General features: G+C 71.7%; 113 protein-coding genes and 1 pseudogene (1 of these 114 only partly in view). 62 read left to right on the forward strand and 52 right to left on the reverse strand.

The features are described 5' to 3' along the window. From VFZ92_RS28460 to sdhC, 3 genes are all read right to left on the reverse strand, one after another. A partial coding sequence (locus VFZ92_RS28460; protein WP_330879135.1) for an FAD-binding protein occupies positions 1-579 on the reverse strand: 579 nt, incomplete at its 3' end. 21 nt (positions 580-600) lie between these two features. Next, positions 601-1,014 carry a succinate dehydrogenase hydrophobic membrane anchor subunit gene (locus VFZ92_RS28465; RefSeq protein ID WP_330879136.1) on the reverse strand — a complete coding sequence of 138 codons (414 nt, stop codon included), beginning with the start codon at positions 1,012-1,014 and terminating at the stop codon, positions 601-603. Then, positions 1,014-1,436 (reverse strand): succinate dehydrogenase, cytochrome b556 subunit, encoded by a 423-nt coding sequence (gene sdhC / locus VFZ92_RS28470; RefSeq protein ID WP_330879137.1) that lies wholly within the window; start codon positions 1,434-1,436, stop codon positions 1,014-1,016. Before sdhC ends, VFZ92_RS28465 begins: the two co-directional genes overlap by 1 nt. Positions 1,437-1,997: 561 nt before the next feature. Between sdhC and VFZ92_RS28475 the strand changes: the two genes are divergently transcribed. The 7 genes from VFZ92_RS28475 (at position 1,998) to VFZ92_RS28505 (ending at position 10,600) form a co-directional block, all read left to right on the forward strand. Then, positions 1,998-3,143: a BMP family ABC transporter substrate-binding protein gene (locus VFZ92_RS28475; protein ID WP_330879249.1), complete on the forward strand. Its 1,146-nt coding sequence runs from the start codon at positions 1,998-2,000 to the stop codon at positions 3,141-3,143. A 77-nt stretch (positions 3,144-3,220) separates the two neighbouring features. Then, the gene (locus VFZ92_RS28480) at positions 3,221-4,846 is read left to right on the forward strand and encodes an ABC transporter ATP-binding protein (RefSeq protein ID WP_330879138.1); all 1,626 of its coding nucleotides are present in this window, start codon (positions 3,221-3,223) and stop codon (positions 4,844-4,846) included. Next, positions 4,846-5,928, forward strand: coding sequence for an ABC transporter permease (locus VFZ92_RS28485; RefSeq protein WP_330879139.1), 1,083 nt, complete (start codon positions 4,846-4,848; stop codon positions 5,926-5,928). Before VFZ92_RS28480 ends, VFZ92_RS28485 begins: the two co-directional genes overlap by 1 nt. Continuing rightward, the gene (locus VFZ92_RS28490) at positions 5,925-7,178 is read left to right on the forward strand and encodes an ABC transporter permease (protein WP_330879140.1); all 1,254 of its coding nucleotides are present in this window, start codon (positions 5,925-5,927) and stop codon (positions 7,176-7,178) included. Before VFZ92_RS28485 ends, VFZ92_RS28490 begins: the two co-directional genes overlap by 4 nt. Beyond that, complete coding sequence (locus tag VFZ92_RS28495; RefSeq protein WP_330879141.1) at positions 7,171-7,560, forward strand: cytidine deaminase; 390 nt, start codon at positions 7,171-7,173, stop codon at positions 7,558-7,560. Before VFZ92_RS28490 ends, VFZ92_RS28495 begins: the two co-directional genes overlap by 8 nt. Next, on the forward strand, positions 7,557-8,831 hold the full coding sequence (locus tag VFZ92_RS28500) for a thymidine phosphorylase (protein WP_330879142.1): 1,275 nt from the start codon (positions 7,557-7,559) through the stop codon (positions 8,829-8,831). Before VFZ92_RS28495 ends, VFZ92_RS28500 begins: the two co-directional genes overlap by 4 nt. 2 nt (positions 8,832-8,833) lie before the next feature. After that, positions 8,834-10,600 carry a hypothetical protein gene (locus VFZ92_RS28505; protein WP_330879143.1) on the forward strand — a complete coding sequence of 589 codons (1,767 nt, stop codon included), beginning with the start codon at positions 8,834-8,836 and terminating at the stop codon, positions 10,598-10,600. Between the two features lie 535 nt (positions 10,601-11,135). Here the strand turns inward: VFZ92_RS28505 and VFZ92_RS28510 are convergent. Then, positions 11,136-12,329, reverse strand: a complete 1,194-nt coding sequence (locus VFZ92_RS28510) for a hypothetical protein (RefSeq protein WP_414720043.1) — start codon at positions 12,327-12,329, stop codon at positions 11,136-11,138. Between the two features lie 414 nt (positions 12,330-12,743). Between VFZ92_RS28510 and VFZ92_RS28515 the strand changes: the two genes are divergently transcribed. Beyond that, positions 12,744-13,829 (forward strand): adenosine deaminase, encoded by a 1,086-nt coding sequence (locus VFZ92_RS28515; RefSeq protein WP_330879145.1) that lies wholly within the window; start codon positions 12,744-12,746, stop codon positions 13,827-13,829. A gap of 47 nt (positions 13,830-13,876) precedes the next feature. Here the strand turns inward: VFZ92_RS28515 and VFZ92_RS28520 are convergent, their stop codons facing one another. Genes VFZ92_RS28520 through VFZ92_RS28530 form a run of 3 tightly spaced genes read right to left on the reverse strand, consistent with a single transcriptional unit; the run spans position 13,877 to position 16,160 of the window. Next, positions 13,877-15,088: a primosomal protein gene (locus VFZ92_RS28520; RefSeq protein WP_330879146.1), complete on the reverse strand. Its 1,212-nt coding sequence runs from the start codon at positions 15,086-15,088 to the stop codon at positions 13,877-13,879. A gap of 56 nt (positions 15,089-15,144) precedes the next feature. Continuing rightward, positions 15,145-15,777, reverse strand: a complete 633-nt coding sequence (locus VFZ92_RS28525; RefSeq protein WP_330879147.1) for a hypothetical protein — start codon at positions 15,775-15,777, stop codon at positions 15,145-15,147. Then, complete coding sequence (locus tag VFZ92_RS28530; protein WP_330879148.1) at positions 15,774-16,160, reverse strand: hypothetical protein; 387 nt, start codon at positions 16,158-16,160, stop codon at positions 15,774-15,776. Before VFZ92_RS28530 ends, VFZ92_RS28525 begins: the two co-directional genes overlap by 4 nt. Positions 16,161-16,215: 55 nt before the next feature. On the opposite strand from VFZ92_RS28530, the gene VFZ92_RS28535 reads away from it, so the two are divergent. Beyond that, complete coding sequence (locus VFZ92_RS28535; RefSeq protein ID WP_330879149.1) at positions 16,216-16,545, forward strand: YnfA family protein; 330 nt, start codon at positions 16,216-16,218, stop codon at positions 16,543-16,545. Here VFZ92_RS28535 and VFZ92_RS28540 read toward each other — a convergent pair whose 3' ends face one another. Both VFZ92_RS28540 and VFZ92_RS28545 read right to left on the reverse strand, forming a co-directional pair. Beyond that, positions 16,546-17,739, reverse strand: coding sequence for a C40 family peptidase (locus tag VFZ92_RS28540; protein WP_330879150.1), 1,194 nt, complete (start codon positions 17,737-17,739; stop codon positions 16,546-16,548). A 17-nt stretch (positions 17,740-17,756) separates the two neighbouring features. Next, a complete protein-coding gene (locus tag VFZ92_RS28545) occupies positions 17,757-18,083 on the reverse strand; it encodes a hypothetical protein (RefSeq protein WP_330879151.1) in 327 nt (108 codons plus the stop codon). 279 nt (positions 18,084-18,362) lie between these two features. Between VFZ92_RS28545 and VFZ92_RS28550 the strand changes: the two genes are divergently transcribed. From VFZ92_RS28550 to VFZ92_RS28565, 4 genes and pseudogenes are all read left to right on the forward strand, one after another. Continuing rightward, entirely contained in the window at positions 18,363-18,830 is a 468-nt protein-coding gene (locus VFZ92_RS28550; RefSeq protein ID WP_330879250.1) for an SMI1/KNR4 family protein, read from the forward strand. A 65-nt stretch (positions 18,831-18,895) separates the two neighbouring features. After that, on the forward strand, positions 18,896-19,486 hold the full coding sequence (locus VFZ92_RS28555) for a type II toxin-antitoxin system antitoxin SocA domain-containing protein (RefSeq protein WP_330879152.1): 591 nt from the start codon (positions 18,896-18,898) through the stop codon (positions 19,484-19,486). After that, positions 19,483-20,070, forward strand: a complete 588-nt coding sequence (locus tag VFZ92_RS28560; protein ID WP_330879153.1) for a Fic/DOC family protein — start codon at positions 19,483-19,485, stop codon at positions 20,068-20,070. The genes VFZ92_RS28555 and VFZ92_RS28560 overlap by 4 nt, the downstream gene beginning before the upstream one ends. Before the next feature lie 107 nt (positions 20,071-20,177). After that, positions 20,178-20,654, forward strand: a pseudogene (locus tag VFZ92_RS28565) (VanZ family protein); the annotation flags it as partial. Positions 20,655-20,684: 30 nt separating this feature from the next. On the opposite strand, the gene VFZ92_RS28570 reads toward VFZ92_RS28565, so the two are convergent. The 5 genes from VFZ92_RS28570 to VFZ92_RS28590 form a co-directional block, all read right to left on the reverse strand. Next, positions 20,685-21,551 (reverse strand): aldehyde dehydrogenase family protein, encoded by an 867-nt coding sequence (locus VFZ92_RS28570; RefSeq protein WP_330879154.1) that lies wholly within the window; start codon positions 21,549-21,551, stop codon positions 20,685-20,687. After that, a complete protein-coding gene (locus VFZ92_RS28575) occupies positions 21,544-22,980 on the reverse strand; it encodes an aldehyde dehydrogenase family protein (protein ID WP_330879155.1) in 1,437 nt (478 codons plus the stop codon). Before VFZ92_RS28575 ends, VFZ92_RS28570 begins: the two co-directional genes overlap by 8 nt. Before the next feature lie 5 nt (positions 22,981-22,985). After that, on the reverse strand, positions 22,986-23,960 hold the full coding sequence (gene deoC / locus VFZ92_RS28580; protein ID WP_330879157.1) for a deoxyribose-phosphate aldolase: 975 nt from the start codon (positions 23,958-23,960) through the stop codon (positions 22,986-22,988). Positions 23,961-24,162: 202 nt separating this feature from the next. Beyond that, positions 24,163-24,807, reverse strand: a complete 645-nt coding sequence (locus VFZ92_RS28585) for a DUF1707 SHOCT-like domain-containing protein (RefSeq protein ID WP_330879158.1) — start codon at positions 24,805-24,807, stop codon at positions 24,163-24,165. Between the two features lie 40 nt (positions 24,808-24,847). Further along, complete coding sequence (locus VFZ92_RS28590; protein WP_330879159.1) at positions 24,848-25,840, reverse strand: Gfo/Idh/MocA family oxidoreductase; 993 nt, start codon at positions 25,838-25,840, stop codon at positions 24,848-24,850. 74 nt (positions 25,841-25,914) lie between these two features. On the opposite strand from VFZ92_RS28590, the gene upp reads away from it, so the two are divergent. Then, positions 25,915-26,538: a uracil phosphoribosyltransferase gene (gene upp / locus VFZ92_RS28595; protein WP_259629749.1), complete on the forward strand. Its 624-nt coding sequence runs from the start codon at positions 25,915-25,917 to the stop codon at positions 26,536-26,538. A 117-nt stretch (positions 26,539-26,655) separates the two neighbouring features. Beyond that, positions 26,656-27,954: a glycoside hydrolase family 18 protein gene (locus VFZ92_RS28600; protein WP_330879160.1), complete on the forward strand. Its 1,299-nt coding sequence runs from the start codon at positions 26,656-26,658 to the stop codon at positions 27,952-27,954. Between the two features lie 67 nt (positions 27,955-28,021). On the opposite strand, the gene VFZ92_RS28605 is transcribed toward VFZ92_RS28600, so the two are convergent. Then, positions 28,022-28,618 (reverse strand): TetR-like C-terminal domain-containing protein, encoded by a 597-nt coding sequence (locus VFZ92_RS28605; RefSeq protein ID WP_330879161.1) that lies wholly within the window; start codon positions 28,616-28,618, stop codon positions 28,022-28,024. Positions 28,619-28,692: 74 nt separating this feature from the next. On the opposite strand from VFZ92_RS28605, the gene VFZ92_RS28610 reads away from it, so the two are divergent. The 7 genes from VFZ92_RS28610 to VFZ92_RS28640 all read left to right on the forward strand — a co-directional run bounded on the left by VFZ92_RS28610 (position 28,693) and on the right by VFZ92_RS28640 (position 34,200). Continuing rightward, complete coding sequence (locus VFZ92_RS28610; RefSeq protein WP_259629752.1) at positions 28,693-28,899, forward strand: CopG family transcriptional regulator; 207 nt, start codon at positions 28,693-28,695, stop codon at positions 28,897-28,899. A gap of 40 nt (positions 28,900-28,939) precedes the next feature. Further along, entirely contained in the window at positions 28,940-29,323 is a 384-nt protein-coding gene (locus tag VFZ92_RS28615; protein WP_330879162.1) for a type II toxin-antitoxin system death-on-curing family toxin, read from the forward strand. 47 nt (positions 29,324-29,370) lie between these two features. After that, entirely contained in the window at positions 29,371-29,760 is a 390-nt protein-coding gene (locus tag VFZ92_RS28620; RefSeq protein ID WP_330879163.1) for a MerR family transcriptional regulator, read from the forward strand. A 25-nt stretch (positions 29,761-29,785) separates the two neighbouring features. Further along, entirely contained in the window at positions 29,786-30,748 is a 963-nt protein-coding gene (locus tag VFZ92_RS28625; protein ID WP_330879164.1) for an aldo/keto reductase, read from the forward strand. Positions 30,749-30,762: 14 nt separating this feature from the next. Continuing rightward, a complete protein-coding gene (locus VFZ92_RS28630) occupies positions 30,763-31,749 on the forward strand; it encodes an aldo/keto reductase (protein WP_330879165.1) in 987 nt (328 codons plus the stop codon). After that, the gene (locus VFZ92_RS28635; RefSeq protein ID WP_330879166.1) at positions 31,746-32,924 is read left to right on the forward strand and encodes an SGNH/GDSL hydrolase family protein; all 1,179 of its coding nucleotides are present in this window, start codon (positions 31,746-31,748) and stop codon (positions 32,922-32,924) included. The genes VFZ92_RS28630 and VFZ92_RS28635 overlap by 4 nt, the downstream gene beginning before the upstream one ends. A gap of 616 nt (positions 32,925-33,540) precedes the next feature. Continuing rightward, positions 33,541-34,200 (forward strand): pentapeptide repeat-containing protein, encoded by a 660-nt coding sequence (locus tag VFZ92_RS28640; RefSeq protein ID WP_330879167.1) that lies wholly within the window; start codon positions 33,541-33,543, stop codon positions 34,198-34,200. Positions 34,201-35,268: 1,068 nt separating this feature from the next. Here VFZ92_RS28640 and VFZ92_RS28645 read toward each other — a convergent pair. Next, positions 35,269-35,670 carry a flavodoxin family protein gene (locus VFZ92_RS28645; RefSeq protein WP_330879251.1) on the reverse strand — a complete coding sequence of 134 codons (402 nt, stop codon included), beginning with the start codon at positions 35,668-35,670 and terminating at the stop codon, positions 35,269-35,271. A gap of 59 nt (positions 35,671-35,729) precedes the next feature. Next, positions 35,730-36,104, reverse strand: a complete 375-nt coding sequence (locus VFZ92_RS28650) for a hypothetical protein (protein WP_330879168.1) — start codon at positions 36,102-36,104, stop codon at positions 35,730-35,732. 158 nt (positions 36,105-36,262) lie between these two features. On the opposite strand from VFZ92_RS28650, the gene VFZ92_RS28655 reads away from it, so the two are divergent. After that, a complete protein-coding gene (locus tag VFZ92_RS28655; RefSeq protein ID WP_330879169.1) occupies positions 36,263-36,595 on the forward strand; it encodes a hypothetical protein in 333 nt (110 codons plus the stop codon). Here VFZ92_RS28655 and VFZ92_RS28660 read toward each other — a convergent pair. The 3 genes from VFZ92_RS28660 to VFZ92_RS28670 are packed head-to-tail and all read right to left on the reverse strand — an operon-like array spanning position 36,585 to position 40,748. Further along, a complete protein-coding gene (locus VFZ92_RS28660) occupies positions 36,585-38,210 on the reverse strand; it encodes a phospho-sugar mutase (RefSeq protein ID WP_330879170.1) in 1,626 nt (541 codons plus the stop codon). The genes VFZ92_RS28655 and VFZ92_RS28660 overlap by 11 nt on opposite strands. After that, positions 38,207-38,986 carry a purine-nucleoside phosphorylase gene (locus VFZ92_RS28665; RefSeq protein ID WP_330879252.1) on the reverse strand — a complete coding sequence of 260 codons (780 nt, stop codon included), beginning with the start codon at positions 38,984-38,986 and terminating at the stop codon, positions 38,207-38,209. Before VFZ92_RS28665 ends, VFZ92_RS28660 begins: the two co-directional genes overlap by 4 nt. A gap of 55 nt (positions 38,987-39,041) precedes the next feature. Then, on the reverse strand, positions 39,042-40,748 hold the full coding sequence (locus VFZ92_RS28670; protein WP_330879171.1) for a serine/threonine-protein kinase: 1,707 nt from the start codon (positions 40,746-40,748) through the stop codon (positions 39,042-39,044). Positions 40,749-40,893: 145 nt separating this feature from the next. Here VFZ92_RS28670 and VFZ92_RS28675 point away from each other — a divergent pair, with 145 nt between their 5' ends. The 6 genes from VFZ92_RS28675 (at position 40,894) to VFZ92_RS28700 (ending at position 49,192) form a co-directional block, all read left to right on the forward strand. Next, complete coding sequence (locus VFZ92_RS28675; protein WP_330879253.1) at positions 40,894-42,711, forward strand: methylmalonyl-CoA mutase family protein; 1,818 nt, start codon at positions 40,894-40,896, stop codon at positions 42,709-42,711. Beyond that, positions 42,708-44,882: a methylmalonyl-CoA mutase gene (gene scpA / locus VFZ92_RS28680; protein ID WP_330879172.1), complete on the forward strand. Its 2,175-nt coding sequence runs from the start codon at positions 42,708-42,710 to the stop codon at positions 44,880-44,882. The genes VFZ92_RS28675 and scpA overlap by 4 nt, the downstream gene beginning before the upstream one ends. Continuing rightward, the gene (gene meaB / locus VFZ92_RS28685; RefSeq protein ID WP_330879173.1) at positions 44,875-45,861 is read left to right on the forward strand and encodes a methylmalonyl Co-A mutase-associated GTPase MeaB; all 987 of its coding nucleotides are present in this window, start codon (positions 44,875-44,877) and stop codon (positions 45,859-45,861) included. Before scpA ends, meaB begins: the two co-directional genes overlap by 8 nt. Before the next feature lie 401 nt (positions 45,862-46,262). Beyond that, positions 46,263-46,547 carry a hypothetical protein gene (locus tag VFZ92_RS28690; protein ID WP_330879174.1) on the forward strand — a complete coding sequence of 95 codons (285 nt, stop codon included), beginning with the start codon at positions 46,263-46,265 and terminating at the stop codon, positions 46,545-46,547. Positions 46,548-46,730: 183 nt separating this feature from the next. After that, on the forward strand, positions 46,731-47,927 hold the full coding sequence (locus VFZ92_RS28695) for a M20 family metallopeptidase (RefSeq protein WP_330879175.1): 1,197 nt from the start codon (positions 46,731-46,733) through the stop codon (positions 47,925-47,927). After that, entirely contained in the window at positions 47,924-49,192 is a 1,269-nt protein-coding gene (locus tag VFZ92_RS28700; RefSeq protein WP_330879176.1) for an amidohydrolase, read from the forward strand. The genes VFZ92_RS28695 and VFZ92_RS28700 overlap by 4 nt, the downstream gene beginning before the upstream one ends. A 476-nt stretch (positions 49,193-49,668) precedes the next feature. Here VFZ92_RS28700 and VFZ92_RS28705 read toward each other — a convergent pair whose 3' ends face one another. Together VFZ92_RS28705 and VFZ92_RS28710 are read right to left on the reverse strand one after the other, a co-directional pair. After that, positions 49,669-50,529 carry an alkaline phosphatase D family protein gene (locus tag VFZ92_RS28705; protein ID WP_330879177.1) on the reverse strand — a complete coding sequence of 287 codons (861 nt, stop codon included), beginning with the start codon at positions 50,527-50,529 and terminating at the stop codon, positions 49,669-49,671. A gap of 7 nt (positions 50,530-50,536) precedes the next feature. Next, positions 50,537-52,234: a glycerol-3-phosphate dehydrogenase/oxidase gene (locus tag VFZ92_RS28710; protein ID WP_330879254.1), complete on the reverse strand. Its 1,698-nt coding sequence runs from the start codon at positions 52,232-52,234 to the stop codon at positions 50,537-50,539. A 360-nt stretch (positions 52,235-52,594) separates the two neighbouring features. Here VFZ92_RS28710 and VFZ92_RS28715 point away from each other — a divergent pair, with 360 nt between their 5' ends. Continuing rightward, positions 52,595-53,338 carry an MIP/aquaporin family protein gene (locus tag VFZ92_RS28715; RefSeq protein ID WP_330879178.1) on the forward strand — a complete coding sequence of 248 codons (744 nt, stop codon included), beginning with the start codon at positions 52,595-52,597 and terminating at the stop codon, positions 53,336-53,338. A gap of 19 nt (positions 53,339-53,357) precedes the next feature. Then, entirely contained in the window at positions 53,358-54,872 is a 1,515-nt protein-coding gene (gene glpK / locus VFZ92_RS28720; RefSeq protein WP_330879179.1) for a glycerol kinase GlpK, read from the forward strand. A gap of 51 nt (positions 54,873-54,923) precedes the next feature. Here the strand turns inward: glpK and VFZ92_RS28725 are convergent, their stop codons facing one another. Continuing rightward, entirely contained in the window at positions 54,924-56,324 is a 1,401-nt protein-coding gene (locus tag VFZ92_RS28725; RefSeq protein WP_330879180.1) for an NAD(P)H-quinone dehydrogenase, read from the reverse strand. Positions 56,325-56,443: 119 nt separating this feature from the next. Between VFZ92_RS28725 and VFZ92_RS28730 the strand changes: the two genes are divergently transcribed. Continuing rightward, a complete protein-coding gene (locus tag VFZ92_RS28730) occupies positions 56,444-56,893 on the forward strand; it encodes a gamma-glutamylcyclotransferase family protein (protein ID WP_259629769.1) in 450 nt (149 codons plus the stop codon). Between the two features lie 531 nt (positions 56,894-57,424). Here the strand turns inward: VFZ92_RS28730 and VFZ92_RS28735 are convergent. The 8 genes from VFZ92_RS28735 to VFZ92_RS28770 form a co-directional block, all read right to left on the reverse strand. Next, positions 57,425-58,243, reverse strand: coding sequence for an ESX secretion-associated protein EspG (locus VFZ92_RS28735; protein ID WP_330879181.1), 819 nt, complete (start codon positions 58,241-58,243; stop codon positions 57,425-57,427). Next, positions 58,243-59,493 (reverse strand): PPE domain-containing protein, encoded by a 1,251-nt coding sequence (locus VFZ92_RS28740; RefSeq protein ID WP_330879182.1) that lies wholly within the window; start codon positions 59,491-59,493, stop codon positions 58,243-58,245. The genes VFZ92_RS28735 and VFZ92_RS28740 overlap by 1 nt, the downstream gene beginning before the upstream one ends. A 43-nt stretch (positions 59,494-59,536) precedes the next feature. Next, the gene (locus VFZ92_RS28745; RefSeq protein WP_330879183.1) at positions 59,537-59,902 is read right to left on the reverse strand and encodes a transcriptional regulator; all 366 of its coding nucleotides are present in this window, start codon (positions 59,900-59,902) and stop codon (positions 59,537-59,539) included. A 93-nt stretch (positions 59,903-59,995) separates the two neighbouring features. Continuing rightward, on the reverse strand, positions 59,996-60,595 hold the full coding sequence (locus tag VFZ92_RS28750) for a DUF3558 domain-containing protein (protein WP_330879184.1): 600 nt from the start codon (positions 60,593-60,595) through the stop codon (positions 59,996-59,998). A 50-nt stretch (positions 60,596-60,645) separates the two neighbouring features. Next, a complete protein-coding gene (locus VFZ92_RS28755) occupies positions 60,646-61,191 on the reverse strand; it encodes a GNAT family N-acetyltransferase (RefSeq protein WP_330879185.1) in 546 nt (181 codons plus the stop codon). Positions 61,192-61,200: 9 nt separating this feature from the next. Further along, a complete protein-coding gene (locus VFZ92_RS28760) occupies positions 61,201-62,031 on the reverse strand; it encodes an HAD-IA family hydrolase (RefSeq protein WP_330879186.1) in 831 nt (276 codons plus the stop codon). A gap of 35 nt (positions 62,032-62,066) precedes the next feature. After that, positions 62,067-62,492, reverse strand: a complete 426-nt coding sequence (locus VFZ92_RS28765; protein WP_330879187.1) for a DUF1707 domain-containing protein — start codon at positions 62,490-62,492, stop codon at positions 62,067-62,069. A 10-nt stretch (positions 62,493-62,502) separates the two neighbouring features. Continuing rightward, positions 62,503-64,272: an acetyl/propionyl/methylcrotonyl-CoA carboxylase subunit alpha gene (locus VFZ92_RS28770; RefSeq protein WP_330879188.1), complete on the reverse strand. Its 1,770-nt coding sequence runs from the start codon at positions 64,270-64,272 to the stop codon at positions 62,503-62,505. Positions 64,273-64,407: 135 nt separating this feature from the next. On the opposite strand from VFZ92_RS28770, the gene VFZ92_RS28775 reads away from it, so the two are divergent. Further along, positions 64,408-65,085, forward strand: coding sequence for a hypothetical protein (locus VFZ92_RS28775; RefSeq protein WP_330879189.1), 678 nt, complete (start codon positions 64,408-64,410; stop codon positions 65,083-65,085). 7 nt (positions 65,086-65,092) lie between these two features. Here VFZ92_RS28775 and VFZ92_RS28780 read toward each other — a convergent pair whose 3' ends face one another. From VFZ92_RS28780 to VFZ92_RS28795, 4 genes are all read right to left on the reverse strand, one after another. Then, positions 65,093-66,424: a dicarboxylate/amino acid:cation symporter gene (locus tag VFZ92_RS28780; protein ID WP_330879190.1), complete on the reverse strand. Its 1,332-nt coding sequence runs from the start codon at positions 66,422-66,424 to the stop codon at positions 65,093-65,095. Positions 66,425-66,603: 179 nt separating this feature from the next. Continuing rightward, positions 66,604-67,221, reverse strand: coding sequence for a Maf family protein (locus VFZ92_RS28785; protein WP_330879191.1), 618 nt, complete (start codon positions 67,219-67,221; stop codon positions 66,604-66,606). Between the two features lie 28 nt (positions 67,222-67,249). Then, positions 67,250-68,695 carry a DHA2 family efflux MFS transporter permease subunit gene (locus tag VFZ92_RS28790; RefSeq protein ID WP_330879192.1) on the reverse strand — a complete coding sequence of 482 codons (1,446 nt, stop codon included), beginning with the start codon at positions 68,693-68,695 and terminating at the stop codon, positions 67,250-67,252. Beyond that, positions 68,692-69,294: a helix-turn-helix transcriptional regulator gene (locus tag VFZ92_RS28795; protein ID WP_330879193.1), complete on the reverse strand. Its 603-nt coding sequence runs from the start codon at positions 69,292-69,294 to the stop codon at positions 68,692-68,694. Before VFZ92_RS28795 ends, VFZ92_RS28790 begins: the two co-directional genes overlap by 4 nt. Before the next feature lie 76 nt (positions 69,295-69,370). Here VFZ92_RS28795 and VFZ92_RS28800 point away from each other — a divergent pair, with 76 nt between their 5' ends. After that, a complete protein-coding gene (locus tag VFZ92_RS28800) occupies positions 69,371-69,817 on the forward strand; it encodes a hypothetical protein (RefSeq protein ID WP_330879194.1) in 447 nt (148 codons plus the stop codon). Between the two features lie 209 nt (positions 69,818-70,026). Here the strand turns inward: VFZ92_RS28800 and VFZ92_RS28805 are convergent, their stop codons facing one another. Both VFZ92_RS28805 and VFZ92_RS28810 read right to left on the reverse strand, forming a co-directional pair. After that, positions 70,027-70,242, reverse strand: coding sequence for an acyl-CoA carboxylase subunit epsilon (locus tag VFZ92_RS28805; RefSeq protein ID WP_330879195.1), 216 nt, complete (start codon positions 70,240-70,242; stop codon positions 70,027-70,029). Then, complete coding sequence (locus VFZ92_RS28810) at positions 70,239-71,870, reverse strand: acyl-CoA carboxylase subunit beta (protein ID WP_330879196.1); 1,632 nt, start codon at positions 71,868-71,870, stop codon at positions 70,239-70,241. The genes VFZ92_RS28805 and VFZ92_RS28810 overlap by 4 nt, the downstream gene beginning before the upstream one ends. A 160-nt stretch (positions 71,871-72,030) precedes the next feature. Between VFZ92_RS28810 and VFZ92_RS28815 the strand changes: the two genes are divergently transcribed. The 3 genes from VFZ92_RS28815 (at position 72,031) to VFZ92_RS28825 (ending at position 74,375) form a co-directional block, all read left to right on the forward strand. Beyond that, the gene (locus tag VFZ92_RS28815) at positions 72,031-72,843 is read left to right on the forward strand and encodes a biotin--[acetyl-CoA-carboxylase] ligase (protein ID WP_330879197.1); all 813 of its coding nucleotides are present in this window, start codon (positions 72,031-72,033) and stop codon (positions 72,841-72,843) included. A gap of 85 nt (positions 72,844-72,928) precedes the next feature. Next, positions 72,929-73,459, forward strand: coding sequence for a PH domain-containing protein (locus tag VFZ92_RS28820; RefSeq protein WP_330879198.1), 531 nt, complete (start codon positions 72,929-72,931; stop codon positions 73,457-73,459). Next, complete coding sequence (locus VFZ92_RS28825) at positions 73,446-74,375, forward strand: hydroxymethylglutaryl-CoA lyase (RefSeq protein WP_330879199.1); 930 nt, start codon at positions 73,446-73,448, stop codon at positions 74,373-74,375. The genes VFZ92_RS28820 and VFZ92_RS28825 overlap by 14 nt, the downstream gene beginning before the upstream one ends. Here the strand turns inward: VFZ92_RS28825 and VFZ92_RS28830 are convergent. Then, positions 74,364-74,816: a MaoC family dehydratase gene (locus VFZ92_RS28830; RefSeq protein ID WP_330879200.1), complete on the reverse strand. Its 453-nt coding sequence runs from the start codon at positions 74,814-74,816 to the stop codon at positions 74,364-74,366. The genes VFZ92_RS28825 and VFZ92_RS28830 overlap by 12 nt on opposite strands. A 69-nt stretch (positions 74,817-74,885) precedes the next feature. Here VFZ92_RS28830 and VFZ92_RS28835 point away from each other — a divergent pair, with 69 nt between their 5' ends. The 4 genes from VFZ92_RS28835 to VFZ92_RS28850 are packed head-to-tail and all read left to right on the forward strand — an operon-like array spanning position 74,886 to position 78,077. After that, a complete protein-coding gene (locus VFZ92_RS28835; protein ID WP_330879201.1) occupies positions 74,886-75,341 on the forward strand; it encodes a YbaB/EbfC family nucleoid-associated protein in 456 nt (151 codons plus the stop codon). Beyond that, positions 75,338-75,652: a hypothetical protein gene (locus tag VFZ92_RS28840; protein ID WP_330879202.1), complete on the forward strand. Its 315-nt coding sequence runs from the start codon at positions 75,338-75,340 to the stop codon at positions 75,650-75,652. Before VFZ92_RS28835 ends, VFZ92_RS28840 begins: the two co-directional genes overlap by 4 nt. 11 nt (positions 75,653-75,663) lie before the next feature. Next, entirely contained in the window at positions 75,664-77,817 is a 2,154-nt protein-coding gene (locus VFZ92_RS28845; RefSeq protein ID WP_330879203.1) for a TNT domain-containing protein, read from the forward strand. Continuing rightward, on the forward strand, positions 77,814-78,077 hold the full coding sequence (locus tag VFZ92_RS28850) for a hypothetical protein (protein ID WP_330879204.1): 264 nt from the start codon (positions 77,814-77,816) through the stop codon (positions 78,075-78,077). The genes VFZ92_RS28845 and VFZ92_RS28850 overlap by 4 nt, the downstream gene beginning before the upstream one ends. Here the strand turns inward: VFZ92_RS28850 and hisN are convergent. Further along, a complete protein-coding gene (gene hisN / locus VFZ92_RS28855) occupies positions 78,058-78,837 on the reverse strand; it encodes a histidinol-phosphatase (protein ID WP_414720041.1) in 780 nt (259 codons plus the stop codon). The two genes, VFZ92_RS28850 and hisN, sit on opposite strands and share 20 nt — an antisense overlap. 33 nt (positions 78,838-78,870) lie before the next feature. Here hisN and VFZ92_RS28860 point away from each other — a divergent pair, with 33 nt between their 5' ends. Further along, the gene (locus VFZ92_RS28860; protein ID WP_330879206.1) at positions 78,871-79,545 is read left to right on the forward strand and encodes a response regulator transcription factor; all 675 of its coding nucleotides are present in this window, start codon (positions 78,871-78,873) and stop codon (positions 79,543-79,545) included. Next, positions 79,545-80,819 (forward strand): ATP-binding protein, encoded by a 1,275-nt coding sequence (locus tag VFZ92_RS28865; protein ID WP_330879208.1) that lies wholly within the window; start codon positions 79,545-79,547, stop codon positions 80,817-80,819. Before VFZ92_RS28860 ends, VFZ92_RS28865 begins: the two co-directional genes overlap by 1 nt. Positions 80,820-80,896: 77 nt before the next feature. Here the strand turns inward: VFZ92_RS28865 and VFZ92_RS28870 are convergent, their stop codons facing one another. The 3 genes from VFZ92_RS28870 to VFZ92_RS28880 are packed head-to-tail and all read right to left on the reverse strand — an operon-like array spanning position 80,897 to position 84,349. Then, a complete protein-coding gene (locus tag VFZ92_RS28870) occupies positions 80,897-81,451 on the reverse strand; it encodes a GtrA family protein (RefSeq protein ID WP_330879209.1) in 555 nt (184 codons plus the stop codon). Positions 81,452-81,486: 35 nt separating this feature from the next. Continuing rightward, positions 81,487-82,044, reverse strand: coding sequence for a GtrA family protein (locus tag VFZ92_RS28875; RefSeq protein WP_330879255.1), 558 nt, complete (start codon positions 82,042-82,044; stop codon positions 81,487-81,489). Positions 82,045-82,078: 34 nt separating this feature from the next. Further along, positions 82,079-84,349: a sigma-70 family RNA polymerase sigma factor gene (locus VFZ92_RS28880; protein WP_330879210.1), complete on the reverse strand. Its 2,271-nt coding sequence runs from the start codon at positions 84,347-84,349 to the stop codon at positions 82,079-82,081. A 148-nt stretch (positions 84,350-84,497) separates the two neighbouring features. Here VFZ92_RS28880 and VFZ92_RS28885 point away from each other — a divergent pair, with 148 nt between their 5' ends. From VFZ92_RS28885 to VFZ92_RS28930, 10 genes are all read left to right on the forward strand, one after another. Further along, positions 84,498-85,265: a GGDEF domain-containing protein gene (locus VFZ92_RS28885; RefSeq protein WP_330879211.1), complete on the forward strand. Its 768-nt coding sequence runs from the start codon at positions 84,498-84,500 to the stop codon at positions 85,263-85,265. A gap of 184 nt (positions 85,266-85,449) precedes the next feature. Then, a complete protein-coding gene (locus tag VFZ92_RS28890) occupies positions 85,450-85,842 on the forward strand; it encodes a GntR family transcriptional regulator (RefSeq protein ID WP_330879212.1) in 393 nt (130 codons plus the stop codon). Next, positions 85,839-86,696 carry an ABC transporter ATP-binding protein gene (locus VFZ92_RS28895; protein WP_330879213.1) on the forward strand — a complete coding sequence of 286 codons (858 nt, stop codon included), beginning with the start codon at positions 85,839-85,841 and terminating at the stop codon, positions 86,694-86,696. Before VFZ92_RS28890 ends, VFZ92_RS28895 begins: the two co-directional genes overlap by 4 nt. Beyond that, complete coding sequence (locus VFZ92_RS28900; RefSeq protein WP_330879214.1) at positions 86,693-87,643, forward strand: hypothetical protein; 951 nt, start codon at positions 86,693-86,695, stop codon at positions 87,641-87,643. The genes VFZ92_RS28895 and VFZ92_RS28900 overlap by 4 nt, the downstream gene beginning before the upstream one ends. A gap of 44 nt (positions 87,644-87,687) precedes the next feature. Next, positions 87,688-88,887: a 5-(carboxyamino)imidazole ribonucleotide synthase gene (locus VFZ92_RS28905; RefSeq protein WP_330879215.1), complete on the forward strand. Its 1,200-nt coding sequence runs from the start codon at positions 87,688-87,690 to the stop codon at positions 88,885-88,887. Next, positions 88,884-89,372: a 5-(carboxyamino)imidazole ribonucleotide mutase gene (gene purE / locus VFZ92_RS28910; protein WP_330879216.1), complete on the forward strand. Its 489-nt coding sequence runs from the start codon at positions 88,884-88,886 to the stop codon at positions 89,370-89,372. The genes VFZ92_RS28905 and purE overlap by 4 nt, the downstream gene beginning before the upstream one ends. A 100-nt stretch (positions 89,373-89,472) precedes the next feature. Next, complete coding sequence (locus VFZ92_RS28915; RefSeq protein ID WP_330879217.1) at positions 89,473-90,636, forward strand: acyl-CoA dehydrogenase; 1,164 nt, start codon at positions 89,473-89,475, stop codon at positions 90,634-90,636. A 109-nt stretch (positions 90,637-90,745) separates the two neighbouring features. Then, entirely contained in the window at positions 90,746-91,264 is a 519-nt protein-coding gene (locus VFZ92_RS28920; protein ID WP_330879218.1) for a glucosaminidase domain-containing protein, read from the forward strand. Positions 91,265-91,466: 202 nt separating this feature from the next. Continuing rightward, the gene (locus VFZ92_RS28925; RefSeq protein ID WP_330879219.1) at positions 91,467-91,886 is read left to right on the forward strand and encodes a DoxX family protein; all 420 of its coding nucleotides are present in this window, start codon (positions 91,467-91,469) and stop codon (positions 91,884-91,886) included. Between the two features lie 49 nt (positions 91,887-91,935). Continuing rightward, positions 91,936-92,520: a VC0807 family protein gene (locus VFZ92_RS28930; RefSeq protein WP_330879220.1), complete on the forward strand. Its 585-nt coding sequence runs from the start codon at positions 91,936-91,938 to the stop codon at positions 92,518-92,520. Positions 92,521-92,586: 66 nt separating this feature from the next. Here VFZ92_RS28930 and VFZ92_RS28935 read toward each other — a convergent pair whose 3' ends face one another. The 4 genes from VFZ92_RS28935 to VFZ92_RS28950 form a co-directional block, all read right to left on the reverse strand. Then, complete coding sequence (locus VFZ92_RS28935; RefSeq protein ID WP_330879221.1) at positions 92,587-93,327, reverse strand: 3-oxoacyl-ACP reductase family protein; 741 nt, start codon at positions 93,325-93,327, stop codon at positions 92,587-92,589. A gap of 55 nt (positions 93,328-93,382) precedes the next feature. Then, the gene (locus VFZ92_RS28940) at positions 93,383-94,099 is read right to left on the reverse strand and encodes a TIGR03089 family protein (protein ID WP_330879222.1); all 717 of its coding nucleotides are present in this window, start codon (positions 94,097-94,099) and stop codon (positions 93,383-93,385) included. Positions 94,100-94,112: 13 nt separating this feature from the next. Next, positions 94,113-95,291, reverse strand: a complete 1,179-nt coding sequence (locus VFZ92_RS28945; protein WP_330879223.1) for an LCP family protein — start codon at positions 95,289-95,291, stop codon at positions 94,113-94,115. A gap of 111 nt (positions 95,292-95,402) precedes the next feature. Continuing rightward, on the reverse strand, positions 95,403-96,833 hold the full coding sequence (locus tag VFZ92_RS28950; RefSeq protein ID WP_330879224.1) for an LCP family protein: 1,431 nt from the start codon (positions 96,831-96,833) through the stop codon (positions 95,403-95,405). Between the two features lie 307 nt (positions 96,834-97,140). On the opposite strand from VFZ92_RS28950, the gene rfbB reads away from it, so the two are divergent. The 3 genes from rfbB (at position 97,141) to VFZ92_RS28965 (ending at position 100,278) form a co-directional block, all read left to right on the forward strand. Beyond that, positions 97,141-98,124, forward strand: a complete 984-nt coding sequence (gene rfbB / locus VFZ92_RS28955; RefSeq protein ID WP_330879225.1) for a dTDP-glucose 4,6-dehydratase — start codon at positions 97,141-97,143, stop codon at positions 98,122-98,124. Further along, positions 98,124-99,032 (forward strand): dTDP-4-dehydrorhamnose reductase, encoded by a 909-nt coding sequence (gene rfbD / locus VFZ92_RS28960; RefSeq protein ID WP_330879226.1) that lies wholly within the window; start codon positions 98,124-98,126, stop codon positions 99,030-99,032. The genes rfbB and rfbD overlap by 1 nt, the downstream gene beginning before the upstream one ends. Before the next feature lie 97 nt (positions 99,033-99,129). Beyond that, on the forward strand, positions 99,130-100,278 hold the full coding sequence (locus VFZ92_RS28965; protein ID WP_330879227.1) for a histidinol-phosphate transaminase: 1,149 nt from the start codon (positions 99,130-99,132) through the stop codon (positions 100,276-100,278). On the opposite strand, the gene VFZ92_RS28970 is transcribed toward VFZ92_RS28965, so the two are convergent. Next, positions 100,275-100,709 carry an Imm1 family immunity protein gene (locus VFZ92_RS28970; protein WP_330879228.1) on the reverse strand — a complete coding sequence of 145 codons (435 nt, stop codon included), beginning with the start codon at positions 100,707-100,709 and terminating at the stop codon, positions 100,275-100,277. The genes VFZ92_RS28965 and VFZ92_RS28970 overlap by 4 nt on opposite strands. A 148-nt stretch (positions 100,710-100,857) precedes the next feature. Here VFZ92_RS28970 and VFZ92_RS28975 point away from each other — a divergent pair, with 148 nt between their 5' ends. Then, on the forward strand, positions 100,858-101,022 hold the full coding sequence (locus VFZ92_RS28975; protein ID WP_330879229.1) for a hypothetical protein: 165 nt from the start codon (positions 100,858-100,860) through the stop codon (positions 101,020-101,022). 54 nt (positions 101,023-101,076) lie between these two features. On the opposite strand, the gene VFZ92_RS28980 is transcribed toward VFZ92_RS28975, so the two are convergent. The 3 genes from VFZ92_RS28980 to VFZ92_RS28990 form a co-directional block, all read right to left on the reverse strand. Then, the gene (locus tag VFZ92_RS28980) at positions 101,077-102,162 is read right to left on the reverse strand and encodes a glycosyltransferase family 1 protein (RefSeq protein WP_330879230.1); all 1,086 of its coding nucleotides are present in this window, start codon (positions 102,160-102,162) and stop codon (positions 101,077-101,079) included. Further along, entirely contained in the window at positions 102,155-104,641 is a 2,487-nt protein-coding gene (locus tag VFZ92_RS28985) for a glycosyltransferase (protein ID WP_330879231.1), read from the reverse strand. Before VFZ92_RS28985 ends, VFZ92_RS28980 begins: the two co-directional genes overlap by 8 nt. A gap of 76 nt (positions 104,642-104,717) precedes the next feature. Next, positions 104,718-105,638 (reverse strand): glycosyltransferase family 2 protein, encoded by a 921-nt coding sequence (locus tag VFZ92_RS28990; RefSeq protein WP_330879232.1) that lies wholly within the window; start codon positions 105,636-105,638, stop codon positions 104,718-104,720. Between the two features lie 20 nt (positions 105,639-105,658). Here VFZ92_RS28990 and VFZ92_RS28995 point away from each other — a divergent pair, with 20 nt between their 5' ends. The 3 genes from VFZ92_RS28995 to VFZ92_RS29005 all read left to right on the forward strand — a co-directional run bounded on the left by VFZ92_RS28995 (position 105,659) and on the right by VFZ92_RS29005 (position 109,114). Next, positions 105,659-106,705: a glycosyltransferase family 1 protein gene (locus tag VFZ92_RS28995; protein WP_330879233.1), complete on the forward strand. Its 1,047-nt coding sequence runs from the start codon at positions 105,659-105,661 to the stop codon at positions 106,703-106,705. Positions 106,706-106,771: 66 nt separating this feature from the next. Beyond that, positions 106,772-107,902, forward strand: a complete 1,131-nt coding sequence (locus VFZ92_RS29000) for a glycosyltransferase family 1 protein (RefSeq protein WP_330879256.1) — start codon at positions 106,772-106,774, stop codon at positions 107,900-107,902. A gap of 336 nt (positions 107,903-108,238) precedes the next feature. Continuing rightward, positions 108,239-109,114, forward strand: a complete 876-nt coding sequence (locus VFZ92_RS29005; protein WP_330879234.1) for a glycosyltransferase family 2 protein — start codon at positions 108,239-108,241, stop codon at positions 109,112-109,114. Here VFZ92_RS29005 and VFZ92_RS29010 read toward each other — a convergent pair. Continuing rightward, positions 109,098-109,577, reverse strand: a complete 480-nt coding sequence (locus VFZ92_RS29010) for a hypothetical protein (protein ID WP_330879235.1) — start codon at positions 109,575-109,577, stop codon at positions 109,098-109,100. The two genes, VFZ92_RS29005 and VFZ92_RS29010, sit on opposite strands and share 17 nt — an antisense overlap. 155 nt (positions 109,578-109,732) lie before the next feature. Between VFZ92_RS29010 and VFZ92_RS29015 the strand changes: the two genes are divergently transcribed. Together VFZ92_RS29015 and VFZ92_RS29020 are read left to right on the forward strand one after the other, a co-directional pair. After that, positions 109,733-110,812, forward strand: coding sequence for an NDP-sugar synthase (locus tag VFZ92_RS29015; RefSeq protein WP_330879236.1), 1,080 nt, complete (start codon positions 109,733-109,735; stop codon positions 110,810-110,812). Then, positions 110,805-111,704, forward strand: a complete 900-nt coding sequence (locus VFZ92_RS29020; protein ID WP_330879237.1) for a DNA-3-methyladenine glycosylase 2 family protein — start codon at positions 110,805-110,807, stop codon at positions 111,702-111,704. Before VFZ92_RS29015 ends, VFZ92_RS29020 begins: the two co-directional genes overlap by 8 nt. A 288-nt stretch (positions 111,705-111,992) precedes the next feature. Here VFZ92_RS29020 and VFZ92_RS29025 read toward each other — a convergent pair whose 3' ends face one another. Next, on the reverse strand, positions 111,993-112,473 hold the 3' portion of the coding sequence (locus VFZ92_RS29025) for an NUDIX hydrolase (protein WP_330879238.1). The gene runs 59 nt beyond the window's last position; 481 of the gene's 540 nt are visible here — the last part of the coding sequence; its start codon lies off the right edge, out of view; it ends in the stop codon at positions 111,993-111,995.

The raw sequence follows: 112,473 nt of genomic DNA on the forward strand, positions 1-112,473 counted from the left end.
GAAGACCTTGCCCGTGCCACCGGTCGCGGTGACGGGCTCGCCGTCGGCGATCTCGCCCGTCGACAGGTCGTGGTCCGTGATGAGGTCGAGGACGTAGAACTCGTTGAAGAACTCGACGTCCTGCTTGACGCACTGCTGGTAGAGCGTCTGGAGGATCATGTGGCCGGTGCGGTCGGCCGCGTAGCAGGCCCGGCGGACGGCCGCCTCACCGTGGTTGCGGGTGTGGCCGCCGAACCGCCGCTGGTCGATCTTGCCCTCGGGCGTGCGGTTGAACGGCAGGCCCATCTTCTCCAGGTCGAGGACCGCGTCGATGGCCTCCGTCGCCATGATCTCGGCGGCGTCCTGGTCGACCAGGTAGTCACCGCCCTTGATCGTGTCGAAGGTGTGCCACTCCCAGTTGTCCTCCTCGACGTTCGCGAGGGCGGCGCACATGCCGCCCTGCGCCGCGCCGGTGTGCGACCTGGTCGGGTACAGCTTCGTCAGCACCGCGGTGCGGGCGCGCTGGCCGGACTCGATGGCGGCGCGCATACCCGCGCCGCCCGCACCGATGATCACTACGTCGTACTTGTGGAACTGCATTTCACGTTCTCCCGCAGCGCGTCAGTCGGTGATGTTCGGGTCGAAGGTGAAGATCACGAACGTGCCGAGGGAGATGATCAACACCATCGAGACGTAGAGCAGGATCTTCAGCCAGAACCGGGTGGCGTCCTTGCGGGCGTAGTCGTTGATCACCGTGCGGAGGCCGTTGCCGCCGTGGATCTGCGCGAGCCAGAGCATCGACAGGTCCCAGAACTGCCAGAACGGGGACGCCCAGCGGCCCGCGACGAAGCCGAAGTTGATGCGGTGCACGCCGCCGTCGAGGACGTTCATGATGAACAGGTGCCCGAGGACCAGCACCACGAGCGCCATGCCCGAGATGCGCATGAACAGCCAGCTGTAGAGCTCGAAGTTGCTGCGGCGGGCGGCGGGCCTGCGCGGCGCGCGCGGCTTGGCCAGGTCGAGTGCGTTCGACATCAGTTGCCCCCGAACAGGTCGGACAGCGTCCGCTCGATCATGAAGTAGGCGCCGGGCACCATGACGACGACCCAGATGCCGAGGGTGGCCCAGAGCATGCCGCGCTGGAAGCGCGGACCCTTCTCCCAGAAGTCGACCAGCATGATGCGGATGCCGTTGAGCGCGTGGTAGAGCACGGCGCCGACGAGGCCGATCTCCATCACGTTGACGACCGGGTTCTTGTACACCTCGATCACCGCGTCGTACGTCTGCGGCGACACGCGGACGAGCGCGGTGTCGATGACGTGCGCGAACAGGAAGAAGAAGGTGAGGACACCGGTGATGCGGTGGGCGACCCATGACCACATGCCCAGATCGCCGCGGTACAGCGTGCCGCCCCCTCGGGAGGTGCCCTCCCGCTCAGTCGCGGTGGTACTGGCCATGCGCAACGGCCTCCAACGTCAGTGGTGGTTGGTCTGTGAGCTCAACTATTGAGAAAGACCTTGACCATCCGATGCTAGACCTGTGAACACGAACGGACCCAACGGCCGCACCCGCTCTGTGATCGATGGAACACGCGGTCGTTCTTCTGGGTGACCTGGATCGATCCGCACGCTCCCGGCGTTCGCGATCGGGAATCCGAGCGGTCCTCGGAACCGGGTGCGGCGCACGGTGCCCGCGGGGCCGCGACCGCACGCCGCGGGCCCGCCCGGTCCGTGCGGGATCCCGCACGGACCGCTTCGGTGGCGGATTTCCACAGTTGACCTCCGGGAGGGGGCCGGGACCGCCGTTCCCCGTGCTCCCTGGCCACACCCGGAGACCGCCGGGTTACGTCGAGTGGCGAACGATGTCGATCGCATCAACGATTAGGTCACGTGCGAGCCCGCGTGCGTCCTGAGGTCGTTACCAGGGGGTACGGTTCGCCACTCGGAAGACCCGACGGCGTTGTTGTCGGGAGTGTCTGCTCGGTTGAGCAGGGAGGGAGACGAGCCGTGCGTCGTCGAATGCGGGGCATCGCGGTTGCCGCGATCGCGCTGACCAGCGTCATGTCGATGGCAGCGTGTGCCAAGGACTCTGGCAGCACCACCAGCAGCGGGGGTTCCAGCGGAACCGCCACCAGCGGCTGCAAGCTGGCCGAGAAGCCCCCGGCGGCCGCCGCGAGCAGCAGCGCCGCCGCCGACTCCGCCAAGGTGGACGGCAGCGCGCTCAAGGTCGGCCTGGCCTACGACATCGGTGGCCGCGGCGACGCGTCGTTCAACGACTCCGCCGCCGCCGGTCTGGACAAGGCCAAGGCGGAGCTGGGCCTCAAGGCCGAGAACGTCAAGGAGCTGACCGCGGCCCCCAACGAGGCCGAGGACGCGAAGCAGACCCGTCTGCGCCAGCTCGCGACGGACGGCTTCAGCCCGATCGTCGCCGTGGGCTTCGCCTACGCCGAGTCGCTGAAGGTCGTCGCCCCCGAGTTCCCGAACGTCAAGTTCGGCATCGTGGACGGCGTCGTCGAGGGCGCGCCGAACGTCACCGGCCTGGTGTTCGCCGAGGAGCAGGGCTCCTTCCTCGCGGGCGTCATCGCCGCGTACCAGAGCAAGGGCTGCCACATCGGCTTCGTCGGCGGCGTCAGCATCCCGCTGATCCAGAAGTTCGAGGCGGGCTACGTGCAGGGCGCCAAGAAGGCGGCCCCGGACATCAAGATCGAGCAGAAGTACCTGACCCCGGCCGGTGACTTCACCGGGTTCCAGGACCCGACCAAGGGCCAGGTCGTCGCGCAGGGCCAGATCGAAGCGGGCGCCGACGTGCTCTACCACGCCTCCGGTGCCTCCGGCAAGGGCGTCTTCGCCGCTGCCAAGGCGGGCGGCGCCAAGGCCATCGGCGTCGACTCCGACCAGTACAACCAGGCCACGGTCGCCGAGTCCAAGGACGTGATCGTCTCGTCCATGCTCAAGCGCGTCGACGTCGCGGTCTTCGACTTCGTCAAGGCCGTCGCGAAGAACGACCTGGCGAGCCTGCCGAAGGTCTTCGACCTGAAGGTGGACGGCGTCGGCTACGCCACGTCGGGTGGCAAGATCGACGCCGACCTGGCGGCGGTCCTCGAGGGCTACAAGGCCCAGATCATCGAAGGCAAGATCACCGTCTCGGACAAGCCGAGCAGCTGACGTCAGACTGCCGGTCGTGCTGGGCCCCGCGAGCACGTCTCGTGGGGCCTTGCACGTCGTAGTGGGAGTTTTCAACGATGAGCGGTTCCACCTCCGCCGACCTGCCGGCGGCCATCGGGGATCCCGAAGGCCCGCCCGCCGTCGTGCTGTCCGGCATCACCAAGCGCTTCCCCGGCGTCGTCGCCAACAGCGACGTCCACCTGAGCGTCCGAGTCGGCGAAGTCCACGCCCTGTGCGGTGAGAACGGCGCGGGCAAGTCCACCCTGATGAAGATCCTCTACGGGATGCAGCACCCCGACGAGGGCACCATCGACGTGGCGGGCGAGCGCGTCCACTTCCGCACCCCGGCCGACGCGATCAAGGTCGGGATCGGCATGGTGCACCAGCACTTCATGCTGGCCGACAACCTGACCGTCCAGGAGAACGTCGTGCTCGGCGCCGAGGCGCTGCACGGCATCGGCGGCAGGGCGCGCAAGCGGATCCTCGAACTCGCGGGCGACACGGGCCTGAACGTCGACCCCGGCGTGCTGGTGGAGAGGCTCGGCGTCGCGGACCGGCAGCGCGTGGAGATCCTCAAGGTGCTCTACCGCGGTGCCAAGGTGATCATCCTGGACGAGCCGACCGCGGTGCTCGTGCCGCAGGAGGTGGACGAGCTCTTCGCGACCCTGCGGAGCATGCAGGAGCGCGGCTTCACGTTCCTCTTCATCTCGCACAAGCTGGACGAGGTCCGCGCCATCGCCGACTCCGTGACGGTCATCCGCCGCGGCACGACGGTCGGCACCGCCGACCCCAAGGCGGTCAGCTCCCGGCAGCTCGCGGAGATGATGGTCGGCAGCGAGCTGCCCAGCCCGGAGACCAGGGAGTCCACGGTCACCGACCGCGAGGTGCTCCGCGTCGAGGGCCTCGCGCTGGTGGCGCAGGAGGGCACCCGGCCGGTGCTCGACGGCATCGACCTCGTGGTCCGCTCCGGCGAGGTCGTCGGCATCGCGGGCGTCGAGGGCAACGGCCAGACCGAGCTGGTCGAGACGATCATGGGGATGCGCCGGGCGTCGTCGGGCCACGTGGCCCTCGTCGACGCCGGGGGCGCGTCGCGCGACCTCACCAGGCTGGGCACGCTCGCCCGGCGCGAGGCGGGCATCGGGTACATCCCCGAGGACCGCCACCGCCAGGGCCTGCTGCTCACGCAACCGCTGTGGGCCAACAGGATCCTGGGCTACCAGACCCGCAAGCCCACCGCGCGGGGCGCCTGGCTCGACATCGCGGGCGCCAAGGAGGACACCCAGCGCATCGTGGACGAGTTCGACGTCCGCACGCCGGGCATCGACGTGGCCGCCGCCGCGCTGTCCGGCGGCAACCAGCAGAAGCTGGTCGTCGGCCGCGAGCTGTCCGGCGACCCCGTGCTGCTCATCGCGTCGCACCCGACCCGCGGCGTCGACGTCGGCGCGCAGGCGCTGATCTGGGACGAGATCAAGCGCGCGCGGGCCGCGGGCCTCGCCGTGCTGCTCATCTCCGCCGACCTGGACGAGCTGATCGGCCTGTCGGACACCATCAAGGTCATGCTGCGCGGCAGGCTCGTCGCCGACGCGGACCCGAACACCGTCACACCGGAAGACCTGGGCAGCGCGATGACCGGTGCGGGCAGCACCAGCGACGCGGTGGCGGAACTTGCCGTTGACGACTCAGTCGAGGAAGGCGAGCGCTGATGGGCAAGGTGCGCGGCAATCTGCTTCCGCCTGCGCTGGCGATCCTGTTCTCCGCTCTGCTGTGCGGAATCGCGCTGCTCGTCTCGGGGGCGAACCCCCTGAAGGCGTTCGGCGCGATGGTGACGCAGGTCGGCCAGGGGTCGACCGCGGTCGACATCATCAACAGCACGGGCACGTACTACATCGCGGCGCTCGCCGTCGCGATCGGCTTCCAGATGAACCTGTTCAACATCGGCGTCGAGGGCCAGTACCGGGTCGCGGCGGTCGTCGCGGCCGTGTTCGGCGGCTCGGTGGCGCTGCCGCCCGGCATCCACGCGCTGGCGATCATCCTGGTCGCCGCCGTCGCGGGTGCGGCGTGGGCCGCGATCCCGGCGATCCTCAAGGTGACGCGCGGCGTCAACGAGGTCATCTCCACGATCATGATGAACGGGCTGGCGCTCGGCCTGGCGGCGTACCTGATCCGCGACGACGTGTTCGGCGAGCTGCGGGGCAACAACATCCGCACGCCCGAGATCGCGTCGTCCGGCTGGGTGCCCGGCATCTCGCTCGGCGGCTCCGGCACGATCTTCGGCCTGGTGTTCCTGGCCGCGGCGCTGGGCATCGGCTACTGGGTGATGATGAACCGCACCCGCTTCGGCTTCGAGCTGCGGGCGTCCGGCGAGTCGTCCACGGCCGCCGCCGCGGGCGGTGTCAGCGCGAAGAAGATGATCCTGGTCGCGATGCTGCTCTCCGGTGCCATCGCGGGTCTGGTCTCGATGCCCGAGATCCTCGGCCGCGACCACACGTACAACCTGAACTTCCCCGCGGGCATCGGTTTCTCCGGCATCGCCGTCGCGCTGCTCGGCCGCAACCACCCCGGAGGCATCGCGTTCGGCGCGCTGCTGTGGGCGTTCCTGGACAAGTCGGGCCTCGCGTTGGACAACGTGGGCGTGCCGAGGGAGATCGTGACGATCATGCAGGGTGCGATCGTGCTGTCCGTCGTGGTCGCCTACGAGGTCGTCCGCCGCTACGAGCTGGCCGCCGAACAGCGGCGCGTCGGCCGACAGCTCGGCACCGCCGAGCCCGTGGGAGGTGCGGCATGACCGCGTTGACCGACGCACCGCTGACGTCCATCCCGCCGCAGCGCAAGAAGGCGCTGCCCGGCTGGGCGACGGGCATGATCGCGATGGCGGGCGCCATCGCGCTGCTGTCCACCACCTCGTACCTGACCGGCGTGCCGCAGCTGACGTCGTCCGGCACCATCCAGACCGCCGTCCGGCTGGCGCTGCCGATCCTGCTCGCGGGTCTCGGCGGCCTGTGGGCGGAACGCGCGGGCGTGGTCAACATCGGCCTCGAAGGCATGATGATCATGGGTACCTGGGGCGCGGCGTGGGCCGGCTACCAGTGGGGCCCGTGGGCCGCGCTCGCCGCCGCCGCCGTGTTCGGCGCGCTGGGCGGCCTGCTGCACGCCATCGCCACCGTGACGTTCGGCGTCAACCACATCGTCTCCGGTGTGGCGATCAACCTGCTCGGCGCGGGACTGACGAAGTACCTGTCCACGCTGATCTTCTTCCCGATCTCGAACAACCCGCGCGAGTCCCCGGCGGTGCCGAAGTTCGACACGTACTCGGCGGGGGGCCTGTCCGACTGGCTCAAGACGCTGGAGGACGAGCAGCGGGTGGCCATCTCCGACGTCGCGGGCATCCTGCGCGGCCTGATCACCGGCGTCTCCCCGCTGACGATGCTGGCGGTCCTGTTCGTGATCGGCAGCTACCTGGTCCTGTGGCGCACGCGGTTCGGCCTGCGGCTGCGGTCGTGCGGCGAGAACCCGACGGCCGCGGAGTCGCTGGGCGTCAACGTCTACCTGTACAAGTACGCGGCCGTGGTCATGTCCGGCGCCCTCGCGGGCATCGGCGGCGCGGCGCTCGTGCTGAACCCCGGCAACCCCGGCTACCTGGAGGGCCAGACCAACGGCCGCGGGTTCATCGGCCTCGCGGCGATGATCTTCGGCAACTGGCGTCCCGGTGGCCTGCTCGGCGGCGCGGCCCTGTTCGGCTACGCCGACGGCCTCCAGCTGCGCAGCGGCGGCAAGACGTTCCTCGCGCTCGTCTACGGCGCGGTGCTGCTGCTCGCGGTCATCGTGGTCTGGCAGCTCGTCCGCCGCCGCTGGTTCGCCGCGGCGGCGGGCATCGTCGCCGCGGGCCTGCTCTACGGCGTGTACTACAGCGTCGACGAGGTCCCGAGCGAGCTCACCGCGTACGCCCCGCACCTGGTCACACTGGTCGTGCTGGCCGTCGCGTCGCAACGGCTGAGGATGCCCGCGGCGGACGGCGTGGTGTACCGCCGTGGCTGAGGTCGACTGGGCCCTGCTGCGGGAACGGGCGGTGGAGGCCGCCCAGAACGCCTACTGCCCGTACTCCGGGCTCCAGGTCGGCTCGGCCGCGCTGTGCGACGACGGCCGGATCGTGGTGGGCTGCAACGTGGAGAACGCGGCGTACGGCGTCGGGCTGTGCGCCGAGTGCACGATGGCCGGTCAGCTCCGGCTGACCGGCGGCGGCCGCTTCGTGGCCGTGGCGTGCCGCAGCGGCGCGGGCGACCTGCTGATGCCGTGCGGTCGCTGCCGCCAGGTGCTGTTCGAGCTGGGCGGTGCCTCGTGCCTCGTGGACACCCCGCGCGGCGTGCTGCCGATGAGCGACGTGCTGCCCGACGCGTTCGGACCGGAGGACCTGCCATGAGCTTCAGCGCGGTCGACGTGATCCGGGCCAAGCGCGACGGGCACCGGCTCACCGACGAGCAGATCGACTGGGTCGTCGCCGCCTACACCAGGGGCGACGTCGCGGACGAGCAGATGTCCGCGCTGGCCATGGCGATCTTCCTCAACGGCATGGAGTCGTCCGAGACGGCCCGCTGGACCAGGGCGATGGTCCTGTCCGGCGACCGGCTCTCGCTCGACGTGGACCGCCCCACCGTGGACAAGCACTCGACCGGCGGCGTCGGCGACAAGATCACCCTGCCGCTCGCGCCGCTGGTCGCCGCGTGCGGCGCGGCCGTGCCCCAGCTCTCGGGCCGGGGCCTCGGCCACACCGGCGGCACGCTGGACAAGCTGGAGTCCATCCCCGGCTGGCGCGCCCAGCTCTCGCTGGACGAGATCGCAGCCCAGCTCTCGTCCACCGGCGCGGTGGTCTGCGCGGCCACCGAGGGCCTGGCCCCCGCGGACCGCAAGCTGTACGCGCTGCGCGACGTGACGGCCACGGTCGAGGCCATCCCGCTCATCGCCAGCTCGATCATGAGCAAGAAGATCGCCGAGGGCGCCGAGGCGCTGGTGCTGGACGTGAAGGTCGGCTCCGGCGCGTTCATGAAGACCCTGCCGCAGGCCAGGGCGCTGGCCGACGCGCTGGTGTCCATCGGCGTCGACCACGGGCTGAGGATCAGCGCCCTGCTCACGGACATGTCCGTGCCGCTGGGCGTCGCGGTCGGCAACGCCGTCGAGGTCGCCGAGTCGGTGGAGGTGCTGCGGGGCGGCGGACCGGCCGACGTGGTCGAGCTGACCGTGGCGCTGGCCGGGGAGATGCTGTCGCTGGCGGGGATCTCGGTCGACCCGGCCGAGGTCCTGGCCTCCGGTCGGGCGTACGAGACGTGGGAGCGGATGATCCGGGCCCAGGGCGGCGACCCCGACGCCCCGCTGCCGGTCGGCGCGCACAAGCACGTGGTCACCTCCCCCGAGGACGGCGTTCTGTCCACTTTGGACGCCTACGCCGTCGGGGTCGCCGCGTGGCGGCTGGGAGCGGGCCGGGCGCGCAAGGAGGACCCGGTGCAGGCGGGCGCGGGCGTGCTCTGCCTGGCCAAACCCGGTGACCGCGTGGAGCGCGGGCAGCCGCTGCTGGAACTGCGCACCGACACCCCGGACGCCGTGCCCTACGCTCTGGAGGCGCTGACCGGCGGCTACGCGGTGACCGACACCGCCACCACCCACGGACCGCTGGTGATAGACACCATTCGAGGCTGACCGTGGTTCCCCTGAGCACCGAACTGCGCCGCGCCCGCACGGCCTTCCTGTGCGGCTGCGTCGCACTGGTCGTCGGCGCGGCGCTGGCCGTGTACGCGGCGGTCGACAAGGCCGTCACCCTGCCGACCGCCGCCCTCCCCTTCGCCCTGGTGCTGATGGTGGTCGGCCTGCTGGCCGCCCTGCTCGGCAAGCGGGCGGAGTTGCAGGAGAAGAGGGCGAAGGGCGACCGCGAGTGGCGCGCGGCGGTGAGCCCGCTGCTGCGCCAGTGGCCGCTGCCCAAGGCCCGCGCCCTGTCCGATGTGGACTGCGGTGCCACCAGGACGAGGCACACGGACGGCGCCAACCCGTACGTCCCCCGCACGGCGGACCGCCCGCTCCGCTACGCGCTGGGCTCGCGCCGCTTCGTGCTCCTGCGCGGCGACTCGAAGGCGGGCAAGTCCCGCACCCTGGCCGAGGCGCTGCGCCACACCCACCCGGACGCCGACGTGGTGCTGCCCCGCGACACCAGGGCCGTCGCCGAGCTGTCCAGGCTGGAACCCCCGCTGCCGCTGGAGGACGCGGTCGTCCTGCTGGACGACCTCACCACCACCGACCTCGACCTGCTCACCACCGCCGTCCTGGACTTCTGGGCCACCAGGGCCGTCCTGGTCGGCACCATCACCACGTCCCGCCACGAGGCGGCCCTGCGCACCGGTTCGGACGTGGGCGCGGCGGCCCGCTCGGCGCTGGCGAGGGCGACGGTCGTGGACCTCCCGTTCGAGCTGACGGCGGCCGAGCTGGCGGCGGCGCGCGACGACTACCCCGACGAGCCGGGCTTCACGACCACGTCCGGCATCGGCGAGGTCCTGGTGGGCGGTGAGGAACTGGTCCGCAAGCTCCGCGCGGGCAGGCGCGACAGCCCGGCGGGCCAGGCCATCGCCCGAGCGGCCGTCGACGCCCGCAGGGTCGGCCTCGGACGGCCCGTCACCGAACCGGAGCTGGTCCGGCTGTTCCCGAAGTACCTCGAACGCATCACCGTGGGCGTGGACCCCACGGAGGACGTCTTCGCGGCGGGCCTGTCGTGGGCGACGACCCCCATCGCCTCCCAGGTGGCGCTGCTCCGCAGGGTCACCGGCGGCTTCGAACCGCTCGACTACGTCGTCACCGCCGAGGCGGGCACGCCCCTGCCGGAGGACACCGCCCCGGACCTGCTGGCGATCACCTCGCCCGCCGACGCCTACGGCCTGGCCGCGGCGGCCTACACCGCGGGCCGCCGCGACGTGGCCCGCGACGGCTTCCGCAAGGCGATGGAGCACCCGGAGTCGCTGCCCGCCGCGGCGTTCTCGCTGGCCATCACCATGGCGGACCAGGACGACGCCGCCGGAGCGGAACGCGCCTACCAGCAGGCGGTGGCCACGGAGGACCCGCTCTACGCATACCTGGCGGGCGTGAACCTCGGCTTCCTGCACCTGAAGCGGGGCGCCGTGGACGAGGCGGAGGCGGCCTTCGCGGCGGCGGCGAGCACGAGGCCGCTGGAACGCGGTCCACGGGCCCGCGTCGGGTTGGCCGAGGTGCACCTGGTCAGGAACCAGCACGCGGAGGCCGCGGCCCTCTTCCGGCAGGTGGCGGCCCTGGACGACCCGGCCACCACGCCCATGGCGCTGCGCGGGCTGGCCAAGACCCTGGAGGCGCAGGGGGACCGGGCGGCGGCGCAGGAGGTCTACCGCACGGCGGCGACCAGCGCCAACCCCGAACTGGTGGCCTGGGCGAAGGCGGCCCTGGAGTCCTGATCCGAGCCGCTTCCCGGCTGGGCGGCTGGGCTCGACGGCGGCCCCGCGCTCCGGGCCGGGGTGACCGTGGAGGTCGTGGGGCGGGACTGGCCTGCTCCCTGGTTGGGCGGTCGGGTTGCCGCGGAGTCCTGGACGGGATGAGGTCTCCGCTCCGGGCGGGCGGTTCGGCCGGAGCCGGGGCCGGGGTTGTCGCGGAGCCTTGAGGCGGAACGTGGCCTTCGGTCGAGCGGGACGGGCGGTTGTGCTGGAGCGCGGGGCCGTCGTGGAGTGCTGGAGCGGGGAGGGGGATCTGGTCCCCGACCGGGTCCTGTCGTTCCCAAGCCGGAGCGCGGGCGGGCGGTTGAGCCCTGGAGCGGCGAGGGGATCTGATCGCCGGCCGGGTCCTGCGTTCCCAAGCCGGAGCGCGGGCGGGTGGTTGCCGTTGGGGCTGTGACGTTCCGAATGCGGTGGCGTGCGTCACCCAGCCCTGGAATCGGCTCCGCGGCAAGCGAAAGGCCCGACCCCCGGTGCGGGAGTCGGGCCTTCGGCGTGGCGGTCAGGCGCCTTCGGCGGCCATCTCGTCGTCGTCCATGTGCTCCTTGCCGGGGGGCTTCGGACCGTTCTTGCGGGTCCGGCGCTGCGGCCTGGGCAGTGCGGTGGGCGGCGGGGGCGGGGTGGGCGAGCCGCCGCCGAGGATCAGCTCGGCGAACGTGGCCATGGCCTCGTCCAGCTGGCCGCCGATCCGCAGCTCCGACTCCTGGTTGCTCTTGCGCACCAGCGACGTCAGCGACTCGACGTCCGGACGGGCCGCCACGGAGCCCTCGACCTTGACCAGGCCCTGCTCGACCACGCCGGACAGCTCGCCGAGGCGCGCGGTGAAGTCGTCCTCGACCGCGTCGAGGCGGTTGGTCATGGTGTCGAGGCGCGAGGTGACCTGCTCCAGGCGCTGCGCGAGCGCTTCGAGGCGGTCGGTCGCGTCGACCTGGTCGCGGGTCTCCTCCAGGGCGGTGTGCAGCGCCTCGCGGGCCTCGTCCAGCTTGCCGTTGACCGTGCTGCGGGTGTCCGAGAGGGACGAGTGCAGCGAGTCGCGGGTCTCGGTGAGGGACGAGTGCAGGCCGTCGCGCGTGGAGTTGAGGTTGTCGCGGGTCTCGTCCAGGCGCCCGTGCAGGGCGTTGGCGGAGTCCGTGAGCGACTTCTGGAGGCCTTCGCGGGTGCCGTCGAGGTGCTCGTGCACGCCCTCGTCGACCTCGTCCAGACGGCCGCGCAGGGACGCTTCGAGGGTCTCGATGCGCTCGCGCAGCGGACCGGTGACGAGCGAGGGGAGCTGCTCGGCCTTCCCGTCCTGCTTGTCGAGGTGGCCGTCGAGGTCGTCGATGCGCTTGTGGATGTGCGCGAGCTTGTCCTCGAGCCCGTCCATCCGGCCCGCCACGCCCTCGAAGCGGCCCGCGACGCCGTCGAGACGGCCGTCGAGCTGCGCGAACGGCTTGGCGAGCTTGTCGACGAGCCCGTCGACGGCCCGGCTGATGCCCTGGACGGCGGTGTCCTGCGCCTCCAGCTTGGACAGCGCCTCGTCCAGGCGCTCGGCCAGCACGCTGACCTCGGTCCGGTCGGGCAGCTCGGACAGGCGCTTGCGAACGGAACCCAGCGACTCGAGCGGAGACATCCGCGCGTGGATCTCGTCCAGAGCATCGAAGATCTGCTGCTGCTCGCTCTCACGGATCTCCGCGGCGCGCGTGAGCATGTTGCGCATCCGGTCGAAGGACATCGTGGAGCTGGTGTTCTCGGTCACGGCTGAATGCCTTCGTCCAGGGGAGGGGGAGACTTCCGGGAGCCTATCCAGGTTGGGGCCCGAGTTTGTAGCACCCCCCGGCTCGGATCGCCCGGTTTCGCGGAGTGACTGCTCCATTAGAGTTAACGAACCGGAGGCTACTCGGTGGTAACTGAATGGAGCCAGACTACTCCTGCGCGTGAATCGCGACCGTGTGAGTGACTAAAGCCCAATTCGCGATCGCGGTCCGTAGCGCATCACGAGTGCGCAACGTCTTGCCGGCACACGACCGGGTTGTTTCAGGCGATCAAGGTAACGCGATTGTTGATCATAGGGCTTCCAAGATCGTTTGCCGTGCTGATCCCACGGCGTGTCGCCAGGTATAACGTGTCGGCCATGTCGACTCCCCTTGCCCTGGAGGCCATCCGCAGCGCGCCGAAGGTGCTGCTGCACGACCACCTGGACGGTGGCCTCCGTCCCCAGACGGTGATCGAACTCGCCGAGGCGTCCGGCCACCCCGGACTGCCCACCACCGACGCCGCACAGCTCGGCGACTGGTTCCGCGAGAACGCGGACTCGGGCTCCCTCGTCCGCTACCTGGAGGGCTTCGCCCACACCTGCGGCGTCATGCAGGACGAGGCCGCGCTGGTGCGCGTCGCCGCGGAGGCCGCCGAGGACCTGGCCGCCGACGGCGTGGTCTACGCCGAGGTCCGCTACGCCCCCGAGCTGTTCACCGAGCGCGGGATGCGCCTGGAGCAGATCGTGGAGGCCATCCAGGAGGGCTTCCGCCAGGGCGAGCGCACCGCCGCCGCGGCCGGGAAGCAGATCCGCGTCGGAACGCTGCTGTGCGCCATGCGCCAGAACGACGGCTGGCTGCCCTACGCCGAGCTGGCCGTGAAGTACCGCGACGCCGGTGTCGTCGGCTTCGACATCGCGGGTCCCGAGGCGGGCTTCGAGCCCACCCGCGGCCTGGAGGCGTTCGAGTACCTCCGCAAGGAGAACGCCCACTTCACCATCCACGCGGGCGAGGCGGCGGGCGTCGAGTCCGTGTGGGAGGCCGTGCAGATCTGCGGCGCCGAGCGCCTCGGCCACGGCGTCCGGATCGTCGAGGACATCGAGTTCGACGGCGAGCACGCCGAGCTGGGCCGGGTCGCGAGCTACGTCCGCGACCGGCGCATCGCGCTGGAGGTCGCCCCCACGTCGAACCTGCACACCGGCATCGCGAAGACGCACGCCGAGCACCCGTTCGACAAGCTGTACAAGGCGGGCCTGCGGGTCACCGTCAACACCGACAACCGGCTGATGAGCCAGTGCTCCGCGTCCGGCGAGAACGCCGCGCTGGTCGAGGCGTTCGGCTACGGCTGGGCCGACCTGGAGACGTTCGCGATCAACGCGATGAAGTCCGCGTTCATCCCGTTCGCCGAGCGCAACGCGATCATCGACGACGTGATCGTCCCCGGTTACGCGGCCCTCAAGGCCTGACGACGCGACAGGGCCCCCGCCGCGGCGGGGGCCCTGCCGCGGCGGGCCTAGTGGATGTTCAGCCGGTCCTCGAACGCGGCGGACAGCGTGCGCCACGCCGTGACCTCGGCCTCGAACGGCGCGCTGGGCGCGAGCCGCGTGGGGTCGGGCTTGAGCACGTAGGACACCAGCCAGCCGAGGCTCTCGGACTTGTTCAGCGCGACCTTCACGCTGTCGTCGTGCGCCCACTCGGCGGCGTCCTCGAACAGCTCCACCGCGAGGTCGAGCTGCGTCGGGTCGACCGCGTCCGGGCCGTCGGCGATGTCCTCGTCCAGGCCGGTCAGCACGTAGACGTTGTCCGGGTCGACGTCGACCTCCAGGTCGCCGCCGGTCGCCTTGACGACGATCTCCTGGAAGGTCGACACCTCGGCCAGGTCGTTGTCCTCGGCCTCGACCAGGAAGCGGGACAGCGCGCGCGGCGACGTGAACGCGTCGATGCGGCCCTTGCGGCCCAGGAACACCGGCTGGTCGTCGAGGTAGCAGCGCAGAGTGTAGTACTCGCCCTGGCCGGTGATGACCTTGATCGGGTCGATGCCGACCTCGGCCCAGAAGCCCGTCGGCTCGGCCTCTTCGTCCTCGTCGGCGTCGTCGTCCTCGGCCTCCGCGGCGGCCTGCGCCTCCTGGAGGATCGCGAGTTCCTTCTGCGCGCCCGCGAGGACGTTCTCGTCCACGTCCGGCGTCGTCACGACGCTGTCGATGGCGTCGAGGACGTCGTCCCACTTCTCGGCGATGACCTCGGACAGCTCGGTCCACAGCGCGGTGCCCTCGCGGCCGCTGAACGGCAGCGTGCCCTGCGGCAGGAGCGAGAAGCCCTCCGCCGAGTCCAGCACCTCGTGCACCTTCTCCAGGTCGCACACGTCCGCGAGCGAGCGCACGATCGCGATGACGTCGGCCAGCTCGCCGATCACCCACGTGTCGGGGTCGTCCGCGACCAGCTCGGGCACGCCGACGAGGTCGAACTGGTGGTTCTCGTCCGGCGAGAGGTCGCCGACCGACAGCGCGGGCACCGAGTGCCACGCCGGGTGGTCGGCCAGGTCGTGCTCCTCGACCTTGCGGACGAACGCCGCGAGGTGGGCGGCGTCGGGGAACGCGTACAGGTCCTCCTCGTGGCCGAGGAAGGCCTCCCACTCCTCACCCTCTTCACGCCAGCGGGGAGCCCACAGCGTGACCAGGTCCCCCTGGGTCAGCCCCAGTTCGATAGGGACGATGTCCTGCGCCATCAGACCTCCAGGTCACACCATGCCGTGCGGATGCGCGGCAAAGCCTACGGGGTGGATCAACGGCCGAAACCGCCGGTGCCGAACGGATCCGCGAAGTACGCGTCCTCATCGTCGTCCACCGGCGGGCGGGGCGTGCGGCCGGCCCGCGCGGGTGGAGGCGGGGTTGGTGCGAACGGCCGAGCGGGAGGCGCCTCGGTGGGCGCCTCGATCGTGCCGCCGTACGGCGGCTGCTCGGCGGGCTGGAACACCTGCCGCACGCCGCCGCGCTCGCGGAACTGCTCCGCGGGGCGCGGGGCGGCGGGTTCCCGGTGCCGCGAGGGAGGAGGGGCGTCGGTGTACGGGGCCCGGCCCGCGGCGTCGGCCGCCGTGCGGAACGGCGGCGGTCCGGCGAAGCCCTCGACGGCGATGGCCATGCTGTCGCCCAACGACTTCGCCAGCTCGTTGTACCCGCGCTGCACCGCGGCGTCGGTGGCCAGCCTCGCGGTCTCGACCACGAGCTGCCCGACGGCCCGAGGGCCGTGCCCGAGCGCGTGGGGGTGCAGCCGCAGCCACGTCAGCACACCGGTCGCCGTCGCCGTCGCGACCGCCATGCGGCTCGGGTGCTCGGCCGTTCCCGTGGAGTTCGCCAGCACCTCGGTCAACCGCTCCGCCGCCTGCCTGCGCTGCTCGGCGCCGTCGACCTCGTTCACCGGGACCACCGCTCGGGGGCGGGTTCCTCGGCCCCCGGCTCGAAGCCGAGTTCGGCGAGGCCGTTCGCGGTGCCGGGGTCGACGACGCGGCCCAGCGAGCGGTGCAGGCGGGCACCCGCGTCACGGGCGGCGCGCGCGGCGACGCGGACGATCTCGTCGGCCAGCGCGTCCGGGCCCATGCGCAGCGCGCCGGGCTCCAGGTTGATCTCGGAGGGTGCCGCGCCGGGCGGCGTGACGACGGTGACGGTCCCGTCCGCCGAGGTCGCCCGGCCCAGCACCGGGCCGCCGCGGGCCAGGTGGTCGGCGACCCGCCGCTCGGTCTCCACCACCCTCCGGTTCGCGCGGTCGACCTCCGCGCCGACCTGGTCGTCGAGATCACTCACGTGCCCACCCCCTTTCCGGTCAGTGTGCCGGAACGGCGGCCACTACGTTGGCCGCATGGTCGTGCTCCGGTCGGTTCTGCTGTTCGCGCTGGCCGCCGTCGCGGAGATCGGCGGCGCCTGGCTGGTGTGGCAGGGCGTCCGCGAACACCGCGGCTGGCTGTGGATCGGCGGCGGGGTGGTCGCGCTCGGCCTGTACGGCTTCGTCGCGACCCTCCAGCCGGACGCCCACTTCGGCCGGATCCTCGCCGCGTACGGCGGGGTGTTCGTGGCCGGGTCGCTCGCCTGGGGTGCGGTCGTCGACGGCTACCGGCCGGACCGCTGGGACGTCACCGGGACCCTGGTCTGCCTGCTCGGCGTCGGCCTGATCATGTACGCCCCGCGCTGATCAGGCCGTCGGCCGGTAGAAGCCGTAGAACTCCATGCCGCTGTTGCTGGTCCGCAGGTTGCCGACCTGGACGGGGTCGCCCGCCTCCACGATCTGGCCGTTGCCGATCACCATCGCCACGTGCCCGCTCCACACGACGAGGTCGCCGGGCAGGAGCTGGTCCGCGGGCACCGAGGCCCCCATCGCCTGCGACGACGCGGGCCGGGGCAGGTCGAAGCCGGCGCCCGCGTAGGCCCACTGGGTCAGGCCGCTGCAATCCGTGCCCTGCGGCGGGTTCGCGCCGCCCCACACGTACGGCGTGCCGAGCGCGGACAGCGCGTTGCGCACGGCCGCGGCGGCCTGCTCGTTCGGCGCCTCGGCGCTGCTGCCGTCCGGCAGGTTCACGCCCACGCCCGAGCCGGGCTGCGGCGGGATCGCGACCGGCAGCCGAGGACCGGTGCCGCCGCCTCCGCCACCACCTCCGCCGCCCCCTCCACCGCCGCCGCCGCCTCCGCCGGTGCCTCCACCGCCCGACCCGCCGCCGCCGGTCGACCCCGTGGCCGGGGGCGCGGCCGGGTCGCCGCCGGTGCCGGTGCTCGCGCTGGACGCGGACGTCGTGCCCTCGCTCAGCTCGATGCCGATCGGCTCGCCCAGCGCCTTCAACGCGCCCGTGTCCGGCTTCTCCAGCCCGTTCAGCTGCGCCACGGCCGCCGTCAGCTGGTCGCGCACCTTCTGGAGCTCACCCGCGGACCTGCCCTCGTACTCGCGCGCCTCGCTCGCGATCGAGGCCGCCACGGCGATCGAGGCGCCGGGACCGCCGAAGAGACCCGCGCCGACCGCCGCCGCCAGCCTCGGGGTCGCGTAGGAGATGAACTCGTCGATCAGGCCCTGGATCGCGGTGCGGCCGGTCGTCACCGCGCTCACGGCGCTCGTCGCCGCCGTCTGCGCGGTGGTGCTGTTGCGCGCCACCGCCTGGAGGCCGCCGGACAGCGTGGCGACCCGCGACTGGAACGTGTTCGCCTTGTCGCCGTACCAGGTGCCGAGCACCGCGTTGGCGGCTCCGGTGTGCCGACCGTCGATGTCGGTCAGCGCGGTGCTCGCCCTGCCGAAGGCGTCCGCGGCGCGCGTGGCGCCACCGGTGTCGCCCTCCAGCTTGGCGAGGTGGTCCCGCATCGGCTGGACCAGTGACGAGATGAACCCCGCGACGTCGACCACGAACCCGTTCTCCTGACTCAGACCTGGTAGCTGTGGTTGATGTCGTCCTCGGCCTGCGCCTGCTGCTCGGTGTAGGCGGTGCCCGCCTTCGACACCGCCGTGGCGAAGCCCGACAGGCCGGCCGCCGCCGCGGCGACGGCGTCCAGCTGGGCCTTCGCGGCCTGCTGGAACGCGGCCGACAGCCCGACCTCGCCGCCGAGGGCGCCGAACGCGTCGGCGGGCAGCGAGTCGACGCCGGTGAGCGTGGACGTGCCCACGGTCCCGAGTTCGGCACCCAGTCCCGCCGCGGTCGTGCCGAACGACGCCAGTGCGTCGGTGTCGACGCCGAAACCCTTCTCCACCACGACCCCACCCCTTTTCCACGATGTTCGACGGGCCCGCCCTCCCCGGCGTTCCCGCGACCCTGCTCCGGGAATCGTGCACCATCCGCCGCGGTGCCGTGTGGGCTTTCGACCAGCCGGTACGCCCCGATCGTGCCCCGATGGGCGGTACCACGCCGGACGCCTCGCCTTGATCATGGACACGTGGGTGTTCTGGTGCACTGGAAGCGGATAGTGGACTGGCTCGGAGAGCACGCCCCGGTAACCGGTTCCGAGTTGCGCGATGGTGAGGACCCGGCCGCGGTGCAGGCGCTTTCGCAGGAAACAGGACTCGTTCCACCGGATGAGCTCCGGACGTGGTGGTCGGTGTGCGGTGGCACGGAGAACCTGGCGTTCGCCGAGGTCCTCCCGCCGTTCTACACGCCGATCGGACCGACCGACGCGCTGCGCTCGTGGCGGCTGAAACGGGCGTTCTGGCCGTCCGGGCTCGACACCGAGGCGGGCACGCCGACCACGGGTTTTCACCCGATGTGGTTACCGATCGCATTCGACGGCTGCGGCGACGCGCTGGCCGTCGACATGCGTCCCGGTGTGCTGTCCGGCTGCGTCGTGGAGTGGGACCGGGAGTGCCACGAGATGGTGAAACCGGAGTGGACCTCCGTCACGGAGATGCTCGACCAGGTGGCGACGGCGCTGGAGCAGCGCAGCAGGCTCGGCCACTGCGAACCGCTCGTCACGCACGACGGGAGGCTCGACTGGCGCACCGGCTGAGCGCGTGGTCCGGTAGGATCGGGGTAGCTGAAACCGCAGCTCACGAGGCTTGAGGGGGTGGTGGCGTGGCCGATGTCCACGACGTGGCGGCAGCGCTGCTGGCCGCCACCGGGCCCGAGTCGCCGATGAAGCTCCAGAAGCTCCTCTACTACAGCCAGGCGTGGCACCTCGCCGGTCGCGGCACGGCGCTGTTCGACGCGCCGATCGAGGCGTGGAGCCGCGGTCCCGTGGTGCCCGAGGTCTACCGGCGGCACGTCGGCCTGACCGAGGTGCACTCGTGGGACGAGGGCGACCCGTCCCGGCTGGCGGCGGGCGAACGCGCGGTCGTGGAGTCGGTCGTCGAGCGGTACGCCGGGTTCAGCAGGCACGAGCTGAGCGAGATGGCGCACGAGGAGGAGCCGTGGCGCTCCGCCCGAGGTGCCCTCCCGGACTCCGAGCCCAGCAGCGCGCCGATCCCGCACGAGGCGATGCGGCGGTACTTCCGCAGGCTCACCAGCGACCCGGAGACGGCCGTGGCGGAAGCGCGGGCGTCGGTGGGGCTCGAAGGGCTCAGCGTGTCCACCGAGGCGCTGGAGGCCGCGCGCGCGGTCGTGCGCGGCGAGGTCGGGGCGGACGAGGCCGTGGCGCGGCGGATCGAGGCGCTGCTCCGATCGTGACCGCCGAGGATCCCTACCTCGATCCCGGCTCGAAGGTGCTCGTCAACAAGCTCGGCGTGGTCGACGCCGTGCTGTTGCGGCAGATCGAGGCCGAAGCGACGTTCCTGCGCGACGCGCAGCTCAAGGCCGTGGTGCTGCCCGGCCGGTTCGACCTGGCGCACCTGTGCGCGTTCCACCGCCACCTGTTCGGCGACGTCTACCCGTGGGCGGGGGAGGTCCGGCGGGTCGACCTGACGCGCACGGCGACGTTCGCGCACTGGGCGCACGTCGAGTCCTACGCGGGCGAGGTGTTCGGGCAGCTCCGGGAGGAGCGGTTCCTGTCCACCCCGGACGAGGAGCGCTTCCTGGACCGCTTCACGCACTTCTACGCCGAGGTGAACGCGCTGCACCCGTTCCGCGAGGGCAACGGTCGCGCGCAGCGGGCGTTCTTCCGCCAGCTCGCGCTGCACGCCGGGCGGCGGGTCGACTTCGGACTGCTGGACCCGGCCGAGTACAACGAGGCCTGCCGGATCAGCATGGTCGGCTCGACGGACCCGCTGCGCGGGCTCTTCGCGACCGCCGTGGTCCCCGGTGCTGACGGCTGATCATCCTGCGGGCGTACGCGCGCGGTCGGCCGAACGGCCGAGGGGACGCCCCCGCGGGGACTCTCCGACCGATGCCCGAGCACGAGGTCGGCTCATAGCGTCGAAGCATGACGAACGCACAGCTCGTGGCCATCGGGTGGGGACTGGTGGGCTTCGCGGCCCTGTGGCCGGTCCTCCTGCTGGCGAAGCCGAAGCAGCTGGTCACCGCCAGTGCCGCGCTGCTGTACTCCACCACGCTGGTCGGGTTGGTGCTGCTGCCGATCGGCGGGGCGGCGCCGGAGCAGGTGCTCCAGCCGGTGCCGTTCCAGTGGGTCGCCGACATCGGCGTTGAGCTGGCGAAGCACGGGCTGCCCGCGTCGCGGGCGCTGGAGACGCTCACGTTCCAGCAGGTGGTGCTGAACGTGCTGCTGTTCGCACCGCTGGGGTTCCTCGGTCGGTGGCTGTGGCACCTCGGTCCGATGAGGACGGTGGCGCTCGGCTTCGCCGTGTCGCTGGGGATCGAGACCGCTCAGCTCACGGCGGGGCACCGGATCTTCGACGTGGACGACCTGATGACCAACACCGCGGGCGCCGCTGCCGGGTGGTTCGCGGCGGCCGCGGTGCTGGTGGTCACGTCACACGCCCGCCGGGTGCCACACCGTCTTGGTCTCCAGGAACGCCCGCAGGCGGCTGGTGCCCGGCTCACCGGTGAAGTCCTCGGCCGCGCGGGTGCGCAGGACGCGCTTGACGGTGCCCGCCGCGGACCGCTCCAGGTCGGCGCGGAGCTCGTCGGGGGCGCCGGTGAGGTCGAGCGCGTTGACGTCCGCGTGTGACGCCAGCCAGGGCGCGATCTCCGCGGTCCTGCCGGTCAGCAGGTTCACCACGCCACCGGGGACGTCGGAGGTGGCCAGCACCTCGGACAGCGTGATCGCGGGCAGCGGTCGGTCCTCGCTCGTCACCACGACGGCCGTGTTGCCGGACGCGATCACCGGGGCCACCACGCTGATCAGGCCGAGCAGCGACGACCGCTGCGGCGCGAGCACCGCGACGACGCCGGTCGGCTCGGGAGTGGAGAACGAGAAGTACGGCCCGGCGACGGGGTTCGAGCTGCCCAGCACCGCGGCGATCTTGTCCGTCCAGCCCGCGTACCAGACCCAGCGGTCGATGGCCGCGTCCACCAGGGCCTGCGCCTTCTTCGCGCCGATGCCCTCGGCGGCCGACACCTCGGTGGCGAACTGGTCGCGACGGCCTTCGAGCACCTCGGCGACGCGGTACAGCACCTGGCCGCGGTTGTACGCCGTGGCGCCGGACCAGCCCGCGAAGGCCTTGCGGGCCGCCGACACCGCGTCGCGGGCGTCCTTGCGGGAGCCCTGGGCGGCGTTCGCCAGGAACGCGCCCTTCGCGTCGGTCACGGGGTAGCTGCGGGCCGACTCGGACCGCGGGAACTTGCCCCCGATGTAGAGCTTGTACGTCTTGGCGACGGTCACGCGGTTCTCAGACATCGAGGTACGCCTCCAGCCCGGCCCGGCCGCCCTCGCGACCGAAGCCCGACTCCTGGTAGCCGCCGAACGGGGCGGTGGGGTCGAAGCGGTTGAACGTGTTGGCCCACACCACACCGGCGCGCATCTTCTGCGCCGCCCACAGGATGCGGGAGCCCTTGTCGGTCCAGATGCCCGCCGACAGCCCGTAGGGCGTGTTGTTCGCCTTCGCCACGGCCTCGTCCGGCGTGCGGAACGTGAGGACCGACAGCACCGGGCCGAAGATCTCCTCGCGGGCGATCCGCATCGCCTGCGACACCCCGGAGAACACCGTGGGCGCGAAGTAGAAACCCTTGTCCGGCAACGGGCACGCGCTCGTCCAGCGCTCGGCGCCCTCGGCCTCGCCCGCCGCGGCCAGCTCCTGGATCCTCGTGAGCTGCTCGCGGGAGTTGATCGCGCCGACGTCGGTGTTCTTGTCCAGCGGGTCGCCGACGCGCAGCGTCGACACGCGGATCCGCAGCTTCTCCAGGAACTCCTCGGCGATCGACTCCTGGAGCAGCAGCCGGGAACCCGCGCAGCAGACGTGGCCCTGGTTGAAGAAGATGCCGTTGACGATGCCCTCGACGGCCTGGTCGATCGGCGCGTCGTCGAACACGATGTTCGCCGCCTTGCCGCCCAGTTCGAGGGTGAGCTTCTTGCCGGTGCCCGCGAGCTGCCGCTGGATCAGCTTGCCGACCTCGGTCGAACCGGTGAACGCGACCTTGTCCACGCCGGCGTGCCCGACCAGCGCGGCGCCGGTGTCACCGGCGCCCGGCAGGATGTTGACCACGCCCGGCGGCAGGTCGGCCTGCTGGATGATCTCGGCCAGCACCAGCGCCGTCAGCGGCGTCGTCTCGGCGGGCTTGAGCACCACCGTGTTGCCGGTCGCCAGAGCGGGCGCGATCTTCCACGCCGCCATCAGCAGCGGGAAGTTCCACGGGATCACCTGGCCCGCGACGCCGAGGGGCCTCGGGTCCGGCCCGTAGCCCGCGTAGGAGAGCTTGTCCGCCCAGCCCGCGTGGTAGAAGAAGTGCGCCGCGGCCGTCGGCACGTCGACGTCGCGCGACTCCTTGATCGGCTTGCCGTTGTCCAGGCTCTCCAGCACCGCGAGTTCCCGCGAGCGCTCCTGGACGAGCCGCGCGATGCGGTAGATGTACTTGGCCCGCTCGGCACCGGGCATCGTGCTCCACACCCGGTCGTGGGCGCGGCGCGCGGCCTTGACCGCGGTGTCCACATCGGACGCCGACGCCGTGCTGACCTCGGCGAGGACCTCCTCGGTGCCGGGGTTGATCGTCTTCAGCGGCTCGCCGGAGCCTTCGACGAACTCGCCGTCGACGAACATCTTGTACTCGGGCTTGAGGTTCGCGACGTCCCGCGATTCGGGGGCGGGGGCGTATTCCCAGAGCTGGCTCATCGTGTTCAGTCCACCGTCACGTAGTCGGGGCCGCTGTAGTGGCCGTCCAACTGGGTCCGACGCTGCATCAGCAGGTCGTTGAGCAGGGTCGAGGCGCCGAAGCGGAACAGGTCGGCGGTCAGCCACTCCGGTCCCGCGACCTCGTGCACGGCCACCAGGTACTTGATCGCGTCCTTGGTGCTGCGGATCCCGCCCGCGGGCTTCACGCCGCGCAGCTCCCCGGTCTGCTCGCGCCAGTCCCGGACGGCCTGGAGCATCACGTGCGTCACCGGCAGCGTCGCCGCGGGCGCCACCTTGCCGGTCGAGGTCTTGATGAAGTCGCCGCCCGCCAGCAGCGCCAGCCACGACGCGCGCCGCACGTTGTCGTAGGTCGCCAGCTCGCCGGTCTCCAGGATCACCTTGAGGTGCGCGGACCCGCACGCCTCCTTGACCTGCCGGATCTCGTCGAACACCGCGCCGTAGTCGCCGGACAGGAACGCGCCGCGGTCGATCACCATGTCGATCTCGTCAGCGCCCTGCTCGACGGCGAACCGCGTGTCGGCGAGCTTCACGGCCATGATCGACCGGCCGGACGGGAACGCCGTCGCCACGCTGGCGACGTGCACCCCGGTGCCCTCCAGCCCGGCCTTCGCGGTGGCCACCATGTCCGGGTAGACGCACACCGCGGCCACCTTCGGCACCTCGGGCCGGTCCGGGTCGGGGCGCCGCGCCTTGGCGGCCAGCGACCGCACCTTCCCGGCGGTGTCCGCGCCTTCGAGCGTGGTCAGGTCCACCATGGAGATCGCGGTGTCGATGGCCCACATCTTCGCGGCCTTCTTGATGCTGCGGGTCGCGAGACCGGCCGCACGTTGTTCCACGCCGACCTGGTCGACGCCGGGCAGACCGTGCAGGAACCGACGCAGCGAAGCGTCGTCCCGAACGGCATCGGCAAGGGCCGGTGGCAGCGGTGCCAACGGCGATGGTGACGGAGCGGCAGCCATGGGGCCCACTCTAAGCGGACTGGCACGCCCGTCCCAAGCGAACGGGTTTGCGCAGGTCAGGAGAGATCCACGCCACAGCTGCGGGCCTCCGAAGCGGGCAGCCGCGCCGAGACCCGGAACACGGGACCCGGCTTCGGCCGCCGCGGTCGCCCCGGACGCGCGCGACCCGGCCCCGGCGGTCGGGGCGGAGGCTCCCGGACGATCAGGACTCCAGTTCCGGCCGGTCCTTGTTCTTGATCTTTTTCTTCTTCGGCCGCTTCACGTCCACCCCGGCCATCAGCGCCAGTCCGGTGATCCGCACGACCGGCCCTCCCGGCACGGACGGCGTGGACGTGGTGCGGTTCTCGAACGCGCCCATGAACCCCATGCCGCTCACGATCACCGTCACCTCCTCGGGCACGATGATGTCCACCCCGCCCCAGAACGCGAACACGTTGATCGTCACCTCGGCCTCGGCGAAGCGGGCCAGGGTGAGGTCGAGCGTCACGCCGCCCATGATCGCCACGGCGTTGTGGTAGCGGGGGACGACCCAGTCGCCCTTGCGGTCGCAGCCGGACCAGAACGCGAACGAGATCGACGACCCCGGCGTCCCGCCGACCCGGTCGACCGCCGCGTTCCGCGGCACGGCGGGCAGCACCGCGGGTGACGGCACGCCCAGGTCGGCCGTGATCGGCACCAGCTCGCCGTAGGTCTTCGCCGAGTACGTGGCACCCAGCCGCTCGTCCAGTTCGTGCAGGTCGAGCCTGCCCTCGGCGGCGGCCTTGTGCAGCACCTGCGCCACGCGCTCGCGGTCGGCGTCGGACGCGCGCATCCGCGTGGGGTCGTGGGGAACCAGCTCGTCGCTCACGCGGGCAAGTCTAGGAGGCGAGGTGGCCTCGTGTCCGCAGTTACGCGGGCTGCCTGATCGGCAGGCCCGCCGCGCGGTACACGGCGTCGACCAGCGCCATGTTCGCCACGGCGTCCGCGGGCGTCGTGGGGAACGGCGTGCCGTGCAGCACGGCGTCGGTGAACGCGTCCAGCTGGTAGGCGTAGGAGGAGCGCCGGGCGAACCGCTCCACCCGGCTGTTCCCGTTGGCGCGCACCGAAAGACGGTGCCCGAACTGCGGGGCCAGCGGGTTGAGCACGCGCATCTCGCCCGCCGAGCCGACGGCCTTCGCGGACAGCCGCAGCAGCGCCCCCGCCGACCACAGCGACGTGTGCACGGTGCCGGTGCACCCCGAAGGGAAAACGACTTCGGCCCGCATCGCGCGGTCGACGTCCGGCGAGCGCAGCAGCGCGGTGGCCGACCGCACCTCCGGCTCGCCGCCGCCCAGCACCCGCACCAGGTTCGCCGAGTAGCACCCGGCGTCCATCATCGCCCCGCCCGCCAGCCGGAGGTCGTACCGGATGTCGGAGAACTTCGGCAGCGGGAAGCACACGTGCGCCTCCACGTGCCGCAGCTCGCCCAGCTCACCGCTCGCCACGATCGCACTCATCCGCCGCGCCAGCGGGTGGTAGCGGTGGTGGAACGCCTCCATCACCACCAGCCCGCTCGCCTCGGCGGCCTCGGCCACCTGGGCCGCCTCGGCGGCGTTCGCGGCGAACGGCTTCTCGCACAGCACGTGCTTCCCGGCGGCCAGCGCCGCCAGCGTCCACCGCCCGTGCAGCCCGTTGGGCAGCGGGTTGTAGACCGCGTCCACGGCGGGGTCGTCCAGCAGCGCCCGGTAGTCGTCGTGGATGCGCCCGATCCCGTGCCGGTCGGCGAACGCCCGCGCCTTCTCCCGCGACCGCGCGGCGACCGCCACGACGACCGCGGACGACGACGCGCGGGCGGGGGCCAGCACCGCCGCCGGGGCGATGGACGCCGCGCCGAGCACACCGATCCGAACGAGGTCAGCCATGCGCAAGAGGCTATCGCCGGGCGCGGCGTCGCCGCAGGCGCCGGAACGGGGACGCGGCGGATAGTGTGCGCACCATGGACGTGCTTGTTGTCGACCACCCCCTGGCCAGGGCCCGGCTCACCACGATGCGGGACGCGCGGACGGACAACGCGGCGTTCCGGGCGGCGGTGCAGGAGCTGACCGTGATGCTCGTCTACGAGGCGATGCGGGACGCGCCGGTGGCCGAGGAGCGGGTGCACACGCCGGTCGCGCGGACGACCGGGTTCCGGCTGGCGAACCCGCCGCTGCTCGTGCCGGTGCTGCGGGCCGGGCTGGGGATGGCCGACCAGGCGCACAAGCTGATCCCGGACGCGCAGATGGGCTTCGTGGGGCTGGCGCGCGACGAGGAGACGTTGCAGCCGACGCCGTACATGGAGTCGCTGCCGACGGACCTCGCCGGGCGGCCGGTGATGGTGCTCGACCCGATGCTGGCGACCGGCGGCTCGATGGCGTACACGATCAAGCTGCTGACCGGGCGCGGCGCGACGGACGTGACGGCGATCTGCGCGCTCGCGGCGCCGGAGGGCGTCAAGTTCCTGGAGGACTCGGGGCTGCCGGTGCGGTTGGTCACGGCGAGCATCGACGAGCGGTTGAACGACTCCGGGTTCATCGTTCCGGGGCTCGGCGACGCGGGCGACCGGCTCTACGGGGCCGTCTGACCGCTCCCGGCGTCCCGGCAGGCGCGGATTAACCCGAACGGCCGTAGCAGTGGTCTAGACCTTGGTCCTACCGTGGTCTGGACCACATTCCGCAGCCGCCGCCGCGCTAGGAGCAGCATGTCGAGTAGGAGAGTGGGGCTGTCCGTCCTGCTGGTCGGAGCCCTTTCCGCATCGCTCGCGCCGCAGGCGGGAGCCGACGTCGAGTCGTACGGGCACGGTCACGGGGACGGGCAGCGGACCGTCGGGTACTACACCCAGTGGAGCGGCTACGACCGGAACTTCCTGGTCAAGGACCTCGTCTCCAACGGCACCGCGAAGAGGCTGACGCACCTGAACTACGCGTTCGGGTTCCTGGACGAGTCGGGCGAGTGCTACAGCAGCGACCCGTGGGCCGACTACCAGCGGCCGTTCACCGCCGAGCAGAGCGTCGACGGCGTCGCGGACGTGGCCGGTCAGGCGCTCTCGGGCAACCTCAACCAGCTCAAGGAGCTCAAGGCGAAGAACCCGAGGCTCCGGGTCAACATCTCGCTCGGCGGGTGGACCGGCTCGAAGTACTTCTCCAACGCCGCCCTCACGCCCGAGTCGCGCGCGGCGCACGTGAGGTCCTGCCTCGACCTGTGGATCAAGGGGAACCTGGTGGACGCGCCCGGCGCGGCCGCGGGCGTGTTCGACGGGATCGACCTCGACTGGGAGTGGCCCGCGAGCGAGGGCAACCCCGGCAACGTCGTGCGCCCCGAGGACAAGGTCAACTTCACCGCGCTCGTCGCGGAGTACCGCAAGCAGCTCGACCAGCTCGGCCGGTCGACGCGGCAGGAGTACGACCTGACCGCGTTCCTGCCCGCCGACCCGGTGCAGCTCGACCGGGGCATCGAGACCCGCAAGGTGTTCCGCCACCTCACGTTCGCGACCCTCCAGGGCTACGACTACCACGGCGCGTGGGACCCGATCACGAACCAGCAGTCGTCGCTGAGGACGCCCAAGGGCGACCCCTCGGCGTCGAGGTTCAGCTCCCGGGTGACCGTCGACGCGTACCTCTCGCGCGGTGCGCCGAGGAGCAAGGTCGTGCTGGGCGTGCCGTTCTACAGCCGCGGCTGGACCGGCGTGACCAACGCGAACAACGGTCTCTTCCAGGCCGCGACGGGCCCCGCGCCGGGCACGTACGAGGCGGGCTTCGAGGACTACAAGGTCCTGAAGGGCCAGTTGTCCCGGTTCAAGGTGCACCGCGACACGAGGGCGGGCCACGCCTGGCTGTTCGACGGCACGACCTTCTGGACGTGGGACGACGCCGTGGAGATCGAGCGCAAGGGTCGGTACATCGCCGACCGGGGTCTTGGCGGCGCGATGATCTGGTCGCTCGACGGCGACACCGCCGACGGCGAACTGATCAGGGCGCTGCGCAGCGGACTGTCCGACTAGGGCAGTTCCAGGACGGGGTTCGGGGAGGTTTCGCGGCGGCCGCCTCCCCGGACTCCGTTCGTCCGCATCAGCGCGCGCGCCAACCGTCCGCGCTGGCCCGCACGGTCCGCTCGAACACCGGGGCGATCTCCAGGCCGGGCGGCAGGATGCCGTAGATCTCCAGGCTGACCAGGCCGTGGCAGATGCTCCACAGCGCCAGGCCGATGACCTCGGGAGCCTCGTCCGGCAGGAACGAGCCGTTGTCGATGGCCCGCTGCACGGTCTTCACCACTGGCACGAAGGTGCCGGAAGCGGCGATGTAGGTCTCGGTCGTCGGCATGAAGTCCGGCACGACCTTGCTGAACATGACCACGTAGAACTGGCGGTCCTGGAGCGCGCTCTCGCGGTAGGTCAGAGCGATCTGGATCAGGTCTTCCACGGGGTCGTCGGTCTCGGGGACCATCGCCAGGCGTTCACCGAAACGGCGGAACCCCTCGTCGTAGAGAGCGTCCAGTAGCGCGGGCTTGCCGCCGAAGAGCGAGTAGACCGCGGTGGTCGAGGTATTGACGTCCGCGGCCAGCCGGCGCAAGCTCAACGCACTGGGTCCTTCGTTGGACAGCAGTTCGCCCGCGCGGTTCAGCAGCTTCACGCGCAGAGCGTCGTCGTGAGTCTTGGGTCGAGGCACCTCCCCATCGTATCGTAACAGTGTTATAAAACGAAACCTGGTGTCTGTGGTATCAGATTGGTACCGTGTCGGGAATGGCGATGACCCTGCGTCTCAATGACGAGGAGAGTCGGCGGCTCGCGGAACTCGCGGCTGCCGAAGGCCGATCCAAACAAGACGTGGTGCGGCTCGCGTTAGCCGACCGGTGGGCGCAGCTGCACAAGGAAGAGCAGCTGGGCGAGGTGCTCAGCCGGGTGATGCCCAAGTACCGGGGCCTGCTGGACCGACTCGGTTCCGCCTGACCCGCGCGGGAGTGTCGTACCTCTGTGATCAACTGACAATGTGATCAACTACCTGGATGCCGGTGACCTGCTGGTGCTCGCCACCGCTGTGACCGGCGGCGATCTCGTGGTGCGCGATCTCGGCCTGCTCGATTCCGCTGCTCACCGCCCCCGCGCCACCGTTCTCGGGGTGGAGGCCTACGACACCCTCTGGCTGAAGGCCGCGTCCCTGCTCGACTCCATCGTCCGCACCCGACCCCTCGTCGAGGGCAACTGGCGGCTCGCCTGGGTGGCCGTCGTCGCCTTCTGCGACATCAACGGCTGGTGGATCGACGCCGACGAGGAGGACGCGCTCGACCTCGTGCGCGCCCTCGGGCGGGAGCAGACGGACGTCCCCGGCATGGCCGCGCACCTGGAGGCGTGGGCGCTGCCGAAGCCCGTCTGAGCGATCGGGCTTGACCTGGAGTGCACTCCAGCTCCTACGGTCGTGGGGTGACTCATTCGATCGCCCAGGCAGCCGCGCACAGCGGGCTGTCGATCGACACCCTCCGCTACTACGAGCGAATCGGCCTCGTCGACCCGCCCGCCCGCGACTCGGGTGGGCGGCGCACCTACTCCGACGCCGACCTGGAGTGGCTGGTCTTCCTGACCAAGCTCCGCACCACGGGCATGCCGATCAAGCTGATGCGCGAGTACGCGCACCTGCGGCACCGCGGCGAGGTCACCCGGCGCGCCCGGCAGCAGATCCTGCTGGACCACCGGGCCGACGTCCGCGCCCGCATCGCCGAACTCCAGTCGAGCCTCGACGTGCTCGACTACAAGATCGATCTCTACAGCAGCCTCATGGCCGAGGAGGAGCAGGCCCAGGGCGCCACCGCGTGATCATGCGGGAACGGGGGAGGACACGATGACCAGCAGGTTCCTCGGCTCGCTCCAGGTCGGCCCGCAGGGGCTCGGCTGCATGGGCATGAGCCAGTCCTACGGCGCCGCCGACGAGCGCGAGTCGGTCGCCACGATCCACCGCGCGCTGGAACTCGGCGTGACGCTGCTCGACACCGCCGACGTCTACGGCGCGGGCGCGAACGAGGAGCTGGTCGGCCGCGCCGTCGCCGACCGCCGCGACTCCGTCGTGCTCGCCACCAAGTTCGGCTTCACCGGCGGGCCAGGGCAGGTCCGCGGGGACGCCGAGTACGTCCGGCAGGCCTGCGAGGCCTCGCTCCGGCGCCTCGGCGTGGACCACGTCGACCTGTACTACCAGCACCGCGTCGACCCGGCCGTCCCGATCGAGGAGACCGTCGGCGCCATGGCGTCGCTCGTCGAGCAGGGCAAGGTCCGCCACCTCGGCCTGTCCGAGGCGAGCGCCGCCACGATCCGCCGCGCGCACGCCGTGCACCCGATCTCGGCGTTGCAGAGCGAGTGGTCGCTGTGGACCCGCGACGTCGAGGCCGAGATCGCCCCGACGTGCTTCGAGCTGGGGATCGGCGTCGTGCCGTTCTCGCCGCTCGGCCGCGGCTTCCTGACCGGCGCCGTCACGTCCGTGGCCGACCTGGCCGCCGACGACATGCGCCGCGCCCTGCCCCGCTTCGAGCAGACCAACTTCGACCGCAACACCGCCATCGTGACCGCTCTGCGGGAACTGGCCACCGCCCGCGGCATCACCGCCGGTCAGCTCGCGCTCGCGTGGGTCCAGCACCGCGGGGCGACCGTCGTGCCGATCCCCGGCACCAAGCGCAGGAAGTACCTGGAGGAGAACGTCGCCGCGGCCGCCGTCGAGCTGTCCGCCGCCGATCTCGCCGCCATCGACGCCGCCGTACCGGCCGTCGCGGGAGACCGCTACACGGCCGACATGCTCCGCCTCACCGACAAGTGACCCTGAGGACGACGATGACCAACCGCTTTCTCGGCCCGCTCCAGGTCAGCTCCCAAGGACTCGGCTGCATGGGCATGAGCGCCTTCTACGGCGACACCTCCGACGAGGCCGAGTCGATCGCCACGATCCACCGCGCCCTGGAGCTGGGGATCACGCTGCTCGACACGTCCGACGCCTACGGCCCGCACACCAACGAGGAACTGGTCGGCCGCGCCGTCGCCGACCGCCGCGACCAGGTGGTGCTGGCCACCAAGTTCGGCATCGCCGAACGCGACGCCGACGGTCTCGCCCGCATCCGCGGCGAGGCCCCCTACGTCCGCTCCTCCGCCGAGGGCTCCCTGAAGCGCCTCGGTGTGGACCACGTCGACCTGTACTACCAGCACCGCGTCGACCAGACCGTGCCGATCGAGGAGACCGTCGGCGCGATGGCCGAGCTGGTGGAGCAGGGCAAGGTCCGGTACCTCGGCCTGTCCGAGGCGAGCGTCGACAACATCCGCCGCGCGCACGCCGTCCACCCGATCACGGCACTCCAGTTCGAGTGGTCGCTGTGGTCCCGCGAGATCGAGGCCGAGATCGTCCCGGTCGCCCGTGAGCTGGGCATCGGGATCGTCGCGTACTCGCCGCTCGGCCGGGGCTTCCTCACCGGCAGCATCAGGTCGACGGCCGACCTCGCGGACACCGACTTCCGCAAGATCGCGCAGCCCAGGTTCACCGAGGAGAACCTGGCGAAGAACCAGGCGATCATCGACTCCCTCCGCGCCGTCGCGGCCCAGCACGACGCCACACCCGGCCAGATCGCCCTGGCGTGGGTCCAGCACCGCGGCGAGGACGTCGTGCCCATCCCCGGCACCAAGCGGCGGAAGTACCTGGAGGAGAACGTCGCCGCCGCGTCGCTCGCGCTGACGCCGGAGCAGCTGGCCACGATCGAGGCCGCCGTGCCCGCGGACGCGGTCGCGGGGGAGCGGTACTCGGCAGGCAGCATGAAGACGATCGACCGATGAGGGCCGTGGCGCTGTGCGCCGGCGTGCTGCTGGTGCTGTCGGGCACGTCGGACGCCCGCTCGCCGGTCACGCCGGACGGCTGGGTGGGCACCTGGGGCGGCGCCGCCGCCGCGGGTGTCGGCGAGGGGTACGCCAACTACTCGATCCGCAACGTCGTGCACACGAGCGTGGGAGGCTCGGCCGTCCGCGTCCGCCTGTCGAACCGGTTCGGCACCCGGCCCGCCGTGCTGGGCCGCGTGTCGATCGCCGTCGCGGCGGCCTCCGACTCCCCGGCGGCCGTGGACGGGACCATGCGCGGCGTGACGTTCGGCGGAGCGGACTCGATCACCATCCCCGCGGGCGCCGAGGTCCTGAGCGACCAGGTGCGGTTGCGGGTGCCCAGGGACGGGAACCTGCTGGTCTCCACGTACACGCCGGTCGCGACCGGCCCGGTGACCTACCACGGGCTGGCGACCCAGACGAGCTTCTTCACCCGTGACGGCGACGTCGCGCTGGAGACGTCCGGCGCCAGCTACGACGAGCGCACGTCGGCCTGGCACTACGTGAGCGGCGTGGACGTGCGGGGTTCGGGGGCGGGCGGGACCGTGGTCGCGTTCGGCGACTCGATCACCGACGGGGCGGGAGCCACGTCGGGCGCGAACCGCCGGTGGCCGGACCTGCTGGCGGACCGGCTGGGCGGCAGGCTCGGCGTGGTGAACTCGGGCATCTCCGGCAACCGGATGCTGCTCGACGGCGGCGGGTTCGGGATCAACGCGCTCGCGCGGTTCGACTCGGACGTGCTGGACGTGACGGGAGCGCGGACGGTGATCCTGCTGGAGGGGATCAACGACATCCAGCAGACACCGCACCAGACGGATCCGACGGCGATCATCGCGGCCTACCGGCAGTTCATCGGACAGGCGCACGCCAGGGGGATCAGGGTGGTCGGGGGGACCGTGCTGCCGTTCAAGGGGTGGCAGGTCTACGACCCGACGCTGGAGGCCACCCGGCAGGCGCTGAACACGTTCATCAGGGCGTCGGGGGAGTTCGACGCCGTGGTGGACTTCGACGCCGTGATGCGGGACGCGGCGGACCCGCTGGTCATGCGCGCGGAGTACGACAGCGGCGACCACCTGCACCCCAACGACGCTGGGTACCAGGCGATGGCGAACGCGGTGGACCTGTCCAAGTTGTGAGGCGGGGCGTGAAAAGCCATCCACCACGAAGCCGGAACGCCGACGGCGCAACCGTGGCCGGTCTTACCCGGGGGATTTGATCCTTGCACCGGTGGATAGGGCAGGTTGTCGCCACCTGCTCTTCAGTCCGATCAAGGGTCAAGTCCAGGGGCCCGACTCACATCGGCCACATCCGCGATGAGGGTCCGATTCTTGGGTCCGGCCGAGCGTGAGGACCATCCCGCGGTGGTCCCTCCTCCGCGGGGCGGTGGGGGAGGTGGGGTTGGAGATCATTTGCGTGCTTCTCGGCGTGTGCTCACGGGGTTGGGTCGCATCGCAGTGGTGTGGGGGGTGGTCAGGAGGTGCGTGGCTGAACTGGTCGGGGGAGGTGTCCTTGCGGGTTCCTCGTTCACGTTCCACTCCGCTCGTGAGCGCTGGGCGCGCGATGCGGACGGCACCGTTGCGATGCGCAGCCTTGTTCGAGTGAGCCGGGCGCGAGAATTCGTTCCGCTGATCTACATGCTTCAGAAGGCGTTGCCAAGCCCTCCGTGCGACATTGTTCGCGCGGAGGGATTTTTTGTGTCGGACTTCGGTCGGGGTGCGGCTTGCTTCCTGCTGGGTGCGCTATTGTGTCCGCATGGAGTTCCTGAAAGTTTTGGGTAAGACGATTCGGCGGCCGTCGATCGAGGAAGAAGACCTTGAGGACGAAGTGGCCGCGTTCCGTGGTGACTTCGAGCTCAACACAGTTCGGGTTCAGCGGGGTGATCAGTCGGGTGTAACGGGGGAGGGGTCCGTTTCTGTTGCGCTCGTGTCAGATGTGGATCTGTCGGAATCGCGTCTTGCTCCGCTCGAACTTTCGGACGTCAGGTTCGAAGAGGTGAACTTGGCGAATGCGGTCCTTGCTGATGTGACCGCGCAGAGGGTGGACTTCCTTCGTTGTCAGGCGATCGGGCTTCGGGTCTCGTTGGGTCTGGCTTCGGATATCTATGCGGAGGATTGCCGGTTCGACTACGCGACCTTCGGGATTGATCAGGTCAAGAATGCTGTCGTCTTCCGTCGGTGCTCATTTCGTGAAGCCGTGTTCGTCGGGGATCTCTCCAATGTGGTTTTCGATGAATGTGAGATGTCTCAGGTTGAATTTGAGGCCACCCGTGCGAGTGGCTGTGACCTCACGACCTCCAGGATCAGCGACGTCAGCGGGCTGTTGACCCTGCGAGGTGCGAAGATTGAAGCTTTTCAGGCCAGCTTCCTCGGTGCTCAGTTCGCCAAGGAAGCTGGCCTGACGGTCGCGGGCTAGCTATTTCTTGTCCCAGTTGTCCCATGTGGGATCATTGTCAAATGCGTTGATCCGCGTAGGTAGCTGACCGGTTTTCGTCAGCAGGTCCACGAGCATCGTTCGACACTCCGGGACCTTGGCCTCCAGTAGCTGGTGATTGGTCAAGGCGTAGCACTCCCTCCAGTGGTGAAATCTTGCTGTTCCGGCAGTAGTTGGCGGTTGTTCTATCCATGCGGCCGTGCGCGAAGCAGCGGTTGGCCGGATGTCCGCCACCGCAGAGGTCGAAGTACGGGCATGTGAGCTGGCGAGCCTGGACTCCCCGGGAGAACTCGGAGACCCAGGAGTCTTCGGTTGCAGGTCGTTCGATGATCTCGTTCAGGGTGTTTTGCAGTACGTTTCCGCTGGAGAATGTGCCGTGATCCGAGTTGAATCCCGCGAGCTCGGGCGAGATCAGGGGTGCTGAGCCTTCGTAGCCAACAGTCGGCAGAGGATCGAACAGCACCAGGCTCAGCGGCTTTGCCTCGGTGGAGTGTCCGCGGCTTCAGAGGCAGGCAATGGTTCTCCTGCCGCACAACTGTTTTCCTCGCTGAGCTACCAGATCGCGAACGTGGCCGATCCGCGTGATGCGCTGTTGCTGGCGCGGTGAAGGGTGCACGTGGTGCCACGCCCGTGGTTCGGACGCTGCTGTTGGAGCGGGTGGCGTGGGCGAGCGCCAAGACGAAGGACCACGACGGAACGCGCCGCGTGCTCGATGCCGTGGACGACGTGCACGAGCGGCGATCACGCGGCACAGAAGAGCCTGAATGGGTTCATTGGCTCAACAGAGCCGAAATCGACGTGATGGCCGGGCGTTGCACGATTGAGCTGGGGACCCCGGCAATGCCGAACCGTTGCTGTCGGCTGCCGTCGCCACCCACCCGGAGGAGCACTCGCGAGAGGTAGCGCTCTACCTCTCGCGGCCGGCGGAAACGTACGCGCGAGTCGGTGCGCTGGACGCTGCCGGGGACACGCTGAGCCGGGCGCGGGAGTTCGCTTCGCGGATGCCGTCCGCGCGGACGGACGACCGGTTCAACCTCCTGGACGGTTTGCTCAGGGCATGAGCTGTGCGGCGACCGTCGCGCCGAGCTCCCAGCACGCGCGTAGATCGTCCTTCGACGGCTCGCCGGTCACGCTGACGTTCGGGGTCACCTTCTCCCACGCCAAGCCTGTGGTGATCGACTCGATACCGCGAATCGCTCCGGTCGTGTCGTTGTTGCCGTGGACGTACAGGCCGAACGGGCGGCCCCGCGTGGCGTCCAAGCACGGGTAGTAGGCGAGATCGAAGAACACCTTCAGCGCGCCGCTCATCATCCCCAGGTTGGCGGGCGTGCCCAGGACGTAGCCGTCCGCTTCGAGTGCATCAGACGCGGAAGCGGACAGAGCCGGGCGTCGTACGACCTCCACGCCTTCGATCTCCGGATCTGTCGCGCCGGAGACGACGGCCTCGAGCATCGCCTGCGTGTTCGGCGACGGTGTGTGGTGCACGATCAGCAGTCTCTTGGACACGCCGGTCAGGCTTCCTCAGCCGTTGACGTTGTGCAACGCGATCGGCTGCCGGTCAGCAGGCGGGTCCGTGACGGGCACCTGTCGTGCTGTCGCTTGTTTTGCGGGATGGGGCGGGAGTGAGCCGACGGCGCGGCCGTGACCAGGGTGAACGGTGAATGCTGTTTCTCCGCGTCGCCACCGGACACGTAGCCGATGTTGGCTGGTGTTCCCGGTACGCATCCGTCCGCTGACAGGACGTCCGAGGCGGTTGCCTCCAGCGCTGCCCCGCGCACCACCTCTACGCCTTCCAGTGCCGGGTCCGTCGCGCCTGCCGGCACCGCCTCGAAGATCTCCCGCATGGCGGGGGACGGGGTGTGGTGGACGATCAGCAGACTGGCCATCGCGGTGGCCCTCTTCGGCTCGTGGTGACGTGCCCGGTCAGGCTATTCGCGACCACGCCCGCGGGGCTGCGCGAAGGCCGTGGGGGATGATCGAGCCGGCGCCGCGTGGAACCTGTTCGGCTCGTGCGCGTCCTAGTAGTCACATACAGGAGGGGGTCATGGACACTTCAATCATGCGGTCCAGCAGTCGTGAGAAGCGCATCACCTGGGGCGGTGGCCTGTCGGTCAGCCTCGGTCTGATCGGGTTGCCGCTGGTGTTCGTCGGCGTGTGGCCGACGTTCGACCACAGCCCGTGGGACGTCAACACGATGATCCTGGGCGCCGGTGTCTTCCTCTGCACGGTGAGCTACATCCTCGGCCGGATCGCGGTCGCGGCGTTCACCGAGGAGAGGCGCAACCCGGTGAGCCCGCCCGCGAGGCGCCCCTACGTGGTGGCAGGCGCCTCGTTGGCCATCGCGATCCTGTGCCTGCTGATCGCCCTCAGCAGCTGAGCAGCCGCTCCACCCGTGTCCTGAGTTCCGCCAGGCGTGCCTGGGCGCGGTCGCGTGCGGGCGCCAGTCCGTCCGCGACCGGCTCCACGACCTCCAGGTACGCCTTGAGCTTCGGCTCGGTGCCGGACGGTCGCACGACCACCCGCACGCCCGGCGCCGTGAGGCGGACGACGTCCGCCTCCGGCAGCAGGTCCTCGTAGTCGTAGCCCTCGGGCGGGGACTGGCGGAGCCCGGCCATGAGCGCGCCGATCCCGGACAGGTCGGTGAAGCGCAGCGAGACCTGGTCGGTGAGGTGCACGCCGTGGTCGACGGCCAGCCGGTCGAGCGCGTCGAGGAGCGATCCGCCCGCCGCCTTCAGCGTCGCGGCCAGGTCGCAGGCGAGCACGGCCGCCGAGATGCCGTCCTTGTCGGTGACGTACTCCGGGTCGACGCAGTGGCCGAGGGCCTCCTCGTAGGCGTAGACCAGGCCCTCGCCCGCGCGGACCAGCCACTTGAAGCCGGTCAGCGTTTCCACGTACCTGGCGCCCTGCGCCTTGGCGATCTCGCCCAGCAGCGACGACGACACGATCGTGGTCGCCACCAGCGGGTCCGGGTGGGTCGTCCGGTCCAGGGTGGACAGCACCAGCGAACCGAGCAGCACGCCCGTCTCGTCGCCGCGCAGCATCCGCCACGTGCCGTCCCGGCCGCGCACGCCCAGCGCGCAGCGGTCGGCGTCCGGGTCCAGCGCGATGGCGAGGTCGGCGTTCTCCGCCTCCGCGAGCGCCAGCAGTTCGTCGGCCGCGCCGGGCTCCTCCGGGTTGGGGAACGCGACGGTCGGGAAGTCCGGGTCGGGAACGGCCTGGTTCCGCACGACGCGCACGTCCGTGAAACCCGCGCGCCGCAGGGCCTCCACCGCCGTCCGGCCGCCGACGCCGTGCATCGGCGTCAGCGCCACGCGCAGGTCGCGCGCGGTGCCGCGGGGCAGTGACGAGACGCGTTCCAGGTACTCGTCGACCTCGGCGTCGGTGACCGGCAGCCAGTCCGGCGACGTCGGCACCGACACGGCGGCGGGCACGCGGGCCACGGCCGCCTCGATCTCGCGGTCGGCAGGCGGCACGATCTGGCCGCCGCCCGCCAGGTACAGCTTGTAGCCGTTGTCGGCAGGCGGGTTGTGGGACGCGGTGATCTGCACCCCGGCCACGGCGCCGTGCCTGCGCACGAGGAACGCGAGCACGGGGGTCGGCAGCGGCTCGGGCAGGACGCGCACGGTGAAGCCCGCCGCGGTGAGCACGCCCGCGGCGGCCCGGCAGAAGTCCTCCGAGCCGTGCCTGGCGTCGCGGCCGACGAACACGGTGCCGGTGTGGCCGTTGGCGCGGAGCCAGTCCGCGAGGCCCGCCGTGGTGCGGGTGACGACCGCGCGGTTCATCCCGTTCGGGCCCGCCCGGACCGGGCCGCGCAGGCCCGCCGTGCCGAACGTGAGCGGCCCGGCCATGCGGTCGGCCAGGTCCTCCGCCGCGCCCGGCGCGCCGCCCATCGCCCTGGCCAGCAGACCTTGCAGCTCGGCGCGGGTCGCGGGGTCCGGGTCGTCGGCGATCCAGCGGAACGCGGCGTCGCGCAGGGCCGGGGACAGGCTCATGCCCTGGTCACCAGTTCCCGCAGCAGCTCACCCATGCGGGACGCGGCGGCGGCGCCCGCCTCCAGGACCTCCTGGTGGTTCAGCGGTTCACCGGTGATGCCCGCGGCCAGGTTCGTCACCAGGGACAGGCCGAACACCTCCACGCCCTCGGCGCGGGCCGCGATGGCCTCCAGCACGGTGGACATGCCGACCAGGTCGGCGCCCATCGTGCGGAGCATCCGGATCTCGGCGGGCGTCTCGAAGTGCGGCCCCGGCAGGCCCGCGTACACGCCCTCCTCCAGCGAGGGGTCGATCTCCCGCGCGACGGCGCGCAGCCGCGGCGAGTACAGGTCGGTCAGGTCCACGAAGCGCGCGCCCACGAGCGGCGACGACGCGGTCAGGTTGAGGTGGTCGCTGATCAGCACGGGCTGGCCGACGGACATGCCCTGGCGCAGGCCGCCCGCGGCGTTGGTGAGCACGACGGTGCGCGCGCCCGCGGCGGCGATGGTGCGCACGCCGTGCACGACCTTCGCGATGCCCTTGCCCTCGTAGCCGTGGGTGCGGCCCAGCACGACCAGCACGTTCTTGTCGCCCACCGGCACCGAGCGGATCGTGCCGCCGTGCCCGACGGCGGTCGGCGCGTCGAAGCCCGGCAGGTCGCCGATCGGCACCTCCGCGGCGGCCTCGCCGATCAGGTCGGCGGCCGGGCGCCAGCCCGAGCCGAGCACCACGGCGACGTCGTGCTTCTCCACGCCGGTGCGGTTCGCCAGCTCCCGCGCGGCCTCGGCGGCCAGCACGTCCGGAGCGGTCTTGTCGTCGTTGTTCCCGGTCACCGCGTGAGCGTAACCGCGCTCAGCCCACCACGGAGAACGTGCCCGCGATGGTGTCGAACAGCTCCGCCCGGCCGGTCTCCTCCTGGTCGGTGGGGAACACCACCTCGACCACCCACAGGTCGCCGCCGCGCGGCAGGACGCGGGAGAAGCGGGAACGCCGCAGGTCGGCGCCCGGCGGCTCGGGCGACCTCGTGAGCGCCAGGCCGGGTTCGACGGTCCGGTAGCTGAACTGGACGGGCTGGTCGTGCTCGTTGCCCGCCGCGTCCGGCAGCGGGGTGAGGGCCTCGGTGAAGTACCGGCCCTCGGGCCAGCGGGACCGCACCAGCGCGACGTAGTCCTCGACCCGCCACCTCGGGTAGTAGCCGCCGAAGCGCTGCACGGCGACCTCGTACAGGCCGTTCGGGGCGACCAGGTGGGTGGTGGTGCTGGCGGGCAGGTCGCCGTTGGTGCGCTGCTCCACGAACGTCGTCCAGTCCGCGCCGACGCTGATGCCGAACTCCGCGCCCTGGTCGCCGTTGGCCGACGCCGCCGACGCGGTCCTCGGCACGAGTTCGAGGGTGGACCCGATGCTGGGCACGCTCGGCGCGCTCACCCCCTCCGGCGGCAGCAGCGAGGCGCCCGCGACGAGCCTGGTCACCGCGAACCCCCCGACGCCGGACACGGCGAAGACCAGCAGCGAGGCCACGACGAGCAGCGCGGTCGCGACCGGACCGCGCTGCTCGGCGAACGCCGTGGTCGGGGCGGTCGACCGGGTGAACGGCAGCGGGCCGGGGTCGGCGGCGAGCGGGGCGTCGCCGGGGATGACGGGCTTGGGCACGACCAGCGGCGGCCGGACGGCGGGGCGGCCCGTGACGGGCGTGGTGGCGGCGTCGGGGCCGTCCACCGGGAACAGCTCGACGCCCGGTTCGGCCAGCAGCGGGCGGACCCGCTCGCGCACCTCGGCGAGCGTCATCCGCTGGTCGGCGTCCTTCACCATCAGGCCCGCGATCACCGGGGCCAGCTCGCCCGCGCCCACGGGTGGCGGCACGTCGGCGTGCACGACCGCGTTGATGGTGCGCAGCACGTTCGTGCCCTCGTAGGGCGGCCTGCCGGACATGGCGGCCCACAGCGTCGCGCCGAGGCTCCACAGGTCGGCGGCGGTGGTCAGCGCGTCGCCGGACGCGACCTCCGGCGAGATGAACGACGGGGTGCCGAGCATGATGCCGCGGCTGGTCATGGTCGCGTCGGCGACGTTGCGGGCGATGCCGAAGTCGGTGAGCTTGATCCGACCGTCGTCGGCGATGAGCACGTTGCCCGGCTTCACGTCGCGGTGCGTGATGCCCGCCCGGTGCGCCGATTCGAGCGCCGCGGCCACGGCGTCGGCCACGGCGGCGCCCTGCGCGAGGGTGAGCGGCCCCTTCACCCGGATGAGGTCGGCGAGGCTGGAGGACGGCACCAGCTCCATCACGACGTACGGGTCGCCGTCGAGCTGCACGACGTCGTAGAGCGTCACCAGGTTGGGGTGCGACAGGCGGGCCACCGACCGGGCCTCGCGCATGGTGCGCTCGCGCAGCTCCTCCGCCTCGCCGTCGGTCGTGCCCGGCGGGCGCAGCACCTCCTTGACCGCGACGTCGCGGCGCAGGACCTCGTCGTGAGCTGCCCAGACGACCCCCATGGATCCCCGGCCGAGCACGTGGCGCAGTCGGTAACGCTCCCCGATGAAGCGTTCGGCCTGCTCGTTCTCCACCCGGCCATTCTCCACAACTAGGGGGTTTGAGGGGTGTTTAGGGGCTTCGGGCGCTGTCCGGGTCGTGTAATGCTCACTGCATCGTTCACGGCGGTGAACCTCACATAGCCGCCCCACTTCATCGTCGGCGACACTGCGGAGCATGATGGAACCGTCCGGAGATTTGGCCCTGGCAGCCGAGTTCCCGACTCCTGACCGGGAACGCTGGCGAGAACTGGTGGACGGGGTCCTGAAGAAGTCGGGGGCCCCGTTCGAGTCCCTGGTCTCGACGACCTACGACGGCATCTCCATCTCCCCGTTGTACACAGCCGAGGACGTCACCCCTCCGAGTGGTTTTCCCGGTGTCGCGCCGTTCGTGCGCGGCGGGAGACCCGACGGGGCGGTCGACGGCGGCTGGCAGGTCCGCCAGCTCCACGCGCACCCCGACCCCGCGGTCGCCAAGAACGCCGTGATGGCCGACCTGCTCAACGGCGTCGGCTCGCTGTGGCTCAAGGTCGGCTCGGCCGGACTGCCCGCGACGGCGCTGGGCGACGTGCTCGCCGACGTCTACCTCGACCTCGCGCCCGTCGTCGTCGACGGCGGCGCGGAGTTCACCGAGGCCGGGCGCGCCCTGCTGGAGGTCTTCGACGAGCGTCCGCTGCTGCCGAGCGAGGTGCGCGGCAACCTGGGCGCCGACCCGATCGGCGTGCTGGCCCGCACGGGCGAGGACGCCGACCTCGGCGCGCTGCTCGACCTCGTCGGCCGGTCCAGGGCGCTGTTCCCCGGACTGCGCACGGTCGTCGTGGACGGCCTGCCGTTCCACGAGGCCGGTGGCTCCGACGCGCAGGAGCTGGGCGCCTCGATCGCCGCGGGCGTCGCCTACCTGCGGGCCCTCACCGACTCGGGGTTCTCCGTCGCGGACGCCGCGGCGCAGGTCGAGTTCCGCTACGCGGCCAGCGCCGACCAGTTCCTCACCATCGCGAAGTTCCGCGCCGCCCGCAGGCTCTGGGCGCGCGTCACGGAGGTCGCCGGAGCGGTGTCGCCGCAGGTGCAGCACGCGGTGACGTCCACGGCGATGATGACCCGCCGCGACCCGTGGGTGAACATGCTGCGCACGACCACCGCGTGCTTCGGCGCCGGGCTCGGCGGGGCGGACGCGGTGACGGTGCTGCCGTTCGACGCCGCGATCGGGCTGCCGGACGACTTCGCGCGGCGCATCGCGCGCAACACCCAGTCCGTGCTGCTGGAGGAGTCCCGGCTCGCGGGCGTGATCGACCCGGCCGGTGGCTCCTGGTACGTGGAGCGGCTGACCGACGAGCTCGCGCACGCCGCGTGGGCGTGGTTCCAGGAGGTCGAGCGGGCGGGTGGGGTCGTGGCCGCGCTGCGGTCCGGTCTCGTGGCCGACCGGCTGGCCGCGACCTGGGAGGCCAGGTCGGCGAACCTGGCCGACCGCACCGACGCCCTCACCGGCGTGAGCGAGTTCCCGAACCTGGCCGAGAAACCCGTGGAACGGCCACCCGCCCCGCCCGCGCCGACCGGCGGCCTGCCGGTGGTCCGGTACGCGCAGGCGTACGAGTCGCTGCGCGACCGCTCCGACGCGCACCTGGCCGCCCACGGCTCGCGGCCGACGGTCTTCCTCGCCACGCTCGGCCCCGTCGCGGCCCACACCGCGCGGGCGTCGTTCGCGGCGAACCTGCTCCAGGCGGGCGGGATCGACACGCCGAACGCGGGCCCCACCAAGACCGTGGAGGACGTGGTGGCCGGGTTCCGCGAGAGCGGAGCCCGGATCGCGTGCCTGTGCGGCAGCGAGACCAGCTACGGCGAACTCGCCGCGCCGGTCGAGGAGGCGCTGCGCGCGGCGGGCGCCGAACGGGTCCTGCTGGCGGGCACGAGGTCCGACGCGCGGATCGACGAGTACGTCTACACGGGGTGTCCGGCGCTGGACGTCCTCGACCACACCTTCGCGGCCCTGGAGGTGGCGTGATGATCCCGAACTTCGCCGACGTGCCCCTGGGGGAGCCCGCCGAGGCCACGGCGGACGACTGGCTCCGGGAGCTGCACGAGACCACCGGCAAGGGCGCGGACGCCCTCGTGTGGGAGACGCCGGAGGGCATCGGCGTGAAGCCGGTGTACACCGCAGCCGACACCGAGGGCCTCGACTTCCTGGCCACCTACCCCGGCATCGCGCCCTACCTGCGCGGGCCGTACCCGACGATGTACGTCAACCAGCCGTGGACCATCCGGCAGTACGCGGGCTTCTCCACCGCCGAGGAGTCGAACGCCTTCTACCGCCGCAACCTCGCGGCGGGCCAGAAGGGCCTGTCGGTCGCGTTCGACCTGGCCACGCACCGCGGCTACGACTCCGACCACCCGCGCGTGGCCGGTGACGTCGGCATGGCGGGCGTGGCGATCGACTCGATCTACGACATGCGGCAGCTCTTCGACGGCATCCCGCTGGACAAGATGAGCGTGTCGATGACCATGAACGGCGCTGTGCTGCCCGTCCTGGCGCTCTACGTCGTCGCGGCCGAGGAGCAGGGTGTCGCCCCCGAGCAGCTGGCGGGGACCATCCAGAACGACATCCTCAAGGAGTTCATGGTCCGCAACACCTACATCTACCCGCCCGCGAAGTCGATGCGGATCATCTCCGACATCTTCGCCTACACCTCGCGGCGGATGCCGAAGTACAACTCGATCTCCATCTCCGGCTACCACATGCAGGAGGCCGGGGCGACCGCCGACCTGGAGCTGGCGTACACGCTCGCCGACGGCGTGGAGTACCTGCGCGCGGGCCGGGAAGCCGGTCTGGACATCGACGCGTTCGCGCCGCGGCTGTCGTTCTTCTGGGCCGTGGGCATGAACTTCTTCATGGAGGTCGCGAAGCTCCGGGCCGCGCGGCTGCTGTGGGCCAAGCTGGTCAAGGGTTTCGACCCGAAGTCGCCGAAGTCGCTGTCGCTGCGCACCCACTGCCAGACGTCCGGGTGGTCGCTGACGGCGCAGGACGTGTTCAACAACGTCACCCGCACGTGCGTCGAGGCGATGGCCGCGACCCAGGGGCACACGCAGTCGCTCCACACCAACGCGCTGGACGAGGCCCTGGCCCTGCCGACGGACTTCTCCGCGCGGATCGCCCGCAACACGCAGTTGTTCCTCCAGCAGGAGTCCGGCACCACGCGGGTCATCGACCCGTGGGGCGGCAGCGCGTTCGTGGAACGGCTGACGAACGACCTGGCGCACCGGGCGTGGGGCCACATCACCGAGGTCGAGGCCGCGGGCGGGATGGCGAAGGCGATCGAGGCGGGCATCCCGAAGCTGCGCATCGAGGAGGCCGCCGCCCGCACCCAGGCGCGGATCGACTCCGGGCGGCAGCCGGTGATCGGCGTGAACAAGTACCAGGTCGAGTTCGACGAGAAGATCGACGTGCTCAAGGTCGACAACGCGGGCGTGCGGGCGCAGCAGCTGGAGAAGCTGCGGCGGCTGCGCGAGGAACGCGACCCCGGCGCGGTCGAGTCGGCGCTGGACGCGCTGACGAGGGCCGCCGACGGTGACGGGAACCTGTTCGCGCTGGCGATCGAGGCGGCGCGGGCGAAGGCCACGGTCGGCGAGATCTCCGAGGCGCTCGGCAAGGTCTGGGGCCGCCACTCGGCGCAGATCCGCACCATCTCCGGGGTGTACCGGGAGGAGTCGGGCTCAGTGTCCAACGTGGACGCCACTCGTGCCGTGGTCGAGGAGTTCGCCGAGGCCGAGGGGCGCCGTCCCCGCATCCTGGTCGCGAAGATGGGCCAGGACGGGCACGACCGCGGCCAGAAGGTGATCGCCACGGCGTTCGCCGACCTCGGCTTCGACGTCGACGTCGGCCCGCTGTTCCAGACCCCCGGCGAGGTCGCCAGGCAGGCCGTCGAGGCGGACGTGCACGTCGTCGGCGTGTCGTCGCTGGCCGCGGGGCACCTCACGCTGGTGCCCGCGCTGCGCGACGAGCTGGCGGAGCTGGGCCGCGACGACATCATGATCGTGGTCGGCGGCGTGATCCCGCCGCAGGACTTCGACGCGCTCCGCGAGGCGGGCGCGGCGGCCATCTTCCCGCCGGGCACGGTGATCGCGGACGCGGCGGGCGACCTGCTGGGCAAGCTGTCGGCCCAGCTCGGCCATGCCTAGGGCGGTCGACGTCGGCGCGTACGCGAAGGGCGTGCTCGCCGGTGACCGCGGCACGCTGGCCCGCGCGATCACGCTGGTCGAGTCCACGCGGGCCGACCACCGCGCGGCGGCGCAGGAGCTGCTGGTCGAGCTGCTGCTGCACGCGGGCGGCGCGCACCGCGTGGGCATCACCGGCGTGCCCGGCGTCGGCAAGTCGACGTTCATCGACGCGCTGGGGACCGCGCTCACGTCGGCCGGGCACCGCGTCGCGGTGCTGGCGGTCGACCCGTCGTCCACCCGGACCGGCGGCAGCATCCTCGGCGACAAGACCCGCATGGCCAGGCTGGCGGTCGACCCCGCCGCCTACATCCGGCCGTCGCCGACGTCCGGCACGCTCGGCGGCGTCGCCCAGGCCACCAGGGAGACCATCGTCCTGGTCGAGGCCGCGGGCTACGACGTCGTGCTGGTCGAGACCGTCGGCGTCGGACAGTCCGAAGTGGCCGTCGCGAACATGACGGACTGCTCGCTGTTCCTCACCCTCGCCCGCACCGGCGACCAGCTCCAGGGCATCAAGAAGGGCGTGCTGGAGCTGGCCGACGTGATCGCGGTCAACAAGGCCGACGGCGAGCACGAGCAGGAGGCGAAGAAGGCCGCGCGGGAGCTGGCGGGCGCGCTGCGGCTGCTGCGCCCGGCGGGTGCGCTCTGGCACCCGCCCGTGCTGACGTGCAGCGCGCTGACCGGGACCGGCCTGCACGACGTGTGGGACCAGGTCGAGAAGCACCGGGCCGCGCTCACCGAGGCGGGCGAGCTCGCCGAGCGGCGCAAGCGCCAGCAGGTCGACTGGACCTGGGCGATGGTCCGCGACCAGCTCCTGTCCAGTCTGCGCTCCCACCCGGAGGTCCGCACGCTGGCACCCGAACTCGAACGCCAGGTCCGCGAGGGGGAGTTGACCGCGACTCTGGCGGCCGGGCGCATCCTCGAAGCGTTCACCACCCGATGACCGGCGGTCGAACGGCCAGACGCCCACCACCGGTGGCCGGACACCCCGGCACCGGTTCCCCTGGTGGCCCGGCCGGGTCGTCGGGGGTGCTCCGGCGAGGGGCGCGCGGTGACCGGCGAGGGACTCGCGAACGCCCCCACCCCCGGGGCGCGTCCCCCGGTCGGGTCGCGCGCCCCCGCTCCGGCACCCCGAAGTCGTCGGTGCCGTTCACCCGCGTCGGAGGCTCGGCTCGGGTGCACTGGGAACACCGTGTACCCAGACCAGGGCTCGCGGCTCTTAGAAGGTGAAGGGAGGGATACGGGGGGTGATTGCTTACCCGGTCGGACGACCACTGACGGTGGTAACGGGGACGTGGGGTGACTAGCCTGGTGACCATGCGGCGATCAGTGTCCAGTGCGTGCGTGGCTCTCCTCATCGCGCTGGTCGGTGCGTTCACACTGGTGGCGCCCGCTGGTGCGGCGGTGAGCCCGGCCGCGCACGTCGCCGCGCAGCCGACCGAGGTCGTCACGCCGTCGAACAGCGGTCCGGAGCTCAACCCGCAGCAGGAACCGGACGCGTCGATCAAGGCGGAGACGAAGAACAAGCTCTGGATCGGCGGCATCGCGGTCCTGCTGTTCGCCTTCGTCTACTGGCGCAACAAGCGCCGGTACGCGAAGTGGCGGAAGGGCAAGAAGTCCGCGGGCTGAGTCCCGAAGCGTTCCATCTGCTGGGAAACGGCATCCGGGATACGGTCGTCCGGTCAGAATCGCGAGGCAGTGATCGGTCAGGCCGAACCCCGGCCGCCGTTTGGCGCATCGTCGTGACCGGCCGTCGGTTGATCACCGGAAGGGGACATCGCCCCGCCGGGACGTGATGCAGGATGGAAGCAAATGGGTACCGACTTCAAGATCAGCACACGCTCATCCGTGGAGCGGTACTCGACGGTGCTGGTCGACCTGTCGCGCAGCATCCACGCCGAGCCCGAGCTCGCCTTCCAGGAGCACCGGAGCGCCGAGAAGGTCGCCTCCCTGCTGGAGGGGGAGGGCTTCGAGGTCGAGCGGGGTGTCGCCCGGCTGGACACCGCGTTCACCGCCACCTACGGGGACGGTGACCTGGTCCTGGGCCTGTGCGTCGAGTACGACGCCCTGCCCGGTATCGGCCACGCCTGCGGCCACAACGTGATCGCCGCCGCGAGCACGGGCGCCGCGCTCGCCCTGCGTGACCTCGCGGACGCGCTCGGTGTCACGGTGAAGGTCATCGGCACGCCCGCCGAGGAGGTGGGCGGCGGCAAGGTGCTCATGCTGGAGCGCGGCGTGTTCGACGACGTCGCACTGTCCATGATGGTCCACCCCATGCCCTACGAGGCCATCGCGGCCCGTTCCCTCGCGATCACGGACGTCGAGGTGCACTACACCGGCAAGTCGTCGCACGCCGCCGCGGCCCCGCACCTCGGGGTGAACGCGGCGGACGCGGTCACGGTCGCCCAGGTGGCGATCGGGCTGGCCCGCCAGCACCTGGAGCCCGGCCAGATGGTGAGCGGCATCGTCATCGACGGCGGCACCGCGCCGAACATCGTGCCCGCCAAGGCGGCGGCCATGTTCGACCTGCGCGCCGAGGACCTCGAATCACTGCAACGCCTCGAGAACCGCATCGGGGCCTGCTTCCACGCCGGTGCCGTAGCCACCGGCTGCACCCATGAGGTCGTCAAGGTCTCGCCGATCTACGCCGAACTCACCCCGGACCCGTGGCTGGCGGACGCCTACCGGCAGGCCGCCGTCGCGCTGGGGAGGCGCCCGCTGAGTCCCGAACGGGAACGGCGGGAGAAGATCGGCAGCACCGACATGGGCAACGTCACCCGCGTGCTGCCCGCTATCCACCCGACCATCGCCATCGACTGCGGAAACGCGGTGAACCACCAGATCGAGTTCGCGAACGCCTGCGCGTCGGCTTCCGCCGACCAGGCCGTGCTCGACGGTGCGCTGGCCATGGCATGGACGACCATCACCGCGGCCACGGACCCGGACCAGCGCGCGAGACTCCTCGCCGCCGCTGCCGAACGTGCCGCAGCTCTCGGAGGTACGGCATGACCGTCGTCGATTCGCGGACCGATCTGTCACGGGAGGAGTCCGACGTGCTGTTGAGCAGGCAGGGGGTGAGCATTGCCCCTGTGGACGATCCCGGAGAGGGGCGCGGCCCCTCGTGGCTCGACGACTGGCTGACCGCGAACGCGGCCGAGGTCGTCGCCTGGCGCAGGCACCTCCACGCCAACCCGGAACTGTCGCGCAAGGAGTTCGCCACCACCGAACTCATCGCCCGCCTGCTGCGCTCGGTCGGCCTCAAGCCGAGGATCCTGCCCGGCGGCACCGGTCTGGTCTGCGACATCGGCAGCGGACCCCGGTGCGTCGCCCTGCGCGCGGACATGGACGCGCTCCCGTTGCAGGAGAACACCGGTCTGCCCTTCACCTCCTCTGTGGACGGTGCCTCGCACGCGTGCGGCCACGACGCGCACACCACGGTGCTGCTCGGCGCGGCGCTGGCCCTGGCGTCGGCGACCGAGCTGCCCGGCCGGGTGCGGCTGGTGTTCCAACCCGCCGAGGAGGTCATGCCCGGTGGGGCGCTCGACGTGCTCGCCGCGGGCGGGCTCGACGGGGTGGAGCGGATCTTCGGCCTGCACTGCGACCCCCGCCTGGAGGTCGGACGGGTCGGCACCCGGATCGGGGCCATCACGTCGGCCAGCGACCTGCTGGAGCTGCGGCTGACCTCGCCCGGCGGGCACACGTCCCGGCCGCACCTGACGGCCGACCTGGTCAACGCGCTGGGCACCGTGATCACCGGACTGCCGTCGCTGCTGTCGCGGCGGGTCGACCCCCGGTCCGGCACCGTGCTGGTGTGGGGGGCTGTGCACGCCGGTGAGGCGGCCAACGCGGTGCCCCAGGACGGCGTGCTGCGGGGGACCCTGCGGACCGGCGACCGGGAGATCTGGGCCGAGCTGGAGCCGCTGGTGAAGGAGCTGGTGGGAGCACTGCTCGCGCCGACCGGGGTCGGGTTCGACCTGCACCACCGGCGCGGCGTGCCGCCCGTGGTGAACGATCGCGACTCGACGCTGCTGTTCCGGGCCGGGATCGAGGCGGCGCTGGGGGAGGACGCCCTGGCCGGGACCGAGCAGTCGTCCGGCGGGGAGGACTTCGGGTGGTACCTGGAGCACGTGCCGGGGTCGTTCGCCCGGTTGGGTGTGTGGGACGGGGTGGGGAAGCAGCGGGATCTGCACCAGCCCACGTTCGACCTGGATGAGCGGGCTCTGCTGGTGGGGGTTCGGGTGATGGTGCACACCGCTTTGGCCGCGTTGGCTTAGAGGTTTGGCGCGGCTTGGTGGGTGGGCTTGCTGGGTGGGGCTTCGAGGGTTGGTTGGTGAGTGGCTCGTGGGGGCGGTCGATTTGACTTGGGGCCCCTCATTTGACCCTTGATCGTGCTTGACGGGCAGGTGGAACGCCTGCCCGATCATCAATTTCAAGGGTCAAATCCCCAAGTCAAATCGACCTCTTCGCGGGTCGGTGTGTGGCTGTGGGTGGGCAATCGGCTGGTGGCTGTGGGTGGGCAGGCTGCTGGTGGCTGCCGGTGGGCAAGCTGACGGTGGCTGCTGGTCGGCAGGCTGCCGGTCGGCAAGCGGCTGATGGCTGCCGGTTAGCAAGCTGCTGGCAGGCAAGCTGCTGGCAGGCAAGCTGCTGGTCGGCGTGCTGCTGGTGGCTGCCGGTGGCTGTCGGTCAGTTGGTGCCGGCTGGTCGGCCGCGGTGCCCTGCCGTTGGTGGCTGTGCTGGGTGGGTGCTGGTGTTAGTGGGTCGAGGCTGGTTTTACGCGTACCGGGCGGCCTGCTGGGCCGTTCACCCGGACCTCTGCCCGTGTTACCTCCAGCACGGCGCCCGAGTCCTCCTCGCAGGCCGCGTCGGAGATCAGCACCACGTTCGGTTCGCCTGTTTCCTTCAGCACTTCCGCTACCGCGTTGTCGTCCAGTTCGCGGGCGGCGATCAGCTTCCAGGTCGCGTCGCTGTCGCGGACGCCCTCGGTGAGCCACTCGCGTTGTTGCAGGTCTGATCCTGTGCGCCGGTCCAGGACGATCACGTCCACCAGGCGGCCGAACGTCAGGCCGCGGAACCTGCGGCCGTCGCGCACCGGTTGCCAGTCGAGGTGTTCGGCGGCCGTGACGACCACCGGGTGGGTGGCGTGCAGGCGGCGGACGTCCGGGTTGGTCAGGTGCCTGGCCAGCATCCGCTTGTCCGTCGGCAGGGAGCCGACCTGGAGCACCGCGTCCAGGTCCGGGCGTTGGGCCAGGTGGGCGTGGGCCTGGCCGCGGAGGACGCCGAAGCGCAGCATGTCGCACTCGTCGTGCGGGGCGGTGGTCGTGCGGCCCGTTTCCGAGACGACGTTGCCGATGCGGAAGCGGTAGTAGTACGCCGTCCTCGGGCGCAGGCCGGTGACCGGGACCTTGACCGTGTGGTCGCGTTCGGCCGTCGCCAGCGCCATGCCCGCCGTCATGGGGCGTTCGAACGACAGGGTGCGGGACAGCTCCCACGTGACGCTCACGACGGGCAGGGTGGTCGTCACCCGTGTCCACAGCAGAACGCCGTCCGGCCACGGGTCGCCGGACGCGACGCCGTGGCCGAACGACACCTGCCAGTCGTGCGGGGAACTCATCCGCGGATCAGGAGACGGGCTCGATCAGCTGCGGACGGGCTTCCGGAGCCGCCGCGCGGACGCCGTCCGCCGACTCGTCGTTGGCCTGGGTCTGCGACTCGCGCTCCGCCTCGACCCGCGAGTTGTAGACCTCGACCTCCCGCTTGATCCGCTCCTCGTCCCAGCCGAGCACCTCGGCGATGAGCCGGGCGACCGGCTCGGCGCTCTCCACACCGCGGTGCGGGTACTCGATCGAGATCCGGGTGCGCCGGGTGAGCACGTCCTCCAGGTGCAGGGCGCCCTCGTGGCTCACGGCGTAGTACGCCTCGACCTGGAGGTAGTCCGGCGAACCGGGGATCGGCTTGAGCAGCTCGGGGTGGTCGCGGGACAGGCCGAGCACCTCGTGCACCAGCGAGCCGTAGCGGTCGAGCAGGTGCCGCACGCGGTACGGGTGCAGGCCGTAGCGGGTGGCCAGCTGGTCGGCCTGGTTGACCAGCGCGTGGTAGCCGTCCGCGCCGACCAGCGGCACCTTGTCCGTGATGGACGGTTGGATGCGGCCGGGCACGTCCACCGACGCGGCGTCGATCGCGTCGGCGCCCATCACCCGGTACGTCGTGTACTTGCCGCCCGCGATGGCGACGAGGCCGGGGGAGACGCGGGCCACGGCGTGTTCGCGGGACAGCTTCGACGTGGACTCGTTCTCACCCGCGAGCAGCGGCCGGAGACCGGCGTAGACGCCTTCGATGTCGTCGTGCGTCAGCGGGGTCGCGAGGACCGAGTTCACGTGTTCGAGGATGTAGTCGATGTCCGCGCGGGTGGCGGCGGGGTGCGCGAGGTCGAGGTTCCAGTCCGTGTCGGTGGTGCCGACGATCCAGTGGTTGCGCCACGGGATGACGAACAGGACGGACTTCTCGGTGCGCAGGATCATGCCGGACTCCGACACGATCCGGTCGCGCGCGACCACGATGTGCACGCCCTTGCTGGCGCGCACGCGGAACCGGCCCCTGCTGCCCGAGAGCCGCTGGAGCTCGTCGGTCCACACGCCCGTGGCGTTGATCACGGCGTGCGCCCGGACGTCGGTCTCGCGGCCGTCCTCGACGTCGCGGACCCGCACGCCCGACACCCGGTCCGCCTCGCGGAGGAAGTCGACGACCTGCGTGGACGTCCGCACGACGGCACCGTAGTGCGCGGCGGTGCGGCCGACCATCATGGTGTGGCGGGCGTCGTCGGCCTGCGCGTCGAAGTAGCGGATGCCGCCGATCAGCGCGTCCCGCTTCAGCGCGGGCACCATGCGCAGTGCGCCCGCCTTGGTCAGGTGCTTCTGGCCGGGGACGGACCGCCCGCCGCCCATGGAGTCGTAGAGGAACAGGCCCGCCGCCGTGTACGGCCGCTCCCAGACCCGCTTGGTCAGCGGGTAGAGGAACGAGACCGGCTTCACCAGGTGGGGGGCGATCCGGTTCAGCATCAGTTCGCGTTCCCGAAGGGCTTCGCGGACGAGGCCGAACTCCAGCTGTTCGAGGTAGCGGAGACCGCCGTGGAACAGCTTGCTCGACCGGCTCGACGTGCCGGAGGCCAGGTCGCGGGCCTCGACGAGGGCCACCCGCAGGCCGCGCGTCGCCGCGTCCAGCGCCGCGCCGACCCCGACCACACCGCCGCCGACGATGACGACGTCGAAGGTCTCGGTCTCCAGCCGTCGCCAGGACTCCTCGCGTTCCAGAGGCCCCATGCGACCGGTGACGGCCGCCTCGACCTCGGTCTCGGTTTGCTCGTGCACCGCTGCTGTTCGGGGCTTGCGCGTGGCCACGACAGACGCCTCCCTGCGCTGACCTGCTGTTGACAACTCGCACGTTACCCGTAGGTACGGACATTCGGGGATCGTGGGCTTCGCGTTGGCGCGCTCTAACGGTTTGTGATGTGCTGACCAGGAGAGAACGGCCACGGAACGGTCTGAACTGACGACCGGGCCATAGACAACCGCTCAGTTCTGCGGTTAGCGTCTGGTCGCACCACGGGGTGGCAGCGCGGCCGAACCCGAGCTCGGACGCGCCTCCCCGCCCTGTCCGCCACACGGCGAGGAGGCTGGCGAGTGAGTGCAGGTTCGATCTTCGTCTGGGAAACCCTCGGCACCGCGATATTGATCTTGCTCGGTACCGCTGTCGTCGCAAACCACGTGCTCCGCAACACCAACGGCAACGGCGCGGGCACCCTGTTCATCAACGTCGGTTGGGCGTTCGCCGTCTTCACGGGTGCGAGCGTCGCCGCCCAGAGCGGCGCGCACCTCAACCCGGCGGTCACCCTCGGTCTGGCGATCAGCGACAAGACCGACTGGGGTGACGTCCCCTTCTACTTCGCGGGCCAGATGGTCGGCGCCGTCATCGGCGCCATGCTCACCTGGGCCACCTACAAGCTCCAGTTCGACGCGCACGACGAACCGGGCGGCACGCTGGGGATCTTCTCCACCGCGCCGCAGATCCGGAACACGCCGTGGAACCTCGTGACGGAGATCATCGGCACGTTCGTCCTGGTCGCGTGGATCCTGCTCAGCCCCGGCGCGAAGATGGCCGAGGGCGGGCTGCCCCAGCTGGGCAACTCCGCGCTCGGCTACGCCGGTGTCGCGTTCGTCGTCCTGGTGATCGGCACCTCGCTCGGCGGTCCGACCGGGTACGCCATCAACCCGGCCCGCGACCTGGGGCCCCGCATCGCCTACGCGTTCCTGATGCCCATCAGGGGCAAGGCCGACCCGGACTGGGGCTACTCCTGGATCCCGGTCGTCGGCCCGCTCGTCGGCGGCGCGCTGGCGGCCCTGCTCTACCTGGTACTCCCGGTCTGAAGATGAGAGGACACCTCGCATGACCCAGTACGTGGCCGCGATCGACCAGGGCACCACCTCGACCAGGTGCATGATCTTCGACCACTCCGGTCGGGTCGTCTCGGTCGACCAGAAGGAGCACGAGCAGATCTTCCCGAAGGCGGGCTGGGTCGAGCACGACCCGGAGGAGATCTGGACGAACACCCGCCAGGTCGCCGCGGGAGCGCTCGCCAAGGCCGACCTGACCACCGCGGACATCGTCGCGGTCGGCATCACCAACCAGCGCGAGACCGCGGTGGTGTGGGACAGGACCACCGGCAAGCCCGTCTACAACGCGATCGTCTGGCAGGACACGCGCACGGACAAGATCTGCCAGGAGCTGGAGGCCCTGGGCGGTGGGCAGGAGCGGTACCGCGAGAAGACCGGTCTGCCGCTGGCGACCTACTTCTCCGGCCCGAAGGTCCGCTGGATCCTGGACAACGTCGACGGCGCCCGCGCCAAGGCCGAAGCCGGTGACCTGCTGTTCGGCAACATGGACACGTGGGTGCTGTGGAACATGACCGGCGGTGCCGACGGCGGGGTGCACGTCACCGACCCGACGAACGCCTCCCGCACGCTGCTGATGGACCTGGACACGTTGACCTGGGACGAGTCCATCGCGGCCGACATGAAGATCCCGGTGTCGATGCTGCCGGAGATCAAGTCGTCGTCCGAGGTCTACGGGCAGGTCCGCGAGCGCGGTGCCCTGGCCGGGCTGCCGATCGCGGGCATCCTCGGCGACCAGCAGGCCGCGACGTTCGGCCAGGCCTGCCTGTCGCCCGGTGAGGCGAAGAACACCTACGGCACCGGCAACTTCGTGCTGCTCAACACGGGCACGGAGAAGGTGCTCAGCAACAACGGCCTGCTGACCACGGTCTGCTACAAGATCGGCGACAACGCCACGGTGTACGCCCTGGAGGGCTCCATCGCGGTCACCGGCTCGCTGGTGCAGTGGCTGCGCGACAACCTCGGCATGATCGGCTCGGCCGCCGAGATCGAGGAGCACGCGCGGACCGTCGAGGACAACGGCGGCGCGTACTTCGTGCCCGCGTTCTCGGGCCTGTTCGCGCCGTACTGGCGGTCCGACGCGCGCGGCGCGATCGTCGGCCTCACCCGGTACGTCAACAAGGGCCACCTGGCCCGCGCGGTCCTGGAGGCCACGGCGTTCCAGTCCCGCGAGGTCATCGACGCCATGAACGCCGACTCGGGCGTGGAGCTGACGTCGTTGAAGGTCGACGGCGGCATGGTCGTCAACGAGCTGCTGATGCAGTTCCAGGCCGACATCCTCGGCGTGCCGGTGATCCGGCCGGTCGTCGCGGAGACCACGGCGCTGGGTGCGGCGTACGCGGCCGGGCTCGCGGTCGGGTTCTGGAAGGGCGAGGACGACATCCGCGAGAACTGGGCGCAGGACAAGCAGTGGGACCCGTCGATGGACGAGTCGCAGCGGGCCAGTGAGTACAAGAACTGGAAGAAGGCCGTGAGCCGGACGCTGGACTGGGTCGACAAGGACGAGTGATGTGTGAAGAGGGCCCGTCCTCGAAGCGAGGACGGGCCCTCTTCGTCGTTCCTAGTCCAGGTCGTCGTGCCGCATCAGCTGGCGGCCGGATTCCGTGATGGAGCCCGAGAGCGACGGGTACACCGAGAACGTGGTGGCCAGGTCCTCGACGGTGAGCTGGTTCTGCACGGAGAGGGCGATCGGCAGGATCAGCTCGCTCGCGTTCGGGGCCACGACGACGCCGCCGATCACCACACCGGTCGCCGGGCGGCAGAACAGCTTCACGAAGCCGCGGCGCAGGCCCTCCATCTTGGCGCGCGGGTTCGTCGCCAGGGGGAGCATGATCGTGCGGGCCGGGACCTTGCCGGAGTCGATCGCGTGCTGGCTGATGCCGACGTTCGCGATCTCCGGGTTGGTGAACACGTTCGCCGCGACCGTCTTGAGCTTGATCGGGCTGACGCCCTCGCCCAGCGCGTGCCACATCGCGATGCGGCCCTGCATGGCCGCGACCGACGCGAGCAGCATCAGGCCGGTGCAGTCGCCCGCCGCGTAGACGCCGGACACGTTCGTGCGCGACACCCGGTCGACCGGGATGTAGCCGCCGCGACCCAGCTCGATGCCGATCTTGTCCAGGCCGATGTCGGTGGTGTTCGGGATCGAGCCGACCGCCATCAGGGCGTGGCTGGCCTCGATCACGCGGCCGTCCTCCAGGTGGATCTTGACGCCGTCGCCGACGTTCTCCACCCTGTCCGCCCGCGCGTGCTTCACCACGGTCGTGCCGCGCTCGGCGAACACGTCCTCCAGCACCGCGGCGGCGTCCGCGTCCTCGTGCGGGAGCACGCGGTCGCGGCTGGACACCATCGTGACCTTGACACCCAGCTCGGTGTAGGCGGAGGCGAACTCGACACCCGTGACACCGGAGCCGATGACGGCCAGGTGCTCGGGGAGTTCGGGGAGGTCGTAGATCTGCCGCCAGTCCAGGACGCGCTTGCCGTCCGGCTCGGCGCCGGGCAACACGCGCGGGGTCGCACCTGTGGCGATCAACACCACGTCGGCCGACAGCGTCTCGGTCTCGCCGTTCGAGTCGACCACGACCCGGTGCTGCGCCAGCCCGCGCGTGTCGTCGCAGAACTTCGCCGTGCCGTTGACGATCCGGACACCCTCGCGCTGGAGCCGCGCCCGGATGTCGGCGGACTGCGCGAGCGCAAGGCCCTTCACCCGACCGTGTACAACCGGGAGATCGACCTCCGCGGCGTTGTCGTCGGTGTGAATGCCCAGCTCACCGGCGTTGCGGAAGGCGCTGCGACCGCCCGCGGAGGCGATGAACGTCTTGGAGGGAACGCAGTCGTAGAGCACGCAGGCGCCACCGACGCCGTCGCTCTCCACGACCGTGACTTCGGCCCCGTGCTGAGCTGCGACAAGAGCGGCTTCATAGCCTGCGGGGCCGCCGCCCATGATGACGATGCGGGTCACGCGAGATCCTCCTCAGACAGCGGCAACGGCCGCGCACAACCGTACGCGGTCGGGTCGTTGTCCGTGTCGTCCGGTCTTGTGTTCCTCAAGGTGATCGCCGTGTCGCTAGGCTGTCGGTCGTGCCGCTCTATGCCGCGTACGGGTCGAACATGGATCCGAACCAGATGATGGAGCGAGCCCCCTACTCCCCGATGGCGGGGACTGGCTGGCTCGCTGGTTGGCGTCTGTCGTTCGGTGGCGAGGACCTCGGCTGGGAGGGCGCGCTCGCCACCATCGTCGAGGACCCCGACTCCCAGACCTTCGCCGTCCTCTACGACGTGTCACCGCGGGACGAGTCGCGGTTGGACCGGTGGGAGGGGGCGCTGGGTCTGTACAAGAAGATCCGGCTGCGGGTGCAGACGTTGGAGGGGTCGGTCGTCGCCTGGCTGTACGTGTTGGACGCGTACGAAGGGGGGCTGCCCTCGGCGCGCTACCTCGGGGTGGTGGCTGACGCGGCTGAGGCCGCTGGGGCGCCTGACGACTACGTGTCGGACCTGCGGACGAAGCCCTGTCGGGGGATCGGGTCCTGAGCTCGACCCCCCCGATTCCCGATCGTGTCGATGGCTCGTTCCGGTTGTCAAGGCGGGAAAGATGCCTTGACAACCGGAACGAGCCATGACTGTGGGGGAGATCGGGGCGGCTGGGGTGGGGGAAGGGTTTGAAGGGCTGTGAGCTTGGGTGGGTGTGGAGTTGGGGCCGGGGGGCCCGGTGGGGTGCGGTCGGTCACGGGGTGGGATTGGGCCGGGGGCCGGTGAGCTGCTGTTGGTCACGGGGCTGGGCGAGCCGCCGCTTGTTCGTCGGTGGTGGTGGGAACGTGCTCGCTGGTCCGCTGGTCCCGTGAGTCAGTTCGTGAGTCCCGTGAGTCCCACTGGTTCCGTGAGTCCCGCTGGTCCGCAGGTCCCGGCTCGTCCGTCGGTCCCGTGAGTCCCGCTGGTCCTGGCTAGTCCGCCAGCCCCGCCAGCCCCGGCTGGCCTGCTTACTGGCTCGTCCGGTCCGAGCTGCAACGCTGCCACCGCCGGCTACTCGGCGGCCCGCCCGCGAAGCCCAGGGCCAACCGTGCCTCAGCCCCTGTCGCGGTCGTTGCGGCTCTCTGCCTGTAGTTCTGACAGGTGGTGGTCCAGTCTGCGGTGGTCTACCGGTGAGACCGTGCTCCACGGTTGCTGGCCGGGGGCGGCTCGGCGCATCTGCACGTACCTGCCCTCCGGCGTGTCGTAGAACGCGACCACCCGTTCCGGCCTTCGGCGTTTGCCCCACTTGTCCCTGGTCGCCGCGCCGAACTGGCCTCGGTTCCCGGCTTCGCGCATCATCTCGGCGAGCGTGTGGGCGTCGTCCCTGCGCACGCCTCGGGCGTTCAGGGCGTTTTCCAGTTGTTCCGGGGTGCTCGCCGCCGCCGCTGCCGCGTCCAGGTCGGCGCTGGGCAGGGTGATCGAGTGGCCAGGGCCTGCTGGGGCCGGTGGCAGTACCGACAGGGCTTCTCGCGGCAGGCTTTCGCCCGAGGCCGCGCGCAGGGTGAGGTTGTCGCCGTCCAGCACCGCCAGCACGCCCGCCTGGCCCTTGGCGGCTGCCAGCACGCGGACGCTGCGGCCCAGCCAGAGGCGGCCGTCCACTTCGGTCTGCGGGCGGTTGAGCAGGTGCAGCAGGTCCTCCAGCGCGGGGTCCAGGGAGACCGGTTTGCCGAGGCCCCGGCGCTCCAGGCCCGCCCACACCGTGCGTTCCAGCTCGGCGCGTTCGGCGTGGGTCTTGCCCGGTGACGGCACCTTCAGCACGAGCGGCATCATCTCCAGGCGGAGGTGCTCCCAGAGCACGTCGAACTCCAGCGCCGAGATGGTGACCGGTTCCCGCAGGTCGTTCGTGCCGAGGTCCACTCCGAACGTCGTCATCAACTGCTCTGGTTCTCCCCGATCACCGGTGGCGAGATCATCCCGCCGATCCCGTAGATGTCGTCGGTCTCGCGCAGGTAGTCGGCGGCGTTGTGCTCGCCGTCCTCCTCGTCGTCGGCTCGTGCGGCGCCGACGTTGCCGAACGGGTCGAACGAGCTCTGCGCGGGCACCATCGGCGTCGACCTGCGGTGCACGGTGTCGTTGTCCGGCGCCGTCGAGCCCGCCGCGCCGCCCGCGGCCCCGCCCGCGCCGCCCGCCACGCCGTGCTGGGCGGTCGGGGTGGCGACGGGTGCGAACTCGGAGCCGCTGATCACGGTCACGCCCGACTGCTTGCCCGCGCCACCCGCCTGGCCTGCCGCGCGGTCCGCGTTCGCGTCCTCTGCGGAGGCCGACCTGGTCTCCTCCTTGCGCGGCTTGGAGCTGATCCGGCCGCCGATCACGCCACCGCCGCCGGGGCCGGGGCCGCCGACCACGCCGGTCGAGACGACGCCGGTGGGGGTGCGGGTGGTGCCGGTGGTGGGGGCCGAGGGCGTGGTGGTCGCGCCCGACGTGCGGGTGCCGCTGCCCGCCGGACCCGTGGTGGAGTGGACCGGACGGCCGCCGCCCCGGCCGCGGCCTCCGCGCGAACCGCCGCCGCCGCGGCCGGTGACCACGCCGTACTCGCCGCCCGTGCCGCTGATGCCGTGCGTGGCACCCAGCGAGGACTGCGAGGCGTTGATCACGAGCTGCGGCGGCTGGTGGAACTGGCCGAGCGTGCTGGTGTTCGTGGTCGTGCTGGACGCGTAGGTCGCCATGACCTCACGCGCGCGCTGCTCGGCGGCGCTGTGCGCCTTCTCCTGCACCTCGTAGTCGGTCTGACCTCCGACGAGGTGGGTGAGCGCGCTGAGGAGCTTGCCGGGGTCCTCGGCCGTGACCGGCACGGGCGCGGGCATGTCGGAGCGGGCCTTGCTGATGAAGTCGGCCTGCATCTCGGCGGAGACGCGCATCACGTCGGCGCCGGTGCGGGCGTCGTCGGCCCAGGCGGCGAGCGGGTTCAGGCCTGAGCGCGCCTTGTCGGCGGCCTTGCCCTCCCAGGTCGCGCCGGAGTTCGCGACGCCTCGGAGCAGCTCGTCGTTGATCTCCACGAGGGCTGCCGAAACGCCCTGCCAGCGTTCCATCGACGCGTGCGACGCCTTCGGTCCCGGCCCCGAGTTGATCTGCTTGTAGAGCTCCTCGTGGCTGTAACCGTTCCAGCGGTGTCCGTCGGGCATGAAGATTTCCCCTCGCTTCGCGACCGGCCGTTCTCGTGCGGTCTCAGCAGCCGCTCTGCTTCATCAAGCCGGTTGCGTCGTCGTCCATCGCCAGGTACTGCTGTTCGACCAGGTCCAGGGCGTCCATCGCGGACTTGAGCTGCCGCTGGTAGCTCGTCAGCGCGCCCAGCGCCGAGTCCCCTGACTCGAAGGCGCGCTCGTTGAACTTCTCCGCGGCTTCCACGCTCACGCCGTCGCCTGCCCAGGGGCGGACCCTGACCTCGGTGACCGCGAGCTCGATCTGCTGGTCCAGTTTCGTCAGCGCGTTCGCGAAGGCGCTGCGGAGACTGGGGATCGCTCCTGGCTCCACGGTGAGCGTGTGGGTAGTCAGGAACGCCTCGACGTCGGCACCACTAACCTCGGACGGCATCCCGGCCTCCTGCGTAACGTCGTTCTCGGTCGACACTCTAGCCATGCGGGTGGACCACCAGGGAGGGGCTGAACCGACATCCCCCCGAGTGGGTCAGCGCTGTTCGAGCAAACCGCTCAACGCGGCCTCCGCGGCGCGCTGGGCGCCCGCGCAGAGCGTGTCCTGGGTGGCCTTCTCCTCGTTGCCGCCGTCCCGGAACATCACGTCCAGGAACTGCCCCTCGGCCACGTCCACCTCCACGTTGCACACGTCCTCGATCCCCGGCGTTCGGATGATCATCGCCGGGAACCCGCCGATGGTCGTGAACTCCGGCTCCACCTGCGCGTTCTCGGAGAGCCACACCCCGACGCCCTCGACTGTGACGAGCGCGAGGCGCATCACGTTCCCACTGATGCCACTCCGGAAGGAACACACCTTCGACTCCCCGAAGGTGGAGTCGACGTAGGCGTTGGGCGCGTGGTCGAGGCTGAGCTGGGCCCGCTGCTCCTCGCTGAGGACGGTGCACGGGTCGAGCCCGTCGAGCTTGACCTCCCTCGGCCTCGGCAGCTGCGAGACGGTGGTGGTGGTCGTCGTCGCGGGTTCGGTCGGGGTGGCGGAGGAGGACCCGTGGTCCGCGGTCGGGTGGGGCTGCGCCGAGCAGCCGGCGAGTATCAGTGCAGGTAGGGCGAGCGCGATCAGCAGGAGACGCCGCATGGGCGTTTACCGTAGTACCGGGGCACGACAGTTCCGCTGCTGCGGGGTGACTAGTCGGTGGCGAGCTTCGACCAGATCTGGAGGTCGTGGTGCTCCCCGTCGACCAGTTGCGCGCCGCGCAGCCGACCCTCCAGGGTGAAACCCGCCTTCTCGGCCACCCGTTGTGATGAAGTGTTTCCCACGGCCTGGCGGTAGCTGATCCGGTGCAGGTCGACGAAGCCGAAGCCGAACCCGGTCACGGCCGTGGCCGCGTGCACGGCGATCCCGCGCCCCCGGTGCTCGGCGGCGGTCCAGCAGACCAGCTCGGCCGACCCGTTGTGCGGGTCGACGTCCTTCAGCGCGACCTCGCCGACCGGGTGGCCCAGGAGCTGGTCGCACACCGCCCACGAGTAGCGCTGGTCGCTCTCCCACTGCCAGGCGCGGAACTCCACGTACTTCCGCGCGCCCGCCGCGTCCGCCACGAGCAGGCCGCCCTGCCAGCGGCGGATCTCCGGGTCGGCGAACGCCGCCACCAGCGCCGCGCCGTCGTCGATCCGGTCGTCCGCGCGCAGCTGCCGCAGGTAGTACTCGCCCGCGTTGATCTCGACCGGCTCCACGGGGGCACTCTAACCGTTGTCGCTGGTGAAGCCGTCGTGCTCCTCGGCGAGCGCGTCGAGCCAGTCGCGCCGCGACCCCGCGGGACGGCCGTCCGGCGCGGTCAGGAGTTCCACGACCCAGTCGGCCGCTTCGGCGTCGTCCTCGCCCGCCAGCAGTTCCCGGTGCACGGCGGCGGGCGCCCAGCCCGCCCCGGCCAGCTCCCCGGCGAGCCGTTCCGCGGCCTCGCGCTCGGGCAGCACCAGCAGCACCTCGTCGGCCACCGCCCTCGGTTCGACCTCGGGCGAGCCGTCCAGCAGACCCCGCGCGACCAGGGCCTCGCGCAGCGCGGCCGTCGTGGGGGTGTGCACGCCGTCGATGCCGATGGACCGGGCACCCGCGGCGTTCTCCTCCTTGTCGTCGCAGAACACCGTGCCGCCCGGCGAGTGCTGGAGCACCCGCAGCGCGCGCCGGAACGCCTCGGGCGACGGCTTCGCCACGCCGATCCGCGCCGACGACACGACGGCGTCCACCTCGCGGTCGAGGCCGAGCAGCCGCAGGTCGTCCGGCAGCCTGCTGGTGGCGTTGGTCAGCAGCGCCACGCGGCAGCGCGTCCGCGCCCGGCGCACCAGGGCGAGCGCCTCGGTGACGACCTCGCCCGGCCGCGACCACGCGGCCACGGCCGCGGCGGCGCCGGGTGCGGCGAGGCGGTCCACGACGGACGCCCGCCACACCTCGTCCGGCACGGCGCCGACCAGCGCGGGGGTGATCAGGTCCGGGGCGAAGCCCGCACGGGCCAGCGCGCCGCGCGGCAGGCCGTGGGCGTCCTCGACGGGGGCGTCGGGCGGGAAGCGCCGCAGCACGCCGTCGAGGTCGAGCAGCAGCAGGGTCGGGGTGGTCAGCGCCGCCGCCCGCGGTCGCGCCTGCCGTCGTCGCCGAGCGCGCTGCCCACGAGGACCGCGATCACGGGGATCACCAGGAAGACGAACGGGTTCCGGACGATGAAGAACAGGGCGACGGCGAGCAGCCCCGCCAGCGGCACGGCGACGCGCAGCAGCCGGTGGCCCAGGGGTGACCCCGTCGACCGGGGGAGCACCGGCCCCGACACCGGCTCCGAGAGCGGGACCTGCCCGAACCCCGGGTGCGGCAGGGGCAGGTCGGCGAACAGCGCGAGCAGGTCACCGCGGGTCTTGGCGGTCGTGACGAGCGCGGAGCGGTCGCCGTACTCGTCCAGTTCGAGCCGACCGGCGCTCATGTGCTCGCCGAGCGCCCTGAGTGCTTCTTCGCGCTCGGCGTCACCGATGCGGATGTCGGACTCGCTCACACCGTCGAACCTAGTCCTTCAGTTCGCAGAGCACGGTCCCCTGCGTGACGGGGGAGCCGGGCGCGGCCGAGAGACCGGTCACCGTGCCCGCCTTGTGGGCCGTCACCGGGTTCTCCATCTTCATGGCCTCCAGGACGACGATCAGCTCGCCCGCCTCGACGACCTGGCCCTCCTCGACGGCCACCTTGACGATCGTGCCCTGCATCGGGGCGGCCACCGCGTCACCGGACGCCGCCGCGCCCGAACCGCCGGAGCGCTTGCGGGGCTTGGCCTTCGCGGCCGACCGGCCACCGCCCGCGCCGCCGCCCCCGCCGAGCGCGAGGTCGCCGGGCAGCGAGACCTCCAGCCGCCTGCCGCCGACCTCCACGACCACGGTCTGCCGCGGCTCGTCCTCGCCCGCCTCGGCGGGGTTCGCGAACGGCTCGATCCGGTTGTCGAACTCCGTCTCGATCCAGCGCGTGTGGACGGTGAAGCCGTCCTCGGCCGTGAACGCCGGGTCGCGCACGATGACCCGGTGGAACGGCAGCACGGTCGCCATGCCGTCCACGACCATCTCGTCCAGCGCCCGCCGCGCCCGCTCGATCGCCTGCTCGCGGGTCTCGCCCGTGACGATCAGCTTGGCCAGCAGCGAGTCGAACTGCCCGCCGATGACGCTGCCGCTCTCCACACCCGCGTCCACCCGCACACCGGGGCCGGACGGGGCGCTGAACAGGGTCACCGTGCCGGGGGCGGGCAGGAAGCCGCGACCGGCGTCCTCGCCGTTGATCCGGAACTCGATGGAGTGCCCGCGCGGCGCCGGGTCCTCGGTGAAGCGCAGCTCCTCGCCCGCGGCGATCCGGAACTGCTCGCGCACGAGGTCGAGCCCGGAGGTCTCCTCGCTGACCGGGTGCTCGACCTGGAGGCGCGTGTTGACCTCCAGGAACGAGATCGTGCCGTCCAGCGCCACCAGGTACTCGACCGTGCCCGCGCCGTAGTAGCCCGCTTCCTCGCAGATGGCCCGCGCCGAGCTGTGGATCGCCGCGCGCTGCTCGTCGGTCAGGAACGGCGCCGGGGCCTCCTCGACCAGCTTCTGGTGCCGCCTCTGCAACGAGCAGTCGCGGGTGCCGACGACGACCACGTTGCCGTGCTGGTCGGCGAGCACCTGCGCCTCGACGTGGCGAGGCTTGTCCAGGTAGCGCTCCACGAAGCACTCGCCGCGGCCGAACGCCGAGACGGCCTCGCGCACCGCGCTGTCGAACAGCTCGGGGATCTCCTCCATCGTGCGGGCGACCTTCAGGCCGCGCCCGCCGCCGCCGAACGCGGCCTTGATGGCCACCGGCAGGCCGTGCTGCTCGGCGAAGGCGATGATCTCGTCCGGCCCGCCGACCGGGTCGTTCGTGCCGGGCACGAGCGGCGCGCCGGCGCGGGTCGCGATGTGCCGGGCGGTCACCTTGTCGCCGAGGTCGCGGATGGCCTGCGGGCTCGGCCCGATCCAGGTCAGCCCGGCGTCGATGACGGCCTGGGCGAAGTCCGCGTTCTCCGAGAGGAACCCGTAGCCGGGGTGCACGGCGTCGGCCTCGGCCCGCTTGGCGACGTCCAGGAGCTTGTCGACCGACAGGTACGTCTCACCGGACGTGCCGCCGTTGAGGGCGAACGCCTCGTCCGCCAGGCGCGCGAACGGCGCGTCCCGGTCCGGGTCGGCGTAGACCGCCACGCTGGAGAGGCCGGCGTCTCGGCACGCGCGGATGACCCGGACGGCGATCTCACCGCGGTTCGCGACGAGGACCTTGCGCAGTGCCACCACGTCCTACCTCCCAGGCGACGACGACTCGGGGAACAACCAGCAGCTTAGTGACCCACCAGTAACCTCGTGACCGAGAGCATGCTCACTTTCCAGGGGAATCCTCCTCCATTCGGACGCTCCGCGGAGGGACACGTGACCGAGGCGCCCAAGACGGTGCTGTTCGCGGCCGGTGCGGCGGTGCTGGTCATCGTCGGCTGCCTGGTGACGGCCTACGCGCTGAGGCCCCCGTCGGCGCCGGAACCGCGTGCCGACGAGTCCTCCTCGGCCGACGCGGGCCTGCGCTGCGGCACGACCCCGTGCCGCCCGGTGGACGCGTCGACCGTCGGCGAGGACGTGGTGGAGGTGCTGGTCGGCGAGGGCGGCGGCCGGGTCAAGGTGACCGGTCCGGCGGGCACGACCGTCTTCGAGTCGACCGTCGTGGAGTCCGGCGGCCAGATCGACGCGCAGTCGCTGGAGTGCGTGTCCGCCCAGGTCAGCGTGTGCCTCGTGCGCGGGAAGGCCGGTGAGGAGCTGCTGGGCGAGGTGCTGGTCGGCCGCGCGGGCGGGTGGACCAGGGCCCAGGCGCGCTACCTGGCGACCGGCGGCTACCTGGCGCTGCACGACGCCGACGGCGACCGGGTCGCCGACGTCGTCGCCGTGCAGCGCCCGTGCGACCCGACGGGCTGCGGGAAGTCCTACGCGCAGGTGTTCTCGTTCACCGCGGGCAAGCCGCTCCTCGGCTGCACCGCCGCCGTGAACGCCCTCGAAGACCTGCCCGGATGGCCGACGGTCGCACCAGCGGCCGCCGACCTCCGGTCGTGCGTGGCCTGACCCGTGGTCAGGCCGGGACGGGCTCGCGAGCGGGCTCGGGGCCGTCGAGCAGCGGCGGGGCGCTCGGGGCGTTGAGCACCTCGTCGTCGATCAGGCCCTCGCCGCGCGCGACCAGCACCGGGACGGTGATCTGCCCGGCCACGTTCGTCGCGGTGCGGACCATGTCCAGGATCGGGTCGATCGCGTAGACCACGGCGACACCGGTCGCGATGACCTCCGGCGGCAGGTTCACCGCGCCGAGGGTCAGCGTGAGCATGGTGAACCAGCCGGTCGTGCCCGCCGTGGCGATGGCGCCGAACACGGCGACGGCGATGATCAGCAGGTACTGGCCGACGCCGAGCTGGATGCCGAACAGGTTGGCGATGAAGATCGTCGCGACGGCCGGGTACACCGCGGCGCACCCGTCCATCTTGGTCGTCGTGCCCAGCGGCACGGCGAAGCTCGCGTAGTCGGCGTCGACGCCGAGGTTCGCGGCGGTCTGCCTGCTCAGCGGCAGCGTGGCGCCCGACGAGCGGGACACGAACGCGAACTGGATCGCCGTCCACGCCTTGGCGAAGAACGTCACCGGGCTGACCCCGCCGACGAACTTCAGCAGCAGCGGGTACACCACGAACAGCACCAGCAGCGCGCCCGCGTAGACCGCGGCGATCAGCGAGAACAGCGGCTTCACGAAGCTGTTGCCGTAGGTCGCGAACGCCGAGCCGATCAGGCCGAACACGCCGAGCGGGGCCAGCAGGATGATCCAGCCGACGACCTTCTGGACCAGGTCGAACGCCGAGCGGGTCAGCGCGACGAACGGGGCGGCGCGCTCGCCGATCGCGTACGCGGCGAAGCCGATCAGCAGCGAGATGAACACCACCTGGAGCACGCGGCCCTCGGTGAACGCGCTGAACAGGTTCGACGGCACCAGGCTGTCGAAGAACGCGCTCCACGAGCCGGTGTCGCGGGTGGCGAGCTTGTTCAGCGCCGACTCGGACGGCGTGACCTGCACACCGCTGCCGGGCTTGAAGACGATGCCGATGGCGAGGCCGATGAGCACCGCGACGAGGGACGTGATCGCGAACCACAGCAGCGTCTTGCCGCCGAGGCGGGCCGCGGTGCGGGAACCGCCGAGCCTGCGCAGGCTGGTGATGCCGACGACGATCGCGGTGAAGACGAGCGGGATGACCGTGAGCTGGAGCAGGTCGGTGAAGACCCCGCCGATCTTGGTCAACGTGGCCACGAGCCACGTCTGGCCGGTCTGCTTGGCCAGGAACCCGGTGAGGGCGCCGAGCACGAGCCCGGCGAGGACGGTGAGGCCGAAGACCTTCGGCCTGGTGTACGCGCGGATGAACGACACAACTGCTCCGAGGTGTGCGCGGGGAAGGGGGTGACGGGGCCGTTCCCCCCGGTCAGCCCGTGCTCTTCCTGCGACCAAGGTCGATGTGCCGTCGGCGCGTCAAGAACTCGTTCATCTCAGCTCCCCCAACGTCGTGAGCGTGGGTCGAGCTTCCCGAAAACCGCTGGTTGTGACCAGGGCTACCACATGTCGGACACCCGAACGCCGATCTCGGCGAGCAGGCGGCGGGTCAGCGGCAGGCTGATCCCGATCACGCTCGACGGGTCGCCGTCGATGCCGTCGACGAACCAGCCGCCCAGTCCGTCCAACGTGAACGCGCCCGCGACCTGCAACGGCTCGCCGGTCGCCAGGTACGCCTCCAGGTCGGCCTCGTCCGGACGGCCGAACCGGACGGTCGTCGGCTCGCTGTCCGCGCCCCGCGCCGCGACCTCGCCGTCCCGCAGCCTCAGCACGGCGTGGCCGGTCAGCAGCGTGCCGGACGTGCCCGCCATCCGCCGCCACCGGTCGCGGGCCGCCTCGACCGTGCCCGGCTTGCCCTCCAGCGACCCGTCGGCGGTCAGCAGCATCGAGTCGCAACCGATCACCACGGCGTCCGGGAACTCCGCCGCGACCAGCGGCAGCACCGCCTCCGCCTTCGCGACGGCCAGCGCCGTCACCACCTCGGCGGGCTTCGGGTCGACCAGCGCGGCGGCCACCGCGTCCTCGTCCACACCGGACACCCGGACGACGGGCTCGACCCCGGCCGCGCGGAGGACGGACAGACGGGCGGGGGAGGCCGAAGCCAGCACTAGGCGCACGTGATCAGCCTAGTGCCGGCTCCCCGGCTCACCCCGCCCGCTCGACCAGCACCGGCTCGGCCGCCTGCACGGGGGCGGGCCTGCGCATCGCCAGCGTGCAGGCGGTGCCGACGAGCAGCACGGCCACCAGCATCCACATCGTGTCGCCCGCCGCGTCGGTGAACGCCGCCGGGTAGTCGCCGCGCGTGCTGGCCAGGTGCGTGTCCAACCGGGCCTGGAGCAGCACGCCGACCGCCGCGCTGCCCAGCACCGAGCCGATCTGGCGGGACGTGTTGAAGATGCCGGAGCCCGCGCCCATCAGCTTCCGGTCGACGCCGCGGGTGGAGATGTTCGCCAGCGGCGAGAACACCAAGCCCAGGCCCGCGCCGCAGACCAGCAGCTCGGGGATCAGCTCCCAGCTCGCGATGCCCGGCTCCAGCCGCCACGACAGCAGCGCGATGCCGAGCGCCAGCAGCGCGAAGCCGGTGGCGGGCAGGAACCGCGCCCACGGGCGGTCCGACAGCTTGCCGGAGATCGCGCTGAACGTGCCGGACAGCAGCGACATCGGCGCCGTCAGCAACCCGGACTCCACCGCGGACAGCCCCAGCACCGACTGGATGTAGATGATCAGCGGCAGGAACAGGCCCGTGACGCCGAAGCCGATGACGACGTTGGCGGCGTTGCCCAGCGAGAAGTTCCGGTTCGCGAAGATCCGCAGCGGCAGCAGCGGCTCCTTCTTGTTGACCGCCTGCCACACCACGAACCCGATCAGCAGCACCACGCCTGCGGAGATGATCTCGGGGATCGTGACCGGCCCCCACACCTCGCCCCACGCGTACTGCTGGCCCTCCTGCACGCCGAACACCACCAGCGTCAGGCCGACGCAGCACAGCAGGATGCCCAGCGGGTCGAAGCTGTGGCTCGTGCCGGGCTGCCAGTCGGGCACCAGCACGGCCGTGAGCACCAGCGCGACCACACCGACGGGCACGTTCACGAAGAAGATCCACTCCCACCCGAGGTGGTCGACCAGCACACCGCCCAGCAGCGGCCCGGTGACCGTCGCGACACCCGCGACCGCACCCCACAGCCCCATCGCCCCACCGCGCTTGGCGGGCGGGAACAGGTGCGTGATGAACGCCATCGTCTGCGGCGTCATCATCGCCGCGCCCAGCCCCTGCACACCGCGCGCCACGATCAGCGCCTCGACCGACCCGGACAGCCCGCACCACAGCGAAGACCCGATGAACACCACCAGGCCCACCAGGAACAGCCGCTTCGGCCCGAACCGGTCGCCCAGCCTGCCGGTCAGCAGCAGCGGGACGGCGTAGGTCAGCAGGTAGACGCTGTTGACCCAGATGATCTCGTTCAGCCCCGCGTCCAGGTCCTCGATCATGGACGGGATCGCCACGTTCACGATCGTCGTGTCCAGCAGGATCATGAAGAATCCGAGGCACAGCGCGGACAGCGCCGCCCACGGGTTCACTTGCCGGCTCATCGCCGGTCCTCCTCAAGCTCTTCGATGCGACGGTGCGCCGCTTCGGGCCATGGCAGCTCGTCGGACGAGAGCTGCTCGATCAGCCGTTCCACCCAGTCCAGCTCGGCCTGCCGCATCGCCCGGCTGTACCGCAGGTCGATCCAGAACAGCGGATCGACCTCCCGCGCCCCCAGCTCCGAGATGGCGGCGTCGACGGCGGCGATCTCCCCGCCCAACGCCAGCACCCGCGCCCGCAGCCCCGCGAGCGCCTCTTCGGGACGCACCGTGTGCAGGTGCTGGGCGGCCATCGCGAACCGCGGGTGCTCGACCGCGACCGCGGAGATGCTCGTCACCACCTCGGACCGAAAGGCGTCCAGTCCGAGGTCGGTCAACCGGTACGTGGTCCGCTCGGGCCGCTTCCCGGCACGACTCGTCTCCACCACGGCGATCAGCCCGTCCCGTTCGAGCTTCTCCACGGCGTGGTAGAGCGACCCGACGGTGACCTTGGTCAACCGGTCGAGCCGACGTTCGCGGATCTTCTGCTGGATCTCGTAGGGGTGCATGGGCGCCTCGTGGAGGAGTTCCAGCACCACCATGGCGAGGGGACGGATGGCGGCCACCACGTGCTCCGTTCTGATTATTCGATCTGGAGTATATGACGTCGCGTAGAACTACCGATGCGCACGACCTGTGGCCTTGGGCACGCTGGGCGTGGTGAAGCACTGGTCACTGGTGAGCGCACGCCCACAACCCACCGGCTCACGCCACGCGACACTCGTGGTGGTCCTGTCGGTGCTGGCGGGCATCGCGGTGGTGGGCAGGGTCCTCTCGGCGGACCCGATCGCCTACGGCGTCCCGGTCTGGCCGTTCGCCGACACCGCGGAACAGGCGGAGAGCAGAGTGATGACCTCGGTGGCGAGCGCGGCGAGGACGAGCGCGGCGAACGAGGGGAACCTGAAGAAGATCCCGGAATCGGTAACCGCAACCGACGTGGAAGTGCTGCGCACCCGTGCGCGGCACGACGGCCTGGCCGTGTGGCTGCTGCTGCGCCTGGAAGTGCCGGCGGTGGGAACCAGGTGCAGGGAGGTAGTGGTCTCGGGCGCGACACCGGTAGAGGTGAACAGCCGCCACGTCACCTGCTGACGAACGGGGAGCCACCGCTTTCCCTGAAGCGGTGGCCGGTTCTGCCCAGGGGTTCGACCCTTGGGACTTGTGATCGGGCAGGCTTCCGGGACCGCCCCTCCAGCCCGATCAAGGGTCGAGTCGAGGGGGCCCCGAGTCACGTTGGCCGTCCCGCTGGGACCGGCAGCCACCAGATCCGACGGGACCGGCAGCCACCACGGCGTCAGCACCTACCGAGGCAACCCGGAAGCCCGCCACCCCCCGACCCCCGGCCTCAACGCCCCCCGAACCGACCGAGCCGGATTCCCCCACTCGGACCGAGCGGCGACCGGCCCCGGCACAGCCCCACCCCCGGCCATCCCGGCCACCACCGCGACCAGCGCCGCCAGCTCCTCGGCATCGGGCTCCCCGCGGACCACCCGAAGCACCACCCGGTCGGCGCTCACAGCGGGATGTTCCCGTGCTTCTTGGGCGGCATGCTCTCCCTCTTGTCCCTCAGCACGTTCAACGCCCGAGCCACGTACCCCCGCGTGTACGAGGGCGGGATCACCGAGTCCACGTACCCCCGCTCCGCCGCCACGTACGGGTTGCACAGCGCGTCCTCGTACTCCGTCTGCAACCGCGCCCGCAGCGCGTCCACGTCCTCGCCGGAGCTGACCGCGTTCGCCAACGTCTTCCGGTGCACGATGTTCGCCGCCCCGGAAGCCCCCATCACCGCGATCTGCGCCGTCGGCCAGGCCAGGTTGACGTCCGCGCCGAGGTGCTTCGACCCCATCACGTCGTACGCCCCGCCGTAGGCCTTGCGCGTGATCACCGTGACCAGCGGGACCGTCGCCTCCGCGTAGGCGTAGATCAGCTTCGCCCCGCGCCGGATGATCCCGTTCCACTCCTGGTCCGTTCCGGGCAGGAACCCCGGCACGTCCACGAACGTCAGCACCGGCACGTTGAACGCGTCGCACGTCCGGACGAACCGGGCCGCCTTCTCCGACGCGTCGATGTCCAGGCAGCCCGCGTACTGCGTCGGCTGGTTCGCCACGACGCCGACCGGGTGGCCGTCCACCCGCCCGAACCCGACCAGGATGTTCGGGGCGAACAGCGGCTGGACCTCCAGGAACTCGCCGTCGTCCAGGACGCGGGTGAGCACCTCGTGCATGTCGTACGGCTGGTTCGCCGAGTCCGGGATGAGGGTGTCCAGCTCGCGGTCCTCGTCGGTGACCGAGTCCTCCAGGCTGCCGTGCAGGAGGTCCTGCGGGGCGTCGAGGACCGGCGCCTCCGCGAGGTTGTTCGACGGCAGGTAGGACAGCAGTTCCTTGACGTAGGCGATGGCGTCGTCCTCGTCGCTGCCCAGGTAGTGGGCGTTGCCGGACTTGGTGTTGTGCGTCCGGCCCCCGCCCAGCTCCTCGAACCCGACGTCCTCGCCGGTGACGGTCTTGATCACGTCCGGACCGGTGATGAACATGTGCGACGTCCGGTCGACCATGACGACGAAGTCGGTCAGGGCGGGGGAGTACACGTGGCCGCCCGCGTTCGCGCCCATGATCAGCGAGATCTGCGGGATGACGCCGGAGGCCTGCACGTTGCGGCGGAAGATCTCGCCGTAGAGCCCGAGGGAGACGACGCCCTCCTGGATGCGGGCCCCGCCGCCCTCGTTGATGCCGACCAGCGGCCTGCCGGTCTTGAGCGCCAGGTCCATGACCTTGACGATCTTCTCGCCGTAGACCTCGCCGAGCGAGCCGCCGAAGATCGTGACGTCCTGGCTGAACACGCACACCGGGCGGCCGTCGACCGTGCCGTAGCCGGTCACGACGCCGTCGCCGTACGGGCGGTTCTTCTCCAGGCCGAAGTTGGTCGAGCGGTGGCGGGCCAGCTCGTCCAGCTCGATGAACGAGCCGGGGTCGAGCAGCGCGTCGATGCGCTCGCGGGCGGTCTTCTTGCCCTTCGCGTGCTGCTTCTCGACCGCACGCTCCGAGCCCGCGTGCACCGCCGCCTCGGTGCGGCGGCGGAGGTCGGCCAGCTTCCCGGCCGTGGTGTGGACGTCGGCCTCGTCGCCGACCGGTTCCGTGGCGCTGCTCATGGCTAGGCAGCCTAACCACAGGTGAGTGACCGCGTACTGATCAGTAGCTCACGTCACGGGGACGAGCTTGACCTCCAGCGCGGTCGAGGTTGCAGCCTTGACCGGTCCACCCCGCCGCACGTCCCGCTCCGACCGGCGGCGGGGCGGACGTCTTCCTAGGATGACGCGGGTGAGCACGCCTCTGGACGTCGACGCGCTGCGGTCCCGCCTGGTCGGGCCGTACGCCTCGGTCGACTTCACCCCCAGCACCCCGTCCACGAACGCCGACCTGGTGCGGGCCGCCGCCGAGGGCGCGCCCGACCGCACGGTGCTGATCGCCGACGAGCAGACCGCGGGCCAGGGTCGGCGCGGCCGGTCGTGGGTCTCGCCGCCCGGCAGCGGGCTGTACGTGAGCGCGCTGTTCCGGCCCGCCGGGGTCGACCCGGCCCGGTTGCCGTGGCTGACGCTGATCGCGGGCCTGGCGCTCGTGCGGGTCGCGGACTCCGTCGGGGTCGCGGCGACGCTGAAGTGGCCCAACGACCTGCTGCTCGGGCCCGAGCGCGGCAAGGGCGCCGGGGTGCTGGCCGAGGCGAGCGGCGGCGCGGTCGTCGTGGGCGTGGGGCTGAACGTGGCTCCGCTGCCCGCCGACGTCGTGCCCGGTCCCGGCGGGCTCGCGCCGACGTCGCTGGCCGACGAGGGCGCGTCGGAGCTGGACCGGACGGTCATCGCCGAGCGGCTGCTGCTCGCACTGTCGGAGCTGGAGTTCGACTGGCGCCTCTCGGGTGGCGACCCGAGGTCGACCGGCCTGCTGGACCGGTACCGCGAGCACTGCTCGACGCTCGGGCAGCGGGTGCGGGTCGAGCTGAGCGGCGGCGCCGAACTGGTCGGGACCGGTCAGGACGTCGCCGTGGACGGCACGCTCGTGGTGCGCTCCGACGACGGCGTCGACCACTCGGTCTCCGCGGGCGACGTCGTTCACCTCCGCGTGGTCTGACGAACACGCCGAAGGTCCCGAACGGGCCCGGTGCCCGGCGGTACCGTGGCTCGACCGTTCAGCGCCGCTCATCCGGAGGACCGCCGTGGCGTACCCCGACGACCTGCTCAGCCCCACTGAGCACGTCGTGATCCACAATCACCCGCACTGGAAGATGCTCCTGCTCCCGGTGTTCTCCCTCCTCGCGGTGGTGGCGGTCTTCGCCTTCACCGCGTCGCTGGTCTCGGGCCAGTCGTGGTCGGCGGTCGCGCAGATCGCACTGGTGGTTGTCGGGGTGGTCCTGGTGTCCTGGCTGACGTTGGCGCCGCTGGTCCGCTGGCGGACCACGCACTTCATCGTCACGAGCGACCGGGTGATGGCCCGCGAGGGCGTGCTCAAGCGGACCGGGCTGGACATCCCGCTGTCGCGGATCAACAGCGTGCGGTTCCAGCACAGCCTGCTGGACCGGGTGCTCGGCTGCGGCACGCTGATCATCGAGTCGGCGTCGGACGAACCGCTGGAGTTCGACGACATCCCGAAGGTGGAGCGGGTGCACTCCCTGCTGTACCGGGAGATCAACGACAACCCGGACGACGACTACCGACCTGGGAGCGTGGTGGACGATGGGCGCGCGTGACGTGAACCTGCCCGATGTGGTGCCGGGTGCCGGGCTCCCCGAGAGGATCACGATCTGGGAGGTCGGCGCGCGGGACGGGCTCCAGAACGAGTCGGCGGTCGTACCGGTCGACGTGAAGCTCGAATTCCTGGACCGCATGGCCGACGCCGGGTCGACGGTGCTGGAGGCGACCAGCTTCGTGCACCCGAAGTGGGTGCCGCAGCTCGCCGACGCCGAGGAACTGCTGGCCGGACTGGACCAGCGGCCCGGTGTCCGCTACCCGGTGCTCGTGCCGAACGAGCGCGGGCTGGACCGGGCGCTCGCGGCGGGCGTGCGGGACATCGCGATCTTCGCCAGCGCCACCGAGACGTTCGCCAACCGCAACCTCAACCGCACGCTGGACGAGCAGTTCACGATGTTCGAGCCGGTCGTGGCCCGTGCCCGCGCCGAGGGCCTCGACGTGCGCGGGTACGTGTCGATGTGCTTCGGCGACCCGTGGGAGGGCCCGGTGGCGCGCGAGCAGGTCGCGGGCGTCGGCAAGCGGCTGCTGGACATGGGCTGCTCGCAGCTCTCGCTCGGCGACACGATCGGCGTCGCCACGCCGGGCCAGGTGAAGGCGCTGCTGGCGGTGTTCGACTCGGTCGAGCCGCTGGCCGTGCACTTCCACGACACCTACGGCCAGGCGCTCGCCAACACCTACGCGGCCCTGGAGTGCGGCGTCACGACGGTCGACGCGTCCGCGGGCGGCCTCGGCGGCTGCCCGTACGCGGAGTCCGCGACCGGCAACCTGGCCACCGAGGACCTCGTCTGGATGCTCGACGGTCTCGGCGTCCAGCACGGCGTCGACCTCGACAAGCTGGCCGACACCAGCAAGTGGATGTCCGGGAAGCTCGGCCGCCCCAGCCCGTCCGCGGTCGTCCGGGCGCTACGGGGCTGACGCGCGCGTGGCGAAGATGCCGGTGAACGTCAGCTCGTAGACCTTGTCGTCGCCGCGGTAGGCCGCGCCGGTGATCTCCACCAACCCCATCTCGGGGCGGCTCCTGGACACGCGCGCGCCGAGGACCACCATCTCGCAGCGCAGCACGTCACCCGCGAACACGGGCGCGAGCCACCGCAGGTCGCGCCCACCGGGCGAGCCCTGCGACGTCGAGTCCGCCAGCAGGTGGTCGACGTACTGGCGCATCCACAGCGACGCGGTGAACCAGCCGGACGCGGCGAGCCCGCCGAGGACGGACCTCTTCCCCGCCTCCTCGTCCAGGTGGAACGGTTGGGGGTCGAAGCGCGCGGCGAACGCGAGCATCTCATCGCGGTCGACGGTGACCTCGCCGAGCGGGATGGTCCTCCCAGGGGTCAGGTCTTCGAAAGCCGTGGTGCTCATGGGGAGATACAACCACTGGGAACCGTCCGGTGTGGTCGAACGTCCAACGCGCGTGAACCGGAGGTGGCCGTGACGTCAGATCACCGGGGCCAGGTCGAGGAGCTGCTCGCCGACTACCGGCGCAGCCGCGACCAGTTGGCGTCCGTGCAGCGCGACCTGGCGGGCATCACGGCGTCGGCGACCAGTCCGGACGGCACGGTCACCGCGACCGTCGGCACGGGCGGCACGCTGACGGAGCTGGTGCTGGCCGACAACGCCTACCGCGCGCACCGGCCCGCTCAGCTCGCCGAGCTGATCCTCCGCACCACCGAGGCCGCCGCGGCGGTGGCGGCCGAGCGGACCTACCGCACCCTGGCGCCCGTGCTGCCCGCGGACACCGACCCGGCGGCACTCGTGCGCGGCACCGCGGACCTCACCCCCGAGGAGATCGCCCCGCCGCCTCCTCCGCCGAAGCGCCGAGCGCCCGAGGAGGACGACTTCGCGCTGCGCGACACCTGGATGGACGACTTGGGGAGGACGCGATGAGCGGCTTCGAGGCCGACCTGGCCCGGCTGACCGAGGGCGCGGGCGAGTTCACCGGGTTCGCCGAGCGCGCGGGCGGGATCCTCTCGGACCTGTCCGGCGTGCTCGACCCGCTCGGCGCCTGCTGGGGGTCCGACGCGATCGGCCGGAGCTTCGCGAGCGGCCACGTGGTCAAGGCCGACGAGGCGCTGGCCGGGGTCACCGGGCTGTCCGCCCGGTTCGGCGGGGTCGGCGAGCGCTTCGCCGCCACCGCGCAGACGTACGGCCGGGTCGACGGCGGCGCCGCGGGTTCGCTGCGCGACGTCCGGAGCTGAGGGGCGCGACGATGGGCATCCAACTTCCACCGGAACTCGTCGAGGTCGCCGCGAAGGCGGGCGTCACCTGGCCGGAGGCCGACGAGGACGCGATGCGCGCGTCGGCCGCGGCCTGGCGGGACGCGGGCAACCGCATCACCGGCCTGGCGGGCGAATCCGACGGTTCCGCGACCAAGGCGCTCTCCGGGATCAGCGGAGCGACCGGCGACGCGGCCCGCGCGCACTGGAACGGCGTGGTCGCGCCGGACGGCGACCTGAACACCGCGGCCAAGGGCTGCCACGCCGCCGCCGACCGGCTGGAGCACGGGGCCGAGCAGATCGGCGCCGCCAAGGTGGAGCTGGTCCGCGAACTGGTCAACCTGGCCAAGAACAACGACGCCGCCCAGTCGGCCGCCGCGGCGGGGCACCCGACCGCGCTGCTCGGTCTGGAGACCGCGCTGGCCGGTGCGACGGCGAACGTCGCGAACCTGGCGAACACCCTGGCCGCGTCGGTGCGGCTGGACAGCGGTGTCGACGTCGGCGCGACCACCCCGCCGGTCAACGCCAACCCCGGCTCGCACGGGCACGGCGGTGGGCTGCTCGACACCGTCGGCGGCGTGGTCGACCGGACCGTCGGGGCCGTGGCCGCGCCGGTCGCGGGTGTCGTGCCCGCCGTGACGGGTGCCGTGCCCGGTGCGCTGGCGCCGGTGACCGGTGCGCTGCCGGTGGTGGCGGACGTCGTGCCCGCCGTGACCGGGCCGGTGACCGGTGTGGTGTCGGGTGTGACCGAGCCCGTGGCGGGCGTGGTGTCCGGCGTGACCGGGCCCGTGTCCGGCGTGACCGGGCCCGTGGCGGACGTGGTGTCCGGTGTGACCGAGCCCGTGGCGGGCGTCGTGTCCGGAGTCGTGCCCGCCGTGGTCGAGCCGGTTGTCGCGCCGGTGGAACAGGTGGTCCCGGCCGTCGCCGCGCCCGTGGTGGCCGGGGTCGCTCCCGTCGTCGCCGCGCCGGGTGCTCCCGTCGTGGCCCCCGCCCCAGCCGTCGACCTCGGTGCCGTGCCGCCGGTCCAGCCGCTGGTGAGCGCCACCGACAGCACGGTGGCGCAGTCCGCGGCGACCCTGGTCGACCGGCCGCTGCTGCCCGCCGACCTCGGTGCCCAGCCGCAGGCCCCGGCGCAGCAGGCGCCCGCGCCCGCAGCGCAGGCTCCGGCCCAGGCCCCCGGTTTCACGCCCGCGGCTCCGGGCGCTCCCGCCGCCCCGGCGGCGGGAGCGGCGGTGGTGGGTGCCGTGCAGCGCACCGATCCGCCGGTGTCCCAGCGGCTCGGGGACCCGGCGACCGGGCAGCGTTCGGCCGACCCCGGCCAGCAGCGGTCAGGGGAGCACCGGGCCGGGGAGCACCGGTCAGGAGAACAGCGGGCCGGGGAGCAGACCAGCCAGCAGCGGGCCGAGCAGAAGGTCGCCGAGCAGAAGTCGACCGCCGCTCAGCCGCAGCAGACGTCCTCCCCCGCCGCGACGGGCAAGGAGCTGAGGAAGCCGGAGGACCCGGTGGGCGCGCTGGTCGGGTTCTTCTACTTCCGCGCGTTCCCCAGCGGTGCGGACGCGCGGCCCAGCGTCCGCCCGAGCAGGCAGGTCGAGCCGTCCGCACCCGAGGTCGACCACGTGGACGGCCTGCGGTTCGCGCCGCGGGACCACCCGCACGCCGACCTGGTCGACGCCTCCGCCTCCCAGCCGCGCCCCGTGCCGCGCGCGCTGGCACCGGACCACCCGCTGGTGCGGAACCTGACCGACGGCTACGACCCCCAGGCAGGCCTGCACGAACGGGAGTGGGACGCCCGGTTCGTCCGCCGCGCCGACCCGCTGGAGCACACCTGGCCACCCGCCGCGGTGTTCCCCGAGGGCGGCTACGAGGCCGGCAGGCCCGACGTGCTGCCCGCCGGCACCGAGGTCGACCGCTTCGGCACCCCCGAGGGCCGGGTGCTGGCCGCCGCGGGCACGAGGTTCGCCTGCCGGTCGCTGCCGCCCACCGACCTCGCCGCCGGTTACCGCCGCTACGTCGTCAGCCGCCCGGTCCCGGTGTGGCGCACGATCTCCGTCGGCTGGTTCGGCCAACCCGGCGGCGGCACCCGCTACCGCACGACCTACCCCGTGGCCGACCTGGTCGCGCTGGGCTACCTCATGGAGCTGACATGAACACCGAGGCGCTGGCAGGCTGGCTGCGTTCCGTCGGCGTGCCCGACGAGGTCGTGTCGATCGGGTCCGAGGCCGACAACACCTGGTGCCTCACCCGCGGGGGTGACGGCTGGGAGGTGTTCTGGCGGGAGCAGGGCAACCGGTACGACTGGGCCCGGTTCAGCAGCGAGGACGTGGCCTGCCACTACCTGTTCGGCAGGCTCGTGTGGGCGCAGGTCGCGCGCGGCGCGGTCGGCGTGCTCAGCCCCCAAGCACCCTGAGCGCCTCGTCGTGCAGCAGCCCGTTCGTGGAGAGCGCGCTGCCCCGGTCGTAGCGCTCGACGCCCTTGAGGTCGCTGAACCGGCCACCGGCCTCGGTGATGAGGACCTGCGCGGCGGCGACGTCCCACGGGTTCACGATCGCCTCGGCGGCGATGTCCATCGCGCCCTCGGCGACCAGGCAGTGCGACCAGAAGTCGCCGAACGCCCGGTTCTCCCAGGTGGCGTCCATCAGCGCCAGGTAGGCGTCCTGCGAGTGGTGCTCCGCCCACGAACCGAAGTGCGTCGTGGTCAGGTACGCGTCCTCCAGGTTGGCCACGCGGGACACCGCGAGGCGCCGCACGCCGAACGTGTCCGACGAGTACGCGCCCGTCCCCGACGCGGCCCACCAGCGGCGGCCGAGCGCGGGGGCGCTGATCATGCCGACGACGGGCGTGCCGTCCTCCACCAGCGCGATCAGGGTCGCCCAGGCCGGGACGCCCCGGAGGAAGTTCTTCGTGCCGTCGATCGGGTCGAGCACCCAGGTGCGGCCCGCGCCGACCTCGCCGCCGCGTTCCTCGCCCGCGACGGCGTCGTCCGGGCGGTGCTCGGCCAGCAGGACCCGCACCGCGTCCTCGACGGCCGTGTCGGCGTCCGTGACCGGCGTGCGGTCCGGTTTGCGGTCCACGACGAGGTCCAGCGCGCGGAATCGGGACGTCGTGATCACGTCGGCCGCGTCGGCCAGCAGCCTGGCAAGATCAAGATCACTCTCGTAGCTCTCCACACGCCGCATCGTGCCAGGCCTAGGGTGGGTTTCGTGAGCGTGGTCTTGTTGGCCGAGGATGACCCGGCGATCGCCGATCCACTGTCCCGCGCGCTTCAGCGCGAGGGCTACGCCGTGCACGTCGTGAACGACGGGCCGAGCGCGCTGGAACTGGCCGTCGCCGGGGGCATCGACCTGCTGGTGCTCGACCTCGGACTGCCGGGGATGGACGGTCTGGAGGTGTGCCGAAGACTCCGGTCCGGCGGGCGCGGCGTGCCCGTGCTGATGCTGACGGCCCGGTCGGACGAGGTCGACTTCGTCGTCGGGCTGGACGCGGGGGCGGACGACTACGTCGCCAAGCCGTTCCGGCTGGCCGAGCTGATGGCCCGCATCCGGGCCCTGCTGCGGCGGCGGGCTCCGGGAACGCTGGAGGTCAACGGCGTGCGGATGGACCTGGCCGCGCGGCGGGTGACCGTGGACGGGCGGGAGGTGCAGTTGGCCAACAAGGAGTTCGAGCTGCTGCGGGTGCTGATGCAGCGGTCCGGGCAGGTGGTGAACCGCGACGAGATCCTGTCCGAGGTCTGGAACGACCCTGAGCTGAAGGGCAGCAAGACGCTGGACATGCACATGTCGTGGTTGCGCCGGAAGCTCGGCGACGGGACGTTGAAGTCGGTCGAGAAGCGGATCGCGACCGTTCGCGGTGTCGGCTTCCGGTTCAACGCGGACTAGTGCGCACCCGGATCATGCGGGCGATCATGCTCGCGGTCGCCGTCACCGGGTTCGTGCTGGGCATCCCGTTGGGGTGGTCGGCCTTGCAGCTCGTCGACGACGGCGCCCACTCCGACCTGGCCGCGAGCGCCCGGCGGATAGCCGCCGCGCTCGACGACCAGATCGCCGCGGGCTCGCCCGTCTCGTTGGAGACGGTGCAGGTCGCGATCCCGCAGGGCGCCCACCTGTACGTCCGCTCGAACTCCGGCGAGCAGGAGCTGGGCCCGGACCTGGGCTCGGACGTGCTGTCGGAGGAGGTGCCGATCGCGCAGGGCGGGATCGTGCGGCTGGAGATGCCGTCCGGTCCGATGCGCACCCAGCAGGCGCAGGTCGCGGTGTCGGTGCTGCTGCTGCTCGTGCTGTCCGTCGCGACCGGGACCGTCGTCGCCACGGTCACCGCGCGGAAGCTGTCGCAGCCGCTGGGGCACGTCGCGGCGCGCGCCGCCAGGCTGGGGGCGGGGGACTTCCGCAACGACGACCGGCGGCACGGCGTCGCCGAGCTGGACCTGGTGTCCGAGGCGCTGGACACGTCCGCGGCGGCGTTGGCGCTGCTGGTGCAGCGGGAGCGGGAGCTGGTCGGCGACGTGTCCCACCAGCTCCGGAGCCGGTTGACGGCGTTGCAGCTGCGGTTGGAGGCGTTGGCCGACCACGACGAGCCGGAGACGGCCGCCGAGGCCGGGGCGGCGCTGGAGCAGGCCGAACGGCTGGCCGAGGTGCTGGACGAACTGCTCGCCGCCGCGCGGGCCGCTCGGTCGGTGGACGCGGAGCCGTTGGACCTGCGGGCCGAGCTGACCGCCATCGCCGAGGAGTGGCGGGAGCCGCTGAAGGGTGAGGGGCGGGCGCTCAAGGTGCGCGTGCCGGAGGGGATGCTGGCCCGCGCCACACCGGGGCGGCTGCGGGAGGCGATCGGGGTGCTGCTGGACAACGCCCTGCGGCACGGGGAGGGGTCCGTGGTGCTGTCGGCTCGCAGTGACGAGTCGGCGATCGTGGTGGAGGTGAGCGACGGGGGTGCCGGGGTGCCGGACGAGCTGGCCGGGCACATCTTCGAGCGCGGGGTGTCCGGGGGCGGGTCCACGGGGGTGGGGTTGTCGTTGGCCAGGGCCCTGGTGGACGCGGACGGCGGGCGGCTGGAGCTGTCCACGGCTCGGCCTGCCACGTTCTCGGTGTTCCTGCCCGTGCCCAAGGCTCAGGACGTGGTGGGGGTGGCCTGGCGCACGGACCACTCGCCCCGGTGAGTTGTCGTGGTCTCGCGCCGGTGGGTGCGGGTCGGGTGCGCGTGCCTGCTCGGTCGGTCCCAGCCCCACCCCCAGCCCTAGCTGTGGCCCAGGCCCTCCACGTCCTCCGCGATCTCCGCCGGCGTTCCCTGGCCCTTGCGGGGGCGGGCGTCTGCTTCTGGGAAGACCCACTTCTTGTAGCCGTACCAGCGGAAGGCCATCGCGATCAGCGTGCCGATGATCTGGGCGCTGGCGAAGTCGGCGACTTCTTCCACCAAGCGGCTCACGTGGGGCTCTTGCAGGTCGAAGAGGTAGCGCGAGACGTAGAGCGGTAGCGAGTTCAGGGCGATGCCCACGCCGTTGATCAAGAAGAACAGCAGGGCCTCGTGGTGGCGTTCGCGGCCACCCCTGGTGCGGAACGACCACTCGCGGTTGAGCACGTACGACACGATGGTGGCCACCAGGGTGGCGATGATCTTCGCGGTGACCGGTTTGTCCGTGAGGACGGTCGACTTCAAGCCGATGAAGATGGCCGTGTCGATGATGAAGCAGGTGCCTCCGACCACGGCGAACTTCAGGAGTTCGCGGTGCTTCAGGGCCAGCGAGCGGAACGGTTCCGGGAACCGGAGGACCACATTTTCGACTACGGACACCCAAGCAGTGTACGGAGATCGGCCTAAGACGCAGGTCAGGCCACCTCGCGGTCCTCGGTTCCGGTCACCACCCGCAGCCGCCTGGTCGCTCGGACGACATCCGGGCGGGCGTCGGCCTGGGGGAAGACCCACTTCCTCATGGCCCAGAACTTGAACGCGGTCGCGACGAGCATGCCGATGATCGAGCCGCTGGCGAAGTCGGCGATCTCCTCGGTGACCAGCGAAACCGCGGGGTGCTGGAGGCCGAGGAGGTGGCGTGAGATCCAGAGCGGCAGCAGGTTCAGCCCCACCGAGGCGCCGCTCACGAGGAAGAACAGGGCTGCCTCGTGGTGACGTTCGCGACCCCCGCGGGTGTGGAACGACCACTCGCGGCTCAGCACGTACGACGCGATGACCGCCACCAGGATGCCGATGGCCTTGGCCGTGACGACCTTCTCCTGGAGCACGGTGAGCTTCAGGGCGTACCAGACGCCGTTGTCCACGAGGAACGTTGTTCCGCCCACGACCGCGAACCTGATCAGCTCGCGGTGCTTGTTCAGCAGGAAGCGGAGGGGTTCCGGCAGACGGCCCAAGGCCCGGCGTACGGCTGGCAGCACCGGGGCAGTTTACGGATGCGTGATCGACTGACTACGGAGGGGTCTGGCAGTAGCCCGGCAGCAGGTCGCCCAGCGCAGGCGGCCACCACGGGGGCCTGGGGTGGCACGGCGGTGTCGTCGGGGTGGGCGGGGGTGTGCTGGTGGGCGGCTGCGTCGTGGTCGGCGGGGGCTCGGTGGTCGTGACCGGCGGCGGGGTCGTCGTGGTGACGGGCTCCTCCGGGACCGTCGGTTCGGCGGGCCGGGTCGTCGACGGGTCCGTGGTGGCGGGCGGAGTGGTGGCCTCGGGCTCGGTGCTGGTGGTGGTCGTGGGTGGGACCGTCGTCGTGGTGGTGGGGGGCGTGGTCGGCGGGTCCAGCGGTGGGTGCACGGGTGGGTGGCCGCCGGGGAGCAGCGAGACCGGCACGTCGACGGTCCTGGTCGCCGTGCCGAGGGTGGCGGTGACGCGCACGGTGCCGCCGCGGAACGGCAGGCCGAACGCCCACGCGGACATCCGGTAGGTGCCGTCGCGCTGGAGCTCGGCGCGGCACTCGACGCGGTGCGGCCGGACCGAGCAGCCCGTGTGCGGCGCGACGAGCACGATGTCGTCGTCGGTCGTGAGGGTGAGCGTCATCAGGCCCGCGTTCGTGCCGGTGTTGCGCACCGTCACGTCCAGGCGCGGGTCCCAGAACAGCTCGTGCCACTTGCCGACGGTCAGGGTGAGGTCGTCGCGCACCGGCTGGACCTCGACGGTGACCGTCACCTGGACGGACAGCGTCGCGCCCGCGGTGACCGTGCCGGTGATCACGCCACCGGTGCCCGAGCCGTCGGCCTGGAGGTTGAAGACGAACGTGGCCGTGCCGCCGGGGGCGATGCCCCGCGTGGTCGCGCAGGCGACGACGCCGGTGCCCGCGGGGCAGGTGACCGACTGCTCGGGCACGCCGTCGAGGGCCAGCAGGCGGGCGCCGCCGAACGAGCCGACGGGGCCGACCGAGCGCACGCCGGGCGGCAGGGTCAGCGCGGTGCCTGCCGGTTCCGACGCGGACTCGCCGGTGTTGCGGATGGTGATCGGCAGCGCCTTGGGGGCCTCGCCGGGGACGAGCGTGAACCCGCTGGGCACCGTCGGCACGAGGGTCGCTGGTGTCGGCCGCGGCGGTTCGGCGGGGGGCTCGGCCGGTGGCGTGGGAGCCGGGGCGGGGGCGGGGGCGGGCGGAGCCGGTGACGGCGGGTCCGGCCGCGGCGCGGGGGCGGGTGGTGGGACGGCGGGGGGTGGTGGCACGACCGGCTGCGCGGGCGGGGGCGGCACCGCGGGCTGGCTGGTCACGACGGGGGGCGGTTCGGCGACGGCCGGGAGTTCCTGGCCGCCACCGGCCGTCAGGCCGATCGCGACGGCGACCGCGAGCGCTGCGCCCGAGGCGGCCACGCCGAACAGCTGCCGGGGCAGCGAGCCCAGCGCGCCCGCCGCGCCGCCCGCTCCGGCGGCGCCCGCCGCCGCCGTCACGGCGACGGCCTTGCCCGCTCCGGCCGCGGCCAGGTAGCCGGTGAACCCGATGCCGAGGACCAGCGGCGCGACGACCGCGCGCAGCGAGCCGTTGACGTCGACCAGCTCAGCGGCCAGCGCGCGGCAGCGGTCGCACTCGTCTAGGTGGGCTTCGACCTGGGTGGTCTCGCGCTTGGACAGGCCGCCGCGGGTCCACGCGCCCAGCTTGTCCACGGTGGCGCGGCAGCGGTCGGACGTGGACTCGGTCAGGTGCACCTGGAGGTAGGCCTGGCGCAGGCCCTCGCGGGCGCGGTAGGCGAGCGCGGACACGCCGTTGGCGGTCAGCCCGAGGAGCGGGGCGACGTCGGCGGGCGACTGGCCCTCGATCTCGGTGTGCCACAGCACCGTCTGCCAGCGCTCGGGCAGCCTGGCGAACGCCTGCGCGGCCATCGACCGCTCCAGGCCCGCCACGGCGGTGTCGCTGAACGGCACGCTCACCGCCTCGGTCGACACCCCGGACACGGCGGAGACGTCGTCGGACAGCTCCACCTTCTTGTCGCGGCGGGTCTTGTCGTAGGCGGTGTGCCGCAGAGCGGTCAGGAGGTAGGCGCGGAAGGCCGAGTCCGGACCCCGGCCACCACGGAGAGTGTCCAACACCTTGGCGAACGCCTCGGACACCAGATCGTCCGCCTCGGCCGTGGAACGGGCGAGCTGGCGGGCCAGGTTGTAGGCCGCCGAAACGTGGCGTTCGTACAGCTCGCCGTAGGCGTCGATCTTCCCGCCGCGCACGGAGCCGATCAGCTCCGCGTCGCTCGGTCCCTGGACGTCAGCAGGAACGGTCGCCACGTATTTCCTCCCTCGCAGCGGCCAGTGTGACTCACGACGTAGCGCTGCGTCACCTCAAGGCCCTCGACTGGTTGGGTGAAATCCCGTCACGGAGCACCGCCCGCCGCGTCCCGTCGTAGTGAACCGACCGGGAGGGGAGACGACCCACGTGGCTGTCGCACAGGCGGAACGCGTCTTGAAGTCCAGGTGGCGCACGGCCAGCCTCGCGGCGGGCTGGGCCTTCCCCGGCGACTGGCAGCTGCGGGAGGTCGACGAGGTCTGCGCCGCGATGGTCGACACGATCGACCCCGACGACGCCCTGATCAGGCTCGGGCGGGCCCGCGCCGAGGCCGGTGCGGGTCTCGGGGAGACCCTGCTCGACCTGGCCGCGCTGCACGCGGTCCTCGACGGCGGTGGCGGCATGGTCGCCCCGGACGTCGACGCCCTGCCCGCCCGGATGCTGCGGCTGACCGCGTCGGGCTGGGCCGACGTCCTCACCGAGGAGGCGGTCGACCGCGGCGCGGAGGACCCGCTGACCGGGCTCGCCACCCGCGGCTACCTGCGCACCCGGCTGGGTGAGCTGTACCGCGAACCGGTGGCCCCCGACGAGGGCTACGCGCTCGTGCTGGTCGCGCTCGACCTGACCCGCGCCACCGGCTGGTCGCGCGTGGTCGCGATGACCCTGCTCTCGGACGTGCTGCGGGTGGTCTTCGACGGCGGCGAGACCCTGGCGACGATCGGCCCGTCCGTCGCGGTCGTGCTCACCCGCCGCGACGCGTCGCTGGCGCAGCGGATCTCCACCCTGCGCGTGCTGGCCGCCGACCGCCTGGCCGTCGACCCGCACGTGAGACCCACCGGTCCCGCCAAGGTCTGGTCGGAACACCTCCCCGCGACCCACCAGGACGCGTGCGCGCTCATCACCGCACTGGCCCGCTGACACCGCTCGCGGGGGCGATGACCCACCGGGTGCTGCACCCCCTGTCCAGCACCTCCCACCCCGCCCGGACGCCCGTCGCTCCTCGGAGCGGCGGGCGTTCGCCGTTGCCGGCCTTGACACGTGATCAAGTGATCCAGTTAGCTAGTGTCTTAGTCGAGTAACACAATTGTTCGAGGAGGGTGGCGTGGTCGAGTTCCGCATCGACAAGGCGAGCGGGCTCCCGGCGTACCTCCAGCTCGTCCGGCAGGTCCGGGAGGCGTTGCGGCTCGGCTGGCTGGAGCCGGGGAACCGGCTTCCGACGGTTCGCGACGTCGTCGCGAGCAGCGGGGTGAACGCGAACACCGTGCTGAAGGCCTACCGCGAGTTGGAGAGAGCGGGCCTGGTGGAGGCGAGGCAGGGCTCGGGGACGTTCGTGAGGGCCACCCTGGGATCGGTCGGTCCCGAGGTGATGGAGCGGCTGCGCACCGGGCTGGTCGGCTGGGTCGACGAGGCGCGCGCGGCCGGACTGGAGAACGAGGACATCGACGCGCTGGTCGGGTCGGTGCTCGCCGAGGGGGAGAGGATCGAGGTGCCATGACGACCGCCGTGGTGGGAACCGCAGGCATCGCCGTGCGGGGGCTGGGCAAGAGGTACGGGAGGTCGGTGGCGCTGGAGGACTGCACCTTCGACCTGCCCGCGGGCAGGGTCGCCGCGCTGGTGGGTGCGAACGGCGCGGGCAAGACGACGCTGCTGACCGTCCTCTCCGGACTGTTGAGGGCGGACGCGGGGCGGGTGTCGCTGCGGCCGGACGAGCGGGTGGCGTTCGTGTCGCAGGAGAAGCCGGTGTACAAGCACCTCACGCCCGTGGAGATGCTCCGGCTGGGTGCGCGGCTGAACCTGGTCTGGGACCAGGCGCGGGCGGAGGCGTGGCTCACGCGGTTCGGCGTTCCGCTGGACCGCCGCTGCGGGAAGCTCTCCGGTGGGCAGCGCACGCAGGTCGCGCTGGCCGTGGCGATCGGGTCGCGGCCGACGCTGCTGCTGCTCGACGAGCCGCTCGCGGACCTGGACCCGTTGGCGCGCACCGAGGTGATGCGCGAACTGCTGGGCGAGGTCGCCGAGTCGGGCACGACGGTGGTCCTGTCGACGCACATCGTCACCGAGCTGGCCGGTGTCGCCGACCACCTGCTGCTGCTGGCGCACGGGGAGCTGCTCGTCGGCGGCGACCTGGACGAGCTGCTCGCGTCGCACGTGATGCTGGTGGGACCGAGGGCCGCCGCACCCCCGGTGGAGGGGGAGGTGGTGTGGGACAGGCACTTGGACGGCCAGTCGCTGTTCCTGGTGAAGACGCCGTCCACGCCCGCGGTGTCCGCGCCGTGGGTGGTGCGGCCGGTGACGTTGGAGGACTACGTGCTGGCGCAGCTGTCGGTCACGCGCAAGGGGGGATCGGCATGACGACGACGCTGACGAGGCCGAGGGTGACCACGGGCGACCTGCTCCGGGTGGCGTGGCAGAGGCACCGGGCGCTGGTCCTGGTCTCGACGGTCCTGGTGGTCGCCGCCGCGGTGACGATCGCGTTCGCGGGGGCGAGGACGGACGCGGTGCTGGGGTCGCTCCCCGGCTTCGTCCTCCGGGTGCTCTGGGAGCCCAGGGACGTCAACCTGCTGTTCGGGGCGGCCGTCGCGGTGTTCTGGGGGGCACCGCTGGTGGCGCGCGAGCACGAGGCCAGGACGGCACTCGTGGCGTGGGGGCAGGACGTCCCGCCCGGTCGCTGGCTGACCGGTCAGGTGGCGCTGCTCGGAGCCGTCGCGTCCTGCCTCGCCGCGGTGCTCTGGCTGGCCGAGGTGCAGCTCGTCGACAAGATCCGCGAGCTGAGCGACGACCGGCTCTACCAGCCGTTCACGACCTGGTTCGAGGTCGCTCCGCAACTGCTGGTCTCCTACGCGCTCTTCGGGTTCGCCCTCGGTGCGGCGACGGGCACCCTGCTCCGGCGGACCCTGCCGTCGATGGCGGTCGCGCTGGTCGTGTTCGGCGGCGCGCGGCTCGCGGTGATGGAGTGGGGGCGCGAGCACTTCCTGCCACCGGTGCGCACGTTCGAGCCGTGGAGCGACGACCACAGGTCGCAGGTGACCGACCACGCGCTGTACGTCGACAGCGGGTACGCCGACGCGAACGGCGTCCCGATCGACTACCAGGACGCCTGGGGCTGCGGCGACCGGGTGGGATCGGCGGGGCAGCTCGACTGCCTCAAGGCCAACGGGGTGGCGGGCCACTACGCCGACTTCCAGCCCGTGGACCGGCTCGACCTGTTCCGGTGGATCGAGGCGGGGGTCTTCCTCGTCCTCGCGGCCGGGCTGCTGGCGCTGGCCTGGTACTGGGTCGGGCGGGCCCGTCGGGTGTAGCCGGTGTCGGGAGTCCACGTTTGTGCAGGTAGAGTGACCGTCCCGTGGACTCCCGTACCGGCCTTCCCGTTGTCGGAATGATCGGCGGCGGCCAGCTCGCCCGCATGACCCACCAGGCGGCCATCCCGCTCGGCCAGTCGTTGCGCGTGCTCGCCGTCTCCGACTCCGATCCCGCCGCCCTCGTCGCACGAGACGTCGTGCTCGGCACGCACACCGACCTGGACGCGCTGCGCGCGTTCGCCAAGGGCTGCGAGGTGGTCACCTTCGACCACGAGCACGTGCCCGGCGAGCACCTGCGGACGCTGGTCGCCGAGGGGGTGAAGGTGCACCCCGGTCCCGACGCGCTGATCCACGCGCAGGACAAGCTGGTGATGCGCCGCAAGCTCTCCGGACTCGGGCTGCCCGTCCCGCCGTTCGCCGAGGTGGACGCCCCTGCGGACGCGCTCGCGTTCGGCGCCGAGCACGGCTGGCCGTGCGTGCTGAAGGCCGTGCGCGGCGGCTACGACGGCAAGGGCGTGTGGATGTTGAACACGCCGCACAGCGCGCAGACCGTGGTCGAGGAGCTGCTGGCCGCGGGCACGCCGCTGATGGTCGAGCAGTGCGTGCCGATGCGCCGCGAGCTGGCCGCGCTGGTGGCGCGCTCGCCGTTCGGCCAGGGCGCCGCGTGGCCGCTGGTGGAGACCGTGCAGTCCGACGGCATCTGCGTCGAGGTCCTGGCGCCCGCGCCGTCCGTCGACCCCGGTGTCGCCGAGGCCGCGCAGGAGCTGGCGCTGCGCGTGGCCGACGAGCTGGGCGTCGTCGGGCTGCTGGCCGTGGAGCTGTTCGAGACCGCGGACGGCGTCGTGGTGAACGAGCTGGCCATGCGCCCGCACAACTCCGGCCACTGGACCATCGAGGGGTCGCGCACCTCGCAGTTCGAGCAGCACCTGCGGGCCGTCCTGGACTACCCCCTCGGCGTGACCGACCTGGCTGCCCCCGCCGTCGTGATGGCCAACGTCCTCGGCGCGGCCGACGCCCCGAAGATGGGCCCCGACGAGCGGCTGCACCACCTGTTCGCCCGGTTCCCCGACGCGCACGTGCACCTGTACGGCAAGGCGGAGCGGCCGGGCCGCAAGATCGGCCACGTGACGCTGCTCGGGGACAGCATGGACGCCGTGCGCGAACGGGCGAAGCTCGCCGCGCACTGGCTGTCCGACGGCGTGTGGCTGGACGGGTACGACATCCACGGAGGGCAGCAGCAGTGACGCAGGTCGGCGTGATCATGGGAAGCGACTCGGACTGGCCGGTGATGAAGGCCGCCGCCGAGGCGCTCGCCGAGTTCGACGTGCCGTACGAGGTCAGCGTGGTGTCGGCGCACCGGACCCCGCAGCGGATGATCGACTACGCGCGCTCGGCCGCAGGCCGTGGCCTCAGGGCGATCATCGCGGGAGCGGGCGGCGCGGCCCACCTGCCCGGCATGGTGGCCTCGACCACGGTGCTGCCGGTCATCGGCGTGCCCGTGCCGCTGAAGTACCTGGACGGCATGGACTCGCTGCTGTCGATCGTGCAGATGCCCGCGGGCATCCCGGTCGCCACGATGGCCGTCGGCGGCGCCCGCAACGCGGGTCTGCTGGCCGTGCGCATCCTCGCCGCGTCCGATCCGGCGCTCCAGGAGCGCGTGGCCGCGTTCCAGGCGGACCTGGAGCGGATGGTGCTCGACAAGGACGCGGCGCTGCAAAAAGCGCTCTGATCGGCGGACGGGTGCCTTCCGGCGTGTCGAAAGGCACCCGTGCGCGGGGATGTGAACGCGCGCTAACATCGTCCCAGTAGGCCCTACTGGGAGGTAACAAGTGGACCCGAGCTTCGGCACGTACCAGCTCGCCGAGGAGCACGACGCGCTGCGCGAAGCCGTCCGCTCGCTCGCCGACAAGGAGATCGCGCCCCACGCGGCCGACGTCGACGAGAACGAGCGCTTCCCGGTCGAGGCGCTCAACGCGCTGGTCAAGTCCGGTTTCGCCGCCGTGCACGTGCCCGAGGCGTACGAGGGCCAGGGCGCCGACTCCGTCGCCACCTGCATCGTCATCGAGGAGGTCGCGCGCGTCTGCGCGTCGTCCTCGCTGATCCCGGCGGTCAACAAGCTCGGCACCATGCCGATCCTGCTGTCCGCGTCCGAGGAGCTGAAGCAGCTCGTCATGCCGACCATCGCCTCCGGCGAGGCCATGGCGTCCTACGCGCTGAGCGAGCGCGAGGCCGGTTCGGACACCGCCTCCATGCGCACCCGCGCCCTCCTGGACGGCGACCACTGGGTGCTCAACGGCACCAAGTGCTGGATCACCAACGCGGGCGAGTCCACCTGGTACACCGTCATGGCGGTCACCGACCCCAAGGCGGAGAAGAAGTCCAACGGCATCTCCGCGTTCGTCGTCCACAAGGACGACCCCGGCTTCGTCGTCGGTTCCAAGGAGCGCAAGCTCGGCATCAAGGGCTCACCCACCCGCGAGATCCACTTCGAGAACTGCACCATCCCGGCGGACCGGATCATCGGCGAACCCGGCACCGGCCTGAAGACCGCCCTCCGCACCCTCGACCACACCCGCCCGACCATCGGCGCGCAGGCCGTCGGCATCGCGCAGGGCGCGCTCGAAGCCGCCATCGCGTACGTCAAGGACCGCAAGCAGTTCGGCAAGGCCGTGGCCGAGTTCCAGGGCGTCCAGTTCATGCTGGCCGACATGGCGATGAAGATCGAGGCCGCGCGCCACATGGTCTACGTCGCCGCAGCCAAGGCCGAGCGGGGCGAACCCAACATCGGCTTCATCACCGCCGCCGCCAAGTGCTACGCCTCGGACGTGGCGATGGAGGTCACGACCGACGCCGTGCAGCTGTTCGGCGGAGCGGGCTACACCCGCGACTTCCCGGTCGAGCGGATGATGCGCGACGCGAAGATCACCCAGATCTACGAGGGCACCAACCAGATCCAGCGCGTCGTGATGTCGCGGGCGCTGCTGAAGGGCTGAGGTTGCCGGGTCGAAGGGCGTGACTCCCACCGGGTCACGCCCTTCGGCGTCTCCCGGTCCGCGTGCAGGAGGAGAATCGGAGGCTCCGCAGACTAGGAGAGGAGTTCCGATGCGCATCCTCGGCCCACCCCCGGTAGGCGTCACCCTCGATTCCATCCAAGCCCGACTTCCCTCGGCGGGCGCGAACGGCCTGTTCGTCACGAGCATGGCCCCGGCGCTCTGGGCCGCCGCCGTGAAGTACGCCGTCGACCCGGTGGGGATGATCGCCCAGTCCCTGAAGGAGACCGCGGGCGGTGCGTTCACCGGCAAGGTGCGGCCGGAGTTCTACAACACGGCGGGCATCAAGATCCGTCATCCCAACGTCGTGCCGGGCGTCACCGACGGCGACAACCCGCTCGCGCACGCGATGTTCGCGAACTGGGCCGTGGGTGCCGAAGCGCACGCCCAGCACCTGCGCGCCTACACCGGTGCCCTGGTCGAGGGCCACCTGGTCGTGGATCCCCGCCTGGTGTTCGTGGTGGGCAGGTACCGCGTCGAGGAGTTCGAGGAGCTGGGCGGGAAGTGGGCGCCCTCGCCGAACTACGGCAACGAGATCGTGGCCATCGCCGACAGGCTCCTTGAAGGCTGACCACGTCCGGTCCGTCGGCGGGCGTGGGGCCACGGCCGCCGACAGGCCGGTGGTGAGCAGCGTCACCGCCTGGCGAATTCTGCCCGGCGCGCAAACGCTTGCCCAATTCTGACAGCGTTTCGACAGCTCTGATCCACTCGAAACGGTGTTCGGATTCCCTAGAGTCTCGTTCAAATCCGAACGAACAACGGGAAGAGTGAGCATGGAGCGCGTGCGGGACTTGGCTGCACTGATCGGGCGACTGGGCGTTGGTGCGGTGTTCATCGCGCACGGCTGGCAGAAGTTCTTCGAGTACGGCATGGACGGCACGGCCGCGTCGTTCGTGCAGATGGGCATCCCCGCCGCCACGGCGTCCGCCTGGTTCGCGGCGGTCGTGGAGCTGGTGGGCGGGGCGATGCTGCTGGTCGGCGCGGCCCTGCCGGTGGCGGGCTCGCTGCTGGCGCTGAACATGGCGGGCGCGCTGGTGCTGGTGCACCTGGAGCACGGGATGCTGGCGCCCAACGGCTACCAGCTGGTGCTGGTGCTCGCGGTGGCCGCGCTGGCGCTCGGGTTCAACGGCGGCGCGTACTCCGTGGACGAGGTCCTCCGGAAGTCCCGCACGCGGGAGCCGGTCCCCGCCTGAGACGACGCCGTGGGGGCCCTCGACGCCCCCACGGCTACCGTCCAGGCCCATGGACAGCCGGATCAGGTCGCTGCTGCCGACCCTCCTGACCGACCTCGCCCTGCCCCTCGGCGGCTACTACCTGCTGCGCCACCTCGGCGTCGACGACTGGGTCGCGCTGGCCGCGGGCGGGGCGGTGTCCGGCCTCCTGCTGCTGGTCGGGGTCGTGCGGAGCCGTCGGGTCGACGGGGTCGCGGCGCTCGTGCTCGGGCTGTTCGCCCTCGGGCTGCTGACCCTGTTCCTCACGGGCGACGCGCGGTTCGTGATCGCCAAGGACTCGCTGATCAGCCTCGTGCTGGGCCTGGTGTTCCTCGGGTCGCTGCTCGCCCGCAGACCGCTGCTGCTGGCGTTCGTGGCGAAGACCGCGCCCGCCGTCGAGGAGCGGTACCGCGAGTCGCCCGCGGTGCGGCGCACGGTCCGCTTCGCCACGCTCCTGTGGGGCGCGGGTCTGCTGTTCGACGCCGCGGTGCGGGTGCCGCTGGCGTACACGCTGCCGGTCGACGTGATGGTGGTCGGTTCACCGCTGCTGACCGTGCTCGTGGTCGCGGTGCTCATCGTCGTGACGCGCGGGTACGCCAAGCGGCAGCACGACTAGCGCGGTGGCCGCGCTCCTCACCGGGTTTCGCGCGGTTCAGGGCGAAACCCGGTGGGGGTCAGCGCACTAGGCCGCGAAACCGCCGTCCACGTTGATCACCGCGCCGGTCGTGTACCGGGAGTCCGGCCCGGCCAGGTGGGCGATGGTGGCGGCGATGTCGTCCGCCGTGGCGTAGTGGCCCAGCGCCGTGAAGCTCCGGATCTCGTCGGCCATCGGGCCGTCGGCCGGGTTCGCGGCGGTGTCGGTCGGGCCGGGGTGGACGAGGTTCACCGTGATGCCCCTCGGCCCCAGTTCCCGCGCCAGGCCCTTGGTCAGCCCGACGAGCGCCGTCTTGCTCATGGCGTACAGGCTGAAGCCGGGGAACGCCGCCCGCTCGGCCATGTTGCTGCCGATGCTGATGATCCGCCCGCCGTCCCGCATGTGCGCCGCGGCAGCCCGCGCCGCCACGAACGGCGCCCGCACGTTCACCGCCACCGTGCGGTCGAACTCCTCGGGCCCCATGTCCTCCACCGGGCCGAAGATGAACACGGCCGCGTTGTTGACGAGGACGTCGATCCGGCCGAACTCCTCGACCGTCCGCTCCACCACGCCCGTCACGGCGTCGACGTCGCCGCTGTCCGTCCGCACGGCCAGTCCGCGGCGGCCCGCGGCCTCGATGCGGCCGACCACGGCGGCGGCGCTGTCCTTGTCGGTCTCGTAGGTGAGCACCACGTCGGCGCCCTGCCGCGCCAACCGCACGGCCACCGCGGCGCCGATGCCTCGGCTGCCGCCGGTGACCAGTGCGACCTTGCCCTCGATCTCGTTCATGACCTCAGCCTGACCGAGCCGAACCCCTTTGTCCGGCGGGAAAACGACGTGGAGCCTAGGCCGCGCCGCCCAGTTCCACGGTGGTCTTCTCGCTGATCCGCCTGGCGGGCAGCAGGTCCGCGTTCAGGTTGCTGCACTGCACCAGGGAAGCGCCGCCCGCGAGCACGGCGAGCAGACCGTTGAGCAACCCGTCCGGCTGGTCCCACTCCACAGTGGACAGCACGCGGGTGTCGAGGCCGATGCCCAGCATCTCCGCGCGGCTGCGGGCTTCGGCGACGATGTCGTCCACGGTGGACGCACCGAGGGCGGGTGTGGTGCCGGGCGTCGGCGCGTAGGGCGTGAAGTCGTCGCCGTACACGCGGACGTCGTCGAGGAAGTCGACCGCGCCGCCCAGCTCCTGGCCGCGCAGGCCGAGGCCCATCGGGTGCAGCGAGGCGACGGCGACCACGTCGGCGCCCGGAGCGGTGCCGCCGGGCGCGACGAACGCGACCTTGGCGCCGTTCGGGTCGTCGGTCACGGTCGCGCCGCACCACCAGGCCCCGAGCAGCACGCCCGCGGTCTGCCAGTGCGCGGGCAGCAGCACGGCGACCCGGTCACCGGGCTCGACGTCGTGCTCGTCGCGCAGCCAGTTCGCCGTCTTGGCGGCCCAGTTGGCGATGGTCGCGCGCGACAGCTCGACCCGCGAGCCGTCCGCGTCGTCGTAGTGGGTGATCAGCGGTCGCCCAGGCCCGGCGGCCAGCAGCGGCGCGAACAGAGCTTCGGTGACGCTCACAGTGGTGCATCTCCTAGTCGACGCAAGGCACTTCCGGCTGGACGACGCGGTGCGCGCCGTCCAGACCGACCACCTTGCCACCCGCCATCCGCTGCGTCGGGCTCGGGGGCGTGCTCGGCGTCGTGCTCGGTGTGCCGGGCACCAGCGTGGAGCCGAGCAGCTGCCCGACGAAGGCCTTCACGGCGGCCACGTCGACCCGCACGATGCTCTGGCCCTTGTCGCTCACGGCGTTGACGTCGACCACCGGGATGGTGGCGAACTCGACGGCCCCGCCCGCGACGCCCCTGGCCTGCTGGGCGAGCGTGACGAGGTCGAGCCCCTCGTCCACCACGATCGACTTGGTGACCGCGTCCAGCAGCCCGGTGAGCTTGGCCTGGTCGGTGAACGTGCCCGCGGACAGCAGCTCCGAGACGGCGGCGGACAGGAACACCTGCTGCCGCCGGATCCGCCCGAGGTCGCCGCCGGGCAGGTTGCGCTGCCGCACGAACGCCAGCGCGTCGCCCCCGTTGACCCGCTGACGGCCCGCCCTGAAGTTCGCGCCGGACGCCGGGTCGCTGGTGCCCGCGTTCAGGCACACCTCGACGCCGCCGATGACCTGGGTGAGCAGGTAGAAGCCGTAGAGGTTGATCTCCGCGTAGTGGTCGACGCGGATCCCGGTCAGCTCCTGCACGACCTGGATGAGCGCGCGCCGACCGGCCTGGTCGCCCTGCTTCTCGCGCTCGGACCGGTCGCCGACGCCCTCGTTCTCCAGCCGCCGCACGGTGGCGTACTTCGTCAGGCCGTACGCCCCGTTGATCTTGTCCTCGCCGACGCCGGGGATCGGCACGTAGGTGTCGCGCGGGATCGAGATGGCCGTGGCCTTCCCGCCGTCGTGGGGGACGCGCAGCACGATGATCGTGTCGGTGTTCAGGCCGTCGGACGCCTCCGTGCGCAACTGGCGCAGCACGTCGGCGGGCAGCGGGTTCCCCTGCGCGTCGGTGCGGCTGTCGCTGCCGACGAGCAGGATGTCCGTCGCGCCGTCCAGCACCGGCGGGGAGTTCGGCACGGTCGAGAGGTCGGCGAGCACGTCGGTGGTGTTGACGCTCTCCTGCACCCGCTTCAAGGTGGCCCAGCCGTACCCCGAGCCCGCGAGCACGGTCGCCGACAGCAGGGCGATCAGCACGCGCACCGTCACGGTCAGGGCAGACCTCAAGACGTCCTCCTCGGTCGTGACAGGGGTGAACGTCAAGGCTAACCAGCGGATGACCCCTCACGTGGACTTCTTCACCGAACAGAGGCTCAGTTCACGTCGCCGAGCAGAGGCTCAGTTCACGCAGGCGAGCCCACCGGCGGTGATGGCGGGAGGGGCCGAGGAGGTCGGCGAGCCGGGGACCGACGTGCCGGGCGTGCCCGCGGGGTCCGACCGGTCCTCGACGGGGTTGTAGTCCGCGCCGACGTAGATCGAGACCTGGTTCCTGGTCAGCGAATCGTCCTCCTCGACGGTCGCGCCGCCGAACTCCTTCGAGAGCTTCTCCGCGACGGCCTTGTCGCCGGGCGCGTAGCGGATCACCGTCGAGTCGAGGAACGTCGGGGCCGAGAGCGCCTGGCCGCGCTGATAACCCTTGCCCACCAACGTCTCCAGCACGGTCGCCGCGAGCTTCGCGATCCCCGACGCGTTGTACACCTGCACGGTCACCCTGTCGTTCGGGGTGACCGGGGTGTTCGACGCCGAGGTGCTGGGCGCCGAGCTCTCGTCGCCCGCCAGGTTCTTGATGAAGTTCTTCACCTTCACCGGGTCGACCTGGAGCACGTTGCCGTCACCGTAGGTGTCCATGGTGTCGCCGACCGGGATCGTGCGGAACTCGATGTTGCCGCTCACCAGGCCCTGCATCTGCTCGGCGAACGTCGTGATGTCCCAGCCCGCGCTCAGCACCACGGACTTCTGCACGGCAGCGACGAGCGCGTCGAGCTGGTCGATGTCGGTGAGCATGCCGGTCGACAGGACCTTCTTCGCCAGCGCGCCGATGAACGCCTGCTGCCGGGCGATGCGGTCGAGGTCGCCGCCGGGCAGGCCCTCGCGCTGCCGCACGAACGACAGCGCCAGCGCGCCCTCGATCGTCTGCGGGCCCGCGACGAAGTTCGCGCCGGACTTGTAGTCGCTGGTGGCCTGGTTCACGCAGACCTCGACGCCGCCGATGGCCTTGGTGACCTCGTAGAAGCTCGCCAGGTTCACCTCGGCGTACCGGTCGATGGTGACGGCGCCGCCGGTGAGGTTCTCGATGGTCTTGATGAGCGTCTTGCGGCCCGCGGTCGTGGACTCGACGTTGATCTTGGCCTGGTCCGCGCCCTGCGCGGCGAGCTCCTCCGCGACGGTGTTCTTCTGCCGGGCGAACGCGGAGTTCAGCTTGTGCTTGCCGAAGCCGTCCGCGATCTCGACGTAGGAGTCGCGCGGGAACGAGAACGCCCGCGCGCGGGTGCCGTCGACCGGGATGTGCACCAGGATCATCGTGTCGGTGTTCATCTCGCCGTCGGCGACGCCACCGCTGAGGAGGTCGAGCACCTCGGGCGCCAGCGGGTTGCCCTGCATGTCGACGCGGCTGTCGATGCCGACCAGCAGGATGTCGACCGCGCCGTCCAGCGGCTTGCGCCCGACGCCGCCCGGCTCCTCGCCCATCTGGGCGGAGATCACGTCGGTCGTCGTCGTGCCCTGGTCCAGGTTGCGCAGGAAGTTCCAGCCGTACCAGGTGACCACCATCACAGCGGCGGACAGCAGTGCCAGGAAGGAACGCCCCGTGATGAGAAGTGCTCGGAGCGTGGTCGAACGCCGGCGTGCGGCGTTCGCTTCGACCCGAATAGGTCCTGGTTGCTCGCTCGCCAGTGGCGGTCTGCCCTCCACGAGTGGTGCCTCCCCCGTGCGTGGTGCTCTCAGCAAAGATTAGTGGGCCAGGTGCCATGAGCGCTGGTAGTTCCTCTTATACGGGAGACGCTGTAACAACCTGGTGGGTTGCACGCTTTACTAGGTGACTCACTGCGGCGGTTACACGGGTGTAAAGGACTTGGACATGCGCGTTCTGGTAACAGGCGGGGCCGGTTTCATCGGCTCCCACTACGTCCGGGAGGTCGTGGGCGGGTCGTACCCCGCCTTCTCCGACGCCGAGGTCGTGGTGCTCGACAAGCTGACCTACGCGGGCAACGAGGACAACCTCGCGCCCGTCGCCGACAGCCCCCGCTACCGGTTCGTCCAGGGCGACATCTGCGACCCCGCCACCGTCGGTGAGGTCGTGCGGGGCGTCGACGTCGTCGTGCACTTCGCCGCCGAGTCGCATGTGGACCGTTCGATCACCGGGTCCGCGGACTTCGTGCTCACCAACGTGCTCGGCACCCAGACCCTGTTGCAGGGCGCGCTGGACGCCGGTGTCGGCAAGTTCGTCCACGTCTCCACCGACGAGGTCTACGGGTCCATCGACGAGGGCTCCTGGCCCGAGACCCACCCGCTGGAGCCGAATTCGCCGTACTCCGCCTCCAAGGCGTCCTCGGACCTGCTGGTGCGGGCGTTCCACCGCACGCACGGACTGCCGGTCTGCATCACCCGGTGTTCGAACAACTACGGTCCGTACCAGTTCCCGGAGAAGGTGCTGCCGCTGTTCGTCACGAACCTGATGGACGGCGGGAAGGTGCCGCTCTACGGCGACGGCCTCAACGTCCGTGACTGGCTGCACGTGGCCGATCACTGCCGCGGCATCCAGCTCGTCGCCGAGGCCGGTCGTCCCGGTGAGGTCTACAACATCGGCGGCGGCACCGAGCTGACGAACCGCGAGCTGACCGAGCTGCTGCTGGACGCGATGGGCGCCGACTGGTCGTCGGTCGAGATGGTGACCGACCGCAAGGGCCACGACCGCCGCTACTCGGTCGACATCACCAAGATCAGCACCGAGCTGGGGTACGCGCCGCAGGTCGACTTCGCCGAGGGCCTCGCGAGCACCGTGAAGTGGTACCGCGACAACCGCCCGTGGTGGGAGAAGCTCAAGGCTCGGGCGAACGGCTGATGGCGCTCGCACTCCTGGTGCCCGGCGGTCGCGGCCAGCTCGGCCACGACCTCGTCGCGGCCACCCCGCTCGACGGGCTCGCGCACGCGCCCTCCTCGGCCGAGCTGGACATCACCGACGCCGGGTGCGTCGCCGACGCCGTGGCGGGCTTCGCCGCGAGCGCCCGCGACGCCGGGCTGCGCCCCGTGGTCGTCAACTCCGCCGCGTACACCGCCGTCGACCGGGCGGAGACCGATGAGGACCGCGCGTTCGCGGTGAACGCCCTCGGCCCCGAACTCCTCGCCGTCGAGTGCGCCCGGCACGACGTGCCGCTGCTGCACGTGTCCACCGACTACGTGTTCCCCGGCGACGCCACCCGGCCCTACGAGCCGTCCGACGCCACCGGGCCGCGCTCGGCCTACGGGCGGACCAAGCTCGCGGGCGAGGAGAAGGTCCTCGCCGCGTGGCGCCGATCCTGGGTCGTGCGCACCGCGTGGGCCTACGGCGCTTCGGGCGGCAACTTCGTGAAGACCATGGCGCGCTTGGAGAAGGACCGCGACACGGTGTCCGTTGTGGACGACCAGCGCGGCTCGCCGACGTGGACCCGAGACCTCGCCACCGGGCTCGTCGAACTCGCCGACCTCGTCACGTCCAGGCGCGAACCGCAGGGCCGCGTGCTGCACGGCACCGGCGGCGGCGAGACCACCTGGTACGACTTCACCCGCGCCATCTTCGAGGAGCTGGGCGCCGACCCGGCCCGCGTGCGGCCGTGCCCGTCGACCGAGTACCCCCGCCCGGCCCCGCGCCCGGCGTACTCGGTGCTGTCCGGGGCGTCGTGGGAGCGGGCCGGGCTCACCCCGCTGCGCCCGTGGCGGGACGCGCTGTCGGCCGCGGTCGGCGCGGGCCTGCTCGGAACGGCCGCGACCTAGCCGGGACCCGTCCGGGACCACACCGTGAACCGGCCGAACGGTCCGCACGTATGCCCACCTGTAACCGGCTTCAGCCGTCGAGCAGGGGAGTGGTCACGTGCGCCATGGTGTGGACTCGGATGTGTTCGGCAAGACCGCGCACAGCCCGTCCTTCTTCGAACTGTCCCGCAAGCTGGGGGACGGCGCACAGCACATGGTCGACTTCTGCATCCCCTGCAACCCGTACTTCCCGACGCCGCAGATGTTCGCCGCGCTGGCGAACAACCTGGAGGGCATCCTCAAGTTCTACCCGAGCGGCACCGACGCCATCGCCGGTCAGCTCGCCAGGACGCTCCGGCTGAACCCCGCCACGATCGCGATGTCGAACGGCTCCACCGAGATCATCACCTGGATCGACCACCTGTGGGTCGAGGAGAGCGTGGCGATCCCGATCCCCACGTTCGGCCGGTGGACCGATCAGCCCATGGAGACGGGCAAGCGCGTCGACATGTTCCCGCTCCAGGAGAGCGAGGGCTTCGAGCTCAACATCGACGCCTACCTGAAGTTCATCCGCGCCAGGGGCTCGAAGGTCGCGGTGCTGTGCAACCCGAACAACCCCGACGGCGGCTACCTGCCCCGCCGGGAGATCATCCGGTTCATGGACGAGCTGGCCGACCTCGACCTGGTCGTCATCGACGAGTCGTTCATCGACTTCGTCGAGGTCGAGCGCAACCCGTCCGTCGTCAGCGAGGCCATGATCAGGCCGAACGTCGTGGTGCTCAAGAGCCTCGGCAAGAACTTCGGCCTGCACGGCGTCCGCTTCGGCTACCTCGTCGCGAACCCGGCGCTGGCCAAGCGCATGGCCGCCACGCTGCCCAAGTGGAACCTCAACTCGCTCGCCGAGGCGTTCGTGTTCATGCTCGGCGACCACCTCGACGAGTACGGCGAGAGCCTCGTCAAGCTGTCGATGGACCGCTACCGCATGGGCATGGAGCTGTCCCGGCTGTCCGAGCTCCAGGTGTACCCGTCGCAGGCGAACTTCCTGCTGGTGAAGCTCGCCCCCGACGTCGACGGCGTCGAGCTGCGCGACTACCTGCTGCACAAGCAGCAGATCTTCATCCGCGAGTGCGGCAACAAGCTGGGCATGAGCGGCCAGTTCGTCCGGCTCGTCGTCCGCCCGGAGGCCGACGTGGACCGCCTGGTCTCCGGCATCCGGGCCTTCGGCAACTCCCGCTGGGACGTGGAACGCCCGTCGCTCGTCTCCTAGGCGTCCTGCCACCGCACGCACGCGGGCCGCTGCGCGGTGAGCAGGAACTCCTTCAGCGCCGCGGCCAGCAGCCCCACCTGGACCCCGCTGCCCGCCGGGTAGTCGACGTACTCCGACGCGTAGACCGGCGACGCCTCCTCGCCGATCAGGGTCGAGTAGTCCTGGTCGGGGTCCGCGTACGTCAGGTACCCGTAACCGCTGCTCACCGCGGCGGCCACGTCGTGGTCCGGGATCTTCACCTCGCCGGGCGCGCCCAGCAGGCCCTCGGCGTCGGGGATGAGCGCGCGCTCCTCGTGCTCGATCACCGCGGCGCCCGCGCCGGGCTCGGCCAGCCTGGCGAGCAGCGCGTCGACCTCCTCGGGGGTCGTCACGGTCATCTGCTCACCGGACTCGTCGGCGTCCTGGACGGACCACACGGCGTTGAAGCTCATCTCGTTGGCCTTCTCTTCGCTAGTCGACGAGGCGGAATGGATGCTCTCAGTGAACGACCCCCGTCGCAAACGGCCGAGGCTTGGGCCGTTGGGGTGGTGACGCACCGGAGGACTGGATAACGCTGCGCGCTTGGGAGAACCTTTTCAGATGTCCGACCACGGGCGCATCCCCGCACCGTCCACCCGCGGCCAGGACGGCGACCGCCGCCGGTTCCTGCGCTGCGTCGCCGCCGTGACCGGGTCCCGGCAGGTCTCGTGGAACACGCTCACCGGTCCGCGCGACGACGCGGACGACCAGTCGCCCCGGCGCTAGGTCAGCCTCCCGGCCACCGAGCCACCCGCACCGGCGCGGGTGGCCGTCAGCCCGTCACCTGCCCGCCGCCCGGTGGTACGCCACCAGGGTGGCCTCCGCGCAGCGCCGCCACGTGTACTCGGCCGCGTGGGTCCTGCGGGCCGCCTGCGCGACCGGGGTGGGCGGGGTCTCGACGGCTTCGAACAGGGCGTGCGCCAGCGCGTCCGCGTCGCCGACCGGGGTCAGCAGGGCGTGGCCGCCCGCGACCTCGCGCAGGGCGGGCACGTCGGAGCAGACGACCGGCACGTTGCAGGCAAGCGCTTCCAGCACGGGGAGGCCGAAGCCCTCGTCGCGCGACGGCAGCACCAGCGCGGACGCGCCCGCGACGACGCTGCGCAGGTCGACGTCGGCCAGGTAGCCGGTGCGGATCACCCGTCCGTCCACTCCGGACTGACGGGGGCCCGCCAGCACCAGCGGTGGCAGTGACGTGTCGTTGGCGTGGGCCCTCAGCAGCGTCTCCAGCCCCTTGCGGGGACCGCCCGCGCCGACGAACAGCACGTACTGCGACGGCAGGCCCAGCCGGGCGCGCAGGGCGTCGTTCGGGGGGCGCGAGGCGAACCACGCCGGGTCGACGCCCAGCGGCGTGACCACGATCCGGTCCCGCCCGACGCCGAGGCGCTCCTCGACCGTGTCGGCGACCGCCTCGGTCGGCGTGCACACCACGTCGGCGCGCTGGGCTGACTGGCGGACCAGCTCCGGCAGGCGCGCGTCGGACGGCGGCAGGTCACCCGGCGACGCCAGGAACGCCAGGTCGTGGATGGTCACGACCCCGCCTGCCCTGATCGTCGGCGGCAGCACGAAGTTGGTGGCGTGCATGACGTCCGTGACCCCGGCCAGCAGCTCGACCGGCGGGAACGGGACGCGCAGCCAGCACTGGCGGAGCAGCCGCGCGGACACGGGCAGGCCGCGGGCCTGGACGCCGTGCGGCAGGACCGTGCGCAGCGCGCGCCAGCCGCGCAGGGTGAACGCGACCGCGCGCACGTCGACCTCGTCCGGCATGGACGCCAGTTCCTCGGCCAGCGCGGAGGTGTAGCGGCCGATGCCGGTGCGGTGCCCCAGCAGCGGGGTGCCGTCCAGGAGCACGCGCAGCGCTTCACCCATGTGCGCCGCCGCGCAGCTTCTTCAAGACCCGGCCGGTCGCGCGCTTCGCCAATTCCGTCGGTCCTCCCTGGTCGAGGTATTCGCGGACGAGCTTGACGTCGCGGCGCACCTTCGCGGTCGTGGTCAACGGCGTGTTGCGGACGAGCGGCGCCCCGCCGGACAGCCGGTCGGCCGCGGGCCGGGGGTTGCGGCAGAACTCGACCAGCGGGGCGAGCACGGTCTCCCAGGTGAAGCGCTCGCGCACCACGGCGATCCGCTCGCGGCAGCCCGCGGCGAACTCCTCGTCGTAGAGCACCTTCTCCAGGGCGCGGGCCAGCTCGTCCGGGTCCTCGGAGCGGACCACGACGCCCAGCCGCTCGCGCTCCACGAGTTCGGCGAACGAGTCGCCGTCCGTGGTGACGATCGGCAGCCCCGACCACAGGTAGTCCAGCACCCTGGTGCGGAAGGCGAACGTGGTCTCGACGTGCTCGTAGTGGGTGGTGACGCCGCAGTCCGCGTCCAGCAGCCAGTTCTGCCGGTCGTGGTAGGGCACCCAGGTCTCGTTGAAGAACACCGAGGAGCCCACGAGGTCGAGCCGGGCGGCCAGGGCGCGGGTCTGGCCCGCGACGTCCATGTCCGGCACCTCGGGGTTCGGGTGCTTCATGCCGAGGAAGAACAGCTTCAGGTCGGGGTGGTCGTCCCGCAGCCGGTGCACGGCGTGGATCAGGGTCAGCGGGTCGAACCAGCTGTAGACGCCACCGGCCCAGAGCACGACCTTGTCGGTGCTCGCGATGCCCGGCACGACGTCCTTGATCGCGGGCCCCGTGCGCTGCGGCGGCTTGCCCGGCAGGCCGAACGGGACCACGGACAGCAGCGAGCGGACCGTGGGGTCGTCGTCGTAGAGCGTGGGCGTGAGCCTGCCGAGCGCGGCGAGGTGGCCGAGCCAGAAGTGCCGCTGCCGCTCGGACGCGCAGAGGAAGAAGTCGCCGCGCTTCAACTGGTTGTTCAGCACGCGGGTCACGCCGACGATGTCCAGCGCCCGCTGCTCGTCGGTGGCGTCCTTGCCCTGCTCCAGCAGCTCCAGGTGCATGGGGTCGTACACGTCGCACACGACGACCTTGGTCGACGCGGTCCGCTTCAGCTCGGGGACCATCTCCAGCACGTGGCCCTGGAGCACGATCACGTCGGCCCAGCCGATGTGCGGGGCGAGGTCCCTCGGCTTGGAGCCGGTGACGGTGAACGGGGCCTCCGGCGGCGCGCACAGCGGGTTCACCGTGACGAGCCTGACCTCGTGCTCGTCCGCCAGCACGTCGGCCATGTTCCACGCCCGGATGGCCGGGCCCGCCATCTTCGCCGAGATCGCGTCGCCGGTGATGATCAGGATCCGCCGCGGCCTGCCGAACACCTCGTCCAGGGCGAAGACGTCCACCAGGACGTCGTGCGCGGCGAGGTAGCGGGGCAGCGGGTAGGCGGGCTCCATCGCCTTGCGCATCAACGGGACCAGGTCGCGGTCGCTGCGGACCCGCTCGGCCTGCTCGACCTTGCGCGACTCCAGCAGCGACGGCATCAGCTCGACGAACTGGTCGATCGCCAGGAACCCGGCCAGCGCCTCGCGGTCCACCGGGACGGGAGCGGCGTCCTCGGTCACGTCGGCGGGTCTGCGGGTGATCTCCAGCTGCGTCGCGTCGATCTCGCCGCGCGCCGTCGCCCTGCGCACCACCAGCGCGAGCGCGGCGGGCAGCACCCTGGCCAGCGTGTCGTCGGAGAAGTTCTTGTACAGCGCGGCGAGCGCGTTGCGCTCCAGCAGGTACAGCTCGCGGCTGTGGTCGATCGACGACATCGAGGCGTGGTGCTTGTGGAACGCGAGCGACGCGGGCTCGTAGCGGACCCGCCAGCCGCGCAGGTTCATCCGCCAGCCGAGGTCGACGTCCTCGTAGAACATGAAGAACCGCTCGTCGAACCCGCCGAGCGCCTGGTAGACCGAGGTGCGCACGAACAGCGCGGAGCCCGTGCCGAACAGGACGTCGCGCGGGGCGTCGTGGCTGCCGTCGTCCGGCTGGCCCGCGTGCCGCTTGTAGCCCATGCCGAACCAGGTCAGCCCGCCGTCGACGAAGTCGACGCCGGTCCCGTCCCAGTCGAGCACCTTGCTCGCCACGGCGCCCACCGTCGGCTCGGCCTGGAGCACCCGCACGGCCGCGCGCACCCAGTCCGGGTGCGGCCGGGCGTCGTTGTTCAGGAACGCGAGCACCGAGCCGGTCGCCGACTCGACACCGAGGTTGCACCCGCCCGCGAAGCCCAGGTTGGTCGGGGACTCGACCACGGTCGCCGACGGCACGGCGGCCCGGATGCGCTCGGCGCTGCCGTCGCCCGAGGCGTTGTCCACGACGACGACCTGGACCTTGTCCGCCGGGTAGGACAGGTCCGCCAGCGCCCGCAGGCACGTGATGGTGTCCTCTGCGCCGCGGTAGTTCACCACGACCACGGATACGACGGGCAGCACCATCACTCTCCTCGCTCCACGACGGCTGTGCGGGGTAAGCCTGCCTCATCACTGCGCGTGTCGTGCGGCGAAGGTGCTACCGGCCCGCCCAGGTGCGCCACACGTCACCTCGGGAGACCGTCGACCGGCGTCCGATCCCGGCGCGCGCGACCAGCGCGGACGGGGTCCGGAGCAGCACCTCGGCCAGGACGCGCAGCCGCAGCCCGACCCGGAAGTTCGCCGCGTCGGGCACCGCCGAGCGGAACGGGAGCAGTGCCGTGGTGGCCGCGAACCGGGCGACCTCGCGCAGCGCGACGGCCGCCGGGGCGCACCGGAGCAGCATCAGCAGCCGGTTGCGCTCGTTCCACCGGTGGAACGGGGCCGAGCCGGGCCGGGTGCTGGCGCCGTGCCGGTGCCGGACCCGCGCCGGGCCGACGGACACCACCCGGTACCCGGCCAGCCGCAGCCGCCACGCCGTGTCGGTGTCCTCGTAGTAGCAGAAGAACGCGGCGGGCACGCCGCCCACGCGCCGCAGGACGTCGGTCCGCAGCAGCGCCGCCCCGCCGCAGAAGCCGAACACCTCCCGGCCCGCGAGCACCACGTCCACGCCGTGACCGTCCGCCGTCAGCGCCACGCCGACCGACTGGGTCGCGCCGTCGGCGAGCACCATCGAGGAGGTGGCCGCGGCGACCCGCGGGTCGCCGTCGAGGGCTTCCTCCAGCGACGACAGCCACCGGGGGTCGGGGGCCGCGTCGTCGTTCAGCCAGGCCACGTAGGGCGTGCCCACCCGGTCCAGCACGGCCGCCAGGCCACCCGCGTAGCCGAGGTTGCGGGGCAGCCGCACGACGTCCGGCCTGCTCGGGTGGGCGGCCAGCAGCTCGGCCGTCCCGTCGTCGGACGCGTTGTCCACGACGAGTGTCCGGTGTGGACTCCGCTGGGCCGCGAGGGCGTCGAGGCACGCGGTCACGTGCTCGCGCCCGCGCCAGGTCACCACGACCACCGTGCTGGGACTGGACACGGCGTGAGACGGTACGGCACGTGCCCCAGCTCGTTGTGCTGACCGAGCAGCTGCTCGCCCCCGTCCCCGGCGGCACCGGGCGGTACACCCGTGAGCTGGCCGCGGCGCTCGCCGCGACCGCGCCCGCCGGGTGGACCGTGACCGGTGCCGTGAGCCGCCACCGCGACGTCGAGGCGGCCGTGGTCCCCGGCGTGGAGGGGCCGAAGGTGCTGCCGCTGCCGCGCCGGGCCCTGATCGCGGCCTGGGAGCACGGCATCCCGTTCTGGCCGGGTGGCGACGCGGTGCACGCGCCGACGCCGCTGGCCCCTCCCGGCGGCCGGGTGGTGGTGACGGTGCACGACGCGGTGCCGTGGACGCACCCGGAAACGCTGACCGCGCGCGGGGTCGCGTGGCACCGGAAGGTGATCTCCCGCGCCACGGCGAGGGCGGGCGCGATCGTCGTGCCCACCCGTGCCGTGGCCGACGACCTCGCGCGCCACGCGCCCGGCGCCGCCCCGGTGCACGTGATCGGCCACGGGGTCACGGCGTGGCCGGAGGAGTCGCCGGTCGAGCTGCCCGAGCGGTACGTGCTCGCCATCGGCACGCTGGAGCCCCGCAAGGGCCTGGAGACGCTGGTCGAGGCGACGGCGGGCCTGGGGCTCCCCCTCCTCCTGATCGGTCCGCGCGGGTGGGGCGAGGTCGACGCCCGCGCGCCGCACGTGCGGGTCCTCGGCCGTCTCCCGGACGCCGAGCTGGTCCACGTGCTGCGGCGCGCGGCCGTGCTCGTCGTGCCCAGCCGGGCCGAGGGCTTCGGGCTGCCGCTGCTGGAGGCGATGGCGGCGGGCGTCCCGGTCGTGCACTCCGACGCACCCGCGCTGGTGGAGGTGGCCGGTGGAGCGGGGGTCGTCACACCGCGTGGCGATGTGGGAGCGCTCACATCGGCCATCAGGTCCGTTGTGGACGATCCAGCCCTCGCCGCTCGCCTGGTAATCGCTGGTCTGCGCCGTGCGGAGGCGTTCACCTGGGAGAAGGCCGCGCGGGAGACGTGGGAGGTCCACACCCGGCTCCATCCACAGCGCGTCACTTGAGCGGCACGCGGTAGATCGCCTGGTCGACGGCACTAGTCTCAGCCCGTGCCCATCGTCGAACCCAGCGTGTTGATCGACGCCACCGCGGTTCCCTCCGACCGGGGCGGGGTCGGCCGGTACGTCGACTCGCTCGTGGCCGCGCTGGCCGCGGACGGAACCCGGCTCAGCGTCGTCTGCCAGCCGCGCGACGCCGATCTGTACACCCGGATGGCGCCGACCTCGCGGGTCCTGGTGGCGGCCGAGTCGGTCGCCACCCGCACCGCGCGCCTCACGTGGGAGCAGACCACGCTGCCGCGGATCGTCACGCGCCTCGGCGCGGACGTCCTGCACTCCCCGCACTACACGATGCCGCTGGCCAACCGGGCCGCGACGGTCGTGACGCTGCACGACGCCACGTTCTTCACCGACCCCGTCCTGCACTCCTCGGTGAAGGCCCGGTTCTTCCGCGGCTGGACGCGCGCGTCCCTGCGGCGGGCCGCCCTGTGCGTCGTGCCGAGCGAGGCGACGGCGACCGAGCTGGAGCGCGTGGCCGGGGCCGACCGCCGGTCGCTGCACACCGCCCAGCACGGCGTGGACACCGATCGGTTCCACCCGCCGTCGGCGGGCGAGACGGCCGTGGTCCGCCGGTCGCTCGGCCTCGGTGACACGCCGTACGTGGCGTTCCTCGGCGCGCTGGAGCCCCGCAAGAACGTGCCCGCCCTCATCCGCGGCTTCGCCCAGGCCTGCGTGGGCCGCCCCGACCCGCCCGCGCTCATCCTCGCCGGGCAGCCGGGCTGGGACAGCCAGGTGGAGCGCGCGCTCGACGTGGTGCCGCACCGGATCAGGGTGATCCGCGCGGGCTACCTGCCGTTCGACCAGCTCGCCGGGTTCCTCGGGGGCGCCGAGCTGGTCGCCTACCCGAGCCTCGGCGAGGGTTTCGGCCTGCCGGTGCTGGAGGCGATGGCGTGCGGCGCGGCCGTGCTCACCACCCGGCGGCTCAGCCTGCCGGAGGTCGGCGGCGACGCGGTGGCGTACTGCGGCGTCGGCGCGGGCGACATCGCCGCGGGCATCGCCGGACTCCTCGACGACCCGGCCCGGCGCGCCGACCTGGCCGCCGACGCCCAGGTCAGGGCGAAGGCCTTCACCTGGTCGGCCAGCGCCGCCCGGCACCGGCTCGCCTACTCCCGCGCGCACCACGTGCACCGGCGGGGCCGCTAGCCCCCGGTCACGACCCGCCTGTCGTCTGGTCCGGAGCCGGGGCCGGGCGGAGGGCTTCGCGGACGCGGTCACCTACGTCAACGCGCCGGATCCGCGGAACGGGGAGATCCGGGCCCACCACAACGCGGGTTGCGCGAACGACTACCCGGACCCCGCCACCCGGCTGATCCGCGACCACGGCGACCAGCTCGGCACCAGCGCCATCGCGCACGTCGTGGTGAACAGCGGCCAGAACACCACGACCCACCTGGCCCGAGCTCGCCCGTGGGCGGGTCGGTCCCCGCGCGGCGGGGGCGTGCGGTGGCGCACCACGTCCACCGCGGCCGACGGTGCACAATGTGGCGCGTGACCGAACCCACGCGCTACGGCGACGCACTGGCGGCGGTGACCGTCACCTACTCACCGGGTGAGACGCTCGACCGCTTCCTCGACACGCTCGCGAAGGCCACGACGCTGCCGGTCCGCGTCGTGCTGGCGGACAACGGGTCGAAGGACGGCGAGCCGGAACGCGCCGCCGCCGAACGCGACGACGTCACCTTCCTGCCCACGGGCGGCAACCTCGGCTACGGCGGCGCCCTCAACCGCGGCGTCGCCTCGCTGCCCGACGACGTCGGCTGGGTCGTCCTGGCCAACCCGGACGTCGAGTGGGCGGAGGGGTCGCTGGACAAGCTCCTCGAAGCCGCGAAGCGCTGGCCGAGGGGCGGCGCGTTCGGCCCGCTGATCCGCGAGACCACCGGCGAGGTCTACCCGTCGGCGAGGCTGCTGCCGTCACTCGGCCGCGGTCTCGGCCACGCCGTGTTCGGCAAGGTCTGGCCCGCGAACCCGTGGACCCGCGAGTACCGGCAGGAGAAGACCGAGATCACCGAGCGGCCCGCGGGCTGGCTGTCCGGTTCGTGCCTGCTCATGCGCCGCGAGGCCTTCGACTCGGTCGACGGCTTCGACGCGCGCTACTTCATGTACTTCGAGGACGTCGACCTCGGCGACCGGGTGGGCCGCGCGGGCTGGCTCAACGTGTACGTGCCGGACGCCGAGGTCGTCCACATCGGCGGCCACTCGACCTCGGGCGCGTCCGCGCGGATGCTCGCCGCGCACCACAGCAGCGCCTACCGCTACCTGGCCGACCGCCACCGGGGCCCGCTGTGGGCCCCGGTGCTGCTCGCCGTCCGGCTCGGGCTCGGGCTGAGGTTGAAGCTCGTCACGCGTCGCCGCTGAGCCGCTGGGCCAGGCCCGGCGGTGGCGGCTGGTCGCCGCTGAGCCGCTGGGTCAGGCTCGGCCGCCCGCTGGGCGTCTGCTGGACCGTCGGCACCGGACCGGGCCCGACCCGCTGCACGGGTTCGGCCTGGTTCTGCGGCTGCTGTTGCTGCTGGTAGTGCTGCTGCTGGGGCGCCTGCTGGTGCTGCTGCGGCTGTTGTTGCTGGTACTGCTGCTGCTGTTGTTGGGGTTGCTGGGGCTGGTGCTGCTGCGGTCGTCGACCGCCGGACGCCATCTGCGCGGAGATGACCATCGTCGACTCCGGGTCCAGTTCGCGCGGGTCGACCGCGTTCACCACGGTCCGCGGGATCTGCTGGGTCGCCGACGAGTCCATGGGCGACGTCATGTTGTCCGGCGTGACGACGTGGGCGCCACGTGCTCGTGCACGGGCAAGCAGCGCGTCGGCCCGGTCGCGGGGGTCCATTCGGATCTCTCCTGCGTTGCCTAGGGCCGGCTGGGGGTGCCGGCGTTCCCGATTTCTGACACGCGCCCGCCAGGGACCACTGCCCGTCTATCGGATGCTGTCTGCCACAGTATTCGAATCGGTCGTTGCGTGTTAGTGGAGGAGGAAAAACGGGCATGTCGGAGCTGCACGGCGTGGAAGCGGTTGTTCTGGTCGGTGGCAAGGGAACCCGACTCCGCCCCCTGACCCTGTCCGCCCCCAAGCCGATGCTGCCGACGGCGGGGGTGCCGTTCCTGGAGCACCTGCTGTCGCGGATCAGGGCCGTCGGCATCACCCACGTGGTGCTCGGCACCTCGTACAAGGCCGAGGTCTTCCAGGACTACTTCGGTGACGGCGCGAAGCTCGGGCTGGAGCTGGAGTACGTGGTGGAGGAGGTCCCGCTGGACACGGCGGGCGCCATCCGCAACGTCGCCCACAAGCTGCGCGAGCGGGACGTGATGGTGTTCAACGGCGACATCCTGTCCGGCGTCGACCTGCGCGGGATCGTCGAAACGCACAGGACCGCCGAGGCCGACGTCACGCTGCACCTGGTCAAGGTCGACGACCCGCGCCGGTTCGGCTGCGTGCCGACCGACGAGGACGGGCGCGTCACGGCGTTCCTGGAGAAGACCGAGGACCCGCCGACCGACCAGATCAACGCGGGGTGCTACGTCTTCCGCCGCGAGGTCGTGCTGGAGATCCCGGAGGGCCGTCCGGTGTCCGTGGAGCGGGAGACGTTCCCCGGTCTGCTGGAGCGCGGCGCTCGGGTGCAGGGCCACGTCGACGCCACCTACTGGTTGGACCTGGGGACGCCCGCGGCGTTCGTCCAGGGGTCGGCGGACCTCGTGCGCGGCATCGCGCCGTCGTCGGCGCTGCCCTCGGAGCCCGGTGAGGCGATCGTGCTCGGCGGCGCCGACGTCCACGAGGACGCCCTGCTGTCCGGGGGGACGACCATCGGCGCGAACGCGACCGTCTCGGCGGGCGCGGTCGTGGCCGGGTCCGTGGTGTTCGACGGCGCCGTGGTCGGCGAGGGGGCCGTGGTGGAGCGGTCGGTGCTCGGCGCCGGAGCGCTGGTGCAGGCCGGGGCGGTGCTCAGGGACGCGGTGATCGGCGACGGTGCGGTCATCGGCGCCCGCTGCGAACTGGTCGGCGGGGCGCGCGTGTGGCCCGACGTCGTGCTGCCCGAGGCGGGGGTGCGCTTCTCCGCCGATGTCTAGGACCTGGTCGCCCCCGTTCCCGCTGGACGTCGGGTCGGTGCTGGGCCCGCTCCGCCGCGGAGCGGGCGACCCGACCTACCAGCAGGACGCGACGGGCGCGGTGTGGCTCACCGCCAACACCCCGCTCGGGCCCGGCACGCTCCACGTCCGCCGACCCGGTGCGGCCGTGGAGGCGACGGCGTGGGGTGACGGTGGTCCGTGGCTGCTGGACGGGCTGCCCGCGCTGCTGGGGGCCGACGACGACGATTCCGGGTTCGAGGGGCACCACCCGCTGATCTCGGAGACCCGTCGGCGGAAGCCGGGGCTGCGGTTGGGGTCGACCGGTCGCGTGTGGGACGTGCTGCTGCCCTCGGTGCTGGAGCAGAAGGTGACCGGGACCGAGGCGCGGCGGTCGTACCGGGAGCTGTGCCGCCGGTTCGGGACGCCCGCTCCGGGCCCGGTCCCGGTGGGGATGATGGTCGGGCCGACGCCTCGGGCGGTTCTGGGGATCCCGGACTGGGAGTGGCACAAGGCCGGGGTGGACAGCGCCCGTCGACGTGCCCTGATCGCTGCCGCTCAGGTGGCGCACCGGTTGGAGCGGGCCGTGGAGCTGCGCGGGGAGGCCGGGCGGAAGCTGCTGCGGTTGATCCCCGGTATCGGGGTGTGGACGGCCGCCGAGGTGGCGCAGCGGTCGTGGGGGGATGCCGACGCCGTCAGCTTCGGGGACTTCCACATCCCGGCCGCGGTGGGGTGGGCGCTGCTGGGGAAGCCGCTGGACGACGAGGGGATGGCGGAGGTGTTGGCTCCGTACTCCCCCCAGCGGCACCGCGCTGTTCGGTACGTGGAGGCTTCCGGGTTCCGGAAGCCCCGGTTCGGGCCTCGGTTCTCGCCTCGGGACTACCGGGCCATGTGAGGTCGGGGTCCTCGCCCCGATCGCGGTCGTCGTCCAGCCCTGCCGGCTCGACCAGCCCAGCCGGCACGGCCTGGCCCGCGAGTCCTGCCTCGCCCGCCCGGCCTGCCTAGCCCGGCCCGGTCAGCCCCGCCGTGCCAGCTCGATCAGCCGGCACGGCCTGGCCCGCGAGCCCTGCCTCGCCCGCCCAGCCAGCCCGGCCTGCCCAGCCCGGCCAGCCCCGCCTTGCCGGCTCAACCAGCCCAGCCGGCACGGCCTGCTCGACCCGCGAGCCCCGCCTTGCCCGCCCGGCTAGCGCAGTCTCGCCAGTGCTGCGTCGATCATGGGTGTCAGGTCGTCCACGTTGCCCGGCAGGGAGTCCAGGGGCCACCACTGGAGGTCCACCGACTCCGCGCTCCTCACCGGCTTCGCCCCCACCGGCGCCCTGACCAGGAACCTCACGTCGAAGTGGCGTGTGGGCAGGCCCAGCGAGCACGTGATCGGGTGGACGTCGAGGTGGATCGGTTGTGCTTCGATCCTCAGGCCGCGGATGCCCGATTCCTCCGTCGCCTCGCGCAGGGCCGCCGCTTGCAGGGTCTCGTCCGTTGGTTCGCAGTGGCCGCCCAGTTGCAGCCAGCGGCCCACCCTCGGGTGGAGGGTGAGCAGCGTTTGCTCGCCCGTGGCGTCCAGCACCAGTGCCGAGGCGGTGATGTGGCCCGGCTCGCACGAGCGGGCGCAGGCGTCCTCCCGTGCGCCCAGGAAGCCGAGGTACGCCTGCTTCAGCGACTCCTGG

Origin of the sequence: Umezawaea sp. (assembly GCF_036375055.1) — a bacterium.
In the GTDB taxonomy this organism is placed as follows: domain Bacteria; phylum Actinomycetota; class Actinomycetes; order Mycobacteriales; family Pseudonocardiaceae; genus Umezawaea.

Coding starts and splice junctions, on each gene's coding strand:
- VFZ92_RS28675 (WP_330879253.1), top strand. CDS start 40,894: ATGGAACCGTCCGGAGATTTGGCCCTGGCAGCCGAGTTCCCGACTCCT.
- VFZ92_RS28660 (WP_330879170.1), bottom strand. CDS start 38,210: ATGAGCCTGTCCCCGGCCCTGCGCGACGCCGCGTTCCGCTGGATCGCC.
- VFZ92_RS28655 (WP_330879169.1), top strand. CDS start 36,263: ATGGACACTTCAATCATGCGGTCCAGCAGTCGTGAGAAGCGCATCACC.
- VFZ92_RS28625 (WP_330879164.1), top strand. CDS start 29,786: ATGACCAGCAGGTTCCTCGGCTCGCTCCAGGTCGGCCCGCAGGGGCTC.
- VFZ92_RS28900 (WP_330879214.1), top strand. CDS start 86,693: ATGACGACGACGCTGACGAGGCCGAGGGTGACCACGGGCGACCTGCTC.
- VFZ92_RS28920 (WP_330879218.1), top strand. CDS start 90,746: ATGCGCATCCTCGGCCCACCCCCGGTAGGCGTCACCCTCGATTCCATC.
- VFZ92_RS28740 (WP_330879182.1), bottom strand. CDS start 59,493: ATGCCCGACGGACACCGCTGGAACGGTTACAGCCACGAGGAGCTCTAC.
- VFZ92_RS28635 (WP_330879166.1), top strand. CDS start 31,746: ATGAGGGCCGTGGCGCTGTGCGCCGGCGTGCTGCTGGTGCTGTCGGGC.
- VFZ92_RS28485 (WP_330879139.1), top strand. CDS start 4,846: ATGGGCAAGGTGCGCGGCAATCTGCTTCCGCCTGCGCTGGCGATCCTG.
- VFZ92_RS28895 (WP_330879213.1), top strand. CDS start 85,839: ATGACGACCGCCGTGGTGGGAACCGCAGGCATCGCCGTGCGGGGGCTG.
- VFZ92_RS28520 (WP_330879146.1), bottom strand. CDS start 15,088: ATGGCGCAGGACATCGTCCCTATCGAACTGGGGCTGACCCAGGGGGAC.
- VFZ92_RS28825 (WP_330879199.1), top strand. CDS start 73,446: ATGGGCGCGCGTGACGTGAACCTGCCCGATGTGGTGCCGGGTGCCGGG.
- VFZ92_RS28575 (WP_330879155.1), bottom strand. CDS start 22,980: ATGAGCCAGCTCTGGGAATACGCCCCCGCCCCCGAATCGCGGGACGTC.
- VFZ92_RS28650 (WP_330879168.1), bottom strand. CDS start 36,104: ATGGCCAGTCTGCTGATCGTCCACCACACCCCGTCCCCCGCCATGCGG.
- sdhC (WP_330879137.1), bottom strand. CDS start 1,436: ATGGCCAGTACCACCGCGACTGAGCGGGAGGGCACCTCCCGAGGGGGC.
- VFZ92_RS28845 (WP_330879203.1), top strand. CDS start 75,664: ATGGGCATCCAACTTCCACCGGAACTCGTCGAGGTCGCCGCGAAGGCG.
- VFZ92_RS29020 (WP_330879237.1), top strand. CDS start 110,805: ATGTCTAGGACCTGGTCGCCCCCGTTCCCGCTGGACGTCGGGTCGGTG.
- VFZ92_RS28480 (WP_330879138.1), top strand. CDS start 3,221: ATGAGCGGTTCCACCTCCGCCGACCTGCCGGCGGCCATCGGGGATCCC.
- VFZ92_RS28950 (WP_330879224.1), bottom strand. CDS start 96,833: ATGGTGGTCACCTGGTACGGCTGGAACTTCCTGCGCAACCTGGACCAG.
- VFZ92_RS28750 (WP_330879184.1), bottom strand. CDS start 60,595: ATGCGGCGTCTCCTGCTGATCGCGCTCGCCCTACCTGCACTGATACTC.
- VFZ92_RS28475 (WP_330879249.1), top strand. CDS start 1,998: ATGCGGGGCATCGCGGTTGCCGCGATCGCGCTGACCAGCGTCATGTCG.
- VFZ92_RS28500 (WP_330879142.1), top strand. CDS start 7,557: ATGAGCTTCAGCGCGGTCGACGTGATCCGGGCCAAGCGCGACGGGCAC.
- VFZ92_RS28925 (WP_330879219.1), top strand. CDS start 91,467: ATGGAGCGCGTGCGGGACTTGGCTGCACTGATCGGGCGACTGGGCGTT.
- VFZ92_RS28490 (WP_330879140.1), top strand. CDS start 5,925: ATGACCGCGTTGACCGACGCACCGCTGACGTCCATCCCGCCGCAGCGC.
- VFZ92_RS28640 (WP_330879167.1), top strand. CDS start 33,541: ATGGAGTTCCTGAAAGTTTTGGGTAAGACGATTCGGCGGCCGTCGATC.
- VFZ92_RS28600 (WP_330879160.1), top strand. CDS start 26,656: ATGTCGAGTAGGAGAGTGGGGCTGTCCGTCCTGCTGGTCGGAGCCCTT.
- VFZ92_RS28630 (WP_330879165.1), top strand. CDS start 30,763: ATGACCAACCGCTTTCTCGGCCCGCTCCAGGTCAGCTCCCAAGGACTC.
- VFZ92_RS28705 (WP_330879177.1), bottom strand. CDS start 50,529: ATGAGTTCCCCGCACGACTGGCAGGTGTCGTTCGGCCACGGCGTCGCG.
- upp (WP_259629749.1), top strand. CDS start 25,915: ATGGACGTGCTTGTTGTCGACCACCCCCTGGCCAGGGCCCGGCTCACC.
- VFZ92_RS28840 (WP_330879202.1), top strand. CDS start 75,338: ATGAGCGGCTTCGAGGCCGACCTGGCCCGGCTGACCGAGGGCGCGGGC.
- VFZ92_RS28850 (WP_330879204.1), top strand. CDS start 77,814: ATGAACACCGAGGCGCTGGCAGGCTGGCTGCGTTCCGTCGGCGTGCCC.
- VFZ92_RS29010 (WP_330879235.1), bottom strand. CDS start 109,577: ATGGACCCCCGCGACCGGGCCGACGCGCTGCTTGCCCGTGCACGAGCA.
- VFZ92_RS28975 (WP_330879229.1), top strand. CDS start 100,858: ATGTCCGACCACGGGCGCATCCCCGCACCGTCCACCCGCGGCCAGGAC.
- VFZ92_RS28930 (WP_330879220.1), top strand. CDS start 91,936: ATGGACAGCCGGATCAGGTCGCTGCTGCCGACCCTCCTGACCGACCTC.
- VFZ92_RS28465 (WP_330879136.1), bottom strand. CDS start 1,014: ATGTCGAACGCACTCGACCTGGCCAAGCCGCGCGCGCCGCGCAGGCCC.
- VFZ92_RS28935 (WP_330879221.1), bottom strand. CDS start 93,327: ATGAACGAGATCGAGGGCAAGGTCGCACTGGTCACCGGCGGCAGCCGA.
- rfbD (WP_330879226.1), top strand. CDS start 98,124: ATGGCGCTCGCACTCCTGGTGCCCGGCGGTCGCGGCCAGCTCGGCCAC.
- VFZ92_RS28570 (WP_330879154.1), bottom strand. CDS start 21,551: ATGTCTGAGAACCGCGTGACCGTCGCCAAGACGTACAAGCTCTACATC.
- VFZ92_RS28515 (WP_330879145.1), top strand. CDS start 12,744: ATGTCGACTCCCCTTGCCCTGGAGGCCATCCGCAGCGCGCCGAAGGTG.
- VFZ92_RS29005 (WP_330879234.1), top strand. CDS start 108,239: ATGTGGCGCGTGACCGAACCCACGCGCTACGGCGACGCACTGGCGGCG.
- VFZ92_RS28695 (WP_330879175.1), top strand. CDS start 46,731: ATGGGTACCGACTTCAAGATCAGCACACGCTCATCCGTGGAGCGGTAC.
- rfbB (WP_330879225.1), top strand. CDS start 97,141: ATGCGCGTTCTGGTAACAGGCGGGGCCGGTTTCATCGGCTCCCACTAC.
- VFZ92_RS28590 (WP_330879159.1), bottom strand. CDS start 25,840: ATGGCTGACCTCGTTCGGATCGGTGTGCTCGGCGCGGCGTCCATCGCC.
- VFZ92_RS28815 (WP_330879197.1), top strand. CDS start 72,031: ATGACGCGGGTGAGCACGCCTCTGGACGTCGACGCGCTGCGGTCCCGC.
- VFZ92_RS28790 (WP_330879192.1), bottom strand. CDS start 68,695: ATGAGCCGGCAAGTGAACCCGTGGGCGGCGCTGTCCGCGCTGTGCCTC.
- VFZ92_RS28980 (WP_330879230.1), bottom strand. CDS start 102,162: ATGGGTGAAGCGCTGCGCGTGCTCCTGGACGGCACCCCGCTGCTGGGG.
- VFZ92_RS28710 (WP_330879254.1), bottom strand. CDS start 52,234: ATGGGGCCTCTGGAACGCGAGGAGTCCTGGCGACGGCTGGAGACCGAG.
- VFZ92_RS28735 (WP_330879181.1), bottom strand. CDS start 58,243: ATGACGACGTTCGGAGTGGACCTCGGCACGAACGACCTGCGGGAACCG.
- VFZ92_RS28745 (WP_330879183.1), bottom strand. CDS start 59,902: ATGCCGTCCGAGGTTAGTGGTGCCGACGTCGAGGCGTTCCTGACTACC.
- VFZ92_RS28970 (WP_330879228.1), bottom strand. CDS start 100,709: ATGAGCTTCAACGCCGTGTGGTCCGTCCAGGACGCCGACGAGTCCGGT.
- VFZ92_RS28700 (WP_330879176.1), top strand. CDS start 47,924: ATGACCGTCGTCGATTCGCGGACCGATCTGTCACGGGAGGAGTCCGAC.
- VFZ92_RS28610 (WP_259629752.1), top strand. CDS start 28,693: ATGGCGATGACCCTGCGTCTCAATGACGAGGAGAGTCGGCGGCTCGCG.
- meaB (WP_330879173.1), top strand. CDS start 44,875: ATGCCTAGGGCGGTCGACGTCGGCGCGTACGCGAAGGGCGTGCTCGCC.
- VFZ92_RS28830 (WP_330879200.1), bottom strand. CDS start 74,816: ATGAGCACCACGGCTTTCGAAGACCTGACCCCTGGGAGGACCATCCCG.
- VFZ92_RS28535 (WP_330879149.1), top strand. CDS start 16,216: ATGGTCGTGCTCCGGTCGGTTCTGCTGTTCGCGCTGGCCGCCGTCGCG.
- VFZ92_RS29015 (WP_330879236.1), top strand. CDS start 109,733: ATGTCGGAGCTGCACGGCGTGGAAGCGGTTGTTCTGGTCGGTGGCAAG.
- glpK (WP_330879179.1), top strand. CDS start 53,358: ATGACCCAGTACGTGGCCGCGATCGACCAGGGCACCACCTCGACCAGG.
- deoC (WP_330879157.1), bottom strand. CDS start 23,960: ATGGCTGCCGCTCCGTCACCATCGCCGTTGGCACCGCTGCCACCGGCC.
- VFZ92_RS28510 (WP_414720043.1), bottom strand. CDS start 12,329: ATGCGCAACATGCTCACGCGCGCCGCGGAGATCCGTGAGAGCGAGCAG.
- VFZ92_RS28810 (WP_330879196.1), bottom strand. CDS start 71,870: ATGAGCAGCGCCACGGAACCGGTCGGCGACGAGGCCGACGTCCACACC.
- VFZ92_RS28645 (WP_330879251.1), bottom strand. CDS start 35,670: ATGCTCGAGGCCGTCGTCTCCGGCGCGACAGATCCGGAGATCGAAGGC.